The organism is Desulfatiglans anilini DSM 4660 (genome assembly GCF_000422285.1).
Taxonomy (GTDB): domain Bacteria; phylum Desulfobacterota; class DSM-4660; order Desulfatiglandales; family Desulfatiglandaceae; genus Desulfatiglans; species Desulfatiglans anilini.
In genome coordinates, this window is record NZ_AULM01000004.1 from 57,672 (window position 1) to 173,014 (window position 115,343).

Annotated in this window: 95 protein-coding genes and 1 tRNA gene (1 of these 96 only partly in view); 51 read left to right on the top strand and 45 right to left on the bottom strand. The window is 60.1% G+C overall.

Annotated elements, in window-relative coordinates; translation table 11 throughout:
- Positions 1-101 precede the first annotated feature (101 nt).
- The 15 genes from H567_RS23310 to H567_RS23320 all read right to left on the bottom strand — a co-directional run bounded on the left by H567_RS23310 (position 102) and on the right by H567_RS23320 (position 17,850).
- A complete protein-coding gene (locus H567_RS23310; protein ID WP_051184523.1) occupies positions 102-1,352 on the bottom strand; it encodes an ABC transporter substrate-binding protein in 1,251 nt (416 codons plus the stop codon).
- 165 nt (positions 1,353-1,517) lie between these two features.
- Positions 1,518-2,477: a branched-chain amino acid ABC transporter permease gene (locus tag H567_RS23315; RefSeq protein WP_035253513.1), complete on the bottom strand. Its 960-nt coding sequence runs from the start codon at positions 2,475-2,477 to the stop codon at positions 1,518-1,520.
- Positions 2,474-3,328: a branched-chain amino acid ABC transporter permease gene (locus H567_RS0105855; RefSeq protein ID WP_028320684.1), complete on the bottom strand. Its 855-nt coding sequence runs from the start codon at positions 3,326-3,328 to the stop codon at positions 2,474-2,476. The genes H567_RS23315 and H567_RS0105855 overlap by 4 nt, the downstream gene beginning before the upstream one ends.
- A gap of 44 nt (positions 3,329-3,372) precedes the next feature.
- Positions 3,373-5,331 (bottom strand): oxidoreductase, encoded by a 1,959-nt coding sequence (locus H567_RS0105860; protein ID WP_028320685.1) that lies wholly within the window; start codon positions 5,329-5,331, stop codon positions 3,373-3,375.
- A gap of 419 nt (positions 5,332-5,750) precedes the next feature.
- Positions 5,751-6,527, bottom strand: coding sequence for a DNA repair protein RecO (gene recO, locus H567_RS0105870; protein WP_035253515.1), 777 nt, complete (start codon positions 6,525-6,527; stop codon positions 5,751-5,753).
- Positions 6,528-6,820: 293 nt separating this feature from the next.
- Positions 6,821-8,344, bottom strand: a complete 1,524-nt coding sequence (locus H567_RS0105875) for an AMP-binding protein (RefSeq protein WP_028320687.1) — start codon at positions 8,342-8,344, stop codon at positions 6,821-6,823.
- Positions 8,345-8,418: 74 nt separating this feature from the next.
- Positions 8,419-9,015, bottom strand: coding sequence for an LEA/WHy family protein (locus H567_RS0105880; RefSeq protein ID WP_028320688.1), 597 nt, complete (start codon positions 9,013-9,015; stop codon positions 8,419-8,421).
- Between the two features lie 94 nt (positions 9,016-9,109).
- Positions 9,110-9,919: an ABC transporter ATP-binding protein gene (locus tag H567_RS0105885; protein WP_153306068.1), complete on the bottom strand. Its 810-nt coding sequence runs from the start codon at positions 9,917-9,919 to the stop codon at positions 9,110-9,112.
- An 87-nt stretch (positions 9,920-10,006) separates the two neighbouring features.
- Positions 10,007-11,251, bottom strand: coding sequence for an ABC transporter substrate-binding protein (locus H567_RS0105890; RefSeq protein ID WP_028320690.1), 1,245 nt, complete (start codon positions 11,249-11,251; stop codon positions 10,007-10,009).
- 100 nt (positions 11,252-11,351) lie between these two features.
- Complete coding sequence (locus H567_RS0105895) at positions 11,352-12,452, bottom strand: branched-chain amino acid ABC transporter permease (protein WP_035253517.1); 1,101 nt, start codon at positions 12,450-12,452, stop codon at positions 11,352-11,354.
- Positions 12,453-12,546: 94 nt separating this feature from the next.
- Positions 12,547-13,431: a branched-chain amino acid ABC transporter permease gene (locus H567_RS0105900; RefSeq protein ID WP_028320692.1), complete on the bottom strand. Its 885-nt coding sequence runs from the start codon at positions 13,429-13,431 to the stop codon at positions 12,547-12,549.
- Positions 13,432-13,439: 8 nt separating this feature from the next.
- A complete protein-coding gene (locus tag H567_RS0105905; RefSeq protein WP_028320693.1) occupies positions 13,440-15,362 on the bottom strand; it encodes an AMP-binding protein in 1,923 nt (640 codons plus the stop codon).
- Between the two features lie 8 nt (positions 15,363-15,370).
- Positions 15,371-16,192 carry an ABC transporter ATP-binding protein gene (locus tag H567_RS0105910; protein ID WP_051184525.1) on the bottom strand — a complete coding sequence of 274 codons (822 nt, stop codon included), beginning with the start codon at positions 16,190-16,192 and terminating at the stop codon, positions 15,371-15,373.
- A 222-nt stretch (positions 16,193-16,414) separates the two neighbouring features.
- Positions 16,415-17,584, bottom strand: coding sequence for a deoxyguanosinetriphosphate triphosphohydrolase family protein (locus tag H567_RS0105915; RefSeq protein WP_028320695.1), 1,170 nt, complete (start codon positions 17,582-17,584; stop codon positions 16,415-16,417).
- A gap of 26 nt (positions 17,585-17,610) precedes the next feature.
- On the bottom strand, positions 17,611-17,850 hold the full coding sequence (locus H567_RS23320; RefSeq protein WP_035253521.1) for a hypothetical protein: 240 nt from the start codon (positions 17,848-17,850) through the stop codon (positions 17,611-17,613).
- Between the two features lie 537 nt (positions 17,851-18,387).
- On the opposite strand from H567_RS23320, the gene rpsB reads away from it, so the two are divergent.
- The 14 genes from rpsB to H567_RS0105995 all read left to right on the top strand — a co-directional run bounded on the left by rpsB (position 18,388) and on the right by H567_RS0105995 (position 29,081).
- Positions 18,388-19,227: a 30S ribosomal protein S2 gene (gene rpsB / locus H567_RS0105925; RefSeq protein ID WP_028320697.1), complete on the top strand. Its 840-nt coding sequence runs from the start codon at positions 18,388-18,390 to the stop codon at positions 19,225-19,227.
- Between the two features lie 54 nt (positions 19,228-19,281).
- On the top strand, positions 19,282-19,884 hold the full coding sequence (gene tsf / locus H567_RS0105930; protein ID WP_028320698.1) for a translation elongation factor Ts: 603 nt from the start codon (positions 19,282-19,284) through the stop codon (positions 19,882-19,884).
- Positions 19,877-20,608 carry a UMP kinase gene (pyrH, locus tag H567_RS0105935; protein WP_028320699.1) on the top strand — a complete coding sequence of 244 codons (732 nt, stop codon included), beginning with the start codon at positions 19,877-19,879 and terminating at the stop codon, positions 20,606-20,608. Before tsf ends, pyrH begins: the two co-directional genes overlap by 8 nt.
- On the top strand, positions 20,605-21,162 hold the full coding sequence (gene frr, locus H567_RS0105940; protein ID WP_028320700.1) for a ribosome recycling factor: 558 nt from the start codon (positions 20,605-20,607) through the stop codon (positions 21,160-21,162). Before pyrH ends, frr begins: the two co-directional genes overlap by 4 nt.
- Before the next feature lie 196 nt (positions 21,163-21,358).
- Positions 21,359-22,087 carry an undecaprenyl pyrophosphate synthase gene (gene uppS, locus H567_RS0105950; RefSeq protein WP_028320701.1) on the top strand — a complete coding sequence of 243 codons (729 nt, stop codon included), beginning with the start codon at positions 21,359-21,361 and terminating at the stop codon, positions 22,085-22,087.
- 29 nt (positions 22,088-22,116) lie between these two features.
- Complete coding sequence (locus tag H567_RS0105955; protein WP_028320702.1) at positions 22,117-22,914, top strand: phosphatidate cytidylyltransferase; 798 nt, start codon at positions 22,117-22,119, stop codon at positions 22,912-22,914.
- 81 nt (positions 22,915-22,995) lie between these two features.
- Positions 22,996-24,207, top strand: a complete 1,212-nt coding sequence (locus tag H567_RS23325; RefSeq protein WP_051184526.1) for a 1-deoxy-D-xylulose-5-phosphate reductoisomerase — start codon at positions 22,996-22,998, stop codon at positions 24,205-24,207.
- A gap of 2 nt (positions 24,208-24,209) precedes the next feature.
- Positions 24,210-25,295 carry an RIP metalloprotease RseP gene (gene rseP / locus H567_RS0105965; RefSeq protein ID WP_035253525.1) on the top strand — a complete coding sequence of 362 codons (1,086 nt, stop codon included), beginning with the start codon at positions 24,210-24,212 and terminating at the stop codon, positions 25,293-25,295.
- Positions 25,296-25,307: 12 nt separating this feature from the next.
- Entirely contained in the window at positions 25,308-26,021 is a 714-nt protein-coding gene (tsaB, locus tag H567_RS0105970) for a tRNA (adenosine(37)-N6)-threonylcarbamoyltransferase complex dimerization subunit type 1 TsaB (protein ID WP_028320704.1), read from the top strand.
- A gap of 80 nt (positions 26,022-26,101) precedes the next feature.
- On the top strand, positions 26,102-26,782 hold the full coding sequence (locus tag H567_RS0105975) for a phosphatidylserine decarboxylase family protein (RefSeq protein WP_051184528.1): 681 nt from the start codon (positions 26,102-26,104) through the stop codon (positions 26,780-26,782).
- Between the two features lie 17 nt (positions 26,783-26,799).
- On the top strand, positions 26,800-27,636 hold the full coding sequence (gene pssA / locus H567_RS23330) for a CDP-diacylglycerol--serine O-phosphatidyltransferase (RefSeq protein WP_084516929.1): 837 nt from the start codon (positions 26,800-26,802) through the stop codon (positions 27,634-27,636).
- Positions 27,633-28,202, top strand: coding sequence for a 16S rRNA (guanine(966)-N(2))-methyltransferase RsmD (gene rsmD / locus H567_RS0105985; protein ID WP_028320706.1), 570 nt, complete (start codon positions 27,633-27,635; stop codon positions 28,200-28,202). The genes pssA and rsmD overlap by 4 nt, the downstream gene beginning before the upstream one ends.
- Entirely contained in the window at positions 28,199-28,696 is a 498-nt protein-coding gene (gene coaD / locus H567_RS0105990; RefSeq protein ID WP_028320707.1) for a pantetheine-phosphate adenylyltransferase, read from the top strand. The genes rsmD and coaD overlap by 4 nt, the downstream gene beginning before the upstream one ends.
- 88 nt (positions 28,697-28,784) lie before the next feature.
- A complete protein-coding gene (locus H567_RS0105995) occupies positions 28,785-29,081 on the top strand; it encodes an integration host factor subunit alpha (protein WP_028320708.1) in 297 nt (98 codons plus the stop codon).
- Here the strand turns inward: H567_RS0105995 and H567_RS23335 are convergent.
- Positions 29,068-29,919, bottom strand: coding sequence for a septal ring lytic transglycosylase RlpA family protein (locus H567_RS23335; RefSeq protein WP_051184529.1), 852 nt, complete (start codon positions 29,917-29,919; stop codon positions 29,068-29,070). The genes H567_RS0105995 and H567_RS23335 overlap by 14 nt on opposite strands.
- 401 nt (positions 29,920-30,320) lie before the next feature.
- Here H567_RS23335 and H567_RS0106010 point away from each other — a divergent pair, with 401 nt between their 5' ends.
- From H567_RS0106010 to H567_RS0106025, 4 genes are all read left to right on the top strand, one after another.
- A complete protein-coding gene (locus H567_RS0106010; protein WP_028320709.1) occupies positions 30,321-31,073 on the top strand; it encodes a 3-oxoacyl-ACP reductase family protein in 753 nt (250 codons plus the stop codon).
- A gap of 103 nt (positions 31,074-31,176) precedes the next feature.
- Positions 31,177-32,283 carry a 6-hydroxycyclohex-1-ene-1-carbonyl-CoA dehydrogenase gene (gene had, locus H567_RS0106015; RefSeq protein ID WP_028320710.1) on the top strand — a complete coding sequence of 369 codons (1,107 nt, stop codon included), beginning with the start codon at positions 31,177-31,179 and terminating at the stop codon, positions 32,281-32,283.
- A gap of 128 nt (positions 32,284-32,411) precedes the next feature.
- Positions 32,412-33,515 carry a 6-oxocyclohex-1-ene-1-carbonyl-CoA hydratase gene (oah, locus tag H567_RS0106020; RefSeq protein ID WP_244155430.1) on the top strand — a complete coding sequence of 368 codons (1,104 nt, stop codon included), beginning with the start codon at positions 32,412-32,414 and terminating at the stop codon, positions 33,513-33,515.
- Between the two features lie 97 nt (positions 33,516-33,612).
- Positions 33,613-34,380, top strand: a complete 768-nt coding sequence (locus H567_RS0106025) for an enoyl-CoA hydratase/isomerase family protein (RefSeq protein ID WP_028320712.1) — start codon at positions 33,613-33,615, stop codon at positions 34,378-34,380.
- Positions 34,381-34,731: 351 nt separating this feature from the next.
- Here H567_RS0106025 and H567_RS0106030 read toward each other — a convergent pair whose 3' ends face one another.
- Both H567_RS0106030 and H567_RS0106035 read right to left on the bottom strand, forming a co-directional pair.
- Positions 34,732-35,133: a cobalamin B12-binding domain-containing protein gene (locus tag H567_RS0106030; protein ID WP_028320713.1), complete on the bottom strand. Its 402-nt coding sequence runs from the start codon at positions 35,131-35,133 to the stop codon at positions 34,732-34,734.
- An 11-nt stretch (positions 35,134-35,144) separates the two neighbouring features.
- Positions 35,145-36,758 (bottom strand): acyl-CoA mutase large subunit family protein, encoded by a 1,614-nt coding sequence (locus tag H567_RS0106035; RefSeq protein WP_208598337.1) that lies wholly within the window; start codon positions 36,756-36,758, stop codon positions 35,145-35,147.
- Between the two features lie 1,285 nt (positions 36,759-38,043).
- Between H567_RS0106035 and H567_RS0106045 the strand changes: the two genes are divergently transcribed.
- Positions 38,044-39,189, top strand: coding sequence for a sodium ion-translocating decarboxylase subunit beta (locus H567_RS0106045; protein ID WP_208598333.1), 1,146 nt, complete (start codon positions 38,044-38,046; stop codon positions 39,187-39,189).
- Positions 39,190-39,267: 78 nt separating this feature from the next.
- Entirely contained in the window at positions 39,268-39,738 is a 471-nt protein-coding gene (locus tag H567_RS0106050; protein ID WP_028320716.1) for a hypothetical protein, read from the top strand.
- Between the two features lie 356 nt (positions 39,739-40,094).
- On the opposite strand, the gene H567_RS0106055 is transcribed toward H567_RS0106050, so the two are convergent.
- Positions 40,095-41,645 carry an acyl-CoA carboxylase subunit beta gene (locus tag H567_RS0106055; RefSeq protein ID WP_035253526.1) on the bottom strand — a complete coding sequence of 517 codons (1,551 nt, stop codon included), beginning with the start codon at positions 41,643-41,645 and terminating at the stop codon, positions 40,095-40,097.
- A 111-nt stretch (positions 41,646-41,756) separates the two neighbouring features.
- Positions 41,757-41,969 (bottom strand): biotin/lipoyl-binding carrier protein, encoded by a 213-nt coding sequence (locus tag H567_RS0106060; protein ID WP_028320718.1) that lies wholly within the window; start codon positions 41,967-41,969, stop codon positions 41,757-41,759.
- A 441-nt stretch (positions 41,970-42,410) separates the two neighbouring features.
- On the opposite strand from H567_RS0106060, the gene H567_RS0106065 reads away from it, so the two are divergent.
- The 3 genes from H567_RS0106065 (at position 42,411) to H567_RS0106075 (ending at position 47,773) form a co-directional block, all read left to right on the top strand.
- Positions 42,411-43,619 (top strand): type II secretion system F family protein, encoded by a 1,209-nt coding sequence (locus tag H567_RS0106065; protein ID WP_028320719.1) that lies wholly within the window; start codon positions 42,411-42,413, stop codon positions 43,617-43,619.
- A gap of 66 nt (positions 43,620-43,685) precedes the next feature.
- The gene (locus H567_RS0106070; RefSeq protein WP_028320720.1) at positions 43,686-46,196 is read left to right on the top strand and encodes a TIGR03960 family B12-binding radical SAM protein; all 2,511 of its coding nucleotides are present in this window, start codon (positions 43,686-43,688) and stop codon (positions 46,194-46,196) included.
- Between the two features lie 35 nt (positions 46,197-46,231).
- The gene (locus tag H567_RS0106075) at positions 46,232-47,773 is read left to right on the top strand and encodes an Rne/Rng family ribonuclease (protein ID WP_028320721.1); all 1,542 of its coding nucleotides are present in this window, start codon (positions 46,232-46,234) and stop codon (positions 47,771-47,773) included.
- 9 nt (positions 47,774-47,782) lie between these two features.
- Here the strand turns inward: H567_RS0106075 and H567_RS0106080 are convergent, their stop codons facing one another.
- On the bottom strand, positions 47,783-48,013 hold the full coding sequence (locus H567_RS0106080; protein WP_028320722.1) for a hypothetical protein: 231 nt from the start codon (positions 48,011-48,013) through the stop codon (positions 47,783-47,785).
- 838 nt (positions 48,014-48,851) lie between these two features.
- Between H567_RS0106080 and H567_RS0106085 the strand changes: the two genes are divergently transcribed.
- The gene (locus H567_RS0106085; protein ID WP_028320723.1) at positions 48,852-50,276 is read left to right on the top strand and encodes a ferredoxin reductase family protein; all 1,425 of its coding nucleotides are present in this window, start codon (positions 48,852-48,854) and stop codon (positions 50,274-50,276) included.
- A 144-nt stretch (positions 50,277-50,420) separates the two neighbouring features.
- On the opposite strand, the gene H567_RS0106090 is transcribed toward H567_RS0106085, so the two are convergent.
- A tRNA-Thr gene (locus tag H567_RS0106090) sits at positions 50,421-50,496 on the bottom strand.
- A 123-nt stretch (positions 50,497-50,619) separates the two neighbouring features.
- On the opposite strand from H567_RS0106090, the gene pyrF reads away from it, so the two are divergent.
- A complete protein-coding gene (pyrF, locus tag H567_RS0106095; protein WP_028320724.1) occupies positions 50,620-51,339 on the top strand; it encodes an orotidine-5'-phosphate decarboxylase in 720 nt (239 codons plus the stop codon).
- Here pyrF and H567_RS0106100 read toward each other — a convergent pair.
- The 5 genes from H567_RS0106100 to alaC form a co-directional block, all read right to left on the bottom strand.
- Positions 51,328-51,777 (bottom strand): PaaI family thioesterase, encoded by a 450-nt coding sequence (locus tag H567_RS0106100; protein ID WP_028320725.1) that lies wholly within the window; start codon positions 51,775-51,777, stop codon positions 51,328-51,330. The genes pyrF and H567_RS0106100 overlap by 12 nt on opposite strands.
- A 295-nt stretch (positions 51,778-52,072) precedes the next feature.
- Positions 52,073-52,756, bottom strand: a complete 684-nt coding sequence (locus H567_RS0106105; protein WP_028320726.1) for an adenylate kinase — start codon at positions 52,754-52,756, stop codon at positions 52,073-52,075.
- Between the two features lie 159 nt (positions 52,757-52,915).
- Complete coding sequence (locus H567_RS0106110; RefSeq protein WP_028320727.1) at positions 52,916-54,142, bottom strand: cofactor-independent phosphoglycerate mutase; 1,227 nt, start codon at positions 54,140-54,142, stop codon at positions 52,916-52,918.
- The gene (locus tag H567_RS0106115) at positions 54,142-55,452 is read right to left on the bottom strand and encodes a homoserine dehydrogenase (RefSeq protein ID WP_028320728.1); all 1,311 of its coding nucleotides are present in this window, start codon (positions 55,450-55,452) and stop codon (positions 54,142-54,144) included. The genes H567_RS0106110 and H567_RS0106115 overlap by 1 nt, the downstream gene beginning before the upstream one ends.
- A 74-nt stretch (positions 55,453-55,526) precedes the next feature.
- Entirely contained in the window at positions 55,527-56,693 is a 1,167-nt protein-coding gene (gene alaC / locus H567_RS0106120; RefSeq protein WP_028320729.1) for an alanine transaminase, read from the bottom strand.
- A 133-nt stretch (positions 56,694-56,826) separates the two neighbouring features.
- Between alaC and H567_RS0106125 the strand changes: the two genes are divergently transcribed.
- The 6 genes from H567_RS0106125 (at position 56,827) to H567_RS0106150 (ending at position 59,937) form a co-directional block, all read left to right on the top strand.
- Complete coding sequence (locus H567_RS0106125; protein WP_153306070.1) at positions 56,827-57,096, top strand: hypothetical protein; 270 nt, start codon at positions 56,827-56,829, stop codon at positions 57,094-57,096.
- 93 nt (positions 57,097-57,189) lie between these two features.
- A complete protein-coding gene (purM, locus tag H567_RS0106130) occupies positions 57,190-58,245 on the top strand; it encodes a phosphoribosylformylglycinamidine cyclo-ligase (RefSeq protein ID WP_028320731.1) in 1,056 nt (351 codons plus the stop codon).
- Between the two features lie 101 nt (positions 58,246-58,346).
- Entirely contained in the window at positions 58,347-58,670 is a 324-nt protein-coding gene (locus H567_RS30035; protein WP_051184530.1) for a Sec-independent protein translocase subunit TatA/TatB, read from the top strand.
- A 153-nt stretch (positions 58,671-58,823) separates the two neighbouring features.
- Positions 58,824-59,267 (top strand): CoA-binding protein, encoded by a 444-nt coding sequence (locus H567_RS0106140; RefSeq protein ID WP_028320732.1) that lies wholly within the window; start codon positions 58,824-58,826, stop codon positions 59,265-59,267.
- Positions 59,264-59,596, top strand: a complete 333-nt coding sequence (locus H567_RS0106145) for a hypothetical protein (RefSeq protein ID WP_028320733.1) — start codon at positions 59,264-59,266, stop codon at positions 59,594-59,596. The genes H567_RS0106140 and H567_RS0106145 overlap by 4 nt, the downstream gene beginning before the upstream one ends.
- A gap of 8 nt (positions 59,597-59,604) precedes the next feature.
- Positions 59,605-59,937 (top strand): hypothetical protein, encoded by a 333-nt coding sequence (locus H567_RS0106150; RefSeq protein ID WP_028320734.1) that lies wholly within the window; start codon positions 59,605-59,607, stop codon positions 59,935-59,937.
- Here H567_RS0106150 and H567_RS0106155 read toward each other — a convergent pair.
- Positions 59,928-60,338, bottom strand: a complete 411-nt coding sequence (locus tag H567_RS0106155; protein WP_084516931.1) for a DUF3568 family protein — start codon at positions 60,336-60,338, stop codon at positions 59,928-59,930. The genes H567_RS0106150 and H567_RS0106155 overlap by 10 nt on opposite strands.
- A gap of 385 nt (positions 60,339-60,723) precedes the next feature.
- On the opposite strand from H567_RS0106155, the gene ileS reads away from it, so the two are divergent.
- From ileS to H567_RS0106190, 7 genes are all read left to right on the top strand, one after another.
- Positions 60,724-63,516, top strand: coding sequence for an isoleucine--tRNA ligase (gene ileS, locus H567_RS0106160; RefSeq protein ID WP_028320736.1), 2,793 nt, complete (start codon positions 60,724-60,726; stop codon positions 63,514-63,516).
- A 5-nt stretch (positions 63,517-63,521) separates the two neighbouring features.
- Positions 63,522-64,016, top strand: a complete 495-nt coding sequence (gene lspA / locus H567_RS0106165) for a signal peptidase II (protein ID WP_028320737.1) — start codon at positions 63,522-63,524, stop codon at positions 64,014-64,016.
- A 155-nt stretch (positions 64,017-64,171) separates the two neighbouring features.
- Positions 64,172-64,975, top strand: coding sequence for a prolipoprotein diacylglyceryl transferase (gene lgt, locus H567_RS0106170; RefSeq protein WP_028320738.1), 804 nt, complete (start codon positions 64,172-64,174; stop codon positions 64,973-64,975).
- A 58-nt stretch (positions 64,976-65,033) separates the two neighbouring features.
- Positions 65,034-66,251, top strand: coding sequence for an efflux RND transporter periplasmic adaptor subunit (locus tag H567_RS0106175; protein WP_028320739.1), 1,218 nt, complete (start codon positions 65,034-65,036; stop codon positions 66,249-66,251).
- Between the two features lie 3 nt (positions 66,252-66,254).
- Positions 66,255-66,962 (top strand): ABC transporter ATP-binding protein, encoded by a 708-nt coding sequence (locus tag H567_RS0106180; RefSeq protein WP_028320740.1) that lies wholly within the window; start codon positions 66,255-66,257, stop codon positions 66,960-66,962.
- Positions 66,937-68,091 (top strand): ABC transporter permease, encoded by a 1,155-nt coding sequence (locus H567_RS0106185; RefSeq protein WP_028320741.1) that lies wholly within the window; start codon positions 66,937-66,939, stop codon positions 68,089-68,091. Before H567_RS0106180 ends, H567_RS0106185 begins: the two co-directional genes overlap by 26 nt.
- Before the next feature lie 6 nt (positions 68,092-68,097).
- Positions 68,098-69,258, top strand: a complete 1,161-nt coding sequence (locus H567_RS0106190; RefSeq protein WP_028320742.1) for an ABC transporter permease — start codon at positions 68,098-68,100, stop codon at positions 69,256-69,258.
- 210 nt (positions 69,259-69,468) lie between these two features.
- On the opposite strand, the gene H567_RS0106195 is transcribed toward H567_RS0106190, so the two are convergent.
- From H567_RS0106195 to H567_RS0106240, 9 genes are all read right to left on the bottom strand, one after another.
- Positions 69,469-83,292 (bottom strand): isopeptide-forming domain-containing fimbrial protein, encoded by a 13,824-nt coding sequence (locus H567_RS0106195; RefSeq protein ID WP_153306071.1) that lies wholly within the window; start codon positions 83,290-83,292, stop codon positions 69,469-69,471.
- Positions 83,293-84,539: 1,247 nt separating this feature from the next.
- The gene (locus H567_RS0106205) at positions 84,540-86,204 is read right to left on the bottom strand and encodes an FAD-binding protein (protein WP_084516935.1); all 1,665 of its coding nucleotides are present in this window, start codon (positions 86,202-86,204) and stop codon (positions 84,540-84,542) included.
- Positions 86,201-86,980, bottom strand: a complete 780-nt coding sequence (locus H567_RS0106210) for an electron transfer flavoprotein subunit beta/FixA family protein (protein ID WP_028320745.1) — start codon at positions 86,978-86,980, stop codon at positions 86,201-86,203. Before H567_RS0106210 ends, H567_RS0106205 begins: the two co-directional genes overlap by 4 nt.
- A 115-nt stretch (positions 86,981-87,095) precedes the next feature.
- Complete coding sequence (locus H567_RS0106215; protein WP_028320746.1) at positions 87,096-88,238, bottom strand: acyl-CoA dehydrogenase family protein; 1,143 nt, start codon at positions 88,236-88,238, stop codon at positions 87,096-87,098.
- A gap of 41 nt (positions 88,239-88,279) precedes the next feature.
- Positions 88,280-88,735: a hypothetical protein gene (locus tag H567_RS0106220; RefSeq protein ID WP_028320747.1), complete on the bottom strand. Its 456-nt coding sequence runs from the start codon at positions 88,733-88,735 to the stop codon at positions 88,280-88,282.
- Entirely contained in the window at positions 88,735-91,323 is a 2,589-nt protein-coding gene (locus H567_RS23350) for a PEP/pyruvate-binding domain-containing protein (RefSeq protein WP_244155431.1), read from the bottom strand. Before H567_RS23350 ends, H567_RS0106220 begins: the two co-directional genes overlap by 1 nt.
- 195 nt (positions 91,324-91,518) lie before the next feature.
- Entirely contained in the window at positions 91,519-92,205 is a 687-nt protein-coding gene (locus tag H567_RS0106230) for a hypothetical protein (RefSeq protein WP_028320748.1), read from the bottom strand.
- 2 nt (positions 92,206-92,207) lie between these two features.
- Complete coding sequence (locus H567_RS0106235; protein WP_028320749.1) at positions 92,208-93,530, bottom strand: sulfite exporter TauE/SafE family protein; 1,323 nt, start codon at positions 93,528-93,530, stop codon at positions 92,208-92,210.
- An 84-nt stretch (positions 93,531-93,614) separates the two neighbouring features.
- On the bottom strand, positions 93,615-94,031 hold the full coding sequence (locus H567_RS0106240; RefSeq protein WP_028320750.1) for a response regulator: 417 nt from the start codon (positions 94,029-94,031) through the stop codon (positions 93,615-93,617).
- Between the two features lie 428 nt (positions 94,032-94,459).
- Between H567_RS0106240 and H567_RS28975 the strand changes: the two genes are divergently transcribed.
- The 3 genes from H567_RS28975 to H567_RS23360 are packed head-to-tail and all read left to right on the top strand — an operon-like array spanning position 94,460 to position 95,977.
- Entirely contained in the window at positions 94,460-94,699 is a 240-nt protein-coding gene (locus H567_RS28975) for a MoaD/ThiS family protein (RefSeq protein ID WP_028320751.1), read from the top strand.
- A gap of 1 nt (position 94,700) precedes the next feature.
- A complete protein-coding gene (locus H567_RS23355; protein WP_051184532.1) occupies positions 94,701-95,051 on the top strand; it encodes a ubiquitin family protein in 351 nt (116 codons plus the stop codon).
- Positions 95,048-95,977, top strand: coding sequence for a HesA/MoeB/ThiF family protein (locus tag H567_RS23360; protein WP_153306072.1), 930 nt, complete (start codon positions 95,048-95,050; stop codon positions 95,975-95,977). Before H567_RS23355 ends, H567_RS23360 begins: the two co-directional genes overlap by 4 nt.
- Here H567_RS23360 and H567_RS0106260 read toward each other — a convergent pair.
- Positions 95,910-96,932 carry a DUF72 domain-containing protein gene (locus H567_RS0106260; RefSeq protein WP_028320752.1) on the bottom strand — a complete coding sequence of 341 codons (1,023 nt, stop codon included), beginning with the start codon at positions 96,930-96,932 and terminating at the stop codon, positions 95,910-95,912. The genes H567_RS23360 and H567_RS0106260 overlap by 68 nt on opposite strands.
- 323 nt (positions 96,933-97,255) lie before the next feature.
- On the opposite strand from H567_RS0106260, the gene H567_RS0106265 reads away from it, so the two are divergent.
- Entirely contained in the window at positions 97,256-97,954 is a 699-nt protein-coding gene (locus H567_RS0106265; protein ID WP_028320753.1) for a hypothetical protein, read from the top strand.
- A gap of 450 nt (positions 97,955-98,404) precedes the next feature.
- The gene (gene thiC / locus H567_RS0106270) at positions 98,405-99,688 is read left to right on the top strand and encodes a phosphomethylpyrimidine synthase ThiC (protein WP_028320754.1); all 1,284 of its coding nucleotides are present in this window, start codon (positions 98,405-98,407) and stop codon (positions 99,686-99,688) included.
- Between the two features lie 15 nt (positions 99,689-99,703).
- On the opposite strand, the gene mnmE is transcribed toward thiC, so the two are convergent.
- The 6 genes from mnmE to rpmH all read right to left on the bottom strand — a co-directional run bounded on the left by mnmE (position 99,704) and on the right by rpmH (position 104,587).
- A complete protein-coding gene (mnmE, locus tag H567_RS23365; RefSeq protein ID WP_035253532.1) occupies positions 99,704-101,098 on the bottom strand; it encodes a tRNA uridine-5-carboxymethylaminomethyl(34) synthesis GTPase MnmE in 1,395 nt (464 codons plus the stop codon).
- A 109-nt stretch (positions 101,099-101,207) separates the two neighbouring features.
- Positions 101,208-102,008, bottom strand: a complete 801-nt coding sequence (jag, locus tag H567_RS0106290; protein WP_028320757.1) for an RNA-binding cell elongation regulator Jag/EloR — start codon at positions 102,006-102,008, stop codon at positions 101,208-101,210.
- 16 nt (positions 102,009-102,024) lie between these two features.
- Complete coding sequence (yidC, locus tag H567_RS0106295; protein ID WP_028320758.1) at positions 102,025-103,698, bottom strand: membrane protein insertase YidC; 1,674 nt, start codon at positions 103,696-103,698, stop codon at positions 102,025-102,027.
- A gap of 158 nt (positions 103,699-103,856) precedes the next feature.
- Entirely contained in the window at positions 103,857-104,057 is a 201-nt protein-coding gene (gene yidD, locus H567_RS0106300) for a membrane protein insertion efficiency factor YidD (protein WP_028320759.1), read from the bottom strand.
- 10 nt (positions 104,058-104,067) lie between these two features.
- Positions 104,068-104,418 (bottom strand): ribonuclease P protein component, encoded by a 351-nt coding sequence (gene rnpA / locus H567_RS0106305; protein WP_028320760.1) that lies wholly within the window; start codon positions 104,416-104,418, stop codon positions 104,068-104,070.
- Positions 104,419-104,452: 34 nt separating this feature from the next.
- Complete coding sequence (rpmH, locus tag H567_RS27760; protein WP_084516939.1) at positions 104,453-104,587, bottom strand: 50S ribosomal protein L34; 135 nt, start codon at positions 104,585-104,587, stop codon at positions 104,453-104,455.
- Between the two features lie 533 nt (positions 104,588-105,120).
- Between rpmH and H567_RS0106315 the strand changes: the two genes are divergently transcribed.
- The 6 genes from H567_RS0106315 (at position 105,121) to H567_RS0106340 (ending at position 111,621) form a co-directional block, all read left to right on the top strand.
- Positions 105,121-106,158 carry a rod shape-determining protein gene (locus H567_RS0106315; protein ID WP_028320761.1) on the top strand — a complete coding sequence of 346 codons (1,038 nt, stop codon included), beginning with the start codon at positions 105,121-105,123 and terminating at the stop codon, positions 106,156-106,158.
- A 181-nt stretch (positions 106,159-106,339) separates the two neighbouring features.
- Positions 106,340-107,188, top strand: coding sequence for a rod shape-determining protein MreC (mreC, locus tag H567_RS23370; RefSeq protein WP_051184534.1), 849 nt, complete (start codon positions 106,340-106,342; stop codon positions 107,186-107,188).
- A gap of 2 nt (positions 107,189-107,190) precedes the next feature.
- Positions 107,191-107,709, top strand: a complete 519-nt coding sequence (locus tag H567_RS0106325; protein ID WP_028320762.1) for a hypothetical protein — start codon at positions 107,191-107,193, stop codon at positions 107,707-107,709.
- A 78-nt stretch (positions 107,710-107,787) separates the two neighbouring features.
- Positions 107,788-109,659, top strand: a complete 1,872-nt coding sequence (mrdA, locus tag H567_RS0106330; RefSeq protein WP_028320763.1) for a penicillin-binding protein 2 — start codon at positions 107,788-107,790, stop codon at positions 109,657-109,659.
- 3 nt (positions 109,660-109,662) lie between these two features.
- Positions 109,663-110,766: a rod shape-determining protein RodA gene (gene rodA, locus H567_RS0106335; RefSeq protein WP_028320764.1), complete on the top strand. Its 1,104-nt coding sequence runs from the start codon at positions 109,663-109,665 to the stop codon at positions 110,764-110,766.
- Positions 110,767-110,874: 108 nt separating this feature from the next.
- A complete protein-coding gene (locus H567_RS0106340) occupies positions 110,875-111,621 on the top strand; it encodes a ubiquinone/menaquinone biosynthesis methyltransferase (protein ID WP_084516943.1) in 747 nt (248 codons plus the stop codon).
- A 30-nt stretch (positions 111,622-111,651) separates the two neighbouring features.
- Here H567_RS0106340 and H567_RS0106345 read toward each other — a convergent pair whose 3' ends face one another.
- Positions 111,652-112,563, bottom strand: a complete 912-nt coding sequence (locus tag H567_RS0106345; protein WP_028320766.1) for an ADP-ribosylglycohydrolase family protein — start codon at positions 112,561-112,563, stop codon at positions 111,652-111,654.
- Between the two features lie 660 nt (positions 112,564-113,223).
- Here H567_RS0106345 and H567_RS0106350 point away from each other — a divergent pair.
- Both H567_RS0106350 and H567_RS0106360 read left to right on the top strand, forming a co-directional pair.
- On the top strand, positions 113,224-114,396 hold the full coding sequence (locus H567_RS0106350; RefSeq protein ID WP_028320767.1) for an OmpA family protein: 1,173 nt from the start codon (positions 113,224-113,226) through the stop codon (positions 114,394-114,396).
- A gap of 507 nt (positions 114,397-114,903) precedes the next feature.
- On the top strand, positions 114,904-115,343 hold the 5' portion of the coding sequence (locus tag H567_RS0106360) for a mechanosensitive ion channel family protein (RefSeq protein WP_244155432.1). The gene runs 343 nt beyond the window's last position; only the first 440 of its 783 coding nucleotides appear in the window; its start codon is at positions 114,904-114,906; its stop codon lies off the right edge, out of view.

Sequence of the window (115,343 nt, forward strand, 5' to 3'; positions counted from 1 at the left end):
TAGGCTGTCGCTATGCCGAGGAGTTGCCGCACCGCTCCTTTCGCGTGCCGGAGCGGCTGCTTTTGGGAGCGGTGCGGACCGGGAGATCCTCTCCATGCCGGCTATTGCGCCCATTTCCCCTTCATCTCGGAATAGGGCGTCATTTTCATATAATCCTCGGCCTTCCAGTTCCAGAACTGATTGACCATGGGGAAGGTCTTGATCGGGACGCTCTCCCATGCACCGTCCATTTCTTCCACCTTGCGGATATAGCTGTTCTGGATGGTGGCGCCGTAGTCATCGAATCGGACCGTCCCCCGCGGCGCCTTCAATTCGAGGGAGCGCATCACGCGGACGAATTCCGCGCCCTTGATTTCCCCGTTGGTCTTGTTGAGCGCCTCCGCGATCAACATCCCCGTAAGGTACCCCTGTTCGGCATAAAGCGTGGGACGATGCCCGTACTTGTCCATGAAGGATTTCTTGAAGCGGTTGTTCTCAGGGGTGTCGAGCAGGTAGCACCAGTGTGACTCCGTCACGATGTCCTTGGCGGACGCCCCCTGCTTCGGCAGGATGTTGTCGTCTACCAGATAGCCTTTCCCGATGAGGGCCACCCTCCGGTTGAGGCCGTACTCCGCAAACTGCTTCACTAAGCGGAGGGCATCCGCCCCGGCGAAGAAGACCATAACGACATCCGCTTCCTGTGAGATCTTAGCCAGGTAGGGGGCGTAATCCTTGGTCCCGAGGGGCGGCCAGATCTCCTGGACGATCCTTCCCCCCATTTGGGTGAAGGTCCTGCAGATCCCGCCGACGTGTTCGTAGCCGGCGCCATAATCAGCCCCCATGGCAACTGCTTTCCGGTACCCGTTTTCATAGGCCCAGACCCCGAGCGGGTGCGATCCGGCGCTGTTGACAAAGGCCGGCCGCACGATGAGGGGATTGGATTTGCGCTGCGTCAGGTCATCGGCCCCGGCGTTCGAAATGACGAGGGGAATATTGTTCTTCTGAACGAACTCAGCCAGCGCATACGCCGATCCCGTCCCGACGACTCCCGCCAGGATATCGATGTTGTTCTTCTGAACGAGTTTGCGCGCGATATCCATGGCTTGGCTGACCTGGTTGCTGCCGACGTCTTCAACCAACACCTCGATCTGACGGCCCCCGGCCTGATGACCGATCTCTTCCATGTAGAGGTTGAGTCCATCCCGCAGATCGATCCCGATAGCTGTATAAACACCTGAAAGCGAGATAGCATAGCCGATTTTGACAGGTTCTGCCGCCACGCTTTCCCTTTGTGCAAAGGTGAAAAAAGATGCGGCGATCAGAAGACCAAAACACACGCCACTGATCCCTTTGTGGAAACGACGGTTTTCCATCTCGAATTCCCTCCCTCTTTTTTTAAATGATTTATCATTCATTAAAATGACCCGGCAAGAACGCGCTTTCTTCCGGAACGGCCCCTGTTCTTCTTTCATCAAACGCACTGTCGCTAAAGCTAACCGATGAAGACCCTGATCTGGATGGGGGATTTTCGTCCCACATCATCCTTCCTGTTTCGGCTCGGGGCGTGCCCGTAACATTCGGTTCAGCGCGCCCAGGATGCCTTCCGGGAGCAGCAGAACGACCAAGACATAGACCGTTCCGAGCACCATGAGCCAGCGATCGGTGATGCCGCTGACGAAATCCTGGAGAAAAACGATCACCAGGGCCCCCAGGATCGGTCCGGCCAGCGTTCCCGGGCCGCCCAGGATCACCATCAACAGGGCGGTCGAAGAGAGGATCACGCCGAAATTCACGGGATTCGGCGTCAGATCGTAATAGGCGTTCAGGACCCCTGAAATGCCCCCGATGAAACCGGAGGCCATGAAAGCGAGGTACTTGTAAAGCCAGACGTTGAATCCGAGGGCCCTCATCCTGCTTTCGCTGTCCCGGATACCGCGCAGGGCCAGGCCGAATGGAGAGTTGATCAGAACCCAGAAACCGCTAATGGTCATTAGGAAGATGACGAGCACGAAGAAGTAAAACGCGCTTGTGTCGCTCAGATTGAGCCAGGGGGCCATGTGCCGGGTTAGGATTCCCGGCAGGCCGTCGTCGCCGCCGGTTATAGATCTCCAACTGAAGGCGATACCGTAAAAGACCTGGCAGATGGCGAGCATGATCATCAGGAAAAAGATGTCCTTCGTGCGGGTGGTGAGCAACCCGAAAACAGCGGCTGCACCGGTCGTCACTCCGAGCGCGGCAAGGCATGCCAGCCAGGTGCTGTCAGCTATGTGGCGGGTGAAAATGGCCACCGTGTAAGATGCAATCCCGAAAAAGACCCCATGGCCGACGGATGCCAGGCCCAGATGCCCGAGCATGAGACTCACGGAGGTCGCCAGGATCGAAAGGATCAATGCCCTGGCGACCAGTCCCACGTAGTATTCCGGCAAAACGAGCGGGACCACGGCAAGCGCGACGACCGCACCGAAAACCAGGGCTGCAAAGCGAGACTTTCCTATCATGATTTACCCCACAGACCGGTCGGTTTGAGGGCCAGGATGATCGCCATCGGCGCGAAGATGGTGAACATCGCCAGTTCGGGGAACAGGGCCTTTCCGAAGTTGTCGAGTAAGGCGACGATCAGACTCCCGAGAAAGGCCCCCTTCATGCTGCCCAAGCCCCCGACGATGATCACCACCACCGCGAACAGCAGGACCTCCAGATCGACGCCAGGGTAGACTCCGATGAAGGGCCCCCCCAAAACGCCGCTCAAACCCGTCAGACCGGTGCCGATAATGAAGACGACCGTGAAGAGGGCCGGAACCTTGATCCCCACGGCGCGGGCCATTTTTTCGTCGTCGACGGAGGCCCGTAAAATCGCCCCCCACTTGGTCTTCTCCTGAAGGAACCACAGCAGGATTCCGAAGAAGAGTCCGACCCCGATGACGAACAGCCGGTAATAGGGAAAAATGATGGAACCGATCATCAAGGAGCCTCTCAGAAACGCCGGTTTGGGGAGGGTCATCGGATCGGCGCCCCAGATGATGATGCTGATGTCCCCGATGATGAACATACACCCCATGGTGAGCAGAACCTGCAACAGGCGTTTCCCGTAGATTCGTTGCAGGAGGAATTTCTGCAGGAAAAAGCCGGTGACCGCTGCCGTCGCCACGCCGGCGAGAATCCCGGCAAGGAAATTCCCGGTGGCATGGATGGCGCTGAGCGCGGCGTAGGCGCCGAGGAGATAACACGATCCGTGGGCCAGGTTCAGGATGTTCATCAGGCCGAATATCACCGACAGACCGGCACACAGGAGAAACAGCAGCATCCCGAAAGAGAGGGCATTCAAGGCTTGTATAATCCAGAACTCCATAAAAACCCCCGATCGTGGGTGGGGAGGGCCGGGCCGCATTAACGCTAAATCCTGGCCCCCAGCTTGAACCCCTCGTGAATGGCGTTGCAGAGGCTTCTGGGCATCACGGCATCGCCGACTACATAGAGCTCGTCACAGAGATATTCCAGATCCCGGACGAGGGTCTGTTTCGGGGCCAGCGGACCGGCCAGGATGACGGTGTCGGCCGGCAGAAACTGCTCTTTGCCGTCCTTGTCCAGGAAGCGCACGCCCCCGTTCTCGACGGCAAGAGGCTGCGCCTCGGTGTACACGCCGATGCCGAGTTCTTTGACCAGCCCCGCATGCCGCCATTTGAACGTCGTCGACACATCGAAGTCCACCCGGCGATTGGTTTCGATCACGATCGGTTTCTTTCCGGCCGAAGCGAGCACCTCGGCACAGGTAAGCCCCACCTTGCCGCCGCCGAGAAGGATGACCCTCTGCCCGATTTTGGTGATATCGCCGCCGTCCAGCACGGTGTAGGCGTTCATGATGTCTTTGCCGCCGATGCCTGGAATCTTCGGAGGTGCGATGAGGGCGCCCGTAGCCACGATGACGACATCCGGGAAGAAGTCCGCCGTGACCTTGCGGTCGACGAACGTATTCAGCCTGGTTTCGATGCCCAAATCCTTCAGGCGGTAGGTGTAGTACTGCAGGAGTTCCTGCAGGACTTCTCCCCCGCCGATGTCCTTGGAGGAGGGGTTGAGCGCGCCCCCCAGATGATCATTCGCCTCGAAGACAACGACTTCATGGCCGCGTCCGGCGGCCGCGACGGCCGCTTCGAGGCCCGCCGGGCCGCTGCCGATCACCATGACCTTCTTTTTGACGGTGGCCGGTTGGATGGTGTACTCCGGTTCGACCTCATGACCGAGGCGGGGATTGACGGCGCAGATATAAGGCTGATTGGCGAACATTTTCGCCAGACAGAGCATGCAGCCGATGCAGGGTTTGATCCGCTCCGGCTGACCACGCTCGAGCTTATGGGCCAGGTCGGGGTCGGTCAAGAACGGCCGGCAGATCTCCCAGTAGTCGAAGACCCCGGTGGCCAGGGCGTGGTCGGCCGCGTAGGGATCCGACAGGCGGGGGCCGAAGGCCAGGGGGACGTCCCCGATGACCTTTTTCGCCTTTTCGGCCAGGGGCAGCCACTGGGTGCGGCTGACATCCCGCCCGAGAGCGCCCTGGCGCGACTCGTGCCAGCCGATCACCATGCTGATCATGTCCACCCCGCGGTCGGCCGCAATGCGCATGATCTCGATGCACTCGTCGTTGCTGTTTCCGCCGTACTCATCCATGAGTTCGGTCCCGTTCAGACGGATGATCACGAGTCTGTCCGGCCCGACCGCCTTGCGCAGGGCATCGAGGATCTCCACCATGAACCGGGCGCGCTTTTCGAGGGTGCCCCCGTACGCGTCGGTCCGCTTGTTGGTAAAAGGGGAGAGAAAGGTGCTCATCAGATAGCCAAGAAAACTCGTGACCTCGACCCCGTCATAGCCAGCCTTGACGCAGCGTTCGGCGGCTTGAGCGTGGTCCTCGATCACATGCGCGATTTCGTCTGTGTTCATGGCGCGCGGCGGGCGAAAGTGACGAAGGGTCTGGGGCGTGTCGGATGGCTGGATACAGTAGCCGATATCGATCCCTCCGTAGCGCCCCCCATGGAGGATCTGCTGGATGGCGACCGCATGATGGTCATGAAAGAGATCCGCAATCCTCTTCAGCCCGGGAATGTACCGGTCGTCATTGATGCAAAGCTGACGGTGATAGGCCTTTCCCTCGCCCGATTTATCCGGGTAGGCGCCCTGGTTGGTCATGATGGAGGCTCCCGTGGATGCGATGACTTCGTCCCGGGCGAATTCCCTTTCGGAGAGGAAGCCGTCCCGCGTATTGAAGTTGCTGACGCAGCAGGCGGCATATTTGATCCTGTTCCGAACTTTGAAAGGTCCGATTTTCCCTTCACCGAAGATGTGCGAAAAACCGTTTGAATCCATGGTGTTCTCCTTCGCTCCTTGGCGTTTCCGGCCGAAGGATGCCCGCTTCGATGCCCGCATTTTTTTCCAGCCGGGGATAAAGGTGTAACCAAGCAGATGAAGCGCAAGACTCCGGCGGTCCAAAGGAATCCGACCGCCTGGCAAAAAGCTGCAGCAACAAGCATGCCAGCATGAAACAGCCATATTTCTGCTGTGTTGGATCTCCGAAGGAAAGCGGTTTGAAACTTTATTTCAATCGGCATTGAAATATTTTTTAAATAGGCCATCGATCTGACGGTTCATTCGGCGCTGAGGAAGACTGCATCGAGGACATCGAGGCTGATGGCGGGGCGAGCCAAGGAATACTGAGGGTGGACATGAGGAGACCCGGAAAGGAGCTGCGAAGGGGAACGCCGCTGAGGAACATGCCCCTCCAAAGCTTAGAGCCATGCCAGGCTTTTCGGCCGGCGGCCGAGGCGGTAGTCCATGTGGCGGCGGTTGACGCGTTCGATGGCCTGCGCCATCTCCCGCGGCAGGGTCATCCGCTCGAAAAGGTCCCATTCCAGGGCTTGAAGGTGTCCAAGGGCCTGAACCCCAAGGGGATCCAGACCCGGATTGAGCGCGGATTCGGACCCGCACCGCAGACACACAATCCCCCCCTTCTCCGGATGAAAGGCCGCCCTGCCAAGTCCCTCATAGGTCCGGCCGCAGGAACTGCATCTTCCGAGTTCGATCCCATAGCCTCCGAGCGCCATGGCTGCAGCCTCGAAAAAGATCTGCACGTGCAGCGGCTGGATTTCCCCTTCCAACAGCTTGAACGTCCTGAGCAAAAGGCTGAACAAAGAGGGGTCGGCCGCCTGGGGCGGAGAAAGCATCTCGACCACTTCCACCATGTAGCCCGCCAGAGTCAGGATGCTCCAATCCCGCCTGAGGCCTTCAAACCCATCCAGCAGCCGGCAGGAGATCATCGTGTGAAGCTCCCCGCCCCTGGGATGCTCGGCGTACTCCACGCGGCTCAGGCAGAAGAGATCGAGGCAGTTCGGGAACCGCCTGCGGCTGCGGCGGGCGGCCCGGGCCACGCCCTTCAGACACCCCCGCTCCGGGGTGAAAAAGGTCACCAGGAGGTCGGCTTCGCCGAAATCCCTGACGCGCGTAATAATGGCCGGAGAAATGCAGGTCTTCAAGCTCTGACGTTCTTCAGCGGCGATCACCTTCACCCGGGCGCCTTTGGATGCCCTGAGGCACACTGATCAGGCCGTCGGGAAACGCCCATCTGCTGCGATCCGCTCATCCCATGCGCCTCTGCCGGTGCACCGCTTGGTGCGCCTCATTCAGCGGGCTTCTGCACACCTTTCATCCGGCCGTTTTTCAACGGCCTGTGCGCAGGGGATTTTTCAAGTCTTTGCAGTGTGCGAAGGTTGAAGGATGCCGCCGCTTATGAAAAAAGGCCCTGCGCCGTTGTGCAGTGCAGGACCTTGCTGTTTCAGGCGGCCAGGGAGCAGGTGTGAGCCTAAGCCCTGTCCCCATAACGTTCCTTGACCTTGGCCCGATCGGGGTTCCCGTCCTCGAGTACGGGCATGGCGTCGACAAATTCCACGTACTGGGGTTTCTTGTAGCGGGCGATGCGCTTTCCGACAAAGTCGATCAGCGCTTCAGCGCTGAGCGCCTCCCCCGCCTTGAGTTCGCAGACCGCTTTGATGCCTTCCTTCCACTTCGGATCCGGCACCCCGAAAACCACGGTCCTGTGAACGGCCGGATGCTCCAGAATCGCCTTTTCGACCTCCGCCGGGTAGACGTTCTCGCCGCCCGGCTTGATGAGCTCCTTTTCGGCCTTCCGGCCGGCATACCAGAGGAACCCTTCCTCGTCGAAGCGCCCCAGGTCCCCCGTGTGGTGCCAACCGTCCCTGAACACGTAGCGGTTGTCTTCGGGCAGATTCCAGTACCCCCTGAACACCATCGGGCCCTTCATGGTGATCTCCCCCACCTGCCCGACAGGGACCGGCCGGTCGTACTCATCCACCAGCTTCACCCGGGCGAGCGGCAGCATCCTGCCCGCCGACCCGGGGCGGTCGTTGTAGGGGGCGAAGGTCGCCACACAGGAGGTCTCCGTCTGGCCGTACATACAGAAGAACGTGCCACCGGTGATCTGCTGATACCGCTCGATCGTCTCCGCCGATTCCAGCCCTACCACGGACTTCAGGGAGGAAATGTCCTGCCCGGTCTTTTCGTGGGTATCCAGAATGGAAGCCAGAATCGGGGCAAAATCGAACATGAACGTGACGCCTTTCTCCGCAATCAAATCCACCGCCTTCGCAGCGTCGAACTTGCTCATGTTCACATTCAACGCACCGGCATGGAAGATTGCGGTGGCCATGTGAAGCCCCCCGACGTGGAAGAGCGGCAGGAGATTCAAGTGGACGTCCGAGCTGTTCAACCCGCAGAAATAATCGAAATGCATATCGGAGCAGAGCAGATTTCCGTGGCTTAAGAGCGCACCGCGTGGACGCCCGGCCACCGCGGCGGTGTGGATGATCACGAACCCGTCGTCCGAGGCGACATCCGGCGCTTCGAATGTCCCATCGCCCGACAGGAGGGACTTGATAGGCTCGAACCGCCCTCCGTTCGCTTCCAGACTGAAGAAGCGCTCTACAGACCCGAGCCGGCCTCGAATCTCTTCGACCAATCCTTGAAACTCGGCCCCGGCAAAAAGGAAACGCGGCGTGCAGTCATTCAGGTTGTACTCGATTTCAGGTGCGGACAAACGCCAGTTGATGGGCAGAACAATCGCCCCGAGCGCCGCCGCCGCCCCATAGAGGACGAAATACTCCAGACAATTCTTTCCGAGAACGCCGATGCGGTCTTCCTTCCGGACGCCGCATGCCTGAAGCCCCTGCGCCAACCGATCCACCTGCTCCTTGTACTCCGCAAACGTCAAGGACCGTGAATCGTCCACCTCGAACCACGCCGCCTTCCTCCCGTAGGAAAAGGCGTTCCGGTTGACGAGGTCGTAAAATGTAAAATCGTACAATCCCATGCGCAACCTCATTCAAAAAAAGCCCTTTACCGGCCTCGACGCAGCACCGGCAAAGGGCCTTTCGATCTCAGGCTTTAGGGATAAACGGTTTCGAAAGGAACCACCATGGTCTTGCCGTCAGCCGAAAAGGTAAAGGCACCCTCTTTGACCGAGACAGGCACCGAATAATCCGGGACGCCTTTCCACCACCTCTCCAATGCATCCCAAGGACTCCACCCCTTATCCTTCAGCTTGAATCCACCGGTCACCATCAGGCTCAACAAAGCCGAACGGGCCGTGATCATGGTCGTCGCCCGCACATGGCTCGTCTTGCCGCCGGGGATCCAGATCGTGTCCATGTTGGCGACCGTCACCAATTCGAAATCGCCGTCGAAGGCCACCGTAAATTTGTAATCACTCAACTGGACCGGATAGGGGTTCGGATTGTTGACGCTGAACAGGAAGCTCATCGGCAAAGGAGCTCCGCGGTCGCCCGCTTCACCCTTCGTGGGGGCTACATTCTTGCCAAAATACCAGTACCCGTCGTACTGGGGCACTTCGAAAAGTTCGAGGGTGACGGCGGGCGCCACCATCTCGGGCATCGCCTGCTGCGCGGCATGGTGGGCGCACCCAAAGAACAAAAGGCCTGCTGCAAAAATCATCAGGGTCATCAGGATCAGCTTCTTTTGCATCTTATCCTCCCCTCTTCATATGAGAAGAAAACCGCCGTTACGCACTTCTCGGCCTGCGACCGTCACCCGTTCGTCCGGACACGGCCGCCAGCCGTCAACCCAGCCAGCGCTTTCTTCGCTTGTAATGTTTCACTTCGCGGAAACTCTTTCGGCCACCCTTGTCGGTCAATCCAAGGTAGAAGTCCTTGATATCCTCGTTCTGGCTCAGCTTTTCGGCCGTGTCATCCATCACGATCCGGCCGGTTTCCATGACGTACGCATAAGGCGCCACGTTCAGAGCCAGCTTGGCGTTCTGTTCGACCAGCAGGATCGAGATCTTCTCTTCCTTGTTGAGCTGGGTGATGATATTGAAGATCTCGTGGATCAGCATCGGGGCGAGCCCCATGGAAGGTTCGTCCAGAAGCACGAGCTTCGGCTCGGTCATCAGGGCCCTGCCGACCACGGTCATCTGCTGTTCTCCGCCGCTGACAAAGCCGGCGGTTTCGCTCCGTTTCTGCCGCAACCGTGGAAAGTAATGGTAAACCAGTTCGAGTTTGTCCTTGACCGACCCGGTCTTCCTGAGGTGGGCCCCTACCTTCAGGTTCTCTTCCACGGTGAGATGCTCGAAGACCTTCCGCCCCTCGATGACCTGGACGATGCCCATCTTGGCGATCTTGGCGGCCGGCTCGTGATGGATCATCTGTCCCTCGAACTCGATGCCTCCATCCGTCACCTCGCCGTCCTCAACCTTGAGGAGCCCCGAGACGGCCTTCAACGTGGTGCTCTTTCCCGCCCCGTTCGCCCCGAGGAGGGCAACGATGCCCGCCTTCGGAACCTCGATGGAAACCCCCTTCAGGACAAGGATCACCTCGTGGTATTTCACCTCAATGTTCTTGATCTTCAAAATGGCTTCAGGCGTCTCCAAGATCCCTACCTCCCAGGGTGTTGACAGATTCTCTGCAGACTGACGCCGCAAGGCACCGCCCGTTTACAGGGGCAACGCCGCAGGCTCCTACCAGCCCAGCCACTCCTTTTCCCATTTATCCGGCCAGCGCTCCTTCAGATCCACGCGCTCGACCACCTGGAATTTCCCGCCTTTGTATTCCTGAATGAGGCAACCGGTAGTCGGGCGATGGTCCGTCGCCGTGTAGGTGACCGGCGCGGCGGCGAGCCCGATCTCGAAATTGTTCATCGTCTCGAAGCCCTTGACCATCATGCCGGGTCCGGTCAGCTGGCCTGCACTGTCGGCGCGCTTCATGGCCTCGACGGTGATGATGGCGTCGCACCAGGCCTGGATGGTCCTGTTCAACCGCTTGTTCTGGGGAACGCTCGGGTTGTACTTCTTCGCGGAAGCCACAACGATATCCATGTTCTTGGATTCCTGGCCGTAAAAGCCGCATGGGGTCGCGCCCATCACGCCTTCGGCGGCCTCACCGGCCAAGCGCGGCAGATTTTCGTCGAAGCCCCAGTTGTTGACGATCCAGTCGGCGCCCAACCCGAGGGAATAGGCGTCACGAATGGTCGCGGAAACGGACATCGTGGTGTTGCCATGCCAGACGACATCCGGCGCGAAGGTCTTGAGCGCCATGATCTGGCTCTTGGTGTCCAGGGCGAACAGCGACACGTCCTGATCGTCGCCGATATCGAATCCCAGCAGGGCGGCCTGATCCTTGATCGCCTTGATAGGGGCGCTGCAATAAGGAGAGGCAAACATGTAGGCGCAGGCGAAACGCGGCTTGCGCTTCCCGTAATCGGCCTTCTGAGGCCAGCGCTTGTCGAACCAGGCCGTCAAGGCGGCCCGTGCATTGGTGGAATAATCGGAGGAGAAGAAGATGTTGTAGCGGGACTTGGCTGGATCGGTCAAATGGGCCGAGTAGGAGGCCGAGATATAGGGAATCTCGTCCTTGTTGACGGTCGGCGAAAGGGCCTCCGTATCACCGGTCCCCCATCCCATGATCGCCAGCACACCGAGCCGCTTCAGCAGTTTATATTTGGTAATGGCCTCGGGAATCCGATAACCGTAGTCGAACCAGGTGTATTTGATCTCCTTCCCGTTGACGCCTCCCTGTTCATTGAAGTACTTGAATGCCTCGTCCATGCCGATGGCATAATCCTTCCCGACGTCAGAGGTCCCGCCGGTCGTGTCCATGATCCCGCCCAGTTTGATCTGATCGGCCGATGCAAAGCCGGAGAATCCGAACACCCACCCAACACACAGTGCAACTGCCAGTAACTTCAGGAAAAATCCTTTCTTCATGATCTCTTCCCCCTTCTCTTTTAAAAAGATGAAACAATGGCCTATGTCATCCGACCCAGCTTCAGCGGCACCCAGAAACCCGTCACCTCCTTTCATTTCGTCAATACGAAAACGGCCAAAGGTTGAAGTAGTTTTTGACCTGCCACCAGCGATAAGCCAAACCATTCGGTTCATAAATCAAAAAGCCGCAGATGGCGAGCCCGAAGGCCGCATCCTTGATATAAGCGAAATCGAAAAGCAGTTTGGGATAATAAATCGAGAGAGGAATCACCACCGCCTGCAGGAGCTCCATGATAACCACCATGAAAATGGATCCGAAGATCGCCCCATGGATGGAACCCACACCCCCGATCAAAATCACCCCGACCAGCCAGAGGGACCAGAACCATGGGAAATGCTCCGGGCTGAGCGCCGCTGTATTGCTCACCCAGAAGGCGCCGGCGATCCCTGCCATGAAACCGGCGACGAAGAAGGCAAGCAGCTTGTAATAGACGATGTTGATCCCCATGGCCTCCGCGGCGATGTCGTTGTCGCGGATCGCCACCCAGGCCCTGCCCGGTTTGGAACGGAGCAGATTGGCCAGAACGATGACCATCAAGGTCAGCAGCACCGCCATGAGATAATAGATCTGCCGTTCGTTTTCAATCGGCCACGGCCCGATCTTGATCGTACCGGGCGGGAGGGAAAAGGCCTGACCGCGCCCGCCGATCTGACTGACGTACTGCGTCAGGATGAAATCCACTGTGACGAACTGCGCCGCCATGGTCGTCAAGATCAGATAGAATCCTTTGACCTTGGCTGAAGGCAGACCGAAGAGGACGCTCCACATCCCCGCCGCAAATCCGGCCGCAAGGATCGAAACGGGGTAGGCCAGCCCCCAGTCGAGCAGGATTTGGGGCCAGGGGAACTGCAGGATCAAAAGGGTGCTCGTATAGGCGCCCACCGCGATGAAAGCAGCGTGGCCAAGGGTAATGAGGCCGGCGAACCCGATCAAGAGTTGTACCCCGAGGGCCCCCATCGCCGTATAACCCACCATGGTCGCCACACTCATCCAGTACTCGGGAATCAGCCACGGGATCACCACGAATATCGTCAGCAGCAGCAGGATCATCTTGCCTTTGATGAAGCTCGACTGCCACCATCCCTGATCTTCAGTGTAGCTCTGATGGTAGTCCCCGCATGGCAACCAGACGCTTGACATAATGCCTCCCTTTCACATGGTGTTTTCGCTGAAACGCATTCTCGTCCCTGCGCGCGACGGGAGCCTGGACCGCTCGGCCTCGATCCGCAGCGGCTCAGACCCGCTCGATCCTTTCCCAGCCCCAAAGCCCATAGGGCTTGAACAGAAGAAACACCGCCATGAAGGCGAAGGGTACGATCTCCTTTACGCCGCCGGGGAAATATTCGTCGAGATAGGTCCCGGCAAAGTTCTGGAGGAGCCCGATGACGATGCCGCCGACGATCGCCCCCGGCACCGAATTCAGGCCGCCGAGTACAACGGCCGGTAGAACCAGCAGGCCCAGATACCCCACCGACATATTGATTCCGTTGATATTTCCAAGCAGCGCCCCTCCCACTCCGGCGCTCATGAAGGCGATGGCCCAGGCCGCGGCATAAACGAACCTCGCACTCACACCGAGCGACAACGCGGCGGTCTCGTCATCCGCAGTAGCCTGCATCGACAGACCCCACCGGGTGTACTTGAAGAAGGCCACAAAGACGATTAGCAACAGGATGGCCAGAATGAACGACCACAGATAAACGGGGGAAACCTTCAAAAAACCGATGCTGATGGGCTGGATCGAAAAAACGGGCGGGGTGAAAACGCGGGTATCCGTGGCCCATATGAACTGCACCACGCCTTTGAAAAAAAAGGACAATCCCACCGTCACCATGATGACAGCCAGGATCGGCTCGCCAATGAGCTTATCGAGGAAGATCCGCTCCGTCAGGATTCCAAGGATGATTCCCACTAAGAGCGTCAGGATGACAGCCAGGATAAATGGAATCCCAAGATTATAAAAAGTCAGTGAGACGTAAGCGCCGATGATCGTCAGTTCCCCCATGGCCAGGTTGAGGACGCCCGAACACTTGTAAATCAGTACCCAGCCCAGGGCCACCAGGGCATAGATCCCTCCGACCATGACTCCTGTCGTCAACGTCATCAAGAAAAGTTCCATACCTCCTCCTAAAGGCTGACCCTTTGGATACGCAGATCCGTTTTGATGCGCTGTTCCCTGCCATCTTCGTAGGTGATGGTCGTATCCATATGGACGACGTCGTCATCGGAATAGAGCCCATTGACGATATCCTTATACCGGTTTTCAACGAACGCGCGTTTGAGCTTGCTCGTGCGCGTCAACTCCTCATCGTCCGCATCGAATGCCTTGTAGAGATTGACGAACTTGTGGATCTTCGCAGGCCCGGGAAGGTCCTTGTTGGACTCCTCGATCTGTTTCTGAACGAGATCATAAACCTCCGGTTTTTGAGAAAGCTCCGTATAGCTCGTATAGTTGAGCTTCCGTTCATCGGCCCATTTGCCCACCACCGCGTAGTCGATGCACATGACGGCGGCCACATAAGGGCGCTTGTCTCCGATCACCCACGCCTCCTGGATAAAGGGGCTGAACTTGAGCCGCGTCTCGAGGTATTGGGGCGAGAAGGGGCGTCCGTCGTTGAGCGTCATGACATCCTTCGAACGGTCGAAGACCACCAGATGCCCGTCCTCGTCGATGAACCCGCGGTCTCCCGAATAGAGCCAGCCGTCCACCAGCGTCTTGCGCGTGGCCTCATCGTTCTTGTAATACCCCAGGAAGACGGAGGGGCTGCGGGAGAGGATCTCGCCCTCCTCCGTAATCTTCACCTCGGTATCCGGTATCGGTGTCCCCACCGTGTCGAACTTGATGTCGCCGTCCCGGTGCACGATCGAGATGCCCGCGATCTCCGTCTGGCCGTAGATCTGCTTCAGATTGACACCCAGGGCGTGGAAGAACCGGAAATGATCCGGCCCCATGGCGGCGCCCCCGGTATAGGCGTGCCGAAGGCGCGACATGCCCAGATGATCTTTCAGCTTCTTCTGCATGGCGGCATAGGCGATCCACTGCAGCAGTTTCAGATGCCAGGGTATAGGCTCCTTTTCGAAGTGCATGTTGGCGACCTTGTAGCCCACCTTGGTCGAGAATCCGTAAATTTTACGTTTGATCCATGTCGAATCGATATACTTGACCTGCACCTTGCGGGTCATCCCTTCATAGAGGCGCGGAGGTGCAAACATGACGTGCGGTCCGATCTCGCGGATGTTCTCCTGGGCGGTCTCGGGCTCTTCGGGGAAATTGATGGTGAAGCCCACCTGAAGGCCGCACGAAATCGACATCATCTGCTCCCCGATCCATGCGAACGGGAGATAGGACACGAAGTCGTCGGTGTCATAGCAGGGGTCCACGGACATGAGGTTCTGCCCCATGGTCAGCATGTTCCAGTGGGAAAGCAGCGCGCCTTTCGGCAGGGCGGTCGTCCCCGAGGTATAAAAAAGGAGGCACACATCATCGCCGTGTCCCTCCTCTATGACCCTCTCGAACAATCCGGGGTCTTCTTTGTCGAGCTGTCGACCCAGTTCCTGGACCCGGGGGATGCTCATCAGAAAGTCCTGATCGTAATTCCGCATCCCCTTCGGATCGTCCCACAACACCCAGCGCAGCTTCGGGCAGGCATCTTTGATGGCCAGGGCCTTGTCAACCTCTTCCTGCGTCTCCCCGACGAAGAACGTGGCGTCCGAGTGATCGATGATGTATTTCACCTCTTCCATCATGCAGTCCTGGAAGAGCCAGACCGCAATCCCGCCCGCGCAGAGAGCCGCCATCTCCGCCCAGAGGCCCTCGGGCCGGTTGTCGCCGATCATCGCGACCTTGTCGCCCCGCTTCAGCCCCATCTTCACCATACCGAGGCTGAGATACTTGACGTTGTCATAATAATCCTGCCATGTGAAAGGCCGCCAGATGCCGAATTCCTTCTCCCGCATGGCCACCTTGCCGCTGCCGTAACGCTTGCACTGGCTCGAGAAGAGCTTGGGGATAGTCAGATTCTTGGTTATTTCTATCCCGGTTCCATTCATAATCTCCTCTACCTCCGTGTGGAATACAGGTCCTCTTCACCCAGATATGCTTTGACGACCTCGGGATTCTTCTGCACCTTCTCAGGCGGACCGTCCGTGATCTGATTGCCGAAGTTCAACACGAACACATTGTGGGAGATGTCCATGACGACCCCCATGTCGTGCTCCACCAGGATGCAGGTGATCTTCCAGCGCTTTTCTTCGTTGATATCCAGGATGAAGCGGGCCATGTCCTCCACTTCTTCGAGGTTCAGACCCGCCAGGGGTTCGTCCAGCAGGAGCAGCTCCGGGTTGAGCGCGAGGGCCCGACCCAGCTCCACCCGTTTTTGCAGGCCGTAAGGCAGCATATGAACGGTTTTATCGCGAATGCTCTCGATCTCGAGCAGATCGATGATTTCTTCTTCGATGAATTGCCTGTTCTCCAATTCCTCCCGCTTCGTCTTGCCGAGGTAGACCGAACCGCTGAGGATGCCCGATTTCAAATGGATGTGCCGGCCGAGGCGGATATTGTCGAGAACGGTCATCCCCCCGAAAAGCTCGATCTTCTGGAACGTGCGTGAGAGTCCCAGTGCGGCACGCTGGTGGGGTTTGAGATCGTTGATCCGTTCGCCTTTCAGATAGATGTTCCCCTTCTGAGGGTGATACAGGCCGTTGATGCAGTTCATCATCACCGTTTTGCCGGCCCCGTTCGGACCGATGATCGAGTGGATCTCGCCCTTCTTCACCTCCAGGTTGACACCTGCCAGTGCAGCCACCTTGCCAAAGTGCATGTGAACGTCTTCGAGCTTCAAAAGGGTGTCGCCTTCCTTGAGCTCCCCAACTTGAACCATGTCGCTCGGCCTCCGTATTGGAAAAGAAGTTGCTAAGTCAAGCAAAGAAATGAGGGAAAGATGGTTGGATGGAACAGGATCGATCAACGCCAGCAATGCGCTTTTACTCTTACTCGGTCGGGCGTTTCTTGTCAACCCTGTTTGATAAAAAGAAATTTTTCACAAAAAGACTAAAATCATGGTAAATCGATTGGAAGAAATATGCTTTAACGCAAATATCATTTATAAAATACCCATTCTTACCTCTGGAAAGAAATTTTTCCTGCACTGCGCTAAAAAATACTCATCTGTCATGCCGGCGAGAAAATCACGGACGATGCCGGCCGGAGGCGTCCTTTCCCGGTATTCGGGTGACATCCCCTCCAAATAGGCACGATGGATCTCCGATGGCTCGTTGCCCTCTTCCAGGTCCCGAAGATATCGATCGAACATCAATTCAAACATGATCTTTATCTTCGGCGTCTGTTCCTTGACGAGCGGATTCTGGTAGATCGCTTCGTGGTTGAAGGCCTTCAGGCGCTGCAGCGCCTCCCCCACCGCGTCGCTGAAGCGTATGAAAGGCTGGTCCAGGCTGTGCGCCGCCAGGTCTTCGACCAGGGTGTAAACGATGGTTCCATTGGTGTTTCCGAGGATATGTACGCAGTCTCCCGGCAGGTCCTCCCGCCGGATCAGGCCGAGCCGGATGGCGTCCTCGATGTCCCGGCCGATGTAGCTGATGGTATCCGCAAGCCGCACGACACAGCCCTCGAGGGTCATCGGCCAGATATCCCGCTTCGGGTCCATGCGTTTGAGCTGCATCTCCTCGTCCAGACGTTCGAAGCTCTTGCCTGTCAACGGTTCCAGGGCGTTTGTGTGCAGTTCCCCGTTGTGGCAGAAAATGCCGTCCAGCACCTGCAGAGCTAAATTCCAGCCCCGGCCCTTCCGCTCGATGCTCTGCAGGAAACGGACGCTTTGCAGGCTGTGTTGAAAAGTGCCGATGCCGTGCGCCTCGCAGAGGGCGGACAAAAACGCCTCCCCATCGTGTCCGAAAGGTGCATGCCCGATGTCATGCCCGAGGGCGATGGCCTCGATCAAGTCCTCGTTCAAACGGAGGAGACGTCCGATGGTGCGCGCAATCTTCGATACCAGCTGAACATGGAGCACTCGGTGGGTTATGTGGTCGTTCTTGACCAGATAAAATACCTGGGTCTTGTCGATGTAGCGCGAGTACGCCAGCGAATGAAGGATTCGATCCGTATCGACCGAAAAAAACTGACGATGCCCGAGCAGGGTATCCTCATCGGGGCGCCTCCTCACCGCCTCCGAACTCAGGCAGGCCCAGTGCGAAAACCTTTTCCTCTCGGCCTCGTCCAAGGCCCTGCGTATATGCAGTAGACGTTCGCTCGATCTCAAAAAAACTCACCCTCCCATCCGGCAGCTCAAGGTTTGATCGCTTTCCGGAACTCCTCGAAGACCCGTTTGCCGCGCTTCGAGACCACTTCGCGGGCGTTGGCGACAACCTCTCCCGCCCGCTCCCGGAGGGAAGCCTCCTCAGGCACCTGCTTGCCCTCCTTCTCGTAGCGCCAGCGCAGGAGCCGCTCCGTCCATTTGATCTCTTTTTCCTTCAAGGCCTCCTTGAGAACCGTTTTCAGATCCTTCTCGCTCTTACCCGGTGCCATAAACGCTGCCCCCTTTCGTATTCCATCTCCGAAAATGGCTTTTTGGCCGATCCCGGCGTCAATCTGCACATTTGCTTGGACGGCGGCCTACAGGTCGCCTCAATTCAAATATTTGATTTCATTGATCTTGGCAAATCGGAACCCGCCCCGGAGGGTGGGTCTGAGCACGCGAAGCGTGTGAAGAAACCGGGACCCGCCCCGGAGCGGTGGGCCAGGAAGTGACTTTTTGCTTGCTGAAAAGATAGCTTTCTGTTAAGTAGTATCGTTTAAAGTTTTGGTTATCCTGACCCTTGATCGTTTACCACGCTCAGGGGCAGGAAGGGGAGCTTGTCAGAGACGGGCCGATGGTCCAAGGCGATCTATCCGGCCGGGGTCCAGTATAGCAGGTCGTCTTTTCTGACTCAAGCTTCTCCGGAGGAAATCACACGTCCGGGATATCGCCCGGTGCCCTGCATGATCGCGGGTCAAGACATCCCGGACCAGGAACCAACCGTGGCACGGAGACCTTAGCGGATCTCCACTGGAAGGAGGCGTTTTATGGCTATCGTCAACATGAAGGAACTGCTGGAAGCCGGGGTGCACTTCGGGCACCAGACCAGGCGCTGGAACCCCAAAATGAAGCCTTACATCTTCGGGGCGCGCAATGGAATCCACATTATCGACCTGCAGAAGACCGTCCGGCTCTTCAAGACCACTTATGAGTTCGTTACGCGGACCGTGGCCGAGGGATATTCCGTCCTTTATGTCGGCACGAAGAAGCAGGCCCATGACTCCGTTATCGAAGAGAGCGAACGGTGCGGGATGTTCAACGTCGTCAACCGGTGGCTCGGCGGTACGCTGACCAATTTTCAGACGATCACGAAAAGCATCGCCCGGCTCAAGGAACTGGAGGCCATGAAACGGGACGGTTCGATCAACCGGTACACGAAAAAAGAGGCCCTTCAGATGGAGAAAGAGCTGGCAAAGCTCGAGAAGAACCTCGGCGGCATCAAGGATATGGATGATCTGCCCGGCGCCGTGTTCATCGTGGACCCCAAGAAGGAACGGATTGCCGTCAAAGAGGCCCGCAAGCTGGGCATCCCCGTAGTCGCCATCGCCGACACCAATTGTGATCCGGATGAGATCGATTTCATCATCCCGGGCAACGACGACGCTATCCGTGCCATCCGCCTGATCTGTTCCAAGATTGCAGACGCCTGCATCGAAGGGCACCGAATCGCCGAGGAACGATTGAAGGCCGAAGCAGAGATGCAGCAGAGCGAAGAAGGGGCGGTCGAGGAAGCGGAAAAACCGGAAAGCGAAGGAGGGCCCGAGGTCATCGTCATCCCGAAACGGGAAGAAACATCCGCCACCGAGCCCCCGGCAGCAGCGGAATAAACGAGTCCGCCGGCCTGCCGGCACGTCATATTATCCATTCAGGGAGAAGGAACGTTGGAAATTACAGCATCGATGGTCAAGGATTTACGGGAGAAGACCGGCGTCGGCATGATGGACTGCAAAACGGCGCTGAAGGAGTGCAACGGCGACATGGAAAAGGCCGTCGATTACCTGCGCAAGAAGGGAATCGCCACGGCGCAAAAGCGGGGCGGCCGGGCGACATCCGCCGGCCAGGTCCAGGCCTATATCCACGGAGGGGGAAAAATCGGTGTTCTCGTCGAGGTCAATTGCGAAACCGATTTTACCGGTAAGACGGATGACTTTTCCGAGTTCGTAAAAGACGTCGCCATGCAGATCGCCGCCACCAATCCGGTCGCCATCGACAGGGAGCATGTCCCTGCGGACCTCCTGGCCCGGGAAAAGGAGATCTACGCCACCCAGGCCAAAGAATCCGGCAAACCGGATAAGGTGATCGAAAAGATCGTGGAAGGCAAACTGGCCAAATTCTATTCCGAGGCCTGCCTGCTGGAACAGCCGTTCGTCAAGAACACCGACCTGAAGATCCAGGACGTCCTGAATGAATTGATGGCCAAGACCGGCGAGAACATCCTCATCAGGCGCTTCAGCCGTTTTCAGCTGGGTGAATCGGATGAGTAACCCCTTTCCCCAGGTCAAACGCATCCTGCTCAAACTGAGCGGCGAGGCTTTGATGGGGGATGATCCTTACGGCATCGACGCCCCGGTGCTGCAGACCGTCGCAGATGAGATCGCGGCGATCGGCCGGCTGGGGATCCAACTGGGGATCGTCGTCGGAGGGGGCAACATTTTCAGAGGTCTGAAGGCCGGCCAACTCAACATCGGACGGGTCGCCGCCGACCATATGGGCATGCTTGCCACCGTCATCAATACGATCGCACTGGCCGAGGCACTGAGGGCGCAGGGCTGCGAGGCCCGGATCCTCAGTGCCATCCAGATGGAGAGCATCACCGAACCCTTCAGCCGCGAGCGGGCGGTGGGCTACCTCGAAGGGGGAGCCATCGTCCATTTCTGCGCGGGAACCGGCAACCCGTTTTTCACCACGGATACGGCGGCCACTATCAGGGCCCTGGAAATAGATGCCGACGTCCTCCTCAAGGCGACCAAGGTGGACGGGGTCTATGACGCCGATCCGGTCATCCACCCCGAGGCGAGATTTTTCGGGCGCCTGACCCACCGTGAGGTCCTGGAAAAAAACCTGAGGGTCATGGATATGACGGCGATATCCCTCGCGATGGAGCACGGGCTTCAGATCGCCGTCTTCAATCTGCGCAAGCCCGGTAATATAGAGCGGTTCATCCGGGGAGAGCCCGTCGGCACGCTTATCACAGGAGAGAAGACATGATCGATGAAATCCTTACCGAACTCCGGCAGAAAATGAACAAGTCCGTCGAATCGCTCCAGAAGGATTTCAAACGCATCCGGACGGGGCGTGCATCCGGCGCCCTGCTCGAAGGGATCAAGGTAGACTGCTACGAGACCCAGATGCCCCTCGATCAGGTGGCATCCATTTCGATACCGGAAAGCCGTCTCATCACTATTCAGCCATGGGACAAATCGATCACGCCCAACATCGAAAAGGCCATTCTCAAATCGGAATTGGGCCTGACGCCTTTGAACGACGGCAAGCTCATCCGGATCTCCATCCCCCCGCTGACCGAGGAAAGACGCAAAGAACTGGCCAAACTGGCGCGCAAGATGTCGGAGGAGAACAAGATCGCGATCCGCAATCAACGGCGCGAGGCCAATGACTTGTTGAAGGAGATGAAGAACGAGAAGGAGATCTCCGAAGACGAGATGTACCGGGCCCAGGAACAGGTCCAGAAGGTGACCGATGAATTCATCAGCGCCATAGATGACGTCACCTCGGCCAAGGAAAAGGAGATCATGGAATTTTAGCCGGTTTCCATCCGGAAATGGTCTTTTTTGCCCATCTCGGCGCCAATCTGCCTGTTTGCTTGCGCGGCGACCCGCAGACCGCCGCCGCACAAGCGCTTGATTTCTTTGATGTTGAAAAGAAATCCTCATTTCCGGATGGGAAAGTGGATTCTACCGGGAAATCATTTTCCGTCCTTTTTGCACCCCTCGGGATACCATGGTTCAGAACGATACCGAAAATTTACCGCGCCACATAGCGATCATCATGGATGGCAATGGGCGCTGGGCCAAGAAGCGCGGGCTGAAACGCGTCCTCGGGCATCAAAAAGGCGTCGACGCTGTTCGGACCGTCGTCAAAACCACGCGCAGGCTGGAGATCCCGTGGCTGACCCTTTACGCCTTCTCCGAGGAGAACTGGTCCCGACCAAAGCTCGAGGTCCAGGCCCTCATGAGTATCCTGCGCCGTTTTCTGCAGTCGGAAAGACAGGAAATGATCCAGCAAGGCATCCGGCTTCAGACGATCGGGCGGACCGACAAACTCCCCGCAGCCACGAGGGATGAACTCGCAGCAACCATCCTGGCGACGGCGGAGAACAACGACCTGGTGCTGACCCTGGCCCTGAGTTACGGCGGCAGGCAGGAGATCGTCGATGCAGCGCGGGCCATTTCCCACGGGATCGAGACCGGTGCCCTGCGGGCGTCTGACATCAGCGAAGAGCTTTTTGCGAAATATCTCTATGTCCCCGAGATGCCCGATCCCGATCTTCTCATACGGACAAGCGGCGAATACCGCATCAGCAACTTTCTTCTCTGGCAGATCGCCTACAGCGAGATCTACATCACACCGACCCTGTGGCCGGATTTCAGCGAGGAAGAATACATCAAGGCTATTCGCGACTATCAGCGAAGGGAGCGGCGGTTCGGCGGCACCAACGAATCGGATTGAGCCCGAACAGGCCGAAAGGAAATCCGAGCATGCATCTAAAGAGATGGCTCACGGCGCTTGTCGGAATCCCTGCCCTGATCCTCGTCATCGGCCCCGGCCCCCGATGGGTTCTTTATGCCATCCTTCTCGCGGCGGCCGTCGTGGCCCTCCTGGAGTTTTACCGGATCACCGAACCCGAATTACCCGGGATCTTCCGCTGGACCGGCGTTGGGGTCGTCTGCGCCTTTTTTGCGGCAGTCTATTTCCGGCATGTGCTTCTCTTGCCTGCCATCGCCGCTTTGACAGCTTTGGCACCGATGGTGTGCCACTTGTGGATTCCCGGGCAGCCCGCCGCCGACTGGACCGCGCGCATCGGGAGGACCTGTTGGGGGCCGTTCTATACAGGGGTCCCGCTCGTCCTCTTGATGTTGATCGACATGCGGCCTTCCGGAAACCTCTGGATCTTTTTCCTGCTGACGGTGGTCTTCGCAGGGGACACATCTGCCTATTACGTCGGGAAGGGCTTTGGAAAACGCAAACTGAATGCACGGATCAGCCCCGGCAAGACCTGGGCCGGAGCCAGCGGCGGAGCCGCGGGGAGCCTGATCGGCGGGATCCTCTTTATCAGGATGTTCCCCATTCACCCTTTGAATCTGTCCGCTGTCATCCTGATCCTGGTTCTCGCCGCGGCGGGCCAGGTCGGAGACCTCGCGGAATCGCTTCTCAAGAGAAGCCATGGGATCAAGGACTCCGGGGCGATCCTGCCCGGCCACGGTGGGCTCCTGGACAGGATCGACGCCTTGATTTTTGCAATTCCGATCCTTTATGCTTATCTTTATATTTGTTGATCTGCAGCAGTCCGGCGCCTTTCGGAAGACTCGCCCCGCACCATGCGCTGAAGAAGTGCAGACCGAGGTGAAAACCGCACCATGATGAACATCGCACTCCTCGGGTCGACCGGTTCGATCGGAGTAAACGTCCTCAACGTCATACGCAGAAACCCTGGCCTTTACCGCATCCAGGCCCTCGGGGCGGGGACCAACATCGATCTCCTCCTCGCACAGACTGAGGAGTTCAAGCCCCGGACCGTCGTGCTGCGCGACGCAGACCTTGCGGTGGCCTTCCGCGACCGCCTGCCTTCGCACCTGCAACCCGAAGTGCTTCACGGGACGACCGGCCTTCTGGCCGTCGTCCGTCGTGGGGAAACCGACACTGTCATATCGGCCATTTCGGGCGCGGCCGGGCTGATGCCCACCTACGAAGCGGTGCGGTGCGCAAAAAACGTTGCGCTGGCCAACAAGGAAACGATGGTGATGGCCGGCCCGCTGGTCATGCGACTCGCCAGGGAAAAGGGCGTATGGATCCGTCCCATCGACAGTGAACACAGCGCGATCTTCCAGGCCCTTCAGGGACACCGGCGCAAGGATGTCCGGCGCGTCATCCTGACCGCCTCCGGCGGGCCTTTCCGGAGCGCATCCCACGCATCGCTGACCCGGGTCACCCCGGCACAGGCGCTGGACCACCCCAATTGGCGGATGGGGCCCAAAATAAGCATCGATTCCGCCACGCTGATGAACAAAGGGCTTGAAATCATCGAGGCGCTCTGGCTTTTCGACCTGGCGATCGAGCAGATCGATGTGCTGGTGCACCCCCAGAGCATCGTCCACTCCATGGTGGAATACGCGGACGGGTCGGTCATCGCTCAAATGGGCATCCCGGATATGGTGATCCCGATTGCTTACGCCCTTTCCCATCCGGCCCACCTGCCGACAGGTTTGCCTTCGCTTGACCTGAGCCGCACGGGCCCTCTGACTTTCGAGGCCCCGGATATGCAGACCTTCCCCTGTCTGAGGCTGGCCATCGAGGCGGCCCGGGCGGGGGGCAGCCTGCCGGCGGTTTTGAACGGGGCCAACGAGGTCGCCGTGGAGGCCTTCCTGAACGGCAGGATCGGCTTCCTGGACATCCCGTCCGTGATCGAAAGGACCATGCACGCTCATCACCCCTTCCCGATCGACACGATCGAGCAAGTCCTCGAAGCGGACCTCTGGGCGCGCCGGACAGCCGGGCGGATGATCGAGAGCGTCCCTCTTCCCTCGGACACTGTGCCGGGTTCTCAAAACCTTCAAGACTCGCGGATCTGAACATGCATTATCTCATTTATTATGTGCTGCCTTTCGTCGTCGTCCTCGGCGTCCTCATATTCTTCCACGAGTTGGGGCATTTCCTCGTTGCGAAGCTTTACGGGGTCAAGGTCCTCAAATTCTCACTCGGGTTCGGCCCCAAACTCACAGGATTCAAGCGGGGAGACACCGAATATCTGATTTCGGCGGTCCCCCTCGGCGGGTACGTCAAGATGCTAGGTGAAAAGGACGACGAGGAGGACGAAGGGCCCCTGAGCGCCGAGGAGGCCGCCCGTTCCTTCAGCAACCAAACGGTCGGCAGGCGGATCGCCATCGTGGCCGCGGGTCCGGTCTTCAATCTGCTGCTTGCCCTTGTCATTTTCTGCCTCACTTTTCTGGTATCGGGTGCGCAGGTGCTGGTGCCGGAGGTGGGCCAGGTGCGGGAAGGTTCCCCGGCCGAAACCGCCGGCTTCCAGAAAAACGACATGATCGTGGCCGTAGACGGCATCGCCGTCGACACCTGGGAACAGGTCCAGGAGATGGTGAAGCATCATGAAGAAAATGAGATGACCTTCACTCTTCAACGGGATGGAGCGATGCTCGAAGTGCGTGTGCGCCCTGAAGTGACGACCATTGAAAACATCTTCGGCGAGGAGGTCCGTACTGCGTTGATCGGCATCGTATCATCCGGCGCCTTCAAAACCGTCCCGCTCGGCCCGCTGCAGGCGGTCTGGGAGGGGGCCCGGCGCACCTGGGAAATGGTTGTGTTGACCTGGATGACCATCGTCAAACTGTTCGAACGGGTGGTCCCCATAGAAACGCTGGGTGGACCGATCCTCATAGGGCAGATGACAGGGCAGCTGGCGCAGGAGAACTGGACCTATCTTTTCCCGTTCATGGCGGTGATCAGCGTAAACCTCGGCATCCTGAACCTCCTGCCCGTCCCGATCCTCGACGGCGGCGTCATCCTGATCCTCCTGGTCGAGTGGGTCATCCGCAAGCCCATCAGCCCCAAGGCCAAAGAGATGGCTCAAAAGGCCGGCCTTTTCGTCCTGCTCATGCTGATGGCCATCGTGTTCTACAATGACATCAGCAGGCTGCTGCAGTAGGTTCGGCCGAGCATGCTCCTGGCCGTTGACACATCCACCACCCGGTTTTCCATGGCGATCATGGACCTGGATGGGTCCATCGTTGCAGAGTATTCCGCTGCCGGTGAAAAAAACCGGTTCGTTCATCTGATGCCCGCCCTGAATTTTCTGCTCGAGTCGGCGCAGATCGGGCTCCGAGAGGTCCGATGCCTCGGTGTGGCCCTCGGACCGGGCAGTTTCACAGGACTGCGCGTGGGGCTTGCGCTGACCAAAGGGTTGGCCCATGCCCTCGGAATACCCCTCGTCGGAGTCCCGAGCCTGATGGCGGTGGCTGCCCAGGCCCCGCCAACCGGGCTTCCGGTCATGCCCCTGCTGGACTCCCGCCGCGGCGAGTTCTTTACGGCCCTTTTCAAGGCGGGAGGCGACGGCGATATCGTCCGGCTCGCTCCTGACCGCGCTGTAAAGGCCGACAACCTGCCTGCCTGCTTCGAGGATCCGGTCCTTCTGATCGGGAATGATTTTCGCCGGCAGGCCCCCCTGGCCGAGAAGGATCCTGAAGGTTGGGCCACGCCGGCCCTGCCGCATCTCTGGGGGATTCGGGCCGCCGGTGCCGGCCGTTTGGCCCTGAAGCGGTTTCTTGCCGGAGACACGGATGATCCGTGGGCGCTCGCTCCGCTCTACCTCAGGCCGCCGGACATCAGACCCCCTGCCGAGGGCCCGCGCGTGCCGGATTCAGAAGGGCATTGACAAAACCGTCGAAAACATATTACGTTCGCTAGAAGTACTTCGCCGGCAACCCTTGCAAGCTGAAAGGCAACATCACCTCTTTGGAAGCCTCACGGATCCATAACCGCTGGCCGATTGCACGCGAAGGTCTGCCCTTCATTCTGATCGCCGCCGGCCTGACCGGCTTCACCGCCCTGCTCGGCTGGACGTGGCTCAGTGTTCTTTTGGGCATTTTGACCCTCTTCGTCACTTCTTTTTTCAGGGACCCCGAAAGGATCTCGAGTGCAGCGCCCCATGCCGTTCTGAGCCCCGCCGATGGAAGGATCCTGAAGGTCGAACATATCGAATCGCCCGATAACCCGTTGAAGGCGCCCGCTGAAAAGGTCAGCATCTTTATGACGGTCTTCAACGTGCACGTCAACCGCATCCCTGTTTCGGCCACCATCCTCGAAACCATTTACAGTCCGGGGAAGTTCTTTTCCGCCGATCTTGACAAGGCCTCCGACGAAAACGAAAAGAACAGCCTCGTCCTCGCCACCCGGGACGGCCGGAAACTGGTCGTCGTTCAGATCGCCGGACTCATCGCCCGACGCATCGCCTGTTGGGTGAAGCCGGGCGATTTTCTGAATGCAGGCGAGCGTTTCGGACTGATCCGCTTCGGATCCAGGCTCGAGGTCTTTGTCCCCGCCGGATCAGCGATTGTCGCCGCGCCGGGTCGAAAAGTCAGGGCGGGCGAAACCGTGATCGGGTACCTCGACGGGCCGTCTGAAAGTGAACGCTAAGCAACGGTGGGATCCGCATGAAGACCAGGCGCAAGAAAAGACCGCAACATAGGGAAAAGAAGGGGATTTACGTCTTACCCAATCTCTTCACCACGGCCAGCCTTTTCAGCGGATTTTACGCGATCATCGCTACTATGCAGGAGCGCTTCGAAACCGCTGCAGCAGCCATTCTGATCTCTTGCGTCTTCGACGCGCTCGATGGCAAGATCGCCCGTTTCACCCACACGACCAGCCATTTCGGCTCCGAATACGATTCTCTCTGCGATCTTGTCGCCTTCGGCGTCGCACCGGGGCTCCTGGCCTACCAGTGGGCCCTTGCACCTTTCGGGCGCCTGGGCTGGATCGCGGCCTTCCTCTACCTGGTCTGCGGCGCCCTCAGGCTCGCGCGCTTCAATGTCCAGAAGAACACTGTAGATCCAGGTTATTTTCGGGGCCTTCCAATCCCCGGAGCAGCGGGCTTCGTTGCCTCACTGGTTCTCTTCACATCCGTCTTCAGTTTCGACGGCCGGGCCTTTCCGTTTCTTTTCATCCTTTGCGTCTATATCCTCTCTTTTCTGATGGTGAGCACCATCAACTATCCCAGTTTCAAAGGCCTGGAACTCCGAAAGCAAAGGCCGTTCAGCGCTCTGGTGGCCGTAATCCTGACGCTGATCGTCATCGTCTACCAGCCCAAGATCATGCTTTTTCTGATCCTGACGCTCTACCTGCTTTCAGGGCCGTTCCTCATGATCTACCGCCGAAGGACGAGGGAGGTCACGAAAGCGCGGGGGGAGGACCTCTCCGCCAGCGCAGGAGATGAAACCCAAACGCAGGAAGAGTCCGACACCCATCGTCTGCGGCACATCATTAAATGAGGATTACAGGAGGACAACTGACCGGGCTGCGGCTTCATTCCCCGCGTGGCCGCGACATTCGGCCGACGTCGGACCGTGTCCGGGAGGCGCTCTTCAATATCCTGGGGCAACAGCTTCATGATCTGCATGTGCTGGATCTTTTCGCCGGGACGGGGGTTCTTGGTCTGGAAGCCCTCAGCCGGGGCGCAGCCGAGGCCTGTTTCGTCGATCGTTCCCAGCACTCCCGCGAGCTTATCCTGCAGAACCTGGCGCACTGCCGCTTCCAGGAACAGGGCAGGTTCCTGCAGCATGACCTCCTCTGCGGGCTGCCCGCAGATCTACTCGAACCGCCCGTCACCTTCGATCTGGTGTTTTTAGACCCGCCTTACCTCCTGCAAGGCTCGGTCGAGACCCTGGAAACCGCTGCGATGAAGGGCATCTTGAGCCCGGGGGCGCTGGCGGTGATCGAGACCTCGCGCAGAACGGCACCGCCTGAATCGATCCATTGGCTTCGGGCTGTGGACACTCGAATTTACGGAGATACCCGTCTCACGTTTTATCAGACTGTCGAAGAGGAAAAGATATGAGCGAAAAATCCGCCATCTACCCGGGCACCTTCGACCCCGTCACCAATGGACACATCAGCATCATCAAGAGGGGCCTCAAGATTTTCGACAAGGTCATCGTCGCCATTTTGAGAAACTCCCAGAAGACGCCCCTTTTTTCTCTGGAAGAACGGATGACAATGATCCGGGAGTCGCTGAAGGCTTATCCGAACGTCGAGGTGGACAGTTTTGAGGGGCTGCTCGTAGATTATGCCGTACGGAAAAACTGCAGGGTCATTCTTCGGGGCCTGCGGGCCATGTCCGATTTTGAATATGAATTCCAGCTGGCGCTGATCAATCGTAAGTTGAATCGAAATGTCCAGTCCATTTTTCTGGTCACCGATTACAAATGGTTCTATACGAGTTCGACCATCATCAAGGAAGCCGCCAGCCTGGGAGGCGATATCAGCAGTCTGATCCCGCCCCTGGTCCATCAAAAATTGAAGGAAAAATTCGCCGCCTTAAAAAACACTTGACAGCAAATCTGACATAAGCCATATTTCTTACTAGATAATTTCGATATTATCCTTGCATTCAAGAAGGGTTTTTGGGGGAGGAAGAGTCTTGGCTTTGACCAAAGAAAAAATCATCAACACCATTTATCATCAGGTGGGACTCAGCAAGAGCCAATCGCGGGCCGTGGTAGAACAGCTTCTGGAGATCGTCAAGACTACCTTGGAAAGCGGTGAAGACCTCCTTATCAGCGGCTTCGGCAAGTTTGTCGTCAAGGAGAAGTCTGAAAGGCGCGGGCGCAACCCTCAGACCACGGAGGACCTTCAGCTCCGGGCCCGCAGGGTGATCGTCTTCAAAACCTCGGGTGTACTTCGAAACAGGATCAACGAGGCCGCTACAGAGCGGTGACGAAGGCCTCTTCGAACCCGAGCGATTCGAGCCGGCGCTCGATCGCCTGTGCTTCGAAGAGCGACTGGGCCTGGGAAACGCGCACCCGGTAGAGCGTTCCCGCTTCCGGGTGGGCCGAAACGTCGATATCCACCTTGTCGAACCATGCCCGCAGCCGCTCGGCAACCCGCGCAGCATTTTCTTTGTCTTTGAATGCGCCCGCCTGAACGGTGAAGGCCCCCCGGCTGAAATCCTTTGGCTCGAGAACGGGTTTCGGGATGCCCGTCCGCGAGCGATCACGCCCCACCTCTTTCGCCAGCGCCGTAACCCTCACATCCGCCACGCCAGGGCTGACTATATCGATCGCGCTTGCAGCGGCGTAGGACAGATCGATGATCCGCCCTTTCACAAAAGGCCCCCTGTCGTTGATCCTGAGGACGATGTTCTTCCCATTCGCCAGATTTTCAACCAGAACGTACGTCCCCAGGGGAAGCACCTTATGGGCCGCGCTGACCTTGTGCATATCGTAGGTTTCCCCACTCGATGTCCGTCTACCATGAAATGGATGCCCGTACCAGGAGGCCTTGCCGGTCTCCATATATCCGGACGCGCTCGGCAAAGGGTAATAGGTCTCGCCGTTGATCGTGTAGGGGCGCTGTGAAGGGGGCAACAGGGTCACAGACGACGGCGGACCCGCATCTCCCGGCGGCTTGACCGTGTCGGGGCGGGTGGCGCAGGCCGAGAACAGGCAAACGACAGCCAGAAGCACTGCCCAGGAGGCACGCGATGCAGCCGACCGCGACTCCGCTCCGCTTTCAGCCGATTCATGGATCCGATGGCGGGAAAGCATGGCTTCCATCCAACCTCCTCACGACGAATAAAGATCCCCAAACAAGGAGAAAGGGTTTGAGCAACTGGGGAGTTTCATACCACAGACGCATCTATTTATCAAGCTGATTTCAATGCTTTTTTACACGATCGGGCCGTCTGAAACCTCTGCAGCGCGGCCTTCGGTTTCAGCTGGAGATCACGGCGCCCTGCGCCGTGCCGGCGGCAAACCCGCTCCCACTTCGAAAAGCACCGTCCGTGGTCCGCCCTTTCCAAGAACTCCCCCTCCCCTCCTTCGCAAGCATAGGTTTTTCCTTGACACTCATCCCATTTTTTTTTAGAGTTCGACAATAACTATATTATGGCTATAATATAGTTATTTTTTTCGCGGATTCCGTGGCAAAGACCATTATTCTCCGAAAGGTGCCATCTATGAAATTGAAAGACAAAGTCGCCGTAGTCACTGGAAGCAGCCGGGGCGTCGGGAAGGCCGTCGCACTGGGTTTCGCCAAAGAGGGAGCCAAGGTGGTGGTCAATTACACCTCGAACGAGAAAGCCGCCAACGAGGTGGTGGATGCCATCAAGGCCATGGGCAGCGATGCCATCGCCGTCAAGGCGGATGTCGCGTCCAAGGCCGACGCCGAACGCTTGATCGCGAGCGGCGTCGATGCGTTCGGGCGCATCGACGCCCTGGTCAACAACGCCGGATTCACCCGTCCGGCCATGATGCTGAAGATGACCGAGGAGGAATGGGATCAGGTCGTCGACATCCACCTCAAGGGTGCCTTCCTTTGCGGCCAGGCCGCTGCCCGCCGCATGAAAGATCAGAACAGCGGGAAGATCATCAACGTAACCTCCGTGGCCGGCCTGGTCGGCACCGTCGGGCAGATCAATTACAGTGCCGCCAAGGGTGGACTTCTCAGCATGACGAAATCCATGGCGCGTGAACTGGCGCGCTACAATATCTGCGCCAATGTCATCTCCCTGGGCATCGTCGCGACCGACATGACGGAAAAAATCAGAACCGATGACAAGCTCAAAGAGATCTACATGAACCGCATCCTGCTCAAGCGTTTCGCGGAAGCAGAAGATATCGCACCCGCCTTTGTCTTTCTGGCTTCGGATGACGCCAATTACATCACGGGTCAGCTTCTATGTGTAGATGGGGGCTATGGGATGATCTAGGGACCGGCGTTGCCTGGCCCTGACGCCCCATACGATCCGCTTCGTCAACATGCACAACCGTTGTGATCATCGAAGATGTGATCATCAATAAAGGAGGAGAAAAATGGCTGGAGTACCCGACAAGATTCAGACCTGGCAAATGGTGCAACCGACCGTCTTCAACAGGGAGACCAAAGAAACCACTCCCGGCAAATTACAGAAAACCGAAATCCCCGTTCCCGAGCTGCAGCCCGGAGAGGTCCTGGTCGAAGTGGCCGGCTGCGGCGTCTGCCACACAGACCTCGGTTATTTCTATGACGGCGTCCCCACCGTGGTCACCCCCCCTCTGACCCTGGGACATGAGATCTCGGGCACGGTGGTCGCCGGCGATGAGCAGTGGATCGGCAAAGAGGTCATCATCCCGGCGGTCATGCCTTGCCGTAAGTGCATCCTCTGCAAGACCCGGCGCGGAAACCGCTGCATGGATCAGAAGATGCCCGGCAACAGCCTCGGAATCTATGGCGGCTTTTCGAGCCACATTCCCGTCCCGAGCATCGACCTGTGTGAAATCAAGAATCGCGGCAAGTTCGAGCTCTCCCATCTGGCGGTCGTGGCGGATGCTGCGACGACCCCCTATCAGGCCGCCAAGCGCGCCGAACTCGAACCCGGTGACAATGTCATCGTCGTCGGCATCACCGGCGGTGTAGGCCAGTACATGGGTCAGGTCGCCAAGGCCCTCGGGGCCCGCACGGTCATCGGAATCGCCCGGAACCAGGAAAAGCTCGAACGCTCGCTCAAGTTCGGGGCCGATTTCATCATCAACTCCACCGGCAAGGATGCCAAGGCCGTCTCGAAGGAATTCCGCGGGCTGTGCAAACAAAACGGTCTTCCCAACACCGGCTGGAAGATCTTCGAGGTGACGGGCGCCAAAGGCGGCCAGGAAATCGCGCTAACCCTGCTCGGCTTCACCGGCAAGCTTATCGTCGTCGGGTTCGGCCTGGCCAAGACGGAATACGCGATCGGGCGCCTCATGGCCTTCGACGCCGAGATCATCGGGACCTGGGGCTGCCTCCCCGAATACTACCCCGCCGTGCTGGACATGGTCCTGACTGGAAAGATCAATCTCGAGGAGTTCGTGGAGGTCCGCCCCATGAGCACCATCGCTGAAACCTTTGCCGAAGCACACAAGGTGCCACCCATGAAACGGATCGTCCTGACCCCCGACTTCTGATGCCTGAAGGGGGGAAGCGTAGCCCGGACCAGGGTGGAACAAGCGCAAACCATTTTAAATTTTAGAGAAAGAAGGAGAGGAAAACAATGGCTTTGAAGGGTTTGGAATGGTTTCCAAGAGAAGATGGAATGAAGGATCACATGCTGCACACGGACGTGCACTGGGGCACGGAAGCCCCCTGCACGGTCTATGAGAAGCGGCCTTTGAAGGATCCCAAGGGGAACGTGGTGGACGGCCTCTATGTCGCCTGGATCCGCCTCAACAACCCGAAGCAGTACAACTCTTACACGACCGAAATGGTCAAGGGCGTCATCGCCGGTTTCGAGAACGCCTCCCTCGACAGAAGCGTGGTGGCTGCGGTTTTCACCGGCACCGGCCCCTTTGCCTTCTGCACCGGCGGCAACACCAAGGAATACAGCGAGTATTACAGCCTCCGCTCGGATGAGTACGGCCAGTACATGGAGCTTTTCAACCACATGGTCGACTCCATCCTCGCCTGCAAAAAGCCGGTCATCTGCCGCGTCAACGGGATGCGGGTCGCCGGCGGCCAGGAGATCGGGATGGCCTGCGACCTGGCGGTGTCCTCCGACCTCGCCATCTTCGGCCAGGCCGGTCCGAAGCACGGCTCCGCCCCGGTCGGCGGCGCCTCGGACTTCCTGCCCTGGTACCTGAGCATCGAGGACGCCATGTGGAACTGCATCTCCTGCGAGATGTGGTCCGCCTACAAGATGAAGGCCAAGAACCTGATCAGCAAGGTCGTCCCCGTGTTGAAGGTAGACGGGAAATGGGTGCGCAACCCCATGATCGTCACGGAAGACTACGTCAAGGATGGCGAGATCGTCTACGGCGAGTACAAGACCGGCGACGCGGCGAAAGAGGCCCGCGCCTTCGTCAAAGAGCATCAGCCCAATGCCGACTTCGAGCTGCTCGACAAGGAAGTGGACCGGATTACCTGGACCTTCGCCAATCTCTTCCCCGGATGCCTGATCGAATCGATCGACAGTGTCCGCCAGAAGAAGAAGTTCTTCTGGGATACGATGAAGAACGCCCACAGGCACTGGCTGGCCGCCAACATGGGCGGCGAGGCCTTCCTCGGCTTCGGGGCCTTCAACACCAAGAAGATCACCAACCAGGATACCATCGACTTCCTCAAGTTCCGCCAGAACATCGCTCAGTGCAAAAACTGGGATTTGGATATGTTCGCGGAGGTGCTGGGCAAGCCCGCCAAGTAAGGGCTTTTGAAGGACGTTACTGAAACCGCGGCAGGCATGTCTGCAACCGGAGACCTGCCTGCCGCTTTTTTTTGCAGGAAAAAGGGAGCCCCAAATCATGAGTTACGAACATATCGAAGCGACCTTCCAGGACGGGCTCGGGACCATCACGCTCAACCGGCCCCCGGTCAACGTGCTCAACATTGCCATGATGCAGGAGATCAACCAGGTCCTGGACGGCTGGATCGGGCAGAAGGACCTGAAGCTGGTCCTTTTTCAGGCAAAGGGCAAGTGCTTCTCGGCAGGTGTGGACGTAGGCGAACACATGGGCGATCTGGCCCCCCGCATGATCGAGGCCTTTCACGGGATGTTCCGCCGCATGGACCGGCTGGGGATCCCCACGGTCGCCTCGGTTTACGGATCTTGCCTGGGTGGCGGCTGCGAACTGGCGGTCTTCTGCGACCTGGTGATCGCCGCCGACGACAGCAAGATCGGACAGCCGGAAATCCAGGTCGGCGTCTTCCCTCCGATCGCGGCCCAGATCATGCCGCGGATCATCGGATACAAGGCGGCCCTGGAGCTGATTCTCTCCGGAAAAATCATCGGCGCCGATGAAGCGCTGCAGCTCGGCCTGATCAACAAGGCCGTGACCCGCGACAAACTCGAGGAGGAAACCGCCGCCTTTGTCAAACCTTACTTGAAGCTGAGCGCCGAGGTCCTGCGCAGCACGAAAAAGGCCATTCGGGCCGGCCTGGATGATGATTTCGAACCGTCCATCCAGAGGATCGAGGCCATTTACCTCGATGAACTGATGAAAACAGCCGACGCCCAGGAAGGGCTCCATGCCTTTCTCGAGAAGCGCAAACCGCAGTGGACCAATCAGTAGCGGCAACGGACCGGCGCTGGTGAAACCGCCGCCTACGGAGTGCAACACGGCGCCTGCCCGGAAAGGCAACCCGGGCCGGCGCCGGATCCGCCTAATTTGCGGGAATGTATCGCTCGGGGGGAGGCCCCTTCCCCTCGAAGCGCTTTCGTGTCACTTTAATACGGTGCGCTCGGTCATGGGGGTGCCACGAAGACCGCCTGTCTCGAAAGCCTCCCATGTCATCGTGGCACGCCTTCCGCTGCCGTTACCGCGGCATGGGAACTCCCCTCCTGCAGCCCATACGCCCCGGAAACATCCCGCACACAGGGGGTCGTTTCAATTCCCGTACGCCGGGACAGGCCGGGATGTTTTCTACTCCCTCACGTGGGTGCGGATGTAAGCCACGATATCTTCGGTAGAGGTCCCCGGCCCGAAGATTTCGGCGATCCCGCAGGCCTTCAGCCCGGAAACGTCCTCTTTCGGGATGATGCCCCCCCCCAGGACCAGCATGTTGTCGACTTTTTTCTCCCGCAGGAGTTCCATCACCTTTGGAAAGTGATAGTCGTGCGCCCCGGACAGGATGCTGAGGGCGATTACGTCGACATCCTCCTGGACGGCCGCCTCGACGATCTGCGCCGGGGTCTGGCGAAGGCCCGTATAAATGACCTCCATCCCGGCATCCATCAACGCACAGGCTACCACCTTGATCCCCCTGTCATGACCATCCAACCCCGGCTTTGCAGCCAGAACCCTGATCTTCTTCGACGATGTCATCGCGCTGCCCTCTATCGACCGATGGTGGTTATTGGCTCATACTCCCCGAAGACGCCCCGCAGCACATCGCAGATCTCACCGAGCGTGGCATAGGCCTTGACCGCCTCGAGGATCGGAGGCATCACATTGGCATCCGACTGCGCCGCACGCCTGAGCGCCTCGAGCGCCCCGGAGACCCGCTCCCTTTCACGGCGCACCCGGAGGGAGGCGAGCCGCTTTGCCTGGTCGTCCCGGACGACCGGGTCTACCCGTAGAAGATTGGCCGGCTCCGGCTCCTCGACCTGGAATCGGTTCACTCCTACGACAACCCGTGCGCCCTTTTCGATATCCTTCTGATAGCGGTAGGCGCTCTCCTGGATCTCACGCTGGATGTAACCCTTCTCGACCGCTGCCACAGCCCCCCCCATCTCGTCGATCTTCTGGATGTAGGCCAGAGCACGGTCATAGATCTCGTCTGTCAGGGATTCGAGGTAATAAGAGCCTCCCAGAGGGTCCGCCGTATCGGCCACGCCGGTCTCGTAGGCGATGAGCTGCTGCGTCCGGAGTGCGATGCGCACGGCCTCCTCGGAGGGCAGGCACAGGGCCTCGTCCATGGAATTCGTATGCAGGGATTGCGTCCCGCCAAGGACCGCCGCCATAGCCTGAAAGGCTACACGCACGATGTTGTTCTTCGGCTGCTGCGCCGTCAGGGTGCAGCCCGCCGTCTGGGTGTGGAAACGGATCATCATCGAGCGGGGATTCTTGGCGTTGAAGCGATCCCTCATGATGGTCGCCCAAAGCCTTCGCGCCGCGCGGTACTTCGCGACCTCCTCCAGAAAATCGAGGTGGGCGTTGAAGAAAAACGACAGCCGCGGACCGAATGTGTCCACATCCAGGCCGGCCTTGAGGGCGGCATCGACATAGGCGATGCCGTTGGCCAGTGTGAAGGCGACCTCCTGGACGGCGGTGGACCCCGCCTCACGGATGTGATAGCCGCTGATGCTGATCGTGTTCCATTGGGGGACCTCCCCGGCGCAGAAGGAAAAGATGTCCGTGATGATCCGCATGGAGGGCTTCGGAGGAAAGATATAGGTGCCCCTGGAGGAGTACTCTTTCAGGATATCGTTCTGGATGGTGCCTCTCAGATCGGACGAGGCGACCCCCTGCTTTTCCCCCACCGCGATGTACATCGCCAGGAGCACCGCTGCAGGCGCGTTGATCGTCATCGAGGTGCTCACACGGTCGAGTGGTATCCCCGCAAAAAGGGTCTCCATGTCCTCGAGGGAATCGATGGCCACCCCGACCTTGCCGACCTCCCCGATCGCCATCTCGTGGTCCGAGTCGTACCCGATCTGCGTAGGCAGATCGAAGGCCACCGAGAGCCCCGTCTGCCCCTGTTCGAGCAGAAAACGGTAACGCCGATTCGATTCCTCCGCCGTCGCGAACCCGGCGTACTGCCGCATCGTCCAGTAACGCCCCCGGTACATGGTCGGCTGCACACCCCGCGTGAAAGGGAACTCGCCCGGAAATCCACTCGTTTTCAGGTAGTCTTCCGCATCCTCGTCAAGGGGTGTGTAAACGCGTTTGACCGGTATCCCCGAGGTGTTTTCGAAAACGACCTTTCGTTCGGGGTGCTTTTGAACCATCTTCTCGACCTGCCCGTGCCATGCGTCGAAGGCCTCCTCGAGGCCTTCGCGTACCCGATTCTCCGTCATCGCAGTTTCTCCCCTCTTGTGCACTTCCCAGCAGGCTTCCGCCCGGAAAGGGACATTTGGCCCGATCTCGCCGTCAACCTGCGCAATTGCCTGTGCGGCGCATTCCCCGCACCCCTTCGCGCGAGCACTAGATTCTTTCGAGTTTGCGCAAGAATCCTCCTGTCCGATCTGACAACTGTTTCGTGTCCGAGGCCTCACTCCCGGACGGACACGGGTAAGGTTCGCCCTGCAAAAGGTCTCTTCGGTCGACCTCGTTGTCGATCCTCACGTCTGCCTGTGCGAAGATCTACAGCGCGCCTCCGCGCAACCGCTCGATTCCCTTGATATCGGCCGGACCGAGATCCGCCCCGAAGGGTGTGGATAAACCAGGACTCACCCCACGGGAGTGGAACTGAACACCGAGAGAGCACGCAAAAACCAGGCCCCGCCCCGACGGGGTGGACCTAAGCACGCAAAGCGTGTCAAAAACCGACCCTCCTTTCCGGATTTAAAGCTGGTTCGTGCTGCACGGTCATTTCCGCATGGATACCAGTAAACGGATACCAAATTACCCTCAAACACAGGAAAATTAACTTTATTTTGAAGATAAGACGACTGTCAAACAAATTTTGACCCCTTTCCTCTTTTCACCTTGACAAAGAATCGCGCCTTTTCTATAGCTAGTATCCATTCGGAGATGATTTCCCGATAGAATCCGGTTTCCAATCCAGAAATGAGGATTTTTTGCCAATATCAAGGAAATCAAGCGGTTGCGCGGAGGCGACCTGCAGGTCGCCGCACAAGCAAACGTGCAGATTGACGCCGAGATTGGCAAAAAAGACCATTTCTGGATTGGAAACCAGCTATCTACCATACTGAAAAGCGTATTGTCCGGCCTGCCAGCTTCTATCCGGCTTCGGCAGGGTGAAGCCGGCAATCGAATCTGCTGGTCATTTCGGTTACCCATCGGAATGACGGCAGCGCGCTTCGGGGGCAATGTCGGCGCAACATGCCGACATTACTTGTATTTACACATAGACGATTTCTTTGGCCCGGAGCCTGCCGGCTGGTCTGAGCTGTTTCTGGATGAAAATCCGTTCAGAAACTTTTTATCCCTTTGGGGCGAAGGAGCGGCTTTTTCCTCACAAGTGGCGCGGCTAGGGGAAAACCAGCCGTCGTTTTTGTTCGCCCATACTATTCAACCTTTAACAGACATTAGCAAGGAGAGGTCCCACTCATGTCAGTCAACGAAATCATGGACATGCTAAGAGGTATCCTGTATACCACCGGCGTCTTCAACTTCCAATGGAACATCGTCATCATGTGGGCCATCGGACTCCTGTTCGTCTGGCTCGCGATTGCCAAGAAATATGAGCCGCTGCTCCTGCTCCCTATCGGCTTCGGCATCTTCCTCGTCAACTTCCCGCTCGTTCCTCTCATGGGGCACAAGGTGGACGGGGCCCCCGAACTGCTCCAGGCCTTTTACCACTACGGCCTCGAATGGGAGATCATCCCCTGCGTGATCTTCCTCGGGCTCGGCGCCATGACCGATTTCGGCCCCCTGATAGCAAACCCTAAAGTTCTCCTCATAGGGGCCGGGGCGCAGCTCGGGGTCTTCATCACCTTTACGGGAACCGTGCTCGCAGGCTTTACCTTGAAGGAAGCCGCCTCGGTCGGCATCATCGGCGGCGCCGACGGTCCGACCACCATTTACCTCACACAGCATCTGGCCCCGCAGCTCCTGGGCGCCAACGCCCTTGCCGCTTATTCTTACATGGCCATGGTTCCTTTGATTCAACCCCCGCTTGTGCGTCTCATGACCAACGCGAAGGAGCGCCGGATCCGCATGCGACAACTGCGGGCGGTCTCCAAACAGGAGAAAATGCTGTTCCCGTTGGTGACCTGCGGCATCATCGCTCTGCTCGTCCCCTCGGTCATGCCCCTCATGGGAATGTTTATGCTCGGGAACCTCATGAAGGAATGCGGCGTCGTCGCCCGGTTGACGGAAACCGCCCAAGGGGCGCTCATGAACATCGTCACCATCTTTCTGGGAATCTCGGTCGGCGCGACCATGCACGCAGACAAGTTCCTCAGCTGGAAGCCGCTCTTCATCTTCGGCCTGGGTCTGGTCGACTTCGCGGTGTGCACCATCGGCGGTGTCATAACGGTCAAGATCATGAATCTTTTCCTGAAAGAGAAGATCAACCCGATCATCGGCGCCGCCGGCGTCTCGGCCGTGCCCATGGCCGCCCGGGTCGCGCAGATGGAAGGACTGCGGTACGACAAGACCAACCACCTGCTCATGCACGCGGTGGGCCCCAACCTGGCCGGGGTCATCGGATCGGCCGCGGCTGCAGGCATGTTTATCGCGATGTTCGACTAGTCTCCCGGGGCTTCTTCCGGAAATCGCGCCGTCAGATAAACCCCTGACCGTTTATTCATTCTAGGAGAGGATCACAACATGAAAAGGTTTCTCATTCTCGCCCTAATCACCTGCTGGATGCTGCCCGCGCTTGCGGGCGCCGTGGACTTTCTCGGGGCCCCCGTCGTCCCGGAGGCGCAGGAAGTCAGCAGGACGAAGAAGCGCCTTGAAATGCGGACCCCGATGTCCCATGACCAGATCATCGAATTTTACCGGAACGCCCTGGCAAACGAACAGGACATCAAATTCCGGGACTGGCCGGAGGCCACCTATATCGAAGATGACGGAAAGCTCCGCTGGCACTCGATCACCATCGACAAGAACCCCGGCCCTCAGGGAACAACGGTGGTCATCATGAAGGACAACTGGACCTGGATCACCGGAACGCTGATTCTGCGGTTCGTGGCGGTCTTCGTCGTGCTGCTCGTACTTTTCGTCGCCATGAACATCTCCGGGCGGATCATCTCGAGTGCGGTCAAGAAATCGGAGGGCAAAAAGGCATCCGCCTGACGCATAAACGCCCGGCCGTTAAACCCCGAGCCCTGCCTCCGGTTTCCTTCCTGAGCAGGGCTTGTTCTTTTCGGACCGACGTCTGTTTCCAAATCAAGGCGGGCAGTGCACGCATTGTGTGGGCTGTCGTCCATCCAGGGTCCGGCGATGCAAGGAACGGCGCGGGGGCCGCTTTCTCCACACCCTGCGGGCGCTCAGCTCCACCCCTGAGGGACGGCTCATCGTTTCACCCGTATCGAGGAAATCAATTCCGCGGCGGCTATCTGTGGGGCCGCCCACGGGCAACCGTGCAGGCTGACGCCGAGTTCGGCAGCAAAGACCGTTTCCGGATGGAAAAGTCGTATCTCTCAGCGCGGCTAGAGCGGGACGTTCCCGTGACGGCGCTCGGGGTGTTGCTCCCTCTTGGTCCGAAGCATTTCGAGCGCCTGAATGAGACGGGGACGGGTGTTTTCGGGAAAGATGATCTGATCGATGTAGCCGAGTTCCGCAGCCTTGAAAGGGCTCGCGAAATTGTTGCGGTAAGCGTCTACGAGGCGTGCCCGGGTGGATTCGGGGTCGTCGGATTCGGCGATCTCTTTTCTGAAGATGATGTTGACGGCCCCTTCCGGGCCCATGACAGCGATTTCCGCGGTGGGGTAGGCGAAATTCATGTCCCCGCCATGGTGCTTGCTCGACATGACGTCATAAGCACCACCGTAAGCCTTCCGCGTAACCACGGTGATCTTCGGGACCGTCGCCTCGCAGTAGGCATAGATGATCTTGGCGCCGTGCTTGATGATGCCGCCGTATTCCTGGGCTGTACCCGGCAGGAAACCCGGTACGTCCACAAAGGTCAGGAGCGGGATGTTGAAAGCGTCGCAGGTTCTCACAAAACGCGCGCACTTCATGGACGCATCGATATCCAGGCAGCCTGCGAGAAACATCGGCTGATTGGCCACCACCCCGACGACCTCCCCGTTCAGACGCCCGAATCCGACCACCATGTTGCGGGCGTAGTGCTGCTGCACCTCCATGAACTCATGATCATCGAGCACGTTGACGATGATCTTGTTCATATCGTAGGGGACCCTCGGGTTGGTCGGCACAACGGTGTTCAAGGTCTTGTCCGACCGCTGCGGATCGTCATGGCACAGCACCGCAGGGGGGCGTTCGCGGCAATTCTGAGGCAGGTAGGAGAGCAGGGCCTTGACACGGTCAAGGGCGGCCTGGTCGGAGTCTTCCGCAAAATGGGCGACGCCGCTCCGGGTGTTGTGGGTCATGGCTCCACCCAACTCTTCCGGCGTCACCTCTTCGGATGTCACGGCCTTGATCACCTGGGGCCCGGTAATGAACATATTGCTGGTCTTCTTGACCATGACGACGAAATCGGTCAACGCCGGCGAATAAACAGCCCCCCCGGCGCAGGGCCCCATGATGACGGATATCTGCGGTATCACCCCAGAGGCCCAGACGTTGCGCTTGAAGATTTCCCCGTAGCTGCCCAGGCTGACGACCCCTTCCTGGATGCGCGCACCGCCCGAATCGTTCAGTCCGATGACCGGAGCGCCGTTTTTCAGGGCAAGGTCCATGATCTTACAGACCTTTTCCCCGAAAGGTCCGCTCAACGACCCTCCGAAGACCGTAAAATCCTGCGAAAAGACAAAGACGAGTCTGCCGCCAATCCTGCCGAAGCCTGTCACCACGCCGTCACCGGGGATCTTTTTCTTGTCCATACCGAAATCGTGGCAGCGATGGACAACAAATTTATCCAATTCCTGGAAGGAGCCCGCGTCAAGGAGATACGCAATGCGCTCCCTCGCGGTCATTTTCCCCCTTGCGTGCTGTTCTTCGATGCGCTTCAGCCCGCCGCCCAACTCGGCCTCAGAGTTCCGTCGCTCGAGCTCCTTGATTTTGTCTGCTATCTCCATCAGTCGCCCCAATGAATCTCGATCACAGCATCAAGTCTTATTTACGGCCCTCTGGACGGGCAACGCTCGTCTTTTGTCAATGGTTCAAGGCATATGCAGATCTAAGCGTGGCTATTCGATGACCACCAGAACGGTACCGGCCTCGACTGCGTCGCCTTTCTTGCACTTAACCTCCTTCACGGTCCCGCTCGACTCCGCGACCACTGGAAGCTCCATCTTCATCGCCTCGATGATCACGACCTCATCGCCTTCATTCACCGCGTCGCCGGGTTTGACTTTGACTTCCCAGACATTTCCGCCCATGGGAGCAGCTACTTCACTCATTTCAATCTACCTCCTCGTTAAACATGATTGACTCATCTCTGTCCAATTCAACAGAAACATACCTCCCGCGTACCACCCGCCTCATGTGGCACCCTTCTGCCGTGCAGGGGCGGCCGCGACCAACGATGCAACTCAAAGCACATAAGATTTCAATCTTTTGATCCATTTCATAAAGCCGTCATATAACATCGAACAGACACCCCTTGTCAAGTACAATGTCGCTGCCGCGCCGCGCCCGGGAGGGCGGCGGATGGCTCCCGTGCCCCTCCCTGACGATCATCGCGCCGGCCTCGGGATGACAGCGGGCACTGGTGGAGCAACCCCCTGCGACAGACCGCTTGACACAGGCCTTTACTTTTTCTAGTTTCCTCTCAGAAAAGAACTTTTCGATCCAACGTGCGACAGCCGGCGGGGATACAGCCGGCCAGAAATGAGGGTGGCATGCCGGCATTCCGATGGGTGGCTGAAACGAGCAGGGGAAAAACGATCCGGGGAGAAATCGAGGCGGTGGATGAAAAGATCGCCCGGCGGCAGCTGAAAAGGCGCAACCTGACCCCTGTCAAGATCAAACCTAAACCCAAGGATTTATTTGAAAACCTATCGTTCCTGCAGCCGAAGGTAAAAGCCAAGGATCTCGTGATTTTCACACGGCAGTTTTCCACGCTGCTCGATTCCGGCCTTCCCCTGGCGCAGAGCCTCGCGCTTCTGACCGAACAGACAAGCCATAAAACCCTCAAGGGCATCCTCAAACAGATCGGCAACGATGTCGGAGGCGGCCTGAGCCTTGCCGAGGCGTTCAAAAAGCACCCCAGGATCTTCAACAGCCTCTATGTCAACCTCATAGCCGCGGGGGAAACGGGGGGCGTCCTGGATACCATCCTCCAGCGCCTTGCCGCCTACGTCGAGAAGGCTGAAAAGCTCCGCTCCACCATTCGGGGAGCCATGGTCTATCCGGCCGTGGTCGCCGCTGTGGCGGTCATGGTCATCGCCGTTATTCTGGCATTCGTCATACCGGTCTTCGAAGACCTTTTCGCAGGAATGGGAGCCGGTCTCCCCGCGCCCACGCAGTTCGTCGTCGACCTGAGCCGCTTCACCAGAGACAACGCAGGGCATATCCTGACCGGCATCGTGCTTCTCATCGCGGTCTTCAGCCGTTATCGGAAGACCCGTCACGGACGGACGGTAATGGATGCACTGGCCCTCAAACTCCCTGTCATCGGGCTGTTGCTGCGCAAGGTCGCCATCGCCCGGCTGTCCCGGACCCTCGGCACGATGATTTCGAGCGGGATTCCGATCCTCGATGCACTCGATATCGCAGCAAGGACCTCGGACAACGTCATCCTGGAAGAGGCCATCAGCGACGTGCGCACAGGGGTTATCGAGGGGAGGAGCATCTCGGAGCCTCTGTTGGAAAGCGGTCTTTTCCCCGGGATGGTGGTTCAAATGGTCGCCGTCGGCGAAGCGACAGGCGCCCTGGACACTATGCTCGAAAAGATCGCCTCCTTTTACGACGAGGAGGTGGATGCCGCCGTAGCCGCCCTGACCGCTGCGCTCGAGCCGATGATGATCGTCTTCCTCGGAGGCGCCGTCGGTGGACTTGTCATTGCAATGTATCTGCCGATATTCAGGATGGCAGCCTTCATAGGATAAATCCTGATATGACCCTCACCATTCAAGACACTGCACCTGCTCCCCAAAACTCAAAGAAAGGGCCTTATGCTGTCCGAACCTGAAATCCGGCGCCTGCTGACTGTCAGCCGGCCCAGCCGTTATATCGGCCACGAAGTCAATATCGTCCGCAACCCCCCCGAAGAGATCGAGGTCTGCGTCGCGCTGGCCTTTCCAGACGTATACGAAGTGGGCATGTCCCACCTCGGTCTGAAGATTCTCTATGACATCCTGAATCGGCTGCCATGGCTCGCTGCGGAGCGGGTCTTTTCCCCCTGGCCGGACATGGAACGGCGTCTACGGCAGGAGGCGACCCCCCTTGCGACGCTCGAATCCCGGCGGCCTCTCCACACCTGCGATGTGGTCGGCTTCAGCGTTCAGCACGAACTCTGCTTTACCAATATTCTGAACATGCTCGATCTGGCCGGCATCCCCTTCAGGGCGGCGGAGCGCAAGGCACCCGCCCCCCTGGTCATCGCCGGAGGGCCCGCCTGTTTCAACCCCGAGCCGATTGCAGCGTTTTTCGACCTCATCGTCATCGGCGACGGTGAAACCGTCACCCCCGCCATCTGCGATGCGATCCGCGACTGGAAGCGGTCGGGATCCGAATCGAAGGAAGAACTCTTGCGCCGCCTCAGCGCCTTCGAGGGGGTTTACGTCCCGGCCCATTTCGAGCCGCATTACGGCCCTGAAGGAAATCTCGAGGCGATCGAGCCGCTGCAAGCCGGGAAGGCGTTCGTGCAAAAAGCGATCGTGCCCGACATCGAAGCGATACCCTATCCGGAAGAGCAGCCGGTCCCTTTTACCGAGCTTGTTCATGACCGTCTCGCCATAGAAATCGCCCGCGGGTGCACACGAGGCTGCCGCTTTTGCCAGGCCGGCATGATTTACCGCCCGGTGCGCGAGAGGCAACCGGCAACCATCTCCCGCATCGCGGAAAAGGCTCTGAGCCTGACAGGCTACGACGACCTCTCGCTCCTTTCCCTCAGCACCGGTGATTACAGCTGCATCGAGCCGCTGCTCATCCACCTCATGGACCAGCGCGAGAAGGACAGGATTTCCGTCAGTCTGCCGTCCCTGCGGATAGACAGCTTGAGCCCCTTGTTCATGGAGCAGATCAAGCGGGTACGAAAGACCGGCTTCACCCTCGCGATCGAGGCGGGCAACGAACGGCTGCGCCGGATCATCAACAAGGGCCTGACGGATGAAGACATTCTGCGGACGGCGCATCTCGTCTATCGGGCGGACTGGAACCTGATCAAACTCTACTGCATGATCGGGCTTCCGTTCGAAACCGACAGTGATCTCGAGGATACGGTGAAACTCGCGCGTGAGATCGCCGCCATCGGCGGAAAGCAAAGCAGGCGGAACCGTCTGAACCTGAGCGTTTCGACCTTTGTCCCCAAGGCGCACACGCCGTTCATGTGGTGTGCACAGATCCCGCTCGATGAAGGTCGCAGGCGTCTGCATTTCATACAGGAAAGTCTGCGCCGCGGCCCGGTCAAGGTGAAATGGAATCAGCCCGAGATGAGCTGGCTCGAAGGGGTCTTTTCGCGCGGCGACCGCCGGCTGACGCGCTCGATCGAGGCCGCATGGCGCAAAGGCGCCCGCTATGACGCCTGGGCCGAACACTTCAACCCGGCGATCTGGCGCGAGGCCTTCGCGGAAACGGGGATCGACCCGAACCTCTACACCGAAAGGGAGCGGGGTCTGGACGAAATCCTGCCATGGGATCACATCCGGAGCGGCGTGAGCAAGGCCTACCTCAAACAGGAATGGCGCAGGGCCGCAGAGGCCCTGCCAACCCCGGATTGCCGCCTGGGTTGCCTCGAGTGCGGGGTCTGTGACCATGACGTCGTCGATCCGGTCTTCGCCAAGCCCTGGTCGCCGCCCCCCGTCCCCTCCGCCCATGCCTCACCCGCCAGGACCGCGCCTGCAAGGTACCTCATCACCTACAGCAAGACCGGATCAGCTGCCCTGCTCGGGCACATGGAGTTCTCACGGGCCTTCCAGCGCGCCTTCAGACGGGCGCACATCCCGCTCCGGTTCTCCCAGGGATTCCACCCTCTGCCCAAGGTGACCTTTACCACCGCCCTCCCGTTGGGAACCGAGAGTTTCGATGAGACCATGGTCATCGAAACCGACGGGTGGCTCTCCATCGACCAGGTTACGACCGAACTCAACCAGAGGCTTCCAGACGGGATCACGATCAAAGGGATACGGAAACTCGACAAGGCCTCGCCGATCCCCAGGGTCAAAAGCAGCCGGTACCGGATTTCCTTCGAAGAGCTCGAACTGCGCAGAAGCCGGCTGGATGATTTCTCGGCCCGTCGGCATTTCGAGGTTGTCAAAAAAACAAAAAAAGGCGAACATGTCCTGGACATCCGCCCTCTGATCACAACGCTCGAGTTTTCCAACCTCAACCAACTGGAACTCGTGATCCTCCACCCGGAGGGACCGCAGATACGTCCCGTGGAAGTCATCCAGTCCGTCTTCGGTCTGACCGATTCGGAATCCGCGCACCTCCACATTCAGAAAATCGAGCAGGTTTTGATGTAAACCTTCTTACCGGCAACCTCTGGAAAACGGATCCTATGGCCAATGAACTGATCATCAATGCCCGTCCTCACGAAATACGCGTGGCCCTCGTCGAGAACGGCGTCGTCGTCGAACTGCATATCGAGCGAAGAACCGGGCAGGAGCTGATGGGGAACATCTATCGCGGGCGGGTCGTCCGCGTCCTGCCAGGCATGCAGGCCGCCTTTGTGGACATCGGCCTCGAACGGACCGCCTTTCTTTATGTCGCCGACGTCCACAAGGACTTCTCCGACATGGAGAAGCTGATGCTCCAGTGCCCCCAGGAAAACCACGAAGAGGACGGCGAAGAAGCAAGCGACCAGCCCCTCTCCACCATGCATCCCCCTTTCCGCCCTGTTTACCAGATCGAAGACCTGCTCCATGAGAACCAGGATATCATCGTCCAGGTTTCCAAAGAGCCTCTGGGCAACAAAGGCGCGCGCCTGACCTCCCATATATCCATCCCTGGAAGGCATCTGGTCCTGATGCCTATGGTCAACCACATCGGCGTATCGCGCCGCATCGAGGACAAGGAGGAAAAGGCGCGCCTCAAAGAGATCATCAACGAGATCCGCCCCGCGGATTACGGCTTCATTGTGCGGACAGTCAGCGAAGGCGCCGGCAAGGAAAAGCTCAAGGCTGAAATGGATTTTCTCCTCAAACTCTGGTCGAACATCCAGGCCAAGGCGGAAAAGGGGTCCGGACCCAGGCAGCTCTACAAAGACCTGTCGATCTCGCTTCGTTCCGTGCGGGACCTGTTCACCCGTGAAGTCGACCGCCTTGTCATCGATTCACGTCCGGAGTTCGAAGGCGTCATGGAGTTCATCGAAACGTTCGCCCCCCGGCTGAAGTATTCCGTCGAACTCTATGAGGGCACCGATCCGATTTTCGATGCCTTCGGGATAGAGATGGAGATCTCGCGCGCCCTGGAGAAAAAGATCTGGTTGAAATCAGGCGGCTACATCGTCATCGAGATGACCGAGGCCTTGACGGCCATCGACGTCAACACAGGCAGTTACGTGGGGAAACGCAATCTCGAGGAGACGATCCTGAAGACCAACCTGGAGGCCGTCAAAGAAATCGCTTACCAGCTCCGCTTTAGGAACATCGGGGGTTTGATCGTCATCGACTTCATCGACATGGAAAAAGCGAGCAGCCGCGAAAGGGTTTTCCTCGCCCTGAAAGAGGCCTTGTCCAAGGACAGGGCGAAATCCAACATCCTCCAGATCTCGGAGCTCGGGCTGATCGAGATGACCCGCAAGCGCACGCGTGCCAACCTCAACCGCCTCCTGACCGAGCCCTGTTTTTACTGCGACGGCCGAGGCACGCTGAAATCGAGGACAACGATCTGCTACGAGATCTTCCGCGACCTCGAACGGGACTGCAGGGCCCTGAACGAGGAGGGTCCTGTACAGGTGCTGGTGCACCCCGATATCGCCAACGTGCTCAGGGAAGAGGAACAGGAATCCATCATGGATCTGGAAAGGAGGATCAACCAGAGGATCGTCATCATCCCCAAAGAGGGGTTTCATCTCGAAGACTACGAAATCAGTTTTTGATCCTCCCTTTCAGCCACTTCTGTGGGCCTTCTTGATCCTGACCAACCCCTCCTCGATCTCCGCTTTCGTAAAGGTCTTCTGGCAGCGCGTGCACTGATAGATCTCTTCGATCAGCTTGTCATAGATCAGCTCATCGGAAAAATTGACGCCGTGGAACCGGAGCGAGAAGTTGTACACGAGCTTGAAATCCTTTCCGGCACAGCTGTCACACACAAAATAATCCTGGATATTCTCTTCCATGGTAATGCCCTCCCCTGCCGGCAAGGCCTCGCGAACCTCCGTTGTACACCTTTGGCCGCCTGCTCACCGCCGACGATATGAACGTGTCACCCTCCAAGAAGGCCCTTCACGGGATCTGAACCGTTCCGCCCGCCTGTACGGCAGAGCCAGACGATCCTGCTACCCGGAACGGCTGAATCGTTCGGCTCACCGCCCCTCGATCCCCGTTGCAACTCACGAAGCTTCCTGCCACCGAAGGCCTTCTCCGGATGGGATCCGGGTTGTGCCGGGAAATCATCTCCGCATGGACGCAAGCTGAAGAACCAGATTCGACGTGGCTTTATAGCGCTTTTTGGGCTTATTGACAACGATTTTTCCGGCGCGCGACCCCACGTTCTTCGGCGCGTCCTGCAGCGCGGGAGCAACGTCCAACACGGGCGCAGGGAAGGGGCGGAAGATCCTGGAAGGGGTGGCATCCGCTTTTCCACAAGAGGACCGTTTAATCCGGCTCCATTTTTGTGGTAGGATTATTGGCGGCTCGAAAAATCGCCCGCCCCGAAGATCGCTTCCGTTTGGACACCCTGGCGGTGCTCGTTCGACACAGCCTCCAGGCCCCAAGTGCCCTCGAGGCGACCGGAGCCCTTTGAGGCCGACTTCGCGACTTGGCCGGAAAGCGGGCCGGCGAAGCACCCTGGCAACCGCCCCGACGGGCCAAATCCGCCCGGTCGATGCAAAACAGACATTCAGGGGCTGTTATCGAGCCTTGTCCTTGTAGGCGTCTCCGGCCCTGAGAGCCCGGAAGCATTTGCGGATGGCCTGTTCAGCCTGACGAAATCCTCCGATTGGGACTCAAGCAGCGATGCTCACCATCTCTCGCATACATCAAAAAACATGGCCTGCGCTCCTGACGGTCTGCCTCACGCTCGTCATCTGGCTCGGCAGCAAGGCCTATTATGAAGACTGGTTCAGCGACCCCTTCAAATACCCGGCAAAAGCGGCTTCCCTGGGCGCCACCATCCTGATGTGCTGGTGCGTCGTTCTTTCGACGCGGCTGCGCCCGATCGAAGCCTTCTTCGGAGGTCTGGACAAGGTCTACCAAGTGCACAAACGGATCGGACGCTGGGCCTTTTTTCTGATCGTCCTGCACCCGATCTTCCTCTCGGCCCACAATTTTCCGGATTTCCTCGTTTTTCTGCAGGAACTGGGATTTCTCGAGCCCTTGGGGGACCGTTATCTGTGGGGGCACAACGTCGGGGTCGCCACCTTTCTCATGATGGCGGGTCTGATGAGCCTCACCTTGTGGCTGAAGATCCCCTATCACCTCTGGAAGATGACCCATGAGTGGTTCGGAGGGGTTTTGATCCTGGCTGCGGCTCATGTGCTGATCGTCAACCGCGACGTCACCACCTATCCCCTCCTCAGGATCTGGGTCTATGGTTTTCTTGCGCTCGCCCTGGCAAGCTTTGTCTACACCCGTTTTTTTTATCGGTTCTATGGACCCCGGTTCGACTACACCGTCTCTGAAATCGCAAAACATGGGGACGTGATCCAGGCGACCCTCCGTCCGGTCCAGGAGAAAATGGAGTTCAAGCCCAGCCAGTTCGTCTATCTCGTCGTGCGCAAGGAAGGCATCACCCCGGAGCCGCATCCCTACTCAATCGCCTCCGGCTACAATCCCCGCAACCGGATCAAACTCGGCATCAAACAGTCGGGGGACCACACACGCTCCCTCGACCGGCTCGAGCGCGGGGATCCTGTCCTTCTTTACGGCCCCTACGGGCACTTCAGCGACCGGTTCCTATCGGGTGTAGGGGACTGCGTCTTCATCGCCGGCGGCATCGGCATCACACCGTTTCTCGGGATGTGGCATGTGGCGCTCCACTCAGAAGAGCGGCTCGATCCCCGGGAGGCGCCCGAACAGCTGAGGCGGATGCACCCGGAACTGATCAGGACATGGAGGAGCCCCGTCGTTTCCCTGTTCTACATCTGCCGAACGAGGGGTGACGCGAGCTTCGATGAAGACATCCGGCAGGAGGTCGCCATAAGCCGTTTCCACGGATTCAAGGCCTTCGAAGAGCGCGGGCACCACTACGAATGCTACATCACGTCAGAGCAGGGCAGGATTACGGCCGCTTATGTCCGTGAGCGGGTCAAGGGGGGTCTGCAGGATAAAAACATCTTTCTCTGCGGCCCTTCCCCCATGGTCGCCTCCTTCGTTGAACAACTCTCAGCCCTGGGAGTGCGGGCTAGGCAGATAATCGTCGAAGACTTCAATCTGCTTTGAGCGGCGTCAGGACATTCACAGGCATGCAGTTTTACGATGAGGGGGCCGAGGAAGCCGGCGCAGACAGATCAGAAGGGTTCAGACGCCATCATAACGGTTTCGTGAAGGCGGAAGACCGGCGCAGTCTGAAGGAATTTGAAAAACTGGAGCCACCGTGCGGAATCGAACCGCAGACATCCTCATTACGAGTGAGGTGCTCTACCAACTGAGCTACGGTGGCCCACATCGATCGTATAACATACTTGCTTTTTAAACCGATGTCCATTATTTTTTCCGCCTGTTCCGGCTTTTCCGCGCCGGTCCGGCGCCGTATCTTTTTGCATCACCCGGAAAGAGGCACCTCATGAAAACGCCCAAGGACTACATCATTTTTCCCCTGGACCTCCCCGATTACAAACAGGCCCTCGCCATGGTCGACCGGCTTCGCGGCCACGTTGGCCTTTTCAAGGTGGGCCTGGAGCTTTTCATCGCCGAAGGCCCGAAAGTCCTGGAAGCCATCCGGAGCCGCGGCGGGGCCGGCATCTTCCTGGACCTCAAGCTGAACGACATCCCTGCGACGGTCAAGCGGGCACTCTCGGCCGCCGCCCGCTATCAGCCGCGTTTCGTGACCATCCACGCCGAGGCCATGGACCCCATCCTCGAGGAGATCCCCGACGATATCATGGGCTCGACCCGCATCCTGGCCGTGACCGTTCTGACCAGCCTCCATTCGGACAAACTCATCCGCTTCGGCTGCGATCCCAGGCTTGCAGCAGACATCCCGGCCCTCGTGCTCATGCGCGCCAGGGCGGCCAAAGAGGCCGGCTGTCATGGGGTGGTCTGCTCCGGACAGGAAGTGCGTGCGATCAAGTCTGCCTTCGGCCCCGGTTTCATCGCCGTAACACCGGGGATCCGGCCTGCCTGGTCGATCGTGCCCGGCGACGATCAAAAGCGGATCGTCACGGCCTCCGAGGCCGTTCGACTTGGAGCGGATTACCTTGTGGTGGGGCGCCCCATCCGCGATGCGGCGGATCCGGCCGAAGCGGCCGACAGGCTGGCGGAAGAAATCGCCTCAGCGCTTTGACGTCAGCTTATCCCGATGCACAGCCATGAGGGTCACCATCGCCTTGGCCGCCAGTCGCTCCACTCCCTCGGCGCGGTCGTAGACCTCCGATTCGGCGATGATGACCTGCCTGCCCCCGCGAAGCACCTTTGAACGGCAGGTCAGGCGGTCACCGTAAGCAGGCCTCAGAAAATTGATCTTGAACTCGATGCTGAGGATCTGAAATTCGGGCGGTACGATCGTAAAGGCCGCATAGCCGGCTGTATGATCAGCCATGGTGGCCATGAGGCCCGCATGGATGAATCCGTCCTGCTGCCGGTGGCAGGGCGCGATCTCCACCTCCGAGCAGAACCTTCCGGCCGAGGCCTCACGCGCCTTCAGATGGCAGTATTCGATGAAGCCGCGCTCGAAATCCCTCATCAGAAAGGCGGCACGCTCCGCCGATATGTCCCCCTTCATAGACCGCCCTCAGCGCAAAGCGCCCTGATCACCCTGGACCGGGGCGCTTCAAACCCACATGCAGATGGACGCCGGGATGACCAAAAAAGACCATCTGCGGAAGAAAAGGCACTTGCCCCTATCCGTTGAATGATCCTTCAGTCCCACCCGGTCTCGAATCCGGAAATGAGGATTTTTTGCCAATATAAAGAAAACTAAGCGTATGCACGGAGGCGATCTACTGGCCGCCGCTCAAGCAAACATGCAGATGGACGCCGGGATTGGCAAAAAAGACCATTTCCGGAAGGGAGTGCGTTTACTTGCCGAGCTGCGCCAGGAGATCCGCCGAGACCTCCTTCACCCCGGGGCGCCCGTCCAGTTCGACGATCCGTGGTTTGCCGCCGCGCTCGGCCGACAGCTTCTTGTAGAAGAAAATGGCCGCCATCGTCCCGGTCTTCTCATCGTAATAGATGTTGTGGCGTTGATCGATGGCTTCCTCGTCCTGGTCATCGCTGCGGGTCTTGAGGTCTCCGCCGCAGACCCGGCACTTGTCCCCGTTTGGCTTGATAGCATCGATGAAGATGTTGTTCGGGTGGTTGTTGTCGTTGACGCACAGGCGCCGTCCCATGATGCGGTTCTTCGCGATCTGCCGGTCCAGAACCATTTCTATCACGATATCGAGATCGATTCCTTCTGCGCTCAAGGCCTTGTCGAGTTCCCGGGCCTGCGTGAGGTTGCGGGGGAAACCGTCCAGGAGCCAGCCGTTCTTGCAGTCGGGTTCCTTCAACCTGCTCAGGATCATGGGAATGGTAATGCTGTCGGGGACCAGTTCCCCCCGGTCGATGTAGCCCTTGGCCTCTTTGCCGAGGTCCGTCCCGCGGCCGATGTTGTCTCGAAAGATGACACCCGTCTCGATGTGGGGAATCCCGAACTTTTCCTTGACGATGGCGCCCTGCGTACCCTTTCCGCTGCCGTTGGGACCGAAAAAAAGTATCTTCATTCTTTTCCTCTCCTTTTCACTGTAATTTGGGGCTCTCACACTACGATCCACCCCTGGAATCACCATTGATCCGCCGTGCACCCCTTGCCCGGCACGTTTCCCGGATAAACCCGCTCAACACCGCCCGAAAATAGGAGATCGGAGCCCCTCTGTCAAGCCTTAAGCCCGCCCGAGAAAATCCGGCATCAACGTATGCCCCGCCTTGTAAAGGATGCCGCTCGCAGCGGCGTTTTTCTCCGTGAATCCCCCCTGGCTCGGTGACCGGGCCAAATCTTCGGGGCCGGCCCACGCGAACGGCGCCGGCTCACGGCTGTGGGTCTTGAGGCAGATGGGGGTGAAGTGGTCGCTGGCGACCATCACACGAAAAGACGGGCAGGCGGAAAGCCCTTCGAGGACGGTTCCGACGACCTTTTCGTCAAAGGCCTCGATCGCCCGGATCTTTTCCTCGAGGCTTCCGTTGTGGCTCGCTTCATCGGGGGCCTCCACATGCACGAGCACGAAGTCATGCGTCGCGAGGGCCTCGATCGCGGCCTCGCCCTTGCCTCTGTAATTGGTGTCGAGATAGCCGGTGGCCCCCTCGACGAAAATCGGATCGAAACCGGCGTAAATGCCGATCCCCCGCAAGAGGTCCACCGCCGAAATGACGCCGCCGGTCAGGCCGAAGCGCTCGGTGAAACGCGGCAGCCGCGGCGCGCGCCCCTGTCCCCAGAGCCAGATGGAATTGGCTTCGAGGCGTCCGTCGGCGCGCCTCCGCCGGTTGACGGGATGCTCCCGAAGGATGGGCCACGAGGAAAGGATCAGCTCAGGCACGGGGTTCACCCCGCCCGTGTCGAGGTAAGCGGCCATATCGCGTCCCAGAACGTCGTGCGGGGGGATCGTCCGGGCATCCAGGGGACCGGATGACCACACCAGCAGATGGCGGTAGGCGACGCCCGGGTAGATGCGGATGCCCGGGGACTCGAGCCCCGTCTGGAGCACGGGGATCATCTCCCGCGACTCGGCGGTGGTGATGTCGCCCGAACTGTGGCTGACCATCACGATCTCGCCGTTCGGATGCCAATCCAGCGTAACCAGGTTCATCCGGAAGGCGACGTCGTCCGGGGCGAGGCTCACCCCGAGGCTTGCGGCCTCGAGGGGGGACCTGCCCGAATGGTACACGCGCGGGTCATAACCGAGCAGGCACAGATTGGCTACATCGCTCCCGGGTTCCATCCCCTCCGGGATCGTCTGGACCAGCCCCATGCGCCCCTGCGCGATGCGGTCCATATGGGGGGTGTGCGCCGCCTCGAGGGGCGTCCTGCCGTCCAGATCCTCGATGGGGTAATCCGCCATGCCGTCTCCCACCAGAAGCACGTAGCGGGTTCGCGGCGTCTTTTCCGAATCCATCAGGTATGCGCCCCTTCCACGCGGATCATCACGGTCCTGTCCGTCAATACGTCGAGCCGGTCGATCAGCCCGATCGCCCGCTGCGCACTCCGCTCCCGGGCCTCATGGGTCAGCATCACGATGGGAACCGAGCCGTTGACCTCGCGCCCCATCTGGATCACCGACGATATGCTGATCTGGTGGTCGCCCAGGATCCCCGCGATCCGCGAAAGGACACCCGGCTTGTCCTGGGCGGAAAAGCGGAAATAGTAGGCCGACACCAGTTCGTCCATGGGTTGGATGGCGATATGCTTCTGAACGGGCCGCGCATATCCGCGCGAGGGCAGGACCCTGCCCTGGCCCGAGCGCATCTGGCGCGCGAGGTCCATGATGTCTGAGACGACGGCGCTCCCGGTGGCCCGCCTCCCGGCCCCGAGACCGTAATAGAGGTTCGGACCCACGAAATCGCCTTCGATGTAAATGGCGTTGTACACGTCGTTGACGTTGGCGAGGATGTGGTCTTTGGGGATCATGGCGGGATGGACCCGCGCCTCGACCCGGTCCCCGTGGTGCCGGGCGATGGCCAAAAGCTTCACGCTGTATCCGAATTCACCAGCGAAGCGGAGGTCGTCCGGGGTAAGCCGCATGATGCCCTCGCGGTAAATCCCGTCGAAGGGCACCGCCTCACCCCTCGAAAGCATGATAAGGATCGCAAGCTTGTGGGCAGCGTCGGTCCCGTCCACGTCCAGGGTGGGCGGATCCTCGGCGTATCCCTCCCGGACCGCGTCCTCCACGACCTTCTCATAGGGCAGGGCCTCCCGGGCCATCCGCGTCAGGATGTAGTTGGAGGTCCCGTTCAGGATGCCCATGATCGTCTGAATGCGGTTCGCCGCCAGGCCGGAGCGCAACGCGCGGATGATGGGGATCCCCCCGCCGACGCTCGCCTCGAACGCGAGCCCCACCCCGTTTCTCTCCGCCAGTTCGAAAAGCTCGTTACCGGTCTCCGCGAGCAGGGCCTTGTTGGCGGTCACAACGTGCTTGCCGCGCTCGAGCGCCATACGGATGAATTCCTTCGCCTGTTTCAGACCGCCCATCACCTCGACAACAATCCCGATCTCGGGATCCTCGATGATCTCCATGGCGTCCCGGGTCAGAATCCTGCGGTCTATGGCCACTCCCCTGTCCCGTTCGATGTCGAGGTCGGCGATGCGCCGGATGACGATCTCCATCCCGACGCGATCCGCAATCAGGTCCCCGTTTTCGAGCAGAACCTCGCAGGCGCCCGCGCCGACCGTGCCGAACCCTATGATCCCCACCTGAAGCTGTGGCATATACCCTCACATTTCAAAAGCGGTCGGTTGTCCGGCCATCGATATCCGTCCAATGCCCGCCGCCCATGCCGATCTCAAAGAATCTGTTTGATCCCCCTGACCGCCTGGCGGATCCGGTGCGGGTTTTCCACCAGGGCGAAACGGACGTGTTCGTCGCCGTATTCGCCGAAGCCGATGCCCGGTGAAACCGCGACCCTGGCCTTCTCGATCAGCATCTTCGAAAACTCCACCGATCCCATCGCCCGGTAGGGCTCCGGAATACGCGCCCAGACGAACATCGTGCCTTTCGGTTTCTCGATCGCCCACCCGACGCGGTTCAGACCGTCCACCAGGACATCCCGCCTTTCCCGGTAGATTTCGACGATCTCCTCGACGCAGTCGTAAGGGCCGTTCAGGGCGATGATCGCTGCGATTTGAATGGGCTGGAAAACGCCGTAGTCGAGGTAGCTCTTGATCCGCCGCAGGGCCGAAACGAGGGCCGGGTTGCCGACGCAGAATCCGACGCGCCAGCCCGCCATGGAGTAGCTCTTCGAAAGGCTGAACAGCTCCACACCGATCTCCTTCGCCCCGGGGACCTGCAGGAAGCTGGGGGGCTCGTACCCGTCGAAGACCAGGTCCGCATAGGCGAAATCATGGATCACCATGATCTCGTGCTCGCGGCAGAACTCGACGATCTTTTCGAAGAAATGCAGATCGACGACGGCCGTCGTGGGGTTGTGCGGATAGGAGATGATCAGCATGCGCGGGTTCGGCCACGTCTGCTTGGTGGCCGACAGCAGGTCCTCGAAGAAATCCCGGTCCGGACCGATGGGGATGCTTCTGACATCACCCCCGGCGATGATCGCCGAGTAGGGATGAATGGGATAGGTCGGATTCGGTGCAAAAACGACGTCACCCGGGCTGATCGTCGCCAGGACCAGATGGGCGAGGCCCTCTTTGGCCCCGATGGTGACGATCGCCTCCTCATCCGGGTCCAGATCCACATCGAAGCGCCGCTTGTACCAATCGCAGATGGCCTGGCGTAGTTTGGTGATCCCCATGGATGCGGAGTAGCGATGATTCTGGCCTTTTTCCGCCGCCTCCACCAGCTTTTCGACGATGTGCCTGGGAGTGGGGATGTCAGGATTTCCCATCCCGAGATCGACGATGTCATCGCCCCTGTGCCGCGCGTCCATTTTGATCTTGTTGACCGTGGCGAAGACGTAGGGCGGCAGCCGGCTCATTCTCCTGAATTCCTGCATCATATCCGTCATCTCCTCTGTGAATCCACACCCTGTCCCAAGGGCCGCACCGATCGGGAGCCTTTTCCGCCACCTTTCGCGTCGACCCACAAAGCCCCTGAACGGGCAAGATCATAGTGGATCGCCTCAAAAAATGCAAAACCTACTTGGTTTCCATCCGGAAATGGCCTTTTTTGCCAATCTCGGCGTCAATCTGCACCTTTGCTTGTGCGGCGACCTACAGGTCGCCTCCGCGCAAAGGCTTGATTTCCTTGATATTGGCAAAAAATACTCATTTCCGGATTGGAAACTGGGTTGCACCGGAAAATCATCCTCGGATGGACACTACTTGGTTTCCATCCGGAAATGGTTCGCCGCTGTCGTTCGAACGGCCGGCAAACCGATCCGGCCAGAATTCGTTTGACAAACCCGGCCCTAAAATTCGAGTATAGGCAGATTCTATTATGCCTGAAACACCTTCTTTTTTTGCTCAAAACGCCTTGTTGGACAAAAACCGATGACCGAGAAGAAACTGACGCGAAAGTATGCCGATGCCGGCGTCGATATCGACGCCGGCAATCGCTTCGTACAAAGGATCAAGCCGATTGTCAGCAAGACCTTCCGTACCGGGGTCATCACCGACATCGGAGGATTTGCGGGGCTGTTCTCCCTGAACCTCCAGCACATTGAAAAGCCCGTCCTCGTGAGCTCGACGGACGGCGTCGGCACCAAATTGAAGATCGCTTTCATGATGGACCGGCACGATACGGTCGGCATCGACCTGGTCGCCATGTGCGTAAACGACATCCTTGTCCAGGGCGCCGCTCCCCTGTTCTTTCTGGATTATCTCGCGATGGGGAAACTGGATGTGGACAGGGCCGCCGACATCGTCAAAGGGATCGCCGACGGATGCCAGGAGGCGCAATGCTCCCTGATCGGGGGAGAAACCGCCGAAATGCCCGATTTCTACGGCAAGGGGGAATACGACCTGGCCGGGTTCGTGGTCGGCCTGGCTGACAACAAGGATATCCTGGACGGCTCGGAGATCGCCGTAGGACACCGCCTGATCGGCATTGGATCGAGCGGGCTGCACAGCAACGGTTATTCCCTGGTCCGCAAGATCTTCTTCGAAGACCTTCACATGAAGGTCGACGATTTTGTGCCCGAATTCGGACGGACGCTTGGAGATGAGCTGCTGGAGCCGACGCGCATTTATGTCCGTGCGATCCAGAACCTGCGCCGCGACTTCCGCCTTTACGGCATCGCCCACATCACGGGCGGCGGGTTGATCGACAACCTCCCCCGGATCCTGCCGGCGGCCTGCAAAGGGGTGATCGAGCGGGGATCCTGGGAGCGGCCGCCGATCTTCCCCTACCTCGAGCAAAAGGCCGACATCCCCGAACGGGAGATGCTCCGCACCTTCAACAACGGGTTGGGTCTCGTGATCGTCGTGAGCGCCGAAGACACGAAGGAGGTCATGCTGCGTCTTCAGGCCATGGGTGAGAAGGGCTACCTGATCGGCACGGTCGACGAGCGCGGTGAGGGTGAAGAGCCCGTCGAACTGACCGGTTGAACGTTGAACACCGGCCCCCTGTCAGCGCCTCGCCGGAGGCCTGAAAGGCAGACCGGAGGCGAATCACCCCCTGCAAAGATCCAACTGAAGGAGCGTCATTCATGTTCGGACTAGGCCCGAGCGAGCTTCTCATCATCGCAGTGATCGTGCTGATCCTGTTCGGCGCCAAACGCCTGCCGGAGATCGGGAAGGGTCTTGGCGGGGCGATCCGGGAATTCCGGAATGTCAGAAAAGACCTCGCCGAACCACTGAACGAGGCTGAACAAACCCCCGATACGGCGCGCGGGAAGACCGTGGCTGAGCCCCCCGCCCCGCGGCCCCTTGAGGCCAAACTGACCGATGCCGTCATCGGGCAGGTCCCAGGCGTCAAGAGGGCTATCGAAGTCAAGGACAAGGCTCAAAAGATAAAAGAGATCCTGCAATAACCTGGCGGGATGAGAAGAGGCAACGACGACGCCGGCATTTCTTCGTCCATTCGGCGCAATCTTGCTCCCACGCGTGACCTGCCGTCCATCCGGCAGAGCCGCCCCGCTTGGACGCCCCTGCAGATATTCTTCGAAGGAACGCCTTGAAAGACCATGTCGACCTGTGAAATCCCAGACAACCGGCCGCCGGACGAAGCCATTGGCGCGGTTCTGCGCAGATGCCGGACCATCGCAGTGGTGGGCCTCTCGCCGAAGCCCGCGCGGGACAGCCACCGGGTGGCGGCCTACCTGCTCGAGCACGGCTACGATGTCATCCCTGTCAATCCCGGACAGAAGGAAATCCTCGGACGCCCCTGTTTCCGAACCTTGTCGGAGATCCCGTTTCAAGTGGATCTCGCCGACCTGTTCGTCGGTCCCGAGCGCGTGCCTTCCTTTGTCGATCAGGCTGTCGGCCAAGGGATCGGGGTGATCTGGATGCAGCTCGGGATCGTGCACGAGGAGGCCGCCCGGAAGGCGCGGGAAGCCGGCTGCACGGTCATCATGAACCGCTGCATCATGCGGGATCACATGCAGCTGCAAACCGGGGGCGGGAGATGAAAAAGGCGTGGCTCGCGGCTCTCTGCTCCGGGCTGGTCATCCCCGGGCTGGGGCAGGTCTTCAACCAGCACCTGAAGAAGGGGTTGATCCTGCTCGGGTCCGTGTTCGTTCTCTTCCTCGCCGCCCTTTTCGCATCCTACCGGGTGATCCAGCAGGCGATGGAAAGCGCCCCGGATCCTTCCACCGCCGGCGGCGGGTTTATCGCCCGGCTTCAGGCCCAGGATCTCACCACCCTCAAGGTGATCCTGGCTTTATTCGCCATCCTTTGGATCTACGCGGTCATCGACGCCTTCGTCTCCGGGGCGCGGATCGATCGCGGGACACGGTGACCCCTGCCATGCGCGCCTATCTCCTCGATGAAATACCGTCCGCCCACCTCGAAAGGATCAAGGGCTTTCTGGATCAAAACGCCCTGCACAGCAGGGTCGACGAGATCTACTGGGTTCAACTTCCTGACGACCTTCTGACCCCGGAACAATACAGTCATCAGGCCTGCCGCCCCCACGTCTTCGCCGTCGAGTTGGGCCCGGACTGGGTGCGGTTCGAATTTCTCATCCGGTCGCTCCACACCATGCAATGCACCTGTCCCGGCTACTGCACCGAAGCGCAGCGGCACTTCGTGATGCATTTTGCGGACAATATGCTGAAGAGCCTGGACATTCAGACCTGACCTCCCAGCGTCTCCCGAATCCGTCTTGCGACCACCGCCGCACCCTCTTCATCACCCCAGAAACCGACCCGGATCGCGACCTCGGTTTGCTCCGCCGAGACATACTTCATTTTGAGGGTCACCGGCGTGCCGTCCGCCTGCCCGGCCGAGACCGTGCCCGAAGTGAGGTCGTGCCGCGCGTCCTTCATGGTGAACCCGAGGGCCTGAACGGCCGTGAGGCCCGCCTCCCAGGTCCTTTCGAACGGGGCGTTGTAGACGGTGATCAAAGAGCCCTGGTAATATCGATAACCTCCCACACCGGCGGCCGCACCCGTGCCGAAGACCATCAACGGCCCGCATCCGCCTAGGGTCAGGAACCATAAAACCACTGCCGCCATGCACTTTACGTTCTTCAATGCCATAAGACCTTTCGCTTCACAGCTTTAAGCGGGCGCGGCGATGCGCCGCCTTACCCATTTTCCCTCAGATTACGTTCATCCGGAAATGATTTCCCGGTAGGACCCGGCTTCTTCAGACCCCTCGTCTGCTCAGCCCCCGCCCGGTCCGGCCAATATCAAGGAAATCGAGCGTTTGCGCGGGGACGACTGCAAATCGCCGCGCAAGCAGCCGTACAGATTGACACCGTGACAGGCCAAAAAGACCCTTTCCTGATGGACATCAGATTGCCGACCGCTACGACGGATGTCAACCTCTTCAAGGTTCGACCTCCAAACCGAATCTGGATTTGACTTGAAGAGGTGCATCTGTTATTTTTTCGGTTTATCATATGATATGGAGGCGCCTCGTATGGATTACAAACAAACACTCAACCTTCCCCAAACCGCCTTTCCCATGAAGGCCAACCTGGTCAAACGAGAGCCCGAAATCCTGGCCAAATGGGAATCGGAGAAGCTTTACGAACTGATCCGGACCCGGTCCAAGGGCCGCAAGCGCTACATGCTGCACGACGGCCCCCCATACGCCAACGGCCACATCCATATGGGCACCGCCTTCAACAAGATCCTGAAGGATATCATCATCAAATCCAAGCAGATGGCAGGTTATGACGCCCCTTACGTCCCCGGCTGGGACTGCCACGGCCTCCCGATCGAACACAAGGTGGACCAGGAGCTTGGAAAACGCAAGGCGGACATGACCCAGGCCGAGATCCGCCGCCACTGCCGGGCCTACGCCGAGCGGTTCATCGACATCCAGCGCAATGAATTCAAGCGCCTGGGCGTCCTCGGCGAGTGGGAGCGCCCTTACCTCACGATGAACTTTCCCTACGAGGCCACCATCGTCCGCGAATTCGGCAAGTTCGCACTGAACGGCAGCCTCATCCGCAGCAAAAAACCCATTTACTGGTGCGCCTCCTGCCACACCGCCCTGGCGGAAGCCGAGGTCGAGTACGGGGACCATGCCTCACCGTCCATCTTCGTCAAATTTCCCATGGTCTCCGACCTGTCGCCACGTTACCCGGAGCTCCAGGGAAAGCGGGTCTTCGTGCTCATCTGGACCACCACCCCGTGGACCATCCCGGCGAACCTGGCCATCGCGCTCCACCCGGGCTTCGACTACGTCGCCGTGGAGATTCCGGGCGGGAACGTCCTCATTCTGGCCGAAGGCCTGCTGCATGTCTGCATGGACACCTTCGGCATCGATGATTATAAAATCGTGACCGCCGTCGACCCCAGGGATCTCGAAAACCTGGAGGCGCGCCATCCCCTCTACGACCGGCCCTCCCGCATTGTGCTGGCCCCTTACGTCACCCTGGAGGCCGGCACCGGCTGCGTCCACACGGCTCCAGGGCACGGCCGCGAGGACTACGAAACCGGGCTCGCCTACGGCCTGGAGGTCTACTCTCCGGTGGACGGAGACGGCCGCTTCCTCCCTGAAGTCGAGTTCTTCGCCGGGCAGAGCGTCTTCGAGGCCAATCCGCTGGTCAACCAGAAGCTGCGGGAGGTCGGCGCCCTCATGAAGGAGGAGGTCATCCACCACGAATACCCGCACTGCTGGCGGTGCAAACAGCCGGTCATCTTCCGCTCGACAGAGCAGTGGTTCATCTCGATGGACAAGACCCAACTGCGGCAGCGCGCCATCGAGGCCATCGACCGCGTCAACTGGATCCCGGCCTGGGGGCAGGAGAGGATCCAGAACATGATCGCCAACCGCCCCGACTGGTGCATCTCCCGGCAGCGGAGCTGGGGGGTTCCCATCACGGTCTTTTTCTGCAAAGACTGCGGCGAGGTCCTCGTCTCGCAGGAGATCATCGACCACGTGGCCGCCAAGGTGGAGGCATCCGGCGCCGATATCTGGTTCACCCAACCCGAAACCGACCTTCTCCCCCCGGGAACGAAATGCCCCGGCTGCGGCTCGGAGCGATTCCAGAAGGAAACGGACATCCTGGACGTCTGGTTCGATTCGGGTGTCAGCTACGCCGCCGTCATGGAGAAGCGCCCCTACCTCGACAGCCCCGCCGACATGTACCTGGAAGGCAGCGACCAGCACCGCGGCTGGTTTCACAGCTCTCTGCTCTGCTCCGTCGGGACCCGGAACGAGGCCCCTTACCGCAGCGTGCTGACCCACGGTTTCGTGGTCGACGGGGCGGGCAAGGCCATGCACAAATCCGCCGGAAACGTCATCGCGCCCGAAGAACTCATCCGGAAATACGGGGCTGAGATCCTGCGCCTCTGGGTCGCGGGGGAGGATTACCGCGACAACATCCGGCTCTCCGACGAGATCCTGCAGCGTCTGACAGAGGCCTACCGGCGCATCCGCAACACCTGCCGCTTCCTGATCGGGAACCTTTATGATTTCGATCCAGCGGCCGACCGCGTCCCCCGTGAAGACATGGCCGAGCTCGATCAGTGGGCCCTGCACCGTCTCCAGGACCTGAGCCGGCGGATCCTCAAAGCCTATGAGGACTGCGAATTCCACATCGTTTACCACGGTCTGCACAATTTCTGCGTGCTGGATCTCTCGTCGCTTTACCTGGATATCGTCAAGGACCGGCTGTACACCTCGCCCCCCCGCTCCCAGGCGCGGCGCTCGGCCCAGACGGCCATGCATGTCATCCTGGACGCTCTGGTGCGCCTCATGGCCCCGGTCCTCTCCTTCACCGCCGAGGAGATCTGGCAGTACCTGAAAGGCGATCGTGAGCCAAGCGTACACGCGGACTGTTTCGCCCCGCTCGACAAGGCCTTTTCCAACCCGGAGCTCGCCGAGCGCTGGGACCGCATCATGGCGGTCCGCCGGGAGGTCACCAAGGCCCTGGAACTGGCCCGCAAGGAAAAGCGGATCGGCCATTCCCTGGATGCCGTCGTGACCCTGGGGCTGGGCGAAAACCTCATGGACCTGCTGCATGCTTACCGGGAAGAGCTTCGCTCCGTCTTCATCGTCTCGGAAGTGAGGCTCGCCTCAGGGGGCGATATGGACTCCGTGCCCGAGAGCGAGACGGTTCCCGGACTGCGGGTGCTCGTCGGACCCTCCGAGCAGGCCAAGTGCGAGCGGTGCTGGGTGCATGACGCGAGCGTCGGCGAGGCGGACGCCCATCCCACCCTCTGCCGGCGATGCCTGCAGGCGATCGAGGAAACGGAGTAAAATCGTTGGCACGCCCTGTTCATTTCGCCGTTTGGCCGGCGGCGGTCGTGGTGGCACTGGACCAGATCTCGAAGTGGCTGCTGATCCGCCTGGTTCAACCCTTCGAATCGATCCCGGTGCTGAGCGGTTTTTTCAACATCGTCCATGTCCGAAACCGGGGAATGGCCTTCGGACTGCTCAACCGGAGCGACGGCGTGCAGTGGCGGATGATCCTCCTCATCGGAGCCAGCCTGGCGGCTATTGTGGTCCTCGTCTGGTGGCTCGCGCGCTTGAAGCCCGGCGAAAGACTCATGGCCTTCGCCCTCTCGCTCGTCCTCGGAGGGGCCGTCGGCAATCTGATCGACCGTCTGGCCTATAGTGAAGTGATCGATTTTCTGGATTTTTATATCGGATCCTACCATTGGCCGGCCTTCAACGTCGCGGATGCAGCCATCACGACCGGAACCATCCTGATCGGGTTGGTCTTTCTCGGTGTTTCACGGAAAGGCGCTCCAATTTGAAGGCGTGAACATGCCCGGTCAGGACCCTTTTTTCAATCCGACGATGAAAACGGCACGAACTTCTCGAACCTCAAACGGTTTCCCGGCATGATGCAGACGCCCACCCGGAAAGCAGCATCCGGCACAATGGAATGTCCAGCCTGGAAAGAGTGCTTATGTTCCCTGACTTGATCTCGATAGGCCCTTTCACCTTGCACAGTTACGGCCTTCTCGTGGCCACCGGGTTCCTGGCCGGTCTGTTCGTCACCCTCAAGATCGGGCAACGCGAGGGATACACGTCGCAGCAGATCATGGACATGGGGTTCCTGATGATCCTGGGGGGTGTCATCGGATCGAGGATCCTGTATATCCTGATCAACTTCGGGTACTATCTCGAGCATCCCCTGGATGCCGTCAAGATCTGGCAGGGCGGGCTCGTCTTTTCAGGCGGGATCCTGGGCGCCCTGATCACCATGGGCTGGTACAGCCGCCGCCACCACATTCCGCTGTGGAACCTGGGGGACCTCTGGGCACCGGCCGCCTCCATCGGGCAGGGCTTCGGACGGATCGGATGTCTCCTGGCCGGCTGCTGCTACGGGAAGCCCACCGATTCGTGGTGTGGGATCGTGTTTTCCCACCCCCATTCCCTGGCCCCGTTGGGGATCCCCCTGCATCCCACCCAACTTTACGCGTCACTGAGCGCCTTTGCGATCTTTGCGATCCTCCTTGTCCTTTCTTTCAGAAAAACCTATCCAGGACAGATCTTTCTGTGGTTTCTCATCCTGCACAGCACTGCGAGGCTCTGGATCGAAAAGTACCGCTGGGACGACCGCGGCAGTCTGGGAGGCACCTCTATGACCGTAACCCAGATGGTTGCACTTGGCATCCTGCTCGCTGCGATCGTCATGTTGTTCGTTCTCAAGTCCCGTCGCAGGAATATGGCAAATGCACCCGGCCGTCATCCACCTGACGTGGACTGATCGTTTCCCCTGACGGCGCATACGACCGGCCCCCATCCATCGAAAGGAACCTTGCGGCATGTCTGGACCAGAAGACCTTTCCGGTCTGCGCATTGAAAAGAAGACATTCACCACCCGCCGGAGCCGGAAAAAATATTTTATCATCATCGCGGTTGGAGTGGCGGCCGCTGCTTTGCTCTACTGGCTTCATCAACAACAACTGCTCCAGCCGGCTACAGAGGTCCACACCTATCATGTTCAATCCTTATATCCCTCCCAGACCTTCACCCGCCTGAATGCCAGCGGCTATGTCGTCGCACAGCGAAAATCCGCTGTGGCAGGCAAAATTACGGCTCAACTGGTCGAGCTGTCCGTGGAAGAGGGCAGCCGTGTTTCGGAAGGGGACGTCATTGCGCGTCTCGAAGACCGTGACGCCCTGGCCGCGCGCGAAAGGGCGCGAGCAAACCTCGAACTGGCCGTTTCAAACCTCGCACAGGCGAAGGCCGAGCTGCGCGATGCCAGACTGGATTACGAGAGAAACCGGCAGCTCGTCGAGAAGGGAATCGTGGCGCGGGCCCAGTTCGACAAGGCCGAAGCGCGTTTCAGAAGTTTATCGGCCCTGGTCCGCGCCAGAGAGGCGGCGATCGAGGCGGCAGAGGCTGCGGTTCAGGAGACGGAGGTGGCGATCGAATATACCTATATCCGCGCCCCCTTCGATGCCGTAGTATTGACCAAAAACGCCGACATAGGGGACATCGTCACCCCCATCGGGGCCGCCGCCAATTCCAAGGCGGCCGTCGTGACGATTGCTGACATGGACTCCCTCCAGGTGGAGGTGGACGTCTCCGAAGCGAACATCGCCATAGTTTACGAGGGGCAGCCCTGCGAGATCCAGCTCGACGCCTTTCCGGATCGGCGCTTTCCAGGAAAGGTTTACATGATCGTCCCCACGGCGGATCGAACCAAGGCCTCCGTCCTGGTCAAGGTTGCCTTCGACCGTCTGCCGGAAAATATCCTGCCCGAGATGAGCGCGAAGGTGGCCTTTCTGGAGAGGGCCGTTCAGTCCGATGAAGAGAAGCCCGTCCTTGCCGTCCCCGTCTCTTCTCTGGTCGAGAAAGAAGGCGAAAAGCATGTCTTCGTCGTCTCCGGGAAGCGGGCCATCCTGACACGCATCGAGACCGGGCGCCTTTTCGGGTCGATGCAGGAAATCACCGGCGGGATTGCAGCTGGCGACCGCGTCGTCATCGACCCCCCTGCGCAGTTCGCCCATCTGACCCGGGTCAGTCTCCTGGAGTAGCGTATGGACAAGGAAGACCGGATCCTCGTAGAGATCGATAACCTCAGCAAATCTTACCGGCGGGGCGATCAGACCATTCCGGTCCTCAACGACATCAGCCTGGAGATTCCCGAGCGTGACTTTCTGGCCCTCATGGGCCCTTCCGGATCGGGGAAAAGCACCCTGCTGAACCTCATAGCCGGCCTCGACCGCGCGGACAGCGGCATCATCCGTGTGGCCGGGGTCATCATCACAGGGCTTTCCGAGATCGAGCTGGCCCACTGGCGGGCCCAGAACGTCGGTTTCATCTTCCAGTTCTACAACCTGATCCCCGTTCTGACCGCTTTTGAAAACGTCGAACTTCCGCTCCTGCTGACCGACCTCCCCAAGAGGGCGCGCCGTGAACATGTCAAGACCGCACTCGCGCTGGTCAAACTGGATGACCGCATGGACCACCGCCCGGGACAGCTGTCCGGCGGCCAGCAGCAGCGGGTGGCCATCGCGCGCGCGGTCGTCACCGACCCCGCCATCCTGGTCGCCGATGAGCCCACTGGAGACCTCGACCGGCGATCGGCCGACGATGTTCTCAACCTGATGGAGCGTTTGACCAGCGACCTCGGCAAAACCGTCATTATGGTAACCCATGACCCGCGCGCGGCTGAACGGGCCCGCACCCTGAAGGTCCTCGACAAGGGTATCCTCGCCAATGCTTCTGAAGCTCCTCTTGCGTAACACCTTTCGATCCCGTCTGCGCAGCGCCCTCACCGTTAGCGGCGTGGCCGTCGCCATCCTTGCCTTCGGCCTCCTGAGGACGGTCATCGAAACGTGGTACGCCGGTGCCGACGCCACTTCCGCCACACGGCTCGTCACCCGCAACGCCATCTCGCTCATCTTTCCCCTGCCGATCGCCTACCTTGAGAAGATCCGCAGCGTAGACAACGTGAAGACCGTTTCCTACGGCATCTGGTTTGGGGGGCGATACATCGACGAAAAGCACTTTTTTGCCAACTTCGCCGTCGAACCCCGCACCTACCTCGAGCTTTATCCGGAATTTGTCCTGCCTGAAAAGCAAAAAGAGGCCTTTTTCCGCAACCGCAAAGGGTGCATCGCCGGAAGGCGGCTGGCCGAAAGGTTCGGGTGGCGCATCGGAGACAGCATCACCCTCCAGGGGACCATCTACCCGGGAAACTGGGACCTCACCCTTCTGGGCATATACGAAGGGCGTGAGCCGACCACCGACGAGCGGCAGTTTTTTCTGCACTGGGACTACCCGAACGAAACCCTGAAAAAACTGGGTCTGCCGAGGGCGGATCAGGTAGGCTTCTACATGATCGGCATCGAGGATCCCGATCGTGCTGCCGCCACGTCGGAGGCCATCGACAAACTGTTCAGGAATTCCTATGCCGAAACCCTGACGGAAACGGAAAAGGCCTTTTCCCTCGGTTTCATCGCCATGGGCGAGGCTATTCTGACGGCGATTCAACTGGTTTCCCTGGTGGTGATCATCATCATCATGGCGGTTGTCGCGAACACCATGGCTATGAGTGTGCGGGAGCGCTCAGGTGAATACGCGGTCTTCAAGACCCTCGGCTTCGGTAGATTTTTTCTGGGGCGGCTCATCCTGGGGGAATCGCTGCTGATCACCGGAATGGGCGGGATTTTGGGAATCCTCCTCACCTTCCCTGCAGCGGACCTCTTTGCCGATGCACTCGCGGATTATTTCCCGGCCTTCTTCGTCAAACAAGAGACCCTTATACTCGATGGGGTCGCGGTCCTGGCCGTGGGGTTGGCGGCATCCGTCATCCCCATCTGGAGAACCTTGAACGTTCGCATCACCGATGCGCTGGGCAGGATCGGATAGCCTCACATGAAACTGCTCTTCTTTTACAGCTTCAGAAACCTCCTGACGCGCAGGCTTACGACCTTTCTGACCACCGGAGGGATGGCCCTGGTCGTCTTCGTCTTCGCCGCCATCGTCATGCTCGCCGACGGACTGCAAAAGACGCTGGTCGACACGGGCGCAGCGGACAACATCGTGGTCATCCGACGCTCGGCCTTATCCGAGGTCCAGAGCGCCATCGAACGCGACAAGGCCGCGATCGTCGAAACCGACCCGGGCATTGCACTCGGCCCTAGCGGAGAGCGGCTTCTGGCGAAAGAATTGATCGTGTTGATCACCTTGCAGAAGCGCGAAAGCGGAAACCCTGCAAATGTCGTGATCCGCGGCGGCACGACCCGGTCCCTGCACCTGAGGGACCAGATCACCCTCACGGCCGGACGGCTGCCCCACCCCGGCGCGCTCGAGATCATGGTGGGTCGAAACGTGGCGGAGCGCTTCGACAACGCCGGGCTCGGGCAGAGTCTTTTCTTCGCCCAGCGGCGGTGGCGCGTGGTCGGCATCTTCGATGCCGGCAATACGGGATTCTCCTCCGAGATCTGGGGGGATGTAGATCAACTGATGCAGGCCTTCAGGCGCAACGTCTATTCCTCCATCATCTTCCGCCTGCGGCAGGCCAACGGCTTCGATGCCGTCTCGGAGCGTATCCTCAACGATCCCCGGCTTACCCTCGACGTCAAACGCGAAAGGGATTTCTACCGGGAACAGTCGGAGATGATGAGCAAATTCCTGCGCCTTCTCGGCTTCTATCTGACCCTGATCTTCTCGATCGGCGCCGTGGTCGGCGCCATGATCACGATGTACGCCGCCGTCGCCAACCGCACCCAGGAAATCGGCACCCTGCGCGCACTCGGGTTCCAGCGCGGCACGATCCTGACGGCCTTTCTCCTCGAATCGCTCCTCCTGGGACTCCTCGGGGGCCTCGGCGGCCTCTTCTTTTCGAGCTTCCTCCAGTTCTTCACCGTATCGACGACCAACTTCCAAACCTTCTCCGAGTTGGCCTTCCGCTTCACGCTGACCTCGGCCACCGCCTTGAAGGCGCTCAGCTTCGCCCTCTTCATGGGCTTCCTGGGCGGCATCCTCCCTGCGATCCAGGCCGCCCGGAAAAACATCGTCGAAGCCCTGCGTTGAAATACCACGTTTCGACCACCCGACACACCCCGCTCCCCCTCAAAAACAGAGGGTCCTGCCCGGAGCCTCACGGCTTTCAGCATAGGAACAAAGCCACAAAAAGGCCATTCCCCTCGCGCTTCAGCGCCTTTTGACCAAACGGGGACTGCGGCACCGGTGGCTGACAACGCCAGGCGATGCTGCAACCCCCGTTGAACGCCCGAAATCCTCCTACTCTCTTCGGCGCCGCTTCAGCGCAAAGCCGCCGAGAATGGCCAATAGCATGGACATCACCACCATGCCCAACCCATCAAGGGCTGGAACCGGCACGGGATGAACGACCTGCGTCACGGCCGAGCCCGTGTTGTTGTCGGACGTCGGATCGGGGCCATTGACCCCGTCATCGGCAACCACCGCATTGTTTTCGATCTTCTCCCCGTTCGGAGCAGCCCTGGCGACCAGAACCGCAAACTCCAGATCGAGTGTCTCCCCGGCGCCAAGCTCACCCACTGAATAGACGCATTCGGTCCCGCCGCGACTTCCGTCAGGACAACTCCAACCGGGCGTGCTTTTTGAGGCCCTGAAAACGGTGTACTGCGGCACCGTCTCTACGATTTTCACACCCGTCGCATCCTGATCACCCACATTTGCGATCCGTATGGTGTACACAATCAACCCGTTCGGCCCGATCCGTTCCGGACCCTCTTTGGTGATGGTCAGGTCGGGAGCGGCCGTCACGGGGGTTTCATCGCTGGAAGCATTGTCATCCAGATTGGTATCCTCCCCGTTGGCCCCGTCATCGGCAATGCCGGCATGGTTGAGAAGGCCTTCTACGCCGGCCGGCAGCGGGTTGACCACCGTCACGGCAAACGCCGCCGCGCCGCCCGCGCCGCCGCCCTCGAGCGGGCCCACCGCCCATTCATAGACGCTCCCGGCTCCGCCGTCACCGGAAACCAGGCTCCAGCCCGGCGTGCTCGACCCCGCGCTAAAGACGGTGTGCTCCGGAACCGTCTCCCGCAGCACGACCCCCGTGGCGCCCTGGTCGCCGTTATTGGCGTACTGCAGCGTGTAGACGATCGTCCCGCCGGGAACCCCCGTCGCCCCTCCGTCGGTTTTCACAACTGCCAGGTCCGGCGCCGCTTCCACCGGCGTCTGATCCGTCGACCCGTTGTCGCCCGGGTTCGGATCCGGCCCGTTCGACCCATCGTCTGTGATGGCCACAGCGTTCACAATCGACTCCACCCCGGCGGGCAGCGGGTCGACCACCTTCACCGCGAAAACCACCGCACCCTGGTCCCCGACCCCAAGGGATCCGACCATCAGGGTGTATGCTGCGCCCGCGGGGCTGCCGTCTGCGCAGCTCCACCCAGGGGAACTCGACAGCGCGTCAAAGGTGGTATTTGCCGGCACCGACTCCGTGATCATGACCCCGCTAGCTGGCCAGGTGCCGTTGTTGGATACCGTAAGCTCATAGGCGATCACCTGACCCGGCGACACCGTGGCGCCATCATCGCTCTTGACGATGGAGAGATCGGGCGCCTTGGGTGTCAGATCCGCCTGATCCTGGTCGTCGTAGTCGTTCAAACCGCCGCCGCCGGTGCGCCCGCTGTCCTCCTCGCCGGTGGCCCCCGGCATGCTGGACCAGGTCAGGGCCGCCTCATTGACAAGAGGCACCTCCGGCGCCACGTCCGGCGCGATCAGGACCTGGTAGGTGATCGTAAGGTCGTGGTCGGCAAGGGTCAGCGCCGAGATGCGAAAGGTGAGAACCTGTCCGTCCACCTCCGGCGTCAGGGGGCTGCCCGTGGCATCCACGTAGCTCAATCCAGCCGGGAGGGTGTCGGTTACGACCAGGTCGTAAGCCGTCGTCCGGCTGTCAGGGGTGTGGAAAATCCTGAGCGAGACCGTCGCCTTGTTGCCGCGCGACTGCTCCGTCGGGTCCATGGTCTTCTCGACGACCAGATCCGGTTCGACCACCTCGGCTTTCAGAGGCTGGATGCCGGGTTCTTCGGCGTCGGCATCGAAAAAGCGCACCACTGTTCCCTGCGGCCCCGAAAAGCTGAGCTCCGCATTGTTCAAAAGGGCCGTCCCGTTCTGGTTCGCAAGGATATTGTCGACACGGACCGGCAGGTCGATGGTGATGAAATCGTTCGATAGGTCACCATCACCCGGGTTGGTCACCCTCCCGAAATCAAAGGTGAGTTCCTGTCCGTCCTGATCGGGGCCCGGAGGGTCCGTGTAATCGTAACCCATGCCTGCATTGCCCTTCCCGACCACCGCAGGGGGCAGAAAAGTCACCCCGGCGGGAAGGGTGTCGGTCACGACCAGGTCCTCGATGGTCCCTTGAATGAGTTCGATCGTGAGGCGATAGGTGAAAATTTCCCCTACGGCATAGGTCGTTCCGGCCGGATCGGGGTGAAAGCGTTTGTCGAGGGCCACCGGATCGGCCACCGTGATGATCTGGCTGTTGGCCGATGTGTTGTAGTTGTCCAGTACGGCCGGATCGTTCTGGTCGGAACCGCCCGCTCCTGTCCGCTCATGCGTGTCCTCCCCATCCAGGCTGCTGAATTCCGCCGTCACACGGTTCTGGATCTCGTCACCGGGGCTCACTTCGATCGTCAAACCGGCGCTGAAAGTGATGGTCACCGACCCGCCCACGGGCACATCGAAGGGATCCGTGTGCCAGCCGTCCGGTTCCAAATCGACATGGAGCAACGGCGTCTCCGCCCCGCCCGTCACGTTTGTCACCTGCAAGGAAACCACGTTTTCGAGCCCAACCGGGAGGATGTCGCTCAGAACCACGTCGAAGGCGGTGGTCGAACCCGTGTTGCCCACGACGACGGAAAAATCCACCCCGTTTCCGGCCTGCAGCCCCGTGTAGTTGCTGGTAATGGTTTTGATCAAGGTAAGAGTGGGTTCCCCAACGACGATGTCGACGCTGTCGACGGGAATGTCGTGGGTGGCGCCGCCCTCATCCGCGTCGTCCACCTGGAAGAGCGCGTCGTTGGACAGTCGGGTCCCGTCCTGATTGGTCAGAAGGTTCTCCACGCGGGCCGAATAGCTCAAGCGCACATACTTCTGAACCCCCGGATCGTCATTGGTGATGTCACCGAGGGTGAAGGTGACCGTTTGCGCCTGCACGGCAACCAGCGGCGGGTCGTGTTCGACCGCGACCCCGTCGGCGCTCACCAGCCCGGCCGAGCCGGCGATGAAGCTCAGCCCGGCATCCAGGGTGTCCGTCACCACCGCGTTATAGCCGGCCGCCCAGTTGCCGGTCAGCAGGACATCGTAGGTCACCACATCACCGATGGCATACCGGGTCTTGGGGTCGACAATCGCTTTAACGGCGTTGATCGCCCCTACCACCACCCGCTCGCTGTCCTCGGCCCTGTAATCATTGGGTCCGGCCCCGGAACCGTTGCGCTCTCCCGTTTCCTCACCGGAGACGCCGGGCGCAGCATCGCCGGTCCCGTTCGGTCCTGGCACGCTCGTAAAGGTCACCTGCGCCGTGTTGTCGATCAGGGTGCCGGGAGGAGGCTCCGCCCCTGTGGTGACCGTGTAGACCACCACCACCTGGCCGCCCACCGGGAACCGATCCACCGACACATCGAGGGCGTCGGCCGTGCTGTTGTCGTAAACATCGCCCGCCACGACACCCCCTGAAGGGCTGATGGATTCAACCACCAGGCCGGCGTACTGCAGAGGCAGGACGTCCCGAATGCGGACATCGTAGCCGGGGGCCGCATAAGGGCCCGCAGGGTTGACCACCGTCACCGTGAAGGTGACCTCGCCCCCGGAAGGAAAGACCGCCAGCGGCAGCCCGGACTTGACCACCTGGATGCCCGGTTCAATTACGGTCACGGGCAGATCGGCAGGGGTCAGCATCTGGGTCTGGCTCAACCCGTTCCAGTAACTGAAGCCCCCCTGGTCGTTCAGGACCGTTCCGGCCTGGTTGCCGGCGACATTCGCCACAACGGCCTTGAGTTCGAGGATATAGGCCCCCGGGCTGCCGTCCGAGTTGATCACATCCCCCAGAAACACCGAGACGTTCCCATCGCTGTACGCCAGGTCCACCCCGTCCGTGAGAGGCACGTACACGCCGCTCGGGGCCATGTTGACCCCCCCGGGATCGGCCGAGGCGCTCAGCCCCGTTTCAAAAACCCGTGCCAGACGGCCGCTGTCTGCAACATAGACAAGACCGTCCGGGAGCGCATCCGAAACTTCCGCATGCAGCGTGGTCCCGGAAGGCACATATACCGTGACACGGTAGGTCAACACCTCGCCGATCATCACCTGGGCGCCGGCGCTGTCCGGCTCGCTCGAAGCCTCGAGGGTCTTCGACAGCCCCGAAGGCTGCCCGACCGTGCTCCCGGGAATCGCCACCGGCGTCAGATTCGGGTTCTTCCCGTCCCCGTCATAGCCGTTGTCGTCGCTCGGCACATCTTCCAGTTCATTTGAAGCCACGCTTCCCTGGTTGAGCAGAATAGTCCCATCGGCCGTACCTAAATCGACTGTCACCCGGAAACTGATCAAAACGACATCCCCGGGATAAACATCCCCGACGTTGACCTCCACCGGGGCCTGGCTCACAACCACGCCCTGGCTCGCGACGACCGATCCCGGCACAATGGTCGTGTGAGTCGGTATCGGATCCCTGAAACGGACGTCGGTTGCCGGGGCAGCGCCCTTGTTGCTGAGCGTCACCGTGTAAACGATGGATTCCCCCGGGTTCACCAGGCCATCCGGGTAAACGTCCGAGAAAAGACGCCAGCGCTTCTGGAGATCGAGCAGGGGTGCGCCTTCCCCGTCCACAGACGAAAAGACGGTGGGTTGGGCTCCATCCGTCGGGTCGCCGTTTCCGTCCGAGGGCACCGGTCCGGTCTCCGCCGAGTCGGCAATCCCCTGGTTCTCGAAGGAGCCGACGGCGTCCACCTCGACCTCGAACCAGATATACTCCAACCCGGAGACAGGAACAGCCATGCCAGTCAACTGGAGGGCCTGTCCGGCCACGTGGAGCAGCCCGCTCGTAGCCACGCTGCTGCCCGTGTAGAGAAGCCCCGAGGGGATCTCATCCGCGAAGGTGACTTCGCTCAACGCCGTGCTTCCCGTATTCTCGAAGACAACCCAGTACCGCATGGTGTCTCCGAGCGTGACGCTTCCGCTGTCGTCGGCGTCGTTCACCCACTCGACGAATTTCCACACGTAAAGCCCGGCTTCGAGGGGCGCCCCGCCGACGACGATCTCCGTCGGCTGATCGCCGTTCTGATCGTTGCCGTCCCAGTCGGTGGGTTCGGGGATCGTCTGGTCGCTGTCGACGCTACCCTGGTTCCAGAGAACCGTACCCGGCAAGGCCCCCGCATTGACCGTAACCAGAAAATGGATGACCACCTCCTCCCCCTGCGCCATGTCCCCCGCACGGACCACGAGCAGAGGCAATCCACCGTCCTCCACCGTGCCCTTGCTGCTCGCGAGGCTCCCAGCCACATAGGTCGTGAAATCCGGCACCCGATCCTCGAAAACGACATTCGTCGCGCCGCCGTTCGTATTCGTAAGCGTGATCGTGTAGCGAACCGTGTCCCCCGGCGTCACGCTCTGGCTCGCATCGGGGTCCGCCTCGAGGGCCCAGACCTTCTTCGCATCGATGAAGGCCGCCGTGGTCGGAATCACCGTATCCCGGGCCTCATCGCCGTAGTCGTTCAGGCCGCCGGGGGCATCGGCCCCGTTCCGGCCGTCATCGGCCCCGCCTGTAGCGCCGGGGATGCTCGCCCAGGAAAGTAGGGCCAGGTTCGTGAGGCCTGTCCCCACGGGGGCATCACTATCGATCCGCGCACGGTAGGTGAACTGCCACAGGCCGTTGTCGGGCGCCCCCCGTGTGAGGGCCGCTTTCCTGAATTCGAGTTTCTGCCCATCCACTGTGTAATCGCCGCCTGCAACAGGCGTGTCCACAAACGTGAGGCCATCCGGGAGCGTGTCGGTCACCACGATGTCGAAGGCATCCGCGTGGCTTTCCCCCGTGTGGACGACCGTCAGGGTGAATTCCACGAGGTCGCCGAGCGACTGCTGCTCGGGCAGGACGTTCTTCGTCACCGAAAGATCCGGTTCAATGACCGTAATAGGTACGCCCTCGATCACGTCGGGCGTTCCGGGGTCGTCATCGAAATCCACCCTCACGGGAGTCTCCCCGTACTCCAGGTAGACATAGGAGCCGTCGGCATGTTCTCCGTTCGAAAGGACTTTTCCGTCCTGGTTTTCCAGGATGTTGTCCACCCGGGCCGTGATCTCGATGTCGAAATAGTCGTTGGCCCCGTCCCCGTCCGGTGCATTGGTCACGTCACCGAAATCGAAGCGGATGCTCTGCCCGTCGACGAAAGGGCTGCCCCCGGCGTTCTCGAAGCTGATGCCCGCATGAGCTGAAACGAGGTGGCTCACGTAGCTCAGACCCGGCGGCAGGGTGTCGTTTACCAGGGACAGGGAGGGGATCGTCCCCTCGATGATGGCGATCCGCAATCGGTACGTGACCGTCTCTCCGACCGCGTACCCGGTCCTGCCTGCCGGGATGGTCTTATCGAGGGCGATATCCGCATTGACGGTGATGGACTTGGAGGCGGACTCCTCATAGTTGTTCAGATCCGCGTCGTCGTCGTCATCCACTTCGCCCGGCCCCGATGAGTTGTCACGGCCGCCGTCCACCAGACTCGTGTAGGAGGCCCTCACCCCATTGGTCAAGACCTGCCCCGGGGTCACGGTCGCCGTGAGCCTCGAATCGAAGCGGATCGTGATGCGCGCGCCGGGGTCCATCTGGACCGTGTCGGATGCATCCCCGGAGGAGATGCTCGCCAGATCGAGCGTATCGTCCGTGTTCTGGGTTGTGCCCACGTGGAGGTGGGCCGCCGTCACCGGCGTGGAGGTGCCGTTCAGAAAGACCGCCGCGCCCTCGGTGAGGAGTTCGAGGTTGCTGATGAGATACAAGCCCCGGTCGGGATGCGCCGGATCCCGCGGAAGCACATCCTTCCAGTCCACCTGGTAGGCGGTGGTGCTTCCTGTGTTGACGATGGTCACTTCCCAGGACACGGTGTCCCCGGCATCGGACCCGGCAGCCCCGGCCGTCGCGATCTTCTGGATCTCGAGGTTCGGCTCCCCGACGCGAACCTGCGCCGACACCGGCTCCAAGGACACGGTCTTGCCGGGATCAGCCGGGTCCTCATAGCTGAGGACCGCGCTGTTGGTCAGGAGTTTGCCGTCCTGGTTGGCCGGTTCGTTCTTCACCTCGACCTGGTATTCAATGACGATGGCGCCGGCCGTGGGGATCGTGATGGTGCCGAAATCGAAGGTCAGCGTATTCGAACTCACGTTGTAGTGGAAAAAGCCCGGGTCGTTCGCCTCGGTGAGAGGAGCCTTGGAAGCGCCGGCACCGTCCGGGAGGCTCACGGCAAGGGTGCCCGCCAGAAAGGCGGTGAGCGGGACGCCGGATTCGGCGGGAAGCGTGTCAAGCACCTTGAATGCGTTGGTGGTTCCGGCAGGGACTTCCAACGTAATCCTGAAAGTCGGCCGGGAGCCGATGGCATAGCGGGTCTCGGCCCCCAATCGCTCCTTCGCGATCGCCGGCGTCAGAATGGCCACCTCGGCCCCATCCTGCCCGTAAAGATCGTTGGCGCCGCCGCCCGTACCGTTCCGTTCGCCGTCTTGCGCGCCGGATCCGCCGGGCGCAGCATCGCCGGTCCCGCGCTCACCGGGCAGACTGCTGGTGTCAAAGCGCGCCGTGTTGGGAATCACCTGCCCATACTTCACACCCTGGGTGAGGGTCGCCCGGTAGCTCACCTGGACGCACTCCCCCGGATCCAGGCGGTCGATCGTCCCCGCCAGGGTGTTGCCGGAGAAGGCGGCCGCAACCACGGCGCCGGTCGCGCCCGGGTCGATATCGACAACCTGTGGATCGCCGTATTCCACCGGCAGCGAGTCCTCGAAGGACCAGTCGAAGGCCGGGGTGGCGCCGGGACCTGTGGCATCGTTGCAGATATCCAGCGTAAAAGTGATGATCGACCCGGCCTCTCCGCTTCCGGGCGCCGCCGCTTTTGCGATGGCGGGCACCGGTTCGGCCACGATGACCGTCAGTGAATCGCCTTTGCTGGTCCGTGCCTGCCCCGCCGCAGTCACCCAGCTCATCCGCCCCTGATCCATGAGGTTCACATCGGTGTAATTCCCCGCTATGTTTCTGACCACGCATTTCAGGGTGAGAAGATACTCGGCCGCCACGGCGCCGTTGTTCTGGACATCACCGAGCGCGATGGAAACGCCCCAGGTTTCCGCCGTCAGGTCCACGGATACCGGATTCCCCGGAACGTTTGCATTGATGCCGCCCGGGTCGATGACAGACAACAGGGATTCGCTCGAACGGTCGAGCATCGCGCTGCCCGCGATGAAACCGAGGCCGCCCGGAAGTTCGTCCCCCAGCGTCACACTCCGGGTCAGGCCCGGGGGCAAACTGAAGCGAACCCGGTACTCCACCACCTCGCCGATGGCGACACGGCTACCGTTGGTGAATTCCTCCGAAGTGCCGAGGATCTCCTTGGTCCCCGTGCCTGCCGGGCTGGTCGTGATCGAGTCGCTCCCCGAGGCGGAAGGCTCTCGGTCGTAGGCCGGATCATCGAACTCGGGGTCCGTTCCCGGCAGGGAATGGCCGGCGGCGGTGGCCGTGTTCACAAAGGTCGAACCGGTCACCACACTCTGGCTCAGGTTCACGGTAAAGGTGAAAGAGCGCGACTGCCCAGCCGGGAGGTCGCCCGTGTAGCTCAGGGCGCACGTGCCGAATCCGCCGGGGGTGAACCCCCCGTCGTCCGTGTTGAGGGTCGTGGTGCAGTCGTAGACGGCCGGGTCCAGACTGTCTGCCACCGTCACGCCATAAGCCGGCCCGTCCCCGGTGTTCCAAACCGTCAGGGTCATAGCCACGGATTCACCGCCCACGAGATTGGTATCGGGGTTGATCACCTTGACAATGGTCAGCTTCGGTTCGGTGAGGGTCGTGGCCGCGGTGGCGGAATCCGTGAAGCTCGCATCCGCCGTGCCGTCTCCCGTGAAGTCGATGCCGAACTGGGCATCGATCCGGTTCGTGAGGAGTGTTCCACTCTGGTTGGCGGACACGTTGTTCACGCGAACCTTCACCCGGTACCGGAAGGTCTTGGGCCCGGCGAAATCGCCCAGCGTCCATGTCAGGACCTGGCCCGTCTGCGTAGGCGCGATGGCGAAGTCGCCGCCGTCCTGCGCCGCCGAGACGAAGGTCGTGTTGGGCGGCAGGGTGTCCGTGAAGATCACCGCTTTGAAGGTGTCCGTGTTTTTGAAGACCGCCTCGATGGTGTAGGTCAGTTCCTCGCCGATGTTGGCGTTTTCCTTGTCCACCGTTTTGGTGAGCTCGAACCCCGCCGTATAGGCGCTCGTTTCGTCATGGGTGTAAGTGCAGGTGGCCGTGCCTCCCTGGTCTTCGCACGTCCCCTCGACCGTCGCCCGGTTCAGGAGGGAGCCCTCCCCCACGGTGGCTTCCACGGTGACCGTGTGGGTTCCGCCGTTGGCGGCGATGGGTCCCGGGATCACCCATGTGCCAATGTTTCCGCTCCAGCTGGCCCCCGCGCTCGCCGGGTTCGAAAAACCCCCGCTCAACACGTCCGTCAGAACGATATCGGAAGCCGGGGCATCCCCCTTGTTCGTGAGGGTGATGGTCCAGGAGGCGGTGCCCTCGTCGGGAACGGTTTGGGTCTGCGGGGTCTTGACGATGTCGATGTCGGGCTGTGCCGGATCGATGACATCCTCGTCCGCAGCGCTGTAGTCCCCGCCGCAGGTGTCGTCATAGTCGAAAGCGACCTGCCTGCCGAGGTCGGGAATCGGAACATCCGCCGGATCGATGCCGTCATTGACCGCTGTGGTATCGCAGTAACGGGGGTCGCTTAGATCCACCTTGGCCCAGTAATGGATGGTGATGGTCTCCCCGGGGTAAATCCGGTCGATATTGGAGGAATCCCACGTCGGGCTGCCTCCGGCCACGCCGGCGCAGTTGAGGGAAAAAGCATGGGTGGCACCGCCCGGCGTGCCGGTGGCCGCGACTGTGCATGCACCGGAAGGGTCGAACACATAGCCGGCCGGCAAAGTATCGACGATGCTTTGCACGATGGCGGTCGCCCCGCTGTTGGTGATCGTGATGGTGACGAGCCCCCCGCAGGTGGTCCAGGCCCCGTGGGTTGCGCTGACCTCGCCCCCCGCGAAATCCGGCCGGGTGCGGAGCGCCACGCTGTCGCTGACGGTTTCGAGCGCCGGCGCCGCGCAGCAGCCGTAGACCGCCGAGGCGGTGTTGACCGTCAAGTCCCCGCATTCGCCCGCATCGACCGTGGTGCTGAAGGTCACCTGGCAGTCTTCCCCGACCGGAAGATCTCCGATCCCGCATCCGGCACCGAAAAAGTCGCCCGACAAGCAGGTCCCGCAAGTGGATGTGAACGTTCCCCCCACAAGGGTCACGTTGGCAGGCAACGCATCGGCGATGAGGACGTCTTTCGCCGGGTATTCCCCGTCGCTCGTAAAGGTGATCTGCCACTCCACGACATCGCCCGGATCCGCATCGACTTCGTCACGGGTCCATCCCGTGTCCTTGGTAGCGTTCCGGCCCTCCTTGAGCACCGTCACCCGCGGGTCGGCCGGCTGCGCGGCATAGATCTTCGGGGCCGAAGCGCTGCGCGGCTCTCCGGGGAGGACCTCGCAGGGCCGGTCGTACCACCCGGTCGCCTCGGCCTGCTTGTTGGACGATGCGTAGCGGGCGCCGCTCGTGCAGTCGCCGCCGGGGATGCTGACCTTGAACGTGAGCTGAATGTCGCTCCCCGGCTTCATGGCCCGGTCGCCGTCACCGTTGACCGGCAAGACCTCGCTGAAATCCCAGATGATCCGCTGGCGCTGGACCTCGAAGGGGTCCGAGGGGTTGGCGATCTCCGTGGTAATGGTCGGTATGAGTTCCGCCGGGCTCGTCCCATAGCCGTTGCTGTGCACAGCGGAGGTGCTGCCCGTCACGTAGGCCACGCCGGGCGGCAGCAACTCCACCAGGCGGACGTTGTAGACGTCCGTCTTCCCGGTGTTCCGGGCGGTGATGGCGAAGTCCGTTTCGTCCCCGCAGTAATCGATGGGATCTCCCGTGTGCTCCAAGATCACGAGGTCGGATTGGGTCAGAACAACAACGCTCGAAAGGGCTTTCTCGCTGCAGGTCTCTCCCCTGCAACCCCATGCGACTCGGGCATCGATGTCGAGGTTGTCGCATCCGACGAGCCGCATGGTCACCTGGATCACTTCCTGGGCCCCGGGCGCGATCTCGTCGAACGCGAAGGTCACGGTGTGGTCTCCCACCGCCCCGGTGGCTGGGGGAACGTCGCTCGAGAAATAGACGAGATCGGTGTCGAGGTCCAGGGTCACGACCGTGTTGACCATGGGCCCCGAACCGCCGTTGACGACGTAGATGTTCTGAACCGGGTAGGGTGTTGCGGCGAAGATCTTGGCAGGCACCAGATGGAGCGTCGGTTCACCCGTTTTCATGAAGATCGGCTGATCGGTCGCCACCGGGATCGCGCGCACCGGCGGATCGGTGCCGTTTTCGCAGAGATTGTTGTAGCGCCCGTCAGCGCCCCAATCGAGCGGGCTCTCGCAGTCGTGCTGCATGCGGAAGGTGATCGTCCCCTGGGGCTTGATGTCGCCCAATTCCCACGTGCGGGTCCCGTCTCCGTTGTCTACCGGCTCGAAGACCGCGATGGCGTTCCCGGAAAGATCCTGGAGGCCGGAAAAGCTCACCGTTTCGATGTAGGTGTAATGCCCCCTGGTATCGAGCGTAATCTCCGCGTCGTAGCCGCCGCGGAACCCTCCCAGATCGATGGTGTACTCACGGATTTCGCAGGCGTTGATGAGCGGCGGCCCGCCGACGGAAAGGGTCAGGCGGGCGCCCTCCACAGTAAAACCGGTGCTCACATCGTATACAGGGGAATCCACGCACCCCGTCCCGTCCGGGTCCGGCACCTCGAGGGTGGCGTGGGCGGTGTAGTCGCCTTCTTCGTTGTCAAACGAATGCGCATACCGGACACAGACGACCGTGCCGCCTGCATTGGGCGCGGGCACGCCCGTGTCCTCCAGGGGATCGAGGGGATCGAGCGAGAGGGGGAAGTCGGGGGAGCTGAAAAGGCCGGTGCGGTCGACGCCATTGACCGTGATTTCCAGGATCGTGGCGTCCTTCGAAGGCGCTTCATCCAGGAACGCATCGAGTTTCATGCCGGTCCAGGCGGCCGGGGCGCCGCTGTCGAAGACGTAACACGCCCGGAAGGTGATGTCCGAACAGACGTCATTGTCGGAAAGCCTTTGAACGGAGGAGCTCTGGGTCACGTCACCCGCCGTGTCGGTCAGGAAGGTGCTGAAGGTTGCGGGCTCGTTGACGCCCGGGCAGCCGCGGCAGTCGTCCGGGACCGAACTCACCGTCACCGTGTTCGCATACGACCGGAAGGCCGCGCACGGCTCCGTACCGGGCGGGGCATCCAGCACGACGGTGTATTCGACGCTTTCCCCGTTGGCCTTGAACGTGTGGGTCCATTGGACGGCGTCGCCGTCATGATCCCCGCCCCCCGCATCGACCAGGCTGAAACCGTAGGGGTGGTCACCGACGTCGGGGTAATCGTCCGTAATCGTGACCTCATGAGGCAGCACGCCCTCCGGCCCCGTGTAGGTGACGCGGATCGTGTAGGTCAGGTCCGTATCCCCCACCTCGGCCGTCGCGGGACCCGATTTCTCGATGGTGAAAGTGGGCTTGGGCGCCGGTTCGAGTTCCCAGAGACCGGGGCCTTGGACCGGCGGACTGTAAATGGTTCCGAAGACGGGGCCGCACTCGTTGGTATATTGGGGCAGATAGAGGATCGCCGCACTCGGCGTCGGCGAACAGTCGCCCGGGGGGCCGAGGGCGCCGGCGGTGACCTGGAAGGTGAAGTTCAAGCTCCCGCCGGCCGCAACGTCCGGCATCGAAAACGTGGCGGTGCTGGGGTCGAAGCTCACCTCCGCGTTGCTGATCCCGCTGACCACCCAATCCGCGGGCCAGTTCCGCATCTCCAGGGTGAAATTTTCAGCCGGCCCCTCCCCGCTGTTTTGAATCGTCACAGCGGCCTGCGACCCCGCGCAGTAATCGATGGCACCCGGCGGAGTCACCGTGATGTCGACCACAGGTTCCCTGATCTCCAAAGCCACCGAGGCGGTGGCCGCGAGCGGCGTCGCAATGCACAGGGTCTCGCCGTCCCCCCAGACTACCGATACCTCGTTGATCAGGCTGTCGCGGTCGCACCCGGTCACATAGGCCATGATCGTGTAAACGGCCCGGTTTTCCGGCGCCTCGAAACCGATCGGGCCGGTGTCCCACGTAACCGGCGTTCCCGCCGTGAGCGGGTCATCTGGCAGGTCGTGCCCGCTCGGACTGGAGATGCTGTAAAACGTAAAGGCCCCGCCCAGGGTGAAGGTGATGTCGGCACCTGTCACCAGATCCCCGTTGCCCGCGTTTTCAACCGTCAGGGTCCAGGAAACCAGGTCTCCCACGTTGGCGTCCGTCACCGCATTCTCCAAGGTCACGGCCAGAAAGGGGCTGCCAACGAAGACAGGGGTCGAGTCGGCCTCGGCGCCGCCCGGCTCCACCCGGGCGAATATCTGCTGCCCGGTGCCCGCGCCGCACACGGGCCGCGCCTTGAAGGTGAGCGCAAAAGAGCCCCCGGCGGCGGGCACGGTGATGTCGTCCAGACTCAGTTTGTGGGGCGAGAAGGACTCCACAGCCCCGCCGTCATCGGTCACCTTGAAATCATCCGGGATCTCGAGGATGAGTGAGACGCCTGTCACAGGCGACGCCTCGTCGCTGGTGACTGCCACTTGCCAGGTTCCTTCCTGGCCGATGGTCAGATCCGTGCTTTGCTGCGTGAAGGAAACCTGAAGGGCCGCTACGGCCGAAGACGGCACGAGAAGCGCGGCTAGAAAACAAAACACGATCAGTGCCCACTTCGACGTCACGGCCTTGCACATTTCTGCCTCCTGAAAGAGAAAAAACCGAATCGCTTCAGACCTTCCCCCGGCGGCGACCTTCCGTCCCCATGAAACCACTGGAACGCGAAAAGCCAATCCATCGGGAGACTGCAGGAAATCCTGGACGATCAGCAAAACGACGGAAAGGCAAAGACGCCCCGCCGCCGGAGCCTTAAAACCAAAAGCAATCCATCCGCAGATCAAGAATCCAGGATAACGCCTCAAAGATGAAAGCTTTGGAAAAGCTCAAAAACCTATCCGAAAAAGCAACGTCACCCATTTGACCGAAGGACAAAATGCGGTTTACAAAACCCTGAGATAAAGGGCCTTTGCCTTACCGGCAAGTCAGAGAAAACAAAACTTTCAGAACCTCATCGAGCAGGCATGCGGTATGGCTCTGCTCTTGGGGGAACCATTTGTTCGATGTGCCAAAGTTCCCACTAAAAGCTATTTGGATCCCGAACCGACCACGGGGGTGCTCACCGCTCAACCGGTTCGGATGGGGTACAACCCGGCGCTTCCGGGCAACCCGCAGCGATACCCTGAAAATGGAGTTTATTCGTGCTTGCAAACTAACGCGAAGGAAACTTTCAAGAAAAATCCGAGCAACCTTATACTCTAATTGAGAACAATGTGCAATAAAACTGTTGTAATACGATGCTCCGATGTGCCAAGCCCTGGTTTACCTTGAATCATCAGGCTGGAACCTTTCCTCTTCGATGGGGCATCGCCAATGCACACCAGCCAAATAGGAGTTCCAGGACAATCAAAGAAATGAGATGGGCAGATCCGAGGCCAAGGGGATCCCAGAGGCGTCCTTTCAGGACGCAACGGAGCGGCTGAACGGGTTTACAGCACCGCAGTGAAAACTTTAAACTGCCGTTACCTTTCAAAAGGGATTCAAATGGTTCCGGGACGGACCTTGATAGGACGGATTGTCGGCCTACGGCGTGGGAATTTCATTAGAGGTTGATTTTTTTCGCCTATGTTACACGGAAAATAGCGCATTCCATGTTTATGGGTGAACCGCAAATCAGCCCGGCAGATCCGGCCGCAAACCCACCTAGAGTGTCCATCCGGAAATGATTTTCCGGTACAACCCAATTTCCAATCCGGAAATGTGGGGTTTTTCCCCATATCAAGGAAATCAAGTGTTTGCACGGAGGCGACCTGCAGGTCGCCGCACAAGCAAACGTGCAGGTTGACACCGAGATGGGCCAAAAAGACCATTTCCGGATGGAAACCACCTAGGGTGTGTATAAAACGACCAGGCAGCGGGTCGGTTCGTTCGAGACGCTCTTCAGCTTGTGCGGGATGTCGGAGTTGAAGTGGCGGGAATCCCCTGGTTTGAGGTGGTGGGCGCGGTTGCCCAGGGTGAGCATGAGCTCCCCTTCCATGACGAAGATGAACTCTTCGCCTTCGTGCTTGTAGGCCACCGGCTTGTGGGTCTGGCGGGATTCGATGGTGATGAGGAAGGCGCGCAGGTGGTCGTTCTCGGCCCCCGGGCTGAGGGTCTGGTAGGAGTAGTTCCGGGTCCGCTTGACAAACGCCTGCGCGCGCAGATCCCGGAGGAGCGTCTTCTGCTCCTGGCGCAGGAACAGGCCGGGGTCGATCTTCAAGGCGTTTGCGAAACGGAGCAGAAAACCGACGGGGGGCGTCAGGAGGCCCTCCTCCACCTGGCGGATGAATTCCGGGGATTCGTCCGTCGCCTCGGCCAGGGCCTCCAGGGACCAGCCGTACTGCGCACGAAGGCGGGCAAAACGCGCTCCGAAACCATCCCCCTGTCCGCCGCCCGCCGCTTCGGTCAAGGCATCCGCCATGCGCCGCAGAGTCAACTGCTGCACGGCCTCGGTCAGATGGGGCAGAAATATCCGTGCATCTGCGACCACGCCGATATCGGCCACCTGGAAGATGGGCGCTTCCGCGTCCCGGTTGACGGCCACAATGGTCCCGGCCTCGCCGATCCCGGCCGTGTACTGCACGGCGCCGGAGGTGCCGATGGAAAAGAGCAGCCTCGGGTGGACCCGCTTTCCGGTCTGCCCGATCAGCCGCTCCTCCTCAACCCAGCGGGAGAACACCGGCGGCCGGGTCGCACCGACCTCCCCGCCGAGCGCAGCGGCCAGATCCCGAACGAGTCCGAATCCTTCCATATTCCCGAGGCCGGCCCCGCCGACGACCACGACCTCCGCCTCCTCGAGCGACTGACCGCGCTCTGCTTCGGCCGCAACCTCGAGGAGCGTGCACCCGCCCTGCTCCTGGATCCCTTCCCATGCAAAAGATTCCAGAAGCCCGGGTGCCCCGCGCTCCCCGCCAGGCATCCAGGCATACGGGTCCACGGTAACCAGGCCGGTCACGGCGTCATCGGCGAACACGATCTTGGCCGTAACCGTTCCTCCCCAGGCCGGACATCGTGCCTTGACGCGGCCCCCCTCGACCTCGAGGCGGATGCAGTCGGCGATCAGGCCCGACCCCGTCAGCGCCGAGACGCGGGCCGCCGTCTCGCGGCCAAGTTCCGTCAGGGGAAAGACCACCAGGCGGGGTCCGAGCACAGCGATCCGGTCGGCCAGCGCCTGTGCGAGAGCGCCCGCGGGCGCACCGCCCGACCATGGGATGCGATAGAGATGGACATCATCCGCCCCGCCGGCCGCGGCGGCCTCCGCCGCCTCCTCCACCGGGACAGCCTCGACTGCAGGGGGGGTCGACTCGTCCAGCCGCTCGAGGGCCGTCAGCACCATGACCGTTCGACCGCCAAGGGAGGAAGCCGCCCCGCGCGCGGCGTTCAAGGCCCGCAGGCTCAATCCGTAAAGGGCCTCGGTCCGGCGGTCGCCGAAGACCCAGACGGCGTTTTCAGCCGCATGCTGCAAGTCTCTCGCCCCAGCCCCTTCTTGGAGCGTCTTTTCCGGTTGGTTCATCCGATCAGCCCCCTCGCTGCGAGCCGCTTCGCGATCGTCTGAGCCTGCTCCTTGAGATCGCCTTCCAAAAATTCACACCGGCGCCGGCCGCCGACGGCCGGCGAAACCCCCTGAAGCTGCGTGGGGGAGCCGGCTTCGCCCACCGCGCCGGCGGGCAGACCGAGATCTGCGAGCGACCATCGTTCGATGGCCCCTTGCCCGAAGGCCGACTCGATCCCGGCCAAACCCGCATCGCGCGGTTCGGCACATTTCGGGTGGACGGAGAAAACGCCCGGAAAAGCGAGCCGGTAGGACTCGCGGAAACCGTCGCAACAACGCTCCACCTTGCACCCATCCGATTCACGGTCGAAGCGCCGCACCCCGGAAACGAAAGGCAGCCCCAGCATGACGGCAACCTGTGCGGGGACCTGCCCGGTGTCGCTGTCCGCGCTGCGCAGGCCGAAAAGGATCCCATCGACGGGGGCCGCCTTCTTCAGTGCGGCGGCCAGCACCCGCGCGGTGGCGAGGGTGTCCGAACCCGCAAAGCCGGGATCCGTCAGCAGAATCCCCTTGTCAAACCCTTGGGCGAGGGCCTCGAAAAGCACAAAAGCGCTGCTCTCGGGCCCCATGGACAAGGCCGTCAGACGCCCCCCGGCCTCGGCCTTCAAACGCAGGGCCGCCTCCATCGCCGCCCGGTCGAAGGGATTCAGCACACACGTGTCCGAAGACCGGACCGCCCTGCCTGACGGGGCCTTCATCATCACCGCCTTGATGCATACCACGATATGACGTTCCATTCATTCCATCCTCAGCCGGACGTTCGATCAACGCCGATCCTCCACCGGCCCTGCCATTTTCCGTCCGATCCAGCGACCGATCGGAAAAACGGGAGCGACGCACCAGCTCCGTTCGCTATTCCTCCAGGAGTCCCCTGGCAACCACCAGCCGGTGGACCTCGCTCGTCCCCTCGTAGATCCTCGTCACCCGGGCATCGCGGTAATAGCGCTCCACGGGATAGGCCTTCGAATAGCCGTAGCCCCCATGAATCTGGAGGGCCTTGTCGGTCACCTCCGAGGCCGCCTCGGCTGCGTACAGCTTGGCCATGGCCGCCGCCTGTCCGAAAGACTTGCCCTGATCTCGGAGTCGGGCCGACCGGTAGACGAGAAGGCGCGAGGCCTCCACCCGGGCCGCCATGTCCGCCAGCATCCCCCCCACGGCCTGGTGCTGCCCGATGGGGACGCCGAACTGCCGCCTCTGACGGGCGTACAGGACCCCCTCTTCCAGAGCGGCCTGGGAGATGCCGACCGCCTGGGCGGCGATGCCCATCCGGCCGGCATCGAGCGCCGCGAGACCGATTTTCAGCCCCATGCCCTCCCTTCCGAGCAGGTTTTCGGCGGGAACGGGACAGTCATAGAGCCGGATGGAACTGACCGGGTTCGCACGCACGCCGCAGAGGTCCTCGAGATCCCCGACCACGAAACCCGGCGTTCCACGCTCGGCCACGACCACGCTGATACCCTTGCGGCCCGCTTTGGGGTCCGTCCGGGCGAAGATCAGGCACACATCGGCGACGCCCCCGTTGGTCACGAACACCTTGTTGGCATTGACGATGTAATGATCCCCGTTGCGGATGGCGGTCGCCTCGATGCCGGCCGCATCGGAGCCGGCGTTCGGTTCGGTCAGGCAAAAGGCGCCGATCTTCTGCCCCCTGGCGAGCGGCGGCACCCATTTCCGCTTCTGCTCCCCGCTCCCGAAGGCCATGAGCGGGTAGACCGCCACGCTGTTGTGCACCGTCACGCAGAGGCCCAGTCCGGCGCAGACCCGGGAGATCTCCTCGATGACGACGCAGTAGCAGACCGCGTCCATCCCCGCCCCGCCCAGCTCATGCGGGACCTGGATGCCGAAATACCCCAGGCGGCCCATCTTTTCGACCACCTCCCAGGGAAAGGAGGCCTCCTGGTCGATCTGCCGGGCGATGGGCCGCAGCTCCCGCTCGCAGAATCCCCGCACCGAGCGGCGCACGGCGCGGCCCTTTTCCGTGAGAAATGTGTCCATCGTCTTTCTACCTGCCCCTTTTTGCCTTTCGGGAGACGGATTCAACCCACCAGCCAGCCCTGATTCACCTGGAAGGCCTTCTTCAGCATCCGGAGCGCACCCTTCTTGTCCTGCGGCCGCTTGACCATGATGCGGGTCTCCCCCATCACGAAGGTCAGATAGCTTTGAAACTTGACATGGCTGACCGCGGAAAAATCCTCGCTGACGCGGCCCCGTTCATCCGGAAATTGAAAGGTGATCCTGCGATTCCCGAAGTCCAGATCGATCCACTCGACAAACCGCCGCCGGTAAAAGAGGACCAGGGCATAGAAGGGGCCCACAAAAAAGGTGCCCTTGAGAGCGGCGGCGAACCAATCGCCGTCGTTCGACCCGAAGATCAGAAAAACGACGATCAGGTAAACAGTGACGGCAATCGGTTGAAGATGCCTGAAAAAAAACCGTTCCTCTCCAGGCATGGAAAATGAGTGTACATCAGACCGCGCATCCCCCTCGGCCATCACCCCGCCTCCCTCTTCAAACGCTCCTGCTTCTCCATGCCGGCCTCCCGATGAAGCCTTCTGAGAACCTCCAGGTCGTGCAGGATCTTGCTGCGATAGCGGCTGACGGAGGCCCCGTCCTTCATGATCATATCCAACTGACGCGTGTGGATGGTCAGATATCCCAAGGCCTTCAGGTTTTCCTCCATCTCATCGCGCGCGCGGTCCTCGATCCGCGCGATGAGCATGTCCTCCTTCACCTCGACCCGGAACCCCTGGTTTTCAAGGATATCGGCGATAAAGAGGATCCGCCGCTGACGCCGTTCATCGTCTGCGGCCCCGCCCTTGAAATGAAAACTGGCGTAGTTTTCGCTCGGACGGTCGCTCACCAGGGCCTCCGCCGTCGAAAAGTGGAAGCCCAGCCGGGAGGTCAGGCTGCAATAGTTCCTGGAGATCATGAAGTAGTTCCGCTCGGCGTACCGGGACCGCACCCCGGTGACCAGGTCCGTGTTGGTGGTCGCCTGGAACATGACAGAGAGCATGCCTCTCCCGTCGACCGGCGGGGGGCCTGCCCACGGCTTGAAACGGATTCCCTCCCAGATCGCCCGCATCGGGATCGAAACGATGTTTTCGAGCGCCACACGCCTCCCCTGCACCTCCTCCCTGAACCCGTCATCCAGGTTCAGGACCCACCACTGCATGGGCACCTCGCACACGAGCTGCTTGCTCGAGCGCTCGGGGAAATCGTGCTCCTTGCCGAAGAGGAACATCTCCGCCACGGCCTTCTCGTGGCAGAAGCGGGTAATGTCATGGAAGGTCCGGCAGTTTTCGGGCTTGAAGTCCATCGAATCGGGGTCGAGAAGATTCAAGGGCACGATCAGGGCTGCAGCCCCTTGAAGCGCCTTGTAAACCGGACTGCCCTCCATCAGGTTGCGGCGGCAGACAGGCGCACGCCCCAGGAGGGCCTCCGCCCGCCCGTCGTAAAGGGTCCGGCCCTCCGCATCCACAGTCACGATTCGCCCCTCTTCCAGACTGTCCATCACCCCTTCGAGGCCGAAGAGCGCCGGGACTCCAAATTCGCGGGCCACGTTGGCGAGGTGCCCCGCAATGCCCCCCTGCTCAGTGACCACCGCCGCGGCACGGCTCAGAAGGGTCGCCCATCGCGGCAGAGACTGGGAAGCCACCAGAACAGCCCCTTCAGGAAACCGGAGGGTGTCCATGTCCTTCCGCACCTTGAAGACGGGTCCAACACCCACCCCGGGGCTGGCCGTCACACCGCCGCTCGCGATTCCTCGAACGCCATCCGCAGCGCCGACAACCCTCGCAGCGTCTTGCGGCCCCGGCTCCGTGCGCTGCTCCAAGGGTCTGCACTGCAGAATCACCAGCCTGCCCTCCCCGTCGACGGCCCATTCAATGTCCTGTGCGACCCCGTAGTACGCCTCGAGACGCCTGGCCAGCAAGGCGAGTTCGATCGCCTGTTCATCCGTCAGAGAGGGTTTGTCCGCCTCCTCGTCCAGGCCATCCAGCCGGCAGACCCCCTCGGCCGGATAGCAGACGAACTTCTCCCGCTTGCGGGAAACATCCCGATGGTGGATGACGGGCGGATCTTCCCTCCCGACGACGAAAAGGTCCGTGGGCGTGCTGCCGTCGACGACCGACTTGGGCAGCCCCCACACCGCATGGATCATCACGGCGTCATCGCGGATATCCACCGGATTGCGGGAATAGGTCACCCCGCCCGCCACGGCATCGACCATGGCCATACACGCGACACACATGGCTACATCTTCGTCGCGGATCCCCCGGTTGAGGCGATAGGCCATGGCCGTCAACCCATACTTGCTGGCGACGATCTCCCTATAGGCGTCGAAGAGGTTCTCCCTGCTGACATTCAGCTGCGAGCGATACTGGCCTGCAAAGGACACCCCTTCCAGATCCTCCCCGAGGGCGCTGCTGCGCATGGCTACGGTCACCCCCGGATTTTCCTTCTCCTGGAGGGCCCGGTAGGCTGCTGTCAGAGCCTCCTCGAGCTCAGGCGGCATGGGGGCTTGAATAATCAGCTGCTGAATGGAGGCGCTCAAGGCGTAGAGTTGATCGAGGCGCTCCACATCCGTTGCCTGAATGCGCCGGTCGATCTCCGGCTGCAGCTCGCTGTGGGCCATGAACCGCTGGTAAGCCGCAGCCGTGATGGCAAAGCCGTTGGGAACCCGGATGTTCAGCCGGTTTCGGACCTCGCCCAGGTTGGCGATCTTCCCCCCGACCTGATCCGCGAGGTTCCGGTCGACAGCCTCGAGCGGGAGGGTCCATTCTCCCTCCCATAGGTGGACACCGGTCTGAAGGAATGGATTCAGCTGTTTCTGGATGGTCTTGAAGCGGTCGAACAGGACGGCGTACTTGTCTTGGGACAACTCATTGATGTGCTTAGTGATCTTGAAAACGCTGGTCGAGACGGCAATACAGCGCGAACGGACGAAGTGCATCCCGAAGGGCGCCGACCCCCTCAGGGCGCCTTCCATCTCCGCCATCGTGTCGAGCGCCTGATTGTTGGCGCTCAGGAGCAGTTTGAACTGATGGTACCGTGCCCTGAAGTCGTTGCGCAGACTTTCCACATCTCCGCTGAAAGACCCGGCTCCCCGTCTAAAGCACGAACTCAGAAATGCTTTGATACGCCGCATCATCAGCCTGATCCCATCCCGCATCTCCCGGCAGCGACCCAGGCACCCCGCCAGAAAACGGAAGCCAAAGGCCCCGGATGCAACCGGCGACCTTTGGCTCCCCTGTGCACCGCCTGGAACCAGCGGACGTCAGTGTCCGAACTTCAACCCGAGGCCCTCGAACAGGTAAAGGATCCCGAAGCCATACCAGACCGTGTAAATCACATAAAACACCAGAGAGAAAATCACCACGCCGAACCGATCCCCGATCTTCTGGGGCTGGATCCCGTAGTAGTTATAGGAGGCCTCCACCGCCTTCTGGCGGACCAGATCCACCATCTCGGCCGCCTTGAAGGCCTTCTGCTTGGTGAGATCTGTGTTCATCTCCTTGAGGGCCCTGTACCAGTTGTAAAGGGCGAGCTTTTCCTCATAGCCGTATTTTCCGGCCACCTTCGCGCCGTCATTGTGATACATGGCGTCTGCATCATCAAGGCATTTCTCCATGATTCGGCCAAGGTCCCCCTTGACGTTGAGAGACGCCCCTTCCACCACGGTCTCCGCTCCGCCGGCCTGAAGAAGCAGGGCCGTCTGCCGGGCGGTCTGCTCGTCCGCCGTTTCGAGGGCCAGATCCACCGTGGTTCCGATGAACTTGTCGCTCGTCTCTTTCACCTTGGGGATATAGTAAGCGGACCCCTTGGAGATGGAATTGTAGAGGGCATCGAGGTACTCGAGGCCGTTGTGGCCCTTGAAAACCGGTGAGAAAAAGATGACCAGCACGATGAAGAAGGCCACCATCATGACCAGGCCTTTCGTTAGACTGGATTTCTGAGTCGACATGATTAGACCTCCTCCCCGCGCAGTTTACGTATATTGCTCAGAAACGTGGAAATCACCCAGACCGAAAACCCCCCGATCACCACGAAGAACGCCCAGATACCGATCTTGTCGAGCAGGGCGCCCGTTTGCGGGGATATCGGCAGGATCTCCATCTGGCCCAGTTTTCCCGGGAGCGCGAAGATCCGGTTGACGAAGCCGGCGAGCACCGCCATGGCATAAAACCCGCGGATCGTGATCCCTTTGACCACCTTGGTCACCAGGGCCCCGATCTGCACCCCGAGGAGGGATCCGAGCAGCATGCCCATGGCCAGGGTGTAGAAGATGAAGCCGAAGATGGCGTACTGGCTGATCGCCGCATAACCCGCGGTGAAGATGATCTGGAAGATGTCCGTACCGACCGTCGTCATCGAGGAGACGCCGAGCATGTAAACGAAGATCGGAAAGGTTAGAAACCCGCCGCCCACGCCCATGATGCCGGCGGCAAGGCCTACCAAGGCCCCGCTCAGGACCAGGAAGACCCAGGAGATGCTCCGCCCCCCGGGCGTGAAATCGAAGTCGAATTTGACCATGGGCGGAATCTTGACCCCCTGCAGTTTGCGGGGCAGGTTGCCGAGCTCGGTGCCTTCGTCACGGCCGCCGTGGGCGTCCATGTGGGCATCGCCTTCCGGAACGTCCCCGCCGAGCGGCGCCCGCTTCTTACCCGCCTGCCTGGCGCGCAGGAAGTCCAGCAGGGCGTACAGCCCGAGGAAACCCAGCATGAGGGAATAAATGGTCGTGATGAAGGCATCGCTCAGGACGGGGTTGATCTCGTAGAGCATCCGGTTGATCAACCCCCCCGCCGTAGCCCCCAGGATCGCGCCGATCAGAAAAACGAGGGCCAGCGGCACCGACACATTGCCGAGCTTCCGATGGATCACGCTCCCCATGATGGCCTTGGCGAAGATGTGGAAGAGATCGGTCCCCACCGCCAGGATGCCCTTGATGCCTGCGCTCATGAGGGCCGGAGCGATGATGAACCCGCCGCCGGCTCCGATGCACCCTGTGATCAGCCCCGCGCCGAGCCCGATCAGGATAGAGACGATAAAGATCCCCGTTGAATAAAAAGCCGGGCTGTAGGCCTTCTTGCCCCCGAGGAACTGGGGCATGGTCTCCCCGATCTGCTCCGCGAAGGCGATGCCCCCGATCACCACCGGCACGAGCAGCAGGCCAAGCAAGGCCAGCCGCTTACGGTCCCCCAGGATCGTATGTGATACGTCCAATTCCCAGCGCGCGTGGGCCTGCGCACCTGCCATCATAAAACGTCCCCATTGCCGAAAGAAACCCATCTGCAATCAACCTCCAGTCCATATACGCAACAGTGGTTCCGTTCTCTCTTAAGCAGTCTTCGGCCTACCGCCGCCCCCGCTCCATCAATCCGGCGCCTGCGGTGCTTTCTTTCGTGCGTTGATCTTTTCCTGATGAATGCGCCTCTTTTTGCAGGCGTCTTGGATCTTGTAAAGCAGTTGGTCAAAATCGACCGGCTTCATCAGGTAGTCGAAGGCCGCCAGCTCCATTCCAACAATGGCCACACCCACATCGGCGTGGCCGGTCAGCATGATCACCTCCACGAGCGGATGGCGACGCTTGATCTCGCGCAGCGTTTCGATGCCATCCATCCCGGGCATTTTGACATCCAACACAACGACATCTATACCAGGATGTTTCTCTAAGTGGTCGAGCGCCTCCTCTCCAGATTTCACGCCGGCGACATCCACCTCCCGCTTCTTCATGCGTTTGAGCAGCGTCTCCAGGAAGTCTGTCTCATCGTCAACGAACAGCACGTTCATCCCTGACTCCAAAATTCCCCTCCACACTGGAACAGGCGCTTCGGGAAGGCAGCCCGTGGGCGCCTTTCCAGCCGCTGGGCAGAGGGCCCAAAAGCCTCCACCGCTTTGTAATATTTTTCACAAAACCTTTTAAGGCAAAAAATGATGAAATGCAAACGTTATCGAAACAATACGTAAAAAAAAATGAGGGGCGGGGGAAAGCCGGCGGGAGGACGCAGTCCCCCTCAAAATTCGCTTGACGCGTTCGGCTCCGAGCTTCTATGCTAAATTTTTGTTTACTTCCGGACTGGAAATTTCATGTGTCCAGTGTATTTTTGACTTGGACACGGGTTTGTTTCCCGTCGGATTTGGTTTTCCAACGTTCAGAACACCTGGTCATCGGGCGGTTCCCCCGAGGAAGACGATCGCCCGGACCTTCAGGCCGGTTCATGACGCTTACCGTGTGGCTCAGCTCCTCCCTGCGCAGGACTGCCCCGGGCTACGACCCCGCCAACGGCATGGCGGTGGAGGCCGCCCCGGGGGCCTCGGTGGCGGACATCTGCCAGGCGATCGGCGTCGATCCATCGGCCGTCAAGATCGTCATGGTGGATGGGCGGGCCCGTTCAATGGACCACCGGCTCGAAGGCCACGAACGGGTTGCACTCTTTCCACCGGTCGGCGGAGGTTGATATGCCCGAAACCCACTCAGGAGACCAGGTAGAAATCGTCGTTTTCGGATCTCTCCAACTTTCCCGGCACCGGAAGGGCCTGCCGGCCAGGGTGCTTCTCCCGATTCCGGAATCGGGGGCGGCTGCCCACTCGCTCCTCGAACCGATGGGGATATCACCGGACGAGGTCGAGGCCGTCTTCCGCAACGGCCGGGTTGTCAATATCTACGACCCGGTGTTTCCCGGCGACCGGGTCGCCTTTTTCCCCTATGGGACCCCCGGCCCCTACAGGGTGTTCCTGGGCATGGCGCGTGAAAACATCCGGCGCGCCGAAAAGGAACAACCCGCTCCCGAAAAGGGCAGCCGCCCGTGAGTATCTTCCTTTCTGAAGAACAGTCGGCCCTCCTCGAAAACGCCGCTGAATCCGTCCTCCAGCCCTCCGGCGAAGCGCTTCGCATTCTCCGGGAAAAGACGGCGGCCGAACTGGTGGAAAAGTGGGGCATGACCTTGCGCGCCGTTCACGAAGCCGCCATGCATCTCGGCATCTACCCCGCGCGCTACACCCGCAACCGAGGCTCCATCTCTCTCGAGGAGCAGATCGGGCTGTCGCATGCACAGGTGAGCGTCATCGGCGCCGGCGGTCTGGGGGGAACCGTCATCGAACTCCTTGCCCGCCTCGGGGTCGGGCGCATCGTGGTGGCCGACCACGACCGTTTCGACGAAACCAATCTCAACCGGCAGGCCCTGAGCCGGGCCGGGAATCTCGGCGCATTCAAGGCTGAAGAGGCCGTACGCGCCGTTCAGTCGATCAACCCGGCCGTCGAGGTCATCGCCCGTACCACCCGGCTGACCAGCACCAACGCAGAAGAATTCCTCACAGGCTCCCTCACGGCGGTCGATGCCCTCGACAACATCCCCGACCGCTTTCTGCTCGAGTCCGCCGCCCGAAGGCTCGGCATTCCTCTGGTGCACGCAGCCTTGGCGGGCTTCGAAGGGCAGCTGATGACCATCTTCCCGGAAGACCGGGGGCTCGAACTCCTCTATGGGAAACCGCCGGCCGGCAGGACCCGCTCCGCCGCCCCGGAGGCCGTGCTCGGCGTCCCCACCCCTACGCCCGCCCTCTTGGCCACGCTCCAAACCATGGAGGTGCTCAAGATCCTCACCGGCCGCGGGCGGCCGATCCGCAACGCCATGCTGCACGTCGACCTCGGAACGGGGTCTTTCGATACCTTCAGTTTCGATCCGTCTCCCCGTCAGGAGAGAGGCGGTCGAACGTCAGGGCAAGCTGCTGAGCAATGAGCGGGGCGTTGCCCCCTGAACGATTGTTGATCACGACGTACGCCCTGGCTTCTTGGGCCACCGCCGCCTGGAGGATTCGGGCCGTGTCCGGGATCATCCGTCGATCCAGCATCCCATCGACCAGGTGGTCGAAAGGGAAGGCGCGGGCATAGGCATCCTCGTAGCGAACCCTGCGGGGGGTCATGAGCCGGATGACATAGGTGTGTTCTCGATTCCTGCAGCGCCGCCCGGACAGATTGAACTGCTGCTCCAAGGAAGGCAGCCAGGTCCAGTGGGAAAGCACCTGGCCCACCCCGCGGGCCTCGAGGACATCCAGGACGGCGGGGTGCCAGAGCGAAGGGGTGCGCAGCTCCACGTGATAGCGGCCGTCCTCGGGCAGGGAGCCGAAAAACGCGTCCAGGTTTTCGGCGTGATCAGCTGGTTCGGGGCGCTCATTCCGGCGCTGGTATTCCTGCTCGAAGATCAGGGCGGCCAGCCAAGGCCCGGTCAACGCCAGAGCGGGTTCATAGAACCGCTGCGTAAAGAACGCGCTGTCCAGATAGGCTTCATTCTCTACAAAGCCGCCCGCGCGGTGGAGCTTCCGGGCGAAAACCGCCTGAGGCACCTTCAGGATCAGCCTGTCCGAGGAACCGAGGCATCCGGCATAGGTCTCCAAGGTCCGGTATGTGCGTGTCGGCCGTCCCGTTGCATCGAGAAGCGGCTCGTAGAAGGTAAAGTCCAACTCCAGGGTGCGGAAGTGTTGAAAGTAGTCCCGCACGCTCTCCACCGGCAGCACCTCTTCGACGAACCGTTTCCCGCCGAGGCGCCTGGTGCGGCGGGTGATTTTCGGGCGCCAGGCTTCCGGATAGATCTGTCCGATCCACCCGGCATACCGGTCGCTGGCTGTCCCGATACAGACCAAGGGATGAATGTCCCTGAACTGATAGCCTTCGAACGGGAACGTCGAACGAGCCATGGCTGCCACCCCTCCCCGCAATACCTCTCAGCATACTGCAAGACGCCGCGATTGCAAGCGGATTGAGCCCGTCCCGGCGCTTGCCTTTCCTTCGGAAGCGGAGTATCCTATAGCGGTTCGCAGTTTTTGCACAAAGGGCCCTTTCCCGGTCCGAAGCAATATGCCGTGTGCGGATGAAAAGCGTTTCCAGACAAGGAGGCACCATGGCTTCCCCTCCCCCTATACGCTATGATTCCGGTGATGATCAGGCCAGGGATAAACTCTCTCGCCTGATGAAGCTCCGAACAGGGACTCCATCAGGCACTCCACCGGAACAGGTTCAGATGGAAGGCCCCGACACAGGGCAGAAAAACCAGCCGATCGAACCGGAAGGCCGCTCCCTTTTCGGGGGAAGCAAGCTCAAATGGATCCTTTTCCTCATCTTCGTTCTGTATGCCCTGATCGCCCGCTACTATGAGCCGCTTCTCCAGAAGATGGGCTCCTATCTGGCCGTCTCGGATGAGCCGCGCCAGGTCGATCTCGCCGTCATCAGCTTGGGAAACCCGCTTGACCGCACACTGACCGCCGCGGACTGGTACAACGAAAAACGGACAAAAACGATCTTTGTCGGCCGGACGGCGCCGCCGGACGGCGCGGAGGAGTTTCTCGCGCGGAGGCTCCCTCTCAGGGAAGAGCGGGACCGGATCCTCCGTTGGCTCGAAGCCCTCCAGGTTCCCTCATCGGCCTGTCTCCTCGACGACACCTATCTCGAGGACGTCACAGCCGAATCCATCACCGTCAAGCGCATCGCCACGGAGAACCGCCACCGGCGCATCGCCGTAATCACCGCACCGCTTGAAGGCCGCAGGATCGCAAGCATTTACCGCGATGCCTTCAAAGACACAACGATCGACATCCTGATCATACCATCCTCTTATTCCTCCAAAGGAGAAGAGGCCTGGTGGCGCTCTTCCGCGGGGAGGGAAGCGGTGCTGACCGAATACGTGCGATTGGCACTCACCGCCGTCTCAAGCAGCCGGTGAAGCAGGGGACAGGCCTGTGACCGCCCAAGGACCCGGAGGGCCGAAGGGGCGATGTCCATGGGGGACGGGGTCCCGCCATCCGCCGCAGCCGGCATCGCGGCTCGCGGGCTGCCGCACCCTGGGACGAGAGGGGATATTTTGATTGACAGCCACTGGAACGCTTGCTAGCTTTTTTTAGAGGCTGAAGCACCGCCAACCTGATCCGGCACATGATCCTCGCGGCAATCTCTTCTCGACGTGCACCCCCCCATTCGGAACGACAGACCGAGACGACCCGGGCGATGCGCAGTGTCGCATCGGAAGGTGCCGCACACAGTGCGATCCGGCGCCCGGATGGTCCTGCCCATCGAGGCCGCTTTGACAGCCGGCCTCGAGGCGCCTCCGTGCACCGCCGGTGCCTGCGCCCCGCCCTCTTGACAGGGCGGATTTCTGCAGAAAAAGGGAACTTTCATGACTCAGTTAGCAGCAGCACGCTCGGGTGTGATCACACCCGAGATGAAAACCGTGGCAGAAAAAGAACGGGTCGACGAACATTGGCTGCGGGAGCAGATCGCCGCAGGCAGGGTCGTCATCCCTGCCAACCGGAATCATCGGGCCCTCTCCCCCTGCGGCATCGGAGAAGGCCTTACGGTCAAGGTCAACGCCAACATCGGGACCTCATCCGACCATGCCGTCCTGTCCGAGGAACTGGACAAGTTGAAGGTCTCCGTCGAGGCCGGGGCGGACGCGGTCATGGACCTGTCCACAGGAGGGGACATCAACCGCACCCGCCTCGAGGTGGTCAAGGCCTCCCCCATTCCGGTCGGGACCGTCCCCATCTACCAGGCGGTCGTGGAAACCACCGAAGAAAAGGGGGGGCTGATCCACCTGACCGTCGATAAGATCTTCGAGGTCATCGAACGCCAGGCCCAGGACGGGGTCGATTTCATCACGGTCCACTGCGGTTTGACGCGGGCGGCGCTCGAGATGCTCCGGAAGGAAGGGCGCACCACCGACATCGTCAGCCGAGGGGGCGCCTTTCTGACGACCTGGATGCTCTATCACGACCGCGAAAATCCGCTCTACGAGCACTATGACCGCCTCCTCGAACTCGCTGCACGCTATGATCTCACCCTGAGCCTTGGAGACGGCCTGCGCCCGGGCTGCATCGCGGACGCGACCGATCGGGCCCAGATCCATGAACTGATGACCCTCGGACACCTGACCCAGCTCGCCTGGGAAAAAGACGTGCAGGTGATGATCGAAGGCCCCGGACACGTGCCGCTAAATCAGATCGAAACCAACATCATTTTGCAGAAACAGTTGTGCCACCATGCGCCGTTTTACGTGCTCGGGCCGCTCGTGACCGATATCGCCGCCGGCTACGACCACGTCGCGTGCGCCATCGGCGGCGCCCTGGCCGCGTGGGCCGGGGCGGACTTCCTCTGCTATGTGACGCCGGCCGAGCACCTGTGCCTCCCGAGCGTGGAGGACGTCAGGGAAGGCGTGGTCGTCACCCGGATCGCCGCACACGCCGCGGACATCGCCCGGGGGAACCGGCACGCCATCGAGCGCGACCACCAGATGTCTGTCGCACGCAAGAACCTCGACTGGGGGCGTCAGATGGAACTGGCGATCGATCCGAAAAAGGCCAGGAAATACCGGGATGAGCATCCGCCGGGCGAGGACGATGTGTGCACCATGTGCGGCAAATATTGCGCGATCAAGCAGGTCAGGGAATATTTCAAGAGTTGACCGGGCGGGCGCCGATCACTTTCCGATGCAAAACCGGCTGAAGATCTCGTCGAGGACCGCCTCGTGCGGCACCTCTCCGATAATCCCGCCCAGGGCGTCGAGGCCGGTCTGAAGCTCGAAGGCGACGATTTCAGAAGGATCTCCCGACTGGATACCCTGGAGCGCGCGCCTGAAGGCCGCCGCCGCATTTTCTAGAGCCTGCTTGTGCCGGAGGTTGGGAGCGACGTCCGAGCCTACGCTTCCGCTTTCTGAAGACAGGACCCTGTCTTTGATGGCCTGGCGCAGTTCCTCCATCCCCTCGCCGGTCAGGGCGGAGACCCTGACGGTCTGACAGGCTGCCAGACGCTCTTCGCCGCCACGGCCGATCCGCGGCGGAAGGTCGATCTTGTTGCGGATCACCAGATGGCTCCTGCCCTTGCAGTAACCGAGCAATTCCAGGTCGTCCGGTGCAAGGGCCCGGCTCTGATCGATCACCAGCAGGATCAGATCGGCCTCCCCCAGCCTCCGGCGGGAGTGCTCGAGGCCGATCCGCTCCGCCGGATTCCGGGCGCGCCTGAATCCGGCTGTGTCCATCAGCCGCAGGGGGACGCCGTCCAGGTTGAGCAGCGTCTCGATCACATCGCGGGTGGTTCCTGGGCTGGGTGTAACGATCGCCCGGTCTTCATCGATCAAGCGATTCAAGAGGCTGGACTTGCCGGCGTTGACCCGCCCGGCGAGCACCGTTCCAACACCGTCCACCCACACCCGGCGCCTGTGCGCCGCCAACAGCCTCTCGATCGGCTGCAGAAGCCCCTCCCTGACCGCCTTCAGAAGATCCAAAGGGTCGAATCCGGTCTCTTCCTCCTCCATGAAATCAATGGCCGATTCCACCTGCGCGAGGACCGCCACCGCCGTTTCACGCAGCGATGCAATCTCATTCCTGAGACGACCCTGAATCTGGCGGGACGCCATCACCAGACCCTGCTCGGACCGGGATTGGATGAGGTCCATGACCGCTTCGGCCTGGGTCAGATCGATACGCCCGTTCAAATAGGCCCTCAGAGTGAACTCCCCCGGCCGGGCAGGCCTCGCGCCGGCTTCGACCGTCAGCCGAAGGATCTTCGAAAGCAGCACGTAGCCGCCGTGCGAGTTGATCTCGGCGTAATCCTCACACGTGTAGGAATGCGGAGACGACATGAAGCTCACCAGGACCTCGTCGAGGACTTCCCGGGTTTCAGGATCGATGATGTGCCCGTAATAGAGGCGCTGTGGCGACCAGCGGGCGGTTGCATGTCTGGGGCGGAAAAGACCCCCGACGATCGCATGGGCCGCGGGTCCGCTCACCCGCACGATGCCGATCCCTCCCGGACCGGCGGGCGTGGCGATGGCGGAGATGGTGTCGTTGGCGGCAGGGTCAGGCGTGCCGATCATGTGAGATGCCTTCGGTCGCCCGGCACAGGGGCCGGTGCCATAGATTCAAAAAGCCGCCTGCAGCGCAGGAAGCGCGGCGCAAAAGGCGGCTTTCAGCATGAAACGATCTTTAATGGAGTCGATCTGAGCGATTGTCTCCCCCCGACCGCTTGGGCATGATAACGATCTTCTTGAGCATCCCCTCTCCGCGGCTGCGCGTGTCCAGATCCGCATCGTCACGCAGCGTCAGATGGACGATCCTCCGGTCATAGGGGTTCAGCGGGTTGGTGCTCACCGGTTTCTTGAGCCGCTTGGCCTTTTCTCCCATCCGGAGGGCCATCTCGATCAGGGAATCCCGCCGCCGCTGACGGTAGTTCTCGGAGTCGACCACCACCTGCACCCGCCGCTCGAGCGTTTTGTTGACGATCTTGTTCACAATGAACTGCAGTGCGTCGAGCGTACGCCCCTTCCGGCCGATCAGAAGCCCGGAGGTGTCGCCCGTGATGTTCAGGAGGATGGCGCCGTTGCTGTATTCGACCGCCACAGAGGTGTCCTTCAATGGAATACATGCAAGGATCTTTTCGAGGGTCTCGCGGGCGACCTTCAGATCATTTTCGTCTTCCGGGAGCGGCGCTTCGGCCGCTTCTTCGGGGACTTCGGCCGCCTCCCCGGCGCTGGGGGCTTCAGCCGAAAAGGGTTCGGCAGCGGATTGCGGTTCCTGCTCCAGCTCGGGTTCGGACGGAGTCTCTTCCTCACGCACGGGAATCGTCACCTTGATCTTGGCCTTGCGTCCGCCGACAAGGCCGAAAATCCCTGCAGAGCCCGGTTCGAGGACCTCGATCTCCAGATCTTCTCTGGCACGGTTCAGCCGACGGCAGGCGTTGGCAATGGCGTCTTCGGTGTTTTTTCCTTCGAATTCATACACTTCCATGCTTTTCCTCCGAATGTTATGCCGGCTTTTTCTGAATGCGGTACTGCTGCCCGATAGAGAGAACGTTGTTCACCAGCCAGTACAGTACCAGGCCCGAGGGGAAATTGATAAACATGAAGGTAAAGATCAGCGGCAGAAACATCATGATCTTGGCCTGGGCGGGATCTCCCGGAGTCGGAGTCATCTTCTGCTGAATGAACATCGAGGCCCCCATCAGCAATGTCAGTACGGGGATACCGGAGGGCGGCGCCATCAAAGGAATGTCGAACGGGAACTGGAAGAGGCGGTCGGGGGCCGAAAGGTCATCGATCCAGAGGAGGAAGGGCGCGTGCCGCAGTTCTATGGCGCTGCCGAGGATCCTGAAAAGCGCGAAAAAGACCGGAATCTGGATGATCATGGGCAGGCACCCGCTCATCGGGTTGACCTTGTAGGTCTTATAGAGCCCCATCATCTCCCGATTCATCATCTCTTTGTTGTCTTTGTATTTTTCTCTGATCTTGGCCAGGCGCGGCTGGAGCTTTTGCATCTCTTTCATGGACTTGTAGCTCTTGTGCGTCAGCGGCCAAAAGATGATCTTCACGAGGATCGTGAGCAGGATGATTGAAAAACCATAGTTGTGGATATACTGGTTGAAAAATCTGAGGAGGTGGAGGAGGGGCTTGGCGATGATATCCGTCCAGCCGAAGTCGACCACCCGGTCAAGGTCGCGGCCGACATCCTTGAGGCTTCCGAGATCCCGCGGACCCAGATAGAGGCCGTATTTCGCAGAAGCCGCCTGGCCCGCTCCGACCGTCACTGCGGATGGAACGTAGATGCCCTGCAGCCATCCGTTCGCCAGCATTTCAGCCTGAACCCGCCCCTCCGTCAACGGCTCGGGGGGCATCAGGGCCCTCATGAAATAATCGTCTTCATAAGCCAGCCAGTTGATATGGCCGTTGAACTGTTTCTGCTCGGAAGGATCCTCCAGCTTCACCTCTTCGAGGCTTCTGTCCTGATACAAGACCAGCCCGACATAGCTGTAGTATCCCTTCTTTTCCTTCGGCGGAACGGCCGTCAGCCCCGCCTTGAAGGCGCCGGTCACAGGAGCGGTGCCCTCGTTCCTGACCTCGCTTTCGACTTCGACGGCATACGATCCAGCGCTGAACCGGTAAACCTGCCTGTGGACCAGACCCTCTGGCGCGCGGCGCTCGAAGACCACCTCCTGGGGCCCTCCCCCCTCGGTGAGCGTCAGGCTGTCAACGCCCGCTTCGAAGGCCAGGTTACGATCCAGGGAGAACGCTTGATCTCCGAACTGGACCCCCGTGAAATCTCCTGCACCCGACATGTGGCTCAGCAGCTCGATCCATGGCGACTCAGGGGAATTTGTCTCGCGGTACCGTTTCAGCTTGAAGCTCTTGAAGGTGGGGCCAACATTGGTCATCACCGCCCGATAAAGGGGGGTTTCGATCACAATCTCCTTCTGCCCGATCTGCCCGCCGGGGTCTGCGGGCGGCTGGGGCCCGGCAGAAGGCGCAACCGGTTGCGGAGCCGCCGGATCGACCGCCTGCGTTTCAGCAGGGGCGGACAAAACGCCTTCGGCCGCCGGTTCATTTTGCGGAGGCCTTTCCGCCTCCTTCGGAGCAAAGAGAAGCGACCACCCGATCAGTACAACGAAGGATAAAACGAATGCCAGTATCGTTCTTTTTTCCATGTTCAAAGCTCTTTGGTTTCCGAGGCGCCGCGAGGGCCTTTCGCCGGCCGGACCGGGGCAGCTCCTGCGGGGCGGGGATTCAAACGGGATGTAGGCAGGAACCGCAAACGGCCGCGCGCTCTCCACGCCTGCCTTCAGACAAACGCATCCGATTCGGGTCAAACCAGAGGGTCATAGCCGCCTGGGTGGAAAGGATGGCACTTCAGGATCCTCAGGAGGGCCAGAGTGCCCCCTTTTACGATCCCATACTTCATGAAGGCATCCCGGGCATAAGACGAACAGGTTGGATAAAAACGGCAGGAAGGAGGCCACAAAGGCGAGAGAAAACGCTGATAACACCCGATCAAGCCTACCGGGATATACCGGGCATTAAACAAACAATTCCTTATCGAAAAAGATCTCCTCAAGCTCTTCAACAACCTCAAAGAGGCTCAGGCTGCCGGCTTCCTTCTTTGCGATGATCAGAACATCATAGCCCCGGGGAAATTCGACCTTGTGCAGCCTGAAAAATTCGCGCATCAGGCGTTTGGCGCGATTCCGCTGGACGGCGTTGCCTGTCCTTCTGCTGGCCGTGACCCCCAACCGTGTGCATCCCAGCCCATTACGCAGGCATTTGACAACAAAATGCCTGCTTTGCCGGCGCTTTCCCAACTGATCGACATGGATAAAATCCGGCCGGGCCAATAACCTTTCGTTTTTCGGCAGGGAAAAATCGCCCATCTCTGAACCGCAGAGGGCCGGATCCACAAGGCCCCTATACGGTCAAACGCTTGCGCCCCTTCGCCCTGCGGCGCCTCAAGACATTGATCCCGCCCCGTGTTTTCATGCGGGCCCTGAAGCCATGAGTCCGTGCTCTCTTGATATTGCTGGGTTGATAGGTTCTTTTCATGATTCCTCACCATCTGCTATGGAGATGAACGGTATTCCCCGTCCGGAAGCGCCTGACGGGATCATGCCCGCCGGCAGGTCCGAAAGCCCCGGATGCAGCATCCGTGGCCAGCCGGACAGGTCGATCTCCGGCTCATCAGCGATCCCCCCCAATGACCCGGCCCGAACACGTCAACACGGGTCTCCTGCGGGGGCTTCCCGAACGATTCTAATGTCATCCATCCGCGGAAATGATTCCCCGGTAGAACCCGGTTTCCAATCCGGAAATGAGAGTTTTTAGCCAATATCAAGGAAATCAAGCGTTTGCGCGGAGGCGACCTGCTGCAGGTCGCCTCACAACCAAACGTGCAGATTGACGCCGAGATTGGCTAAAAAGACCATTTCCGGGTGGAAACTAAAGTAAATGGGTATTTAAGCATCCGCTCCGGGAGATGTCAAGGCAAATCATTTTGGCCATTTTTGTGTTTGATCATTCATGCAATTTCCTTTAATAAGATAAGATTGATGTGTCGCTGATTCAGAAAGGAGATCTGCATGCTTTTCGATCCCGTTTTGGGCTTGTTTTCCAACGACTTAGCCATCGACCTCGGTACAGCCAACACCCTTGTTTACGTGAAGGGGAAGGGCATCGTCCTGAGCGAGCCTTCCGTGGTTGCCGTTCGCAAAGACGCCAAAGGCACCAACAGGGTGCTCGCGGTCGGGCGCGAGGCCAAGATGATGGTTGGCCGAACCCCGGGGAACATCGTGGCGATCCGCCCCATGAAAGACGGGGTCATCGCCGATTTCGAGATCACCGAGGCCATGCTGCGTCACTTCATCCGCAAGGTGCACAACCGGCGGAACCTCCTCCGCCCCCGCATCATCATCTGTGTCCCGAGCGGCATTACGCAAGTCGAAAAAAGAGCTGTCCGTGAATCAGCGGAATCCGCCGGCGCGAGGGAGGTCTTCCTGATCGAAGAACCGATGGCCGCGGCGATCGGAGCCGGTCTCCCCATTACGGAACCGACCGCCAACATGGTCGTCGACATCGGCGGCGGGACGACGGAGGTGGCCGTCATTTCCCTTGCCGGCATTGTGTACAGCCGGTCGGTCCGGGTCGCCGGAGACAAGATGGACGACGCCATTCTGCAATACATCAAACGCAAATACAACCTCCTGATCGGCGTCCGGACATCTGAGATCATCAAAACCACCATCGGAAACGCCTATCCCAGCAAGGAGATCCAGACCATCGAAGTCAAAGGGCGGGACCTCGTCACGGGCATTCCCAAGATCCTGACGATCGACTCGGAAGAGGTTCGCAGCGCCATCTCGGAGCAGGTCGAAACCATTGTCGAAACGGTACGGATCGCCCTGGAACAGACTCCGCCCGAACTCGCAGCGGATATCGTGGACAAAGGCATCATGTTGACGGGCGGCGGCTCCCTGCTCAAAAACCTCGATGTGCTGCTGCGGGAAGAGACGAAGCTGCCGATAACGGTGGCGGAAGACCCCCTCGCGGCCGTCGTGCTTGGTTCCGGAAAGGCATTGGATACGCTGGCTATTTTGAAGGAGGTCGCCGTAAGCACCTAGCCGGTCTCCCCTCCCAAAAAAGGCTTTTTGACCCATGTCGGAAGCGCAGCGCCGAGCCGCCCGCCCTCTTCGGGATAAGGGGCTTCCGCGATGCAGATGGATTGGAGAGAGCATTTATTACCGGTGCCCTGCCGAGAAAAGCGCCTCATTGTATTGAACCGAATCGGAATGCCTGGATGCTGTGAGCTTTTTTCGCAGAATTTGGATATGGGTTTTTTTTCTGGCCTTCGTCCTGTTCCTCTTTTCATCGAGCCCGAACAGCGGCAACAGCTGGAGTTCGCTTGAGAGGCTGTTTGTCGAGCTTACCGCCCCTCTTCAGAATTTGTTCACCCGGACGGTCCAGGCGACCAAGGATTTCTGGCTCGACTATTTCTATCTTGTCGATGTGCGCCAGGAAAACGAGCGTTTCAAAGCCGAAATCCAATCTCTCAGGATGGAGAATCAGCGCTATCGGGAGATGGCAGCTGGCTACGAGCGCCTGCAGAACCTGCTCCAATTCCGGCGCACCATCGCCCATCCGGTTCTCGCCGCCCGTGTGATCGGCCGGGATCCGAGCGGCTGGTTCAAGTCCATCATCATCGACAAGGGTGCAAAAGACGGATTGACCGCCAGCATGCCCGTGGTCAATGCCGACGGCCTTGTGGGGCGTATCGTAGCCGTTTCACCCCATTATGCCCAAGTTCTTCTCCTGATCGACCAGAACAGCGCCGTGGACATCCTCATCCTGCCGTCACGGGATCGGGGAATCCTGCGGGGGCAATCTTCGGAAGCCTGTCGATTGGAATACGTCGCAAAAGCTTCGAGCGTCCGGAAAGGCGATCCGGTTATCACCTCCGGGCTCGCCGGCGTCTTTCCCAAAGGCATCCCGGTCGGCCATGTCCTGACCGTTGCGGAACCCCGCGGCGAGCTGTTCAAGGAGGTCACCCTCAGAACCGCTGTGGATTTTTCGAAGCTCGAAGAAGTGCTGGTCATTTTGAAACCCAGGGAGGAAGAGACATCCATCTTCAGGAACGAACAAACAGACAAGTAGTTTTGCACACCTTCCTTTGGCTCCTGGGTCTGACCTACACCCTTCTGAGGGGAAACCTTGCCGAACGGTTCGACGTCCTTTTTTCTCACCTGGACATCCTGACGGTCCTGACGGTCTATGCCTTCTACGCCTTCGGGGCTGTCTCCGCAGGCGTATTCGCACTTGCGCAGGGGCTCTGCATGGACCTTTTCAGCCATGGGAAGGCCGGCCTATTTCCTCTCCTGTATCTCACCACGGTGGCGGCGGTAGCTGTTCTTCGGCGTCTTTTCGAACTCGGAAACCCCAAAGGCCAGGTGATCATCTGCACCGCCGCGGAAATCTGCATTCATACCGTTCGAGTATTTCTCTTCATCCTGCTCTTCCCGGCGCTCTCTCCCTCGTTTCAATCCTTCTTGAACTCAGCCCTGATTTCTGCCACCATGACAGGGCTGTCAGGGCCGATCATCTTCCTCCTGCTTGACCGGCTGGGCGCCGTCCTGGCGAAAGGCGCCACCAGCGCACCGAATGGGAAGATCGAGTGACGTCTGCCTGCCGGCTGAGCAGCGCCCTGCCGCTTCCTTTCAACCGAACATCGAACAGATGATGGAGAAGCAATCGATTTGCACACCTTCGGGTCTGATTCCACCTCTGCTAAAATCCTGCACCGGCATATCCGGATCGCAGTGGTGCTGGCGTTTTCGGCCTTCGCCGTGCTGATGCTGCGGCTGTGGTTCCTGCAGATCCTGCAGGGGCCGACGTTCAGGGAAAAATCCGAGAACAACCGAATCCGGCTCCGCGATATCGCTCCTTTCCGGGGGATGATTCTCGACCGCAACGGAGAGGTCCTGGCCGACAACAGGCCGGCGTATGATCTTTACTTCATCCCTGAAGAGGTTCAAGACCAGGACCGGCTTTTGAACGAACTGTCTCAAATGACGGGTCTCGATCCGCTCAAGGCACGAGCTGCCATCGACAAGACAGGCGCCCGTTACCCCTTTCTGCCCGTCTGCCTCATCCGTGACATGCAGCGCGATCAATTGGCGAAGGTGGAGACGCATCTTTATGACATGCCCGGCCTGTTCATTCAGGTGCAGCCGCAGCGGCACTATGTCTGGGATGACTTCGCCACCCATCTCATCGGATATGTCGGCGAAATCACGGAACAACAACTGAAAAGCGGCCGTTTTGCCGATAACAAGCCGGGAGACCTCATCGGAAAATCCGGCATCGAGGCCCGCTGGCAGGCCCATTTGGGCGGCGTCCGGGGCGGCGAACAGGTGGAAGTCGACGCCTCGGGCCGCCAAATCAGGGTTGTTTCCCGCAAGGCCCCCCTTCCAGGGGCCAACGTCCACCTCACCATCGACCGCAGGCTTCAGAGTGTCGCAGAAGATTGCCTCGCGGGTAAAACGGGCGCCATCGTGGCGCTGGACCCGGCCAGCGGCCAGGTTCTGGCGCTCGCGAGCAGCCCCGATTACGACCCTAACGTCTTTGTCGGCGGCATCGACAGGACCCTCTGGAAGGCAATGATCAGTGCCGAATCGAGCCCTCTGCAAAACAGGGCCCTGTGCGGTCAATATCCACCGGGATCCATATTCAAGATCGTGGTCGCCCTGGCCGGACTTCAGGAAGGGCTGATAACCCCCTCCGAAACGGCCTTCTGCAACGGCGTGTACGCCATAGGAAATTACAAATACCGCTGCTGGAGGCGGCAGGGTCACGGCCACATGGACCTGCAGCAGGCCCTCGTGCAGTCCTGTGATGTCTATTTCTACCTTCTCGGCAAAAAGCTGGGCATCGAGCGGATCGCGCGCTATGCGCGTGCTTTCGGGCTGGGGCAGCCTACCGGCTTCGACGCAGGGGACGAAAAGGCAGGATTGATCCCCGACAACGACTGGAAGAAAAAAACCTACGGCGTATCCTGGCAATTGGGAGAAACCCTGATCTCGTCCATAGGACAAAGCTTCGTCCTCGTGACCCCGATCCAGATGGCCACCCTCTTTTCAGCCGTCTTCAACGGCGGCCTCATTTATCAACCGCAGGTCACGAAAGAGGTGGTCGGCAGGAACAACGAAACGATCTTCCGGTTCGAACCGGTGGTCAAACAGAAGGTGCCCATCGACAAGGCCCATCTCGAGCGGGTCAAGCAAGCCCTGGTCGGTGTGGTCGAAGGTCCGCGGGGCACCGGCTCACGCTGCAGGATCGAGGGATGTTCCGTTGGTGGCAAAACCGGGACCGCTCAGGTTGTCGCCCTTGAAAAAGCGAAGCATTATGAAGACGAATCGGACATCCCCTGGCGGTACAGGGACCATGCTTGGTTCGTGGCCGTCGCACCGGCCGAGGATCCCAGAATCGCGGTCGCCGTTCTCGTCGAGCACGGGGGCCATGGGGGAAGCGCGGCCGCCCCGCTGGCCAAAACGGTGATCGAATCCTATATGGAATCCCCCGTGCGATCCGCCGGCGAAACCGGCAGACCGAAAGATACATCGGGGTAAAGCATGATCGACCGCAGACTCATTCAGAACTTCGATTGGCTCCTGCTCTTCATGATTGCAGGCATCGCCGTCATGAGCATTGCCAACCTTTACAGCGCCACTTACGCCGTGCGGGACATCGGCGGGTCTCAGGTCTTTTACAAACAGATCTACTGGTTCCTGATCGGGTTCAGCTTCCTGCTGATCATGACGACCTTCAACTACACCCATTTGGAACGTTTCGCCTACCCTGCTTACGCGATATCCATCCTGCTTCTGGTTCTCGTCCTGGTGGTCGGCAAAGTCACCTCGGGTTCTCAACGCTGGATCGCCCTCGGGCCAGTCACGTTCCAGCCCTCGGAATTAGCGAAATTCACGCTCGTCCTGGTCCTGGCCAAATTCATTTGTAATCGGGGAATGCAGAGAAGCTATCATTTGAGAGATCTCTGGCAGCCCTTCCTCCTGATCGCCCTGCCTGCAGCCCTGATTCTCAAGGAGCCCGATCTCGGAACGGCACTCCTCCTGGTTGCAGTGGGCGGATCCATGATCCTGGTAGTCGGTATTCACTGGAAATCCTTACTGATTATTCTCTGCTCCACCATGGCCGCAGCCCCGCTGATCTGGATGAAGCTGAAGCCCTACCAGCAAACCCGAATCCTGACCTTCCTCAACCCGGACCTGGACCCGCTGGGATCGAGTTACCACATCAATCAATCCAAAATTGCGATCGGGTCCGGGCTCTTCTGGGGCAAGGGCTTCCTTCACGGCACCCAGACGCGGCTTCATTTTCTGCCGGAGCAGCACACAGACTTCGCCTTTTCGGTGCTGGCCGAGGAATGGGGCCTTCTCGGAGCCGGTTTTCTGCTGATGTTCTACCTCGGCGTCATCATCTGGGGCCTGATGATCGCCGCCAACTCGCGGGACCGGTTCGGCTCCGTGCTGGCCATCGGGATCGTGGCCATCGTCTTCTGGCAGGTCCTGATCAATGTCGGCATGGTGACGGGGATCCTGCCCGTCGTGGGCATTCCACTGGTCCTTTTCAGCTACGGGGGCTCATCCCTCGTCACCACCATGATCCTGCTCGGGCTGCTGATGAACATCAGCATGCGCCGATTCATGTTTCAATAGAATGAGAATTTTTCATCCCCAAACGAGCGTCTTGAACCTTGCAAGGCAGACGCGCCGGGTTTTGCCGCACAACCCAACGCCTTTTTCCGGCCGGATCCGGAGCTGACGATGCCGCCCTCTTCCCCTAAGAAACAGCCCCCTTTCAAGGCCGCAGGAGCAAACGATCCCCGCCCGGAGGTCCGGCGGATGTTCAGCGAAATTTCGGCCCGCTACGATCTGATGAATCGGCTGATGACCTTTGACCGCGATCGGAATTGGAAACGCGAGGTCATCCGGCGCGCGCGCCTGCAATCTGGACACCGTCTGCTGGATGTTGGAACAGGAACGGGAGGCATCGCCTTCGAGGCCCAGAAAAGCTGCCGGGAGGTCACTATCACTGCCGTGGATTTTACCCGGCCTATGCTCGAGATAGGCCGTGCACGCGATCGGAAAAACACGATATCCTGGTGCCAGGCCGACGCATTGCGCCTTCCCTTCGAGGATGCGGCCTTCGATGCCGTCACCTCGGGCTACCTCATTCGGAACGTCCCCGACCCGCTGCGGGCTTTCGAAGAGCAGATGCGCGTCCTCAAGCCGGGGGGGCGCGTGGTATGCCTCGACACATCCCCGCCGCCGCCAGGGCCGCTAGCGCCTTTCGTCCGCTTCTATCTGCGGCGCGTCATCCCGTTCCTCGGAGAGATCATTGCGGGCAACCGTTCGGCCTACACCTATCTCCCCGAAACGACCCAAGCCTTCTTCGAACCCGCACGCCTCGCCGCCCTCATGCGCGAGGCCGGCTTCGAGCGCGTCTCATACCGGCAATTCATGTTCCATACGATCACGGTCCATACCGGCGAGCGCCCTCTCACACGCTGAGCCTCAGGACCTTATCGGGCAAAAAACCGCTTATGAAGGAAGGATGCCTTCGATCAGCCTCAGCAGATGATCGCGGCGCCGCATGCCGGTTATCCAAGCCTCCGGCACCCCTTGCATTCCGTTGTGCGCCCCCAGCACCAAACCCGCCAGCATGCCGCGGCCGGCGCTGTCGCCTCCGCCCATGACACCCTGAACCAGGGCCTCCTTCAGGTTGTCCGGATATTTCTCGATCAAATGGATCACCCCCGGAAACGCCTCCGGGGCGTGGCAGCTCTGGCCGAAAGCGAGGATCGCCTTGACGCTCTCTCTTTCGACCGATCCACGGCCTTGCTGAACCCATTTCTCGATCACGGACCCGGTGTAATGCTCTTTCACCACATCGGAGATCGCATCCCCGGGGGTCTGTCCATGCAGGATCGCGTGGACCACGCGGGCGAAAAACTCGGCGCTCTCGACGGTCCACTGATCGGCGTGGGTCATGCGGGTCTGCTCCCTGGCGGACGCCACGAGGGCGCCGAGATCATCCGCATACAGGTAGACGAGGGGGGCGATGCGTGCAGCCCCGGCCAGGTCGTTCGAAGGGGAGCCGGGGTCGCGCCAGGTCTTCCCCTCCGCATAGCGTGAAAGGGTCATCCGGGTGGCCTGATCCACATATCCTTCATAGCCATTGAACAAGGCACGCCAGCGCTCGGAGAAGTCCCGCAGGTCAAACCGCTGGAGGTCCGCCAGGGATTCGAGCAGCACCAGCATCTGGTCCCCGTAGTGCGTGAAGTCCCCTTTCGTCTTTGTTGGATGGTAGGAATCGGGCGACGGTCCCAGCAAGTTCTCGATCCGCCCGAAACGCTTCAGGATCTGATTCGTGTCATAGATCCAGTGTGCACCGAGGGCCAGTGCGTCCCCCGCAAAAGACGCCAAAACAGCCGCCTTGGATCGCTCTTTCATATGAATTTCCCCTTTGCCGGATGGCTGCCAATCATTCCATCCCAAACGTCGATCCACCTGCAATACATGAATACGTCCTTGCCGTCGGGCATTCCCCATTACTGAGGGGCATCCGGCACCCGCTGAGCGCCCTCGCCCACTCGAGGGGATCTCATCCCGGCCGGTCGCAGTTCGGCCGATACGGGCATCAACCCATGCCCATCCGGAAATGATTTACCGATACAACCTCGTTTCCAGACCGGAAATATGGTCGGATCCCTTTGATCCCGCCCGAACATCTTCTTACGGACCAAACATTCACCCCTGGTTATTCGCCATTTCTTGACGGACGTTACTCCGGCAGCATCCTGCGCCCCTCTGCGACCCCTGTTCAACCCAGCCACCCAAATACGCTTTTCCGTTAAAATAGTATGAATTCTCAAGAGGAAAGGCAAACATTCTCTCACATTCCGCTTGACTGAAGATCAACTTTGCTATAGTTTGGCCTTTATGCCGATTTGGCTCTGCGCCTGGAAGCATGCAGCGTTGGAGAGCCGTAAGGCCTATTCGCAACATGGATGGCCGTTTTTTTCACAAGAGTCCGGTGTACCTGAACGGATCTGCAGTAGAGGTTTGGGTTTAAGCTTTTGGACCAAAAACATTTTTCAGGAGGTAGTGGTGATGCGTAGATCTTTTTTCATGGCGTTTCTTTTGATTGCGGTAGGGGCTTTCTTTGTTGGGTGTGCGACAGCGCCCCAACCCCTGGCGCCTTTCCAGGCGTATGACCTGAACCCAAAAGTCAAATCGGGGGATTACACCCAAAGCGTTGACAATTTCGTCGTGGTCTTTGATGGCTCCACCTCCATGTCAGACAAGTGCCAGGGGCACAAGAAGCTGGATCTCGCGCGCGAAGTAGTGAACCGCATGAACCAGACGATCCCCGCCATCAAGCTCAACGGAGCGTTGCGCACCTTCGGGCAGGGCTCCTGCATCCCCGGGGACCCGACCTCCGTCATCTATGGACCGGCCCCTTACGTGAGCGCCGACATGGCCAAGGCGATCGCCAAGATCACCTGCACCGGCGGCAACACCCCCCTCGGAGAAGCGATGGAAGCCTCCGCTGCTGAGTTGAAGGCCATGCAGGGCCCAACCGCCATGATCATCTTCAGCGACGGCGAAGCCACTGACAAGGCCGTTCCTGCGGCCGAAGCCCTCAAGAAGGAATTCCCCGGGCTCTGCATCTACACGGTTCAGATCGGCGACAGCAAAACCGGGAAGGCCGTCCTCGATGAAGTCGCCAAGGCCGGGAATTGCGGATTTGCGACCAACGCCAAGGACATCATGGGCGGCGCCGAGATGGCCGCTTTCGTCGAAAAGGTCTTCCTGACCAAGGGTGAAAAACCGAAGGCCGTTGGAAGACTTGACAGCGACGGCGACGGCGTGCCCGACGATATCGATCAGTGCCCCGGCACCCCCAAGGGAGCCAAGGTGGATGAGAGAGGCTGCTGGGTCATTCCGAACGTCCTCTTCGACTTCGACAAAGACACCGTCAAGCCCCAGTACCAGGGTGTCCTCGACGACGTTGTACGCGTCCTCAAACTCAATCCCAACGTCATGATTCAGTTGGATGGACATACGGACAGCATCGGCACCGAACAGTACAACATGGGCCTCTCCCAGAGGCGGTCCAACTCCGTCAAGAAATACCTCGAGAAGGCCGGCATCGTTTCGGGTCGTCTGACCACCAAGGCCTACGGTGAGTCCAAGCCGATCGCCCCGAACAAGATCGACGGCAAGGATAATCCGGCTGGCAGGGCAAAGAATCGGCGCGTCGAGTTGTCGCCTGTCTTCTAGATCGTCCTCAGCTTAAACTAAACCTGAACCAGCAAAGATCCGAACGGCGACCCCTTCAAGGAAGGGGTTTCCGTTCGGATCGGCTGGTTGTCTCATTCTGATCTCCCTGTCACTGAAACCGGCCTGTTTCAACACCGGTATCCCGGCTGCATTTCCCCGTTTCATAACCGTGTCCATCCGGAAACCAGGATTTTTCTTTACATCCTTCGGGTGCTCAGTCCCACCGCATCGCGGCGGGTCCCGGTTTGGCCAAGATCAAGGAAATCCAACGCTTGTGTGGAGGCGACCTTCAGGTCGCCTCCGCACAAGCAAACGTGCAGATCGACGCCGAGATTGGCAAAAAAGGCCCTTTCCGGATGGAAACCAACTCCGGCCGATCGACCCGGCCCCGGAGCGGCTGCAGGGTAAAAGAAGAACCCGGCAGTCTGCCGCTTTTTCAACCTGCCTCAAGCCTGAGCCATTCAGGCTGGAAAGGAGTTGTCCATGCAGGATTCTCTTCAAGTTGTTATGCATTATCTAACCACATACGGCATCAATGTAATCGGCGCCATTATCATTCTGATCCTCGGTAAGATCGGTGCCGGAATCGCCCGAAGGATCGTCACCAGAGTCCTTCGCAAGTCCAATACCGATGCCTCGGTGATCTCGTTTGTCGCCGGTCTGGCGTATACGTTGGTCCTCGTTTTTGCCGTATTGGCCGCCCTCGCCAAATTCGGCGTGCAGACCACCTCATTCATCGCCGTCCTGGGCGCCGCCGGTCTGGCCGTCGGCCTGGCGCTGCAGGGCTCCCTTGCCAACTTTGCGGCCGGTTTTCTTTTGCTGGTCCTGCGTCCATTCAAGACCGACGACTACATCGATGCCGCCGGGGTAAGCGGCAGTGTAAAGGAGATCCATCTCTTCACCACCACGCTGGTGACACCCGACAACATCAAAATCATCGTCCCCAA

Excerpts from the sequence above, each read along its gene's own strand:
- H567_RS23310 (WP_051184523.1), bottom strand. The coding sequence starts at position 1,352 with ATGGAAAACCGTCGTTTCCACAAAGGGATCAGTGGCGTGTGTTTTGGT.
- H567_RS23315 (WP_035253513.1), bottom strand. The coding sequence starts at position 2,477 with ATGATAGGAAAGTCTCGCTTTGCAGCCCTGGTTTTCGGTGCGGTCGTC.
- H567_RS0105855 (WP_028320684.1), bottom strand. The coding sequence starts at position 3,328 with ATGGAGTTCTGGATTATACAAGCCTTGAATGCCCTCTCTTTCGGGATG.
- H567_RS0105860 (WP_028320685.1), bottom strand. The coding sequence starts at position 5,331 with ATGGATTCAAACGGTTTTTCGCACATCTTCGGTGAAGGGAAAATCGGA.
- H567_RS0105875 (WP_028320687.1), bottom strand. The coding sequence starts at position 8,344 with ATGGGATTGTACGATTTTACATTTTACGACCTCGTCAACCGGAACGCC.
- H567_RS0105880 (WP_028320688.1), bottom strand. The coding sequence starts at position 9,015 with ATGCAAAAGAAGCTGATCCTGATGACCCTGATGATTTTTGCAGCAGGC.
- H567_RS0105890 (WP_028320690.1), bottom strand. The coding sequence starts at position 11,251 with ATGAAGAAAGGATTTTTCCTGAAGTTACTGGCAGTTGCACTGTGTGTT.
- H567_RS0105895 (WP_035253517.1), bottom strand. The coding sequence starts at position 12,452 with ATGTCAAGCGTCTGGTTGCCATGCGGGGACTACCATCAGAGCTACACT.
- H567_RS0105900 (WP_028320692.1), bottom strand. The coding sequence starts at position 13,431 with ATGGAACTTTTCTTGATGACGTTGACGACAGGAGTCATGGTCGGAGGG.
- H567_RS0105905 (WP_028320693.1), bottom strand. The coding sequence starts at position 15,362 with ATGAATGGAACCGGGATAGAAATAACCAAGAATCTGACTATCCCCAAG.
- H567_RS0105910 (WP_051184525.1), bottom strand. The coding sequence starts at position 16,192 with ATGGTTCAAGTTGGGGAGCTCAAGGAAGGCGACACCCTTTTGAAGCTC.
- H567_RS23320 (WP_035253521.1), bottom strand. The coding sequence starts at position 17,850 with ATGGCACCGGGTAAGAGCGAGAAGGATCTGAAAACGGTTCTCAAGGAG.
- rpsB (WP_028320697.1), top strand. The coding sequence starts at position 18,388 with ATGGCTATCGTCAACATGAAGGAACTGCTGGAAGCCGGGGTGCACTTC.
- pyrH (WP_028320699.1), top strand. The coding sequence starts at position 19,877 with ATGAGTAACCCCTTTCCCCAGGTCAAACGCATCCTGCTCAAACTGAGC.
- frr (WP_028320700.1), top strand. The coding sequence starts at position 20,605 with ATGATCGATGAAATCCTTACCGAACTCCGGCAGAAAATGAACAAGTCC.
- uppS (WP_028320701.1), top strand. The coding sequence starts at position 21,359 with ATGGTTCAGAACGATACCGAAAATTTACCGCGCCACATAGCGATCATC.
- H567_RS0105955 (WP_028320702.1), top strand. The coding sequence starts at position 22,117 with ATGCATCTAAAGAGATGGCTCACGGCGCTTGTCGGAATCCCTGCCCTG.
- H567_RS23325 (WP_051184526.1), top strand. The coding sequence starts at position 22,996 with ATGATGAACATCGCACTCCTCGGGTCGACCGGTTCGATCGGAGTAAAC.
- rseP (WP_035253525.1), top strand. The coding sequence starts at position 24,210 with ATGCATTATCTCATTTATTATGTGCTGCCTTTCGTCGTCGTCCTCGGC.
- tsaB (WP_028320704.1), top strand. The coding sequence starts at position 25,308 with ATGCTCCTGGCCGTTGACACATCCACCACCCGGTTTTCCATGGCGATC.
- pssA (WP_084516929.1), top strand. The coding sequence starts at position 26,800 with ATGAAGACCAGGCGCAAGAAAAGACCGCAACATAGGGAAAAGAAGGGG.
- rsmD (WP_028320706.1), top strand. The coding sequence starts at position 27,633 with ATGAGGATTACAGGAGGACAACTGACCGGGCTGCGGCTTCATTCCCCG.
- coaD (WP_028320707.1), top strand. The coding sequence starts at position 28,199 with ATGAGCGAAAAATCCGCCATCTACCCGGGCACCTTCGACCCCGTCACC.
- H567_RS23335 (WP_051184529.1), bottom strand. The coding sequence starts at position 29,919 with ATGGAAGCCATGCTTTCCCGCCATCGGATCCATGAATCGGCTGAAAGC.
- H567_RS0106010 (WP_028320709.1), top strand. The coding sequence starts at position 30,321 with ATGAAATTGAAAGACAAAGTCGCCGTAGTCACTGGAAGCAGCCGGGGC.
- had (WP_028320710.1), top strand. The coding sequence starts at position 31,177 with ATGGCTGGAGTACCCGACAAGATTCAGACCTGGCAAATGGTGCAACCG.
- oah (WP_244155430.1), top strand. The coding sequence starts at position 32,412 with ATGAAGGATCACATGCTGCACACGGACGTGCACTGGGGCACGGAAGCC.
- H567_RS0106025 (WP_028320712.1), top strand. The coding sequence starts at position 33,613 with ATGAGTTACGAACATATCGAAGCGACCTTCCAGGACGGGCTCGGGACC.
- H567_RS0106030 (WP_028320713.1), bottom strand. The coding sequence starts at position 35,133 with ATGACATCGTCGAAGAAGATCAGGGTTCTGGCTGCAAAGCCGGGGTTG.
- H567_RS0106035 (WP_208598337.1), bottom strand. The coding sequence starts at position 36,758 with ATGGTTCAAAAGCACCCCGAACGAAAGGTCGTTTTCGAAAACACCTCG.
- H567_RS0106045 (WP_208598333.1), top strand. The coding sequence starts at position 38,044 with ATGTCAGTCAACGAAATCATGGACATGCTAAGAGGTATCCTGTATACC.
- H567_RS0106050 (WP_028320716.1), top strand. The coding sequence starts at position 39,268 with ATGAAAAGGTTTCTCATTCTCGCCCTAATCACCTGCTGGATGCTGCCC.
- H567_RS0106055 (WP_035253526.1), bottom strand. The coding sequence starts at position 41,645 with ATGGAGATAGCAGACAAAATCAAGGAGCTCGAGCGACGGAACTCTGAG.
- H567_RS0106060 (WP_028320718.1), bottom strand. The coding sequence starts at position 41,969 with ATGAGTGAAGTAGCTGCTCCCATGGGCGGAAATGTCTGGGAAGTCAAA.
- H567_RS0106065 (WP_028320719.1), top strand. The coding sequence starts at position 42,411 with ATGCCGGCATTCCGATGGGTGGCTGAAACGAGCAGGGGAAAAACGATC.
- H567_RS0106070 (WP_028320720.1), top strand. The coding sequence starts at position 43,686 with ATGCTGTCCGAACCTGAAATCCGGCGCCTGCTGACTGTCAGCCGGCCC.
- H567_RS0106075 (WP_028320721.1), top strand. The coding sequence starts at position 46,232 with ATGGCCAATGAACTGATCATCAATGCCCGTCCTCACGAAATACGCGTG.
- H567_RS0106080 (WP_028320722.1), bottom strand. The coding sequence starts at position 48,013 with ATGGAAGAGAATATCCAGGATTATTTTGTGTGTGACAGCTGTGCCGGA.
- H567_RS0106085 (WP_028320723.1), top strand. The coding sequence starts at position 48,852 with ATGCTCACCATCTCTCGCATACATCAAAAAACATGGCCTGCGCTCCTG.
- pyrF (WP_028320724.1), top strand. The coding sequence starts at position 50,620 with ATGAAAACGCCCAAGGACTACATCATTTTTCCCCTGGACCTCCCCGAT.
- H567_RS0106100 (WP_028320725.1), bottom strand. The coding sequence starts at position 51,777 with ATGAAGGGGGACATATCGGCGGAGCGTGCCGCCTTTCTGATGAGGGAT.
- H567_RS0106105 (WP_028320726.1), bottom strand. The coding sequence starts at position 52,756 with ATGAAGATACTTTTTTTCGGTCCCAACGGCAGCGGAAAGGGTACGCAG.
- H567_RS0106110 (WP_028320727.1), bottom strand. The coding sequence starts at position 54,142 with ATGGATTCGGAAAAGACGCCGCGAACCCGCTACGTGCTTCTGGTGGGA.
- H567_RS0106115 (WP_028320728.1), bottom strand. The coding sequence starts at position 55,452 with ATGCCACAGCTTCAGGTGGGGATCATAGGGTTCGGCACGGTCGGCGCG.
- alaC (WP_028320729.1), bottom strand. The coding sequence starts at position 56,693 with ATGCAGGAATTCAGGAGAATGAGCCGGCTGCCGCCCTACGTCTTCGCC.
- H567_RS0106125 (WP_153306070.1), top strand. The coding sequence starts at position 56,827 with ATGCAAAACCTACTTGGTTTCCATCCGGAAATGGCCTTTTTTGCCAAT.
- purM (WP_028320731.1), top strand. The coding sequence starts at position 57,190 with ATGACCGAGAAGAAACTGACGCGAAAGTATGCCGATGCCGGCGTCGAT.
- H567_RS30035 (WP_051184530.1), top strand. The coding sequence starts at position 58,347 with ATGTTCGGACTAGGCCCGAGCGAGCTTCTCATCATCGCAGTGATCGTG.
- H567_RS0106140 (WP_028320732.1), top strand. The coding sequence starts at position 58,824 with ATGTCGACCTGTGAAATCCCAGACAACCGGCCGCCGGACGAAGCCATT.
- H567_RS0106145 (WP_028320733.1), top strand. The coding sequence starts at position 59,264 with ATGAAAAAGGCGTGGCTCGCGGCTCTCTGCTCCGGGCTGGTCATCCCC.
- H567_RS0106150 (WP_028320734.1), top strand. The coding sequence starts at position 59,605 with ATGCGCGCCTATCTCCTCGATGAAATACCGTCCGCCCACCTCGAAAGG.
- H567_RS0106155 (WP_084516931.1), bottom strand. The coding sequence starts at position 60,338 with ATGGCATTGAAGAACGTAAAGTGCATGGCGGCAGTGGTTTTATGGTTC.
- ileS (WP_028320736.1), top strand. The coding sequence starts at position 60,724 with ATGGATTACAAACAAACACTCAACCTTCCCCAAACCGCCTTTCCCATG.
- lgt (WP_028320738.1), top strand. The coding sequence starts at position 64,172 with ATGTTCCCTGACTTGATCTCGATAGGCCCTTTCACCTTGCACAGTTAC.
- H567_RS0106175 (WP_028320739.1), top strand. The coding sequence starts at position 65,034 with ATGTCTGGACCAGAAGACCTTTCCGGTCTGCGCATTGAAAAGAAGACA.
- H567_RS0106180 (WP_028320740.1), top strand. The coding sequence starts at position 66,255 with ATGGACAAGGAAGACCGGATCCTCGTAGAGATCGATAACCTCAGCAAA.
- H567_RS0106185 (WP_028320741.1), top strand. The coding sequence starts at position 66,937 with ATGCTTCTGAAGCTCCTCTTGCGTAACACCTTTCGATCCCGTCTGCGC.
- H567_RS0106190 (WP_028320742.1), top strand. The coding sequence starts at position 68,098 with ATGAAACTGCTCTTCTTTTACAGCTTCAGAAACCTCCTGACGCGCAGG.
- H567_RS0106195 (WP_153306071.1), bottom strand. The coding sequence starts at position 83,292 with ATGTGCAAGGCCGTGACGTCGAAGTGGGCACTGATCGTGTTTTGTTTT.
- H567_RS0106205 (WP_084516935.1), bottom strand. The coding sequence starts at position 86,204 with ATGAACCAACCGGAAAAGACGCTCCAAGAAGGGGCTGGGGCGAGAGAC.
- H567_RS0106210 (WP_028320745.1), bottom strand. The coding sequence starts at position 86,980 with ATGGAACGTCATATCGTGGTATGCATCAAGGCGGTGATGATGAAGGCC.
- H567_RS0106215 (WP_028320746.1), bottom strand. The coding sequence starts at position 88,238 with ATGGACACATTTCTCACGGAAAAGGGCCGCGCCGTGCGCCGCTCGGTG.
- H567_RS0106220 (WP_028320747.1), bottom strand. The coding sequence starts at position 88,735 with ATGGCCGAGGGGGATGCGCGGTCTGATGTACACTCATTTTCCATGCCT.
- H567_RS0106230 (WP_028320748.1), bottom strand. The coding sequence starts at position 92,205 with ATGTCGACTCAGAAATCCAGTCTAACGAAAGGCCTGGTCATGATGGTG.
- H567_RS0106235 (WP_028320749.1), bottom strand. The coding sequence starts at position 93,530 with ATGGGTTTCTTTCGGCAATGGGGACGTTTTATGATGGCAGGTGCGCAG.
- H567_RS0106240 (WP_028320750.1), bottom strand. The coding sequence starts at position 94,031 with ATGAACGTGCTGTTCGTTGACGATGAGACAGACTTCCTGGAGACGCTG.
- H567_RS28975 (WP_028320751.1), top strand. The coding sequence starts at position 94,460 with ATGACGCTTACCGTGTGGCTCAGCTCCTCCCTGCGCAGGACTGCCCCG.
- H567_RS23355 (WP_051184532.1), top strand. The coding sequence starts at position 94,701 with ATGCCCGAAACCCACTCAGGAGACCAGGTAGAAATCGTCGTTTTCGGA.
- H567_RS0106260 (WP_028320752.1), bottom strand. The coding sequence starts at position 96,932 with ATGGCTCGTTCGACGTTCCCGTTCGAAGGCTATCAGTTCAGGGACATT.
- H567_RS0106265 (WP_028320753.1), top strand. The coding sequence starts at position 97,256 with ATGGAAGGCCCCGACACAGGGCAGAAAAACCAGCCGATCGAACCGGAA.
- thiC (WP_028320754.1), top strand. The coding sequence starts at position 98,405 with ATGACTCAGTTAGCAGCAGCACGCTCGGGTGTGATCACACCCGAGATG.
- mnmE (WP_035253532.1), bottom strand. The coding sequence starts at position 101,098 with ATGATCGGCACGCCTGACCCTGCCGCCAACGACACCATCTCCGCCATC.
- jag (WP_028320757.1), bottom strand. The coding sequence starts at position 102,008 with ATGGAAGTGTATGAATTCGAAGGAAAAAACACCGAAGACGCCATTGCC.
- yidC (WP_028320758.1), bottom strand. The coding sequence starts at position 103,698 with ATGGAAAAAAGAACGATACTGGCATTCGTTTTATCCTTCGTTGTACTG.
- rnpA (WP_028320760.1), bottom strand. The coding sequence starts at position 104,418 with ATGGGCGATTTTTCCCTGCCGAAAAACGAAAGGTTATTGGCCCGGCCG.
- rpmH (WP_084516939.1), bottom strand. The coding sequence starts at position 104,587 with ATGAAAAGAACCTATCAACCCAGCAATATCAAGAGAGCACGGACTCAT.
- H567_RS0106315 (WP_028320761.1), top strand. The coding sequence starts at position 105,121 with ATGCTTTTCGATCCCGTTTTGGGCTTGTTTTCCAACGACTTAGCCATC.
- rodA (WP_028320764.1), top strand. The coding sequence starts at position 109,663 with ATGATCGACCGCAGACTCATTCAGAACTTCGATTGGCTCCTGCTCTTC.
- H567_RS0106340 (WP_084516943.1), top strand. The coding sequence starts at position 110,875 with ATGCCGCCCTCTTCCCCTAAGAAACAGCCCCCTTTCAAGGCCGCAGGA.
- H567_RS0106345 (WP_028320766.1), bottom strand. The coding sequence starts at position 112,563 with ATGAAAGAGCGATCCAAGGCGGCTGTTTTGGCGTCTTTTGCGGGGGAC.
- H567_RS0106350 (WP_028320767.1), top strand. The coding sequence starts at position 113,224 with ATGCGTAGATCTTTTTTCATGGCGTTTCTTTTGATTGCGGTAGGGGCT.